We start from the raw sequence: 115,343 nt of genomic DNA, 5'->3' as shown, positions 1-115,343 counted from the left end.
GGGGGTCATCGTCGCCGCCTCGCGCATCCGACACCCCTTCGACGCCCGGACGCTGGCCCGCCTCGCCGCCCGGCACGCCGGCCAGGGCCCCGGTGATGTGTGCGGCTTCGGCCTCAACAACGACGAGTGGGAGGGCGACACCGCTGAGTGGGACGGGGCATTCCGCATCGCCCGGCGTGCCGGTCTGCCCGGCGTGCCCCACGGCGGAGAACTGCGCGGCCCCGAGCACGTGCGCCAGGTCTTTCGCCACCTCGAACCGACCCGGCTGGGTCACGGCGTCCGCGCGACGGAGGATCGGGCCCTGCTCGACGAACTCGTGGCCGCGGGCGTCTCCTTCGAGGTGTGCCCGGCCTCCAACGTGCACCTCGGCGTCTACCCCGACCTGGGGGCCGTGCCCCTGCGCCGGTTGCTGGACGCCGGCGCCCGCGTCGCGCTCGGCGCCGACGACCCCCTGCTGTTCCTCTCCCGGCTCAACGATCAGTACGCCACCGCCCGCCACGTCCACGGCTGCACCGATGCCGAGCTCGCCGCGCTCGCGCGTGCCTCCATCGACGCGAGCTTCGCTGCCGACCACGACAAGCAGGCCTGGCGCACCGAGGTCGACACCTGGCTCGCGGACGAGCCAGACGCCGGGACCTGATCGCTCCACCCATCGTCACGCCCCCACCCACACCCGGATGCGCGGTCGGGCGGCGGCGTATCACGGACCGGCCTGCCGGCCTCCTGGGAGGTGTCACGAGATTCGTGACGCACACCACCGGAAGGAACCCACCATGAAGAGGATCACCGCTTGGGCCACCGCCCTGCTCATCGGCGCCGGCGTCTCGCTGCTCGGCGCCACGGCCGCCAACGCAGCCACGTTCGAGTGCCACGTGTTTCAGGACGGAACGGTCGTGTGCCGTCCCATGAAGGACGCCTCCGTCCAGGAGGACGCCTCCGTCCAGGAGTGAGCCCTCAGCGGCCGGCGGGCCGCGGGGTCCGGGCGTTGGCGTGCAGCTTGAGGGCCGACACGGAGGCCGATGACGGGTCGGTGAAGCGCCAGTCGCGCTCCCACGCCCGGGACACGTTCACGCGCGGCCCCCGGCCCACTGCGGTCGGCGGCGACCCGGCCTCCAGCCGGACGCGTCCGCCGCCCAACAAAGGCGCGCCGTTGTCGGCCGCGGCCAGGCCGAGCGCCCGGGTCAGGTTTCCTGGGCCACGGGCCAGCCACGCGTCCCGGACGCCCGGGCGCCGCTCGCGCGCTCGCTCCACCCCGGCGACGACCTCACCCGCGCGGACGAGCACCGCGCTCGCCACACCGGTCGGCCCGCAGACGATGTTGCAGCAGGCGTGGCCGTGCATCTGGTAGACGTACAGGTGGCCCGCCTCGCCGAACATGACCTCGTTGCGTCCGCTCGGCCCGCGCCACGCGTGGGACGCCGGGTCGTCGGCGCCCTCGTAGGCCTCCACCTCGACCAGCCGGACGCCCACGCCGTCGGCCCACAGCACGCAGCCGAGCAGCTCCGGCGCCACCTCGAGCGCACGCCGCGACACATCGGGCGGGACGGGCGCGTCCCCAACCCCCGCCCCCGGCCCCGCAGGGCCCGGAGCCAGCGGGTCCGACCTCACGCGGACGCCGCTGCCGGCGTCCCGAAGCGCACCTCGTTGCGGGCACGCGCCTTCGCGGCCTCGGTCTCGCGGTCCTTGGGCGGAGCGGCGGTGGACAGGGCGTCCAGCAGCCGTTGCGTCGCCGCCTCGACCTCGGCCACCGCAGCATCGAAGGCGGCTTGGTTCGCCTGCGACGGCTTGGTCATGCCGCTCACCTTGCGGACGTACTGCAGCGAGGCCGCCTCCACCTCCTCGGGGTGGGCGGGGGGCTCGAAGTTGAACAGCGGACGGATGTTGCGGCACATGCGCCCAGCGTGCCATGCCCCTGCGGCCCGGTCGAGGGCCCGGCGCGGCAACCGGCACCTCACCAGCCGCCGCCACCGCCTCCGCCGAACCCGCCGCCGCCGGAGAACCCCGACCCGCCCGAGGAGCCGGCCGTCGCCTGCGTCTGGTTGGCGACCGAGGCCTGCATCGCCGAGCTGAGGTTGCCCGACAGCGAGTTCAACGCGTTGCCGAACGAGGCGCCGTAGAAGAAGCCGGACGGGCCGATGTACCAGTCGTCCGGGGTGTACTGACCCCGGGCCGCCAGGTCGGAGAAGATCTTCACCCACCGGTCCGCGACGCCGAACACGATGGCGTACGGCAGGTAGCGCGAGAAGATGTCGATGCCCTCCTCGAAGCGGATCTGGTCGGCCTCGGCCGTCCGCAGGTACAACTCGAAGCCCTTGGCCTCGGCGAGCACCGCGGAGCCCTCGGCGGTGCGGCGTCCGAACCGATTGCTGAGCGCCATGACGAGCACACCGGTGATCAACAGCGCCAGCCCCACCAGACCCCAGCCGGCGGCGACCGCCAGGATCGCCCCGAGGATCACGCCGGCCACCGCGATGGCCACCCCGGCGAAGGCGGCGATCGTGCGGCTGTGGTTCGGCTGCTCGGCGAACCAGTGCAGGTCGCGCGTCACCCGGGCGTACAGCCGCCCGCGGGTGCCGGGCAGCAGGTCGTGGTAGCGCTTGTCCTCCAGCTCCTTCGTCGTGACCTGGTTGCCGGCGGAGAACAGCGTGTTGAGCACGTGCGCCTCGGGGCCGGTGAGGGGGTCGTCGGTGCGACGCTCGGTGAAACGCCAGCCCCGGCCGGCCTCGCTGATCTGGACGTGCCCGCGCACGGCGAGATCGATGATCGTGGCGGTGACGTCGACGTCGTCGGCCGTGGCATCCAGCAGGACGCCGACCTCGCCCGGGCGCGCGCCCTTGGGCGGGGTGAACGCCACGGTCACGGGCGCCTTGGCCAACGCGGCACCGACGGCGGCCTCCTGGCCGGGCGCGGGCCGGACGCCGGGCGTCAGGCCGAGATAGGCCTCGTCGCGGGCGCCCCGCCGCGTCCGCAGCAGCACCGCGCCCACGCCCAGCACCGTGAGGGCGGCCGTCACGAGACCGGTGGCGGGGGTGAGGGGGATCAGGTTGCCCGGGTGGTAGCGCTTCTCGAACACCGGCCCGGCTCCGACGAACGTGCCAGACGGGAAGCCTGCCACGGCCTGGAGACCCTCGCCGGGCTCCAGCAGGTCGTGGCTGTAGGTGGCCGTGGCGGCGGTGGCGTCGTGGGTGCAGGGCTCGGTGAACCCGGAGCCCCAGAAGCAGGCCGTCCGTTGGATGTTGGTCGGCCCCGAGAGCGTGAGGCTCACGTTGCGAAGCGGCACCTGCCACCCGGTGCCGACCACGTTCCAGTTCACCTCGTCCAGCCCGCTCGTCGCCTGCTGGGGCGCGATGAGCCCGCGCGCCGTGTACTCGAGGCGGTAGTTCTGGACGCCGCCGACCTCCACGTCCTCATCCCCGATACGGACGAGCAGCGAGCCGTCCTCGTGCGAGGTCTCGACGTCGGTGGGAGCGCCGGTGCTGCTGGTCACCTCGCCCAGGTCGTAGCTCACCCTGCGCCAGACGTCGGGGTTCCCCTCCACGCGTTGTTGTTCGACGAGCGCCACGAAGGGACCGTGGCCGGGCTCATCGGCGAAGTCGAAATCGAGGTCAACCGTGACGTGGGCCGTCCCGTCGGCGTCCACGCGGGCGGTCACGTCGTACCGGTTGATGGCCCAGTTGTCCTCGTCGGCACGGGCGGTCGCAGGGGCACCCGCGAACACGAGCAGCCCGAGGACGGCGGCGAGGATGCCCAGGACGGTGGCGCGCAGGGTGCGGGTCATGCGTCCACGGTAGACCAGCCCTCCGACAGTCCGCGTCCGACTCCGGTTTCGTCGAAGGTCTCGACCAGGCCGTACTGTCGGAGGCCTGATCTAGGGTGGCCCCATGGGCATCGAACGCTTCTCCGACGAGGGAATCCGGCGCGTGCTGTGCGTCGTCGCGCACCCTGACGATCTCGAGTACGGCGCCTCCGCGGCCGTCCACCACTGGACGAGCGCCGGCATCGAGGTCGCGTACCTGTTGTTCACCTCCGGCGAGGCCGGCATGCAGGCGCCGCCGGAGGAGGTGGGGCCGCTGCGTGCGGCCGAGCAGCGCGAGGCGTGTGCCGCGGTCGGCGTCGAACGCCTGACGATCCTCGACCATCCCGACGGCGTGCTGCAGCCCTCGCTCGACCTGCGCCGCGACGTCGCCCGCGAGGTGCGCACGTTCCGCCCCGATGTCGTGCTCACCACGACGTGGGCCGACGAGGCACCCTGGGGGCTCAACCAGGCCGACCACCGCGTCGCGGGCCTCGCCGCCGTCGACGGCGCCCGCGACGCCGGCAACCCCTGGGTCTTCCGCGAGCTGGTGGATCGGGAGGGTCTCGAGCCGTGGCACGTCTCCCGCCTCGTGGTCGCCGGCGGCTCCCCGCTGAGCCACGGCATCGCCGTGTCGGACGCCGACGTGGCCGCCGCCGTCGCCTCGCTCGCGGCCCACCGGGCCTATCTCGCCGACCTCCCGGACCATCCTTCCCCCGACGAATTCCTGCCGGAGATGTTGGCCGGGCAGGGCCGTGAGCTGGGCACCGACCATGCCCTGCTGGTGCGCGTGCACGACCTCTGAGGGGAATGGCGGCCGGGCCCGCCCGCGCAAGCGGGCGAGAGGGCCGTGTGACGGGGGTGTGACAATCGCATGGCGGGTGTGTGAGGGCCGGCCGATTCGGCCCCGGACGCTCCTAGCATCCCGCCATGGGAACGTTCACCACCGATCTCGCGACGCTGCGCCGCCGGGCGCGCAGCGGGGACGTGGTGCGTCCCGCCGCCTGTGCCGCGCAGATCCAGCACCTGCGCCAAGCCGTGCGCTTGGAGCTGGGCGTCTGCCTGCCCCGCTCCTACGCCTCCTTCCTCGCCGAGTGCAACGGCTTCAGCGTGGGTGGATTCCACGTCCTCGGGGTGGACGCCGAGATCGCGGCCGACACCTCCCCGCTCGCCGCCGCCGGTTTCGCCGGCTGCCTGGCCACCAACCGGGCCCACGAACGGGCCCGCCTGACCACCCGCCTGCCCCACCGCTTCCTCGTCGTCGCCGCCAACCGCGACCACGTCTGGGGAATGAAGGAGGAGGGGTCGTTCTGGCAGATCGAGGCGCTGACCCGCCGCGAGGTGCAGCGTTACGCCGACGGGGACGCCATGCTCCACGCCCTCGCTCGCGGCGAGGCGTGCCTGGAACGGATCTGACGGCGCCGCGGTCGGCCGCCGACCCGGCGCGGCGTCCGGTCTCAGCTCGGGAGTGGCCCGAGGCCGCACTCCGGCTTGTTGCGGATGGCGGCGGCGAGGACGGCGGCGTGGCGCCCCTCGACCGCGGGGAGGGCGTCCTCGGGGAAGAAGCCGACCTCGGTGTTCTCCCCATCGGCCGGGGCCGGCTCGCCCGAGACGTAGCGGCAGCGGAACGTGAAGTTGATGTACTGCGTCTGGTCGCCGTTGGCGTACGTGACCACGTCCGTCACATCGACCCACACCAGCCGTTCGATCTCGGCGACGACGTCGGCCTCCTCGGCGACCTCGCGGAGGGCAGCATCGCCGGGGTGTTCCCCCGGATCGATGATGCCGGTCACCGGCGTCCAGGAGCCGTTGTCGGCGCGGCGGGCCAGCAGCCATTCCGTACCAGCGTCGGTCTCACGGTGGACGCAGGCCGTCACCCCCGAGAGCCACAGCGGCATCGTCCCGATCTTCTCGCGCAGGTCGATGATGAAATCGGGCGTGGCCATGCGGAACTTCCCCTCGGGCGAGGATGCGAGCCATCCCTCGGACGCCGCCGGTCACGGCTCCCCGCGGGACGCTCGCGGCAACGCTCTGCACCCTACCCGCCGGGCTTCGGGCGGGCCCGCCGTGCGCGGCGTCCGCCCTGCCCGGAGCATCCACAGGTGCCGCACAGCCGGCGCGCAGGTTCGCACCCTAGCGTGGGGGATGTCAGCACACACCACAGGAACAAGGACCCGTGATGAGCCCCCTGTTCTCCCGACCGACCCGCCCGTTCCCGCCGGCCTCCGAGCATGAGGGCCAGCCCACCACCGACACCGATCGCACGTACGAGGGCCGCCGCCTCACCCGCCCCCAGGAGGAGCTGGTGGACCAGGGGCTCACCTTCGACATCGCCACCTTGGCCACCCGCCGTCGCTTCCTCGGTGTCATCGGCGCCGGAGCGGCGACCACCGTCCTGGCTGCGTGCACGAGCGGCACCACGGCCACGACGACCACTGCGGGAACGTCCACCGCGCAGACCACGACCACCCCGGACGCCACGGCGAGCACGACCGCGTCCAGCACCGATGAGGAGATGCCGACCGAGACGGCCGGCCCCTACCCGGGGGACGGCTCAAACGGCCCCGACGTCCTCGACATCACCGGGGTCGAGCGCAGCGACATCCGGTCGAGCATCGACGGCAACGGCGTCGCCGCCGGGGTGACGGTCACCCTCACGATGAACATCATCGACATGGCCAACGACGACGCCCCCTTCACCGGTGCCGCCGTGTACCTGTGGCAGGCGGACGCCTTGGGCCAGTACTCCATGTATTCCGACGCCGTCACCGAAGAAACCTATCTCCGCGGCGTCCAGGTGGCCGGTGCCGAGGGAACCGTGACCTTCACCACGATCTTTCCCGGGTGTTATGACGGACGCTGGCCCCACATGCATTTCGAGGTCTTTCCCGATGTCGCCTCCATCACCGACGCGACCAACAATGTCCTCACCTCGCAGATTGCCATGCCGGAGGACGAGTGCTCGGCGGTGTACGAGGATTCCCGCTACACCGAGTCGCCGGCCAACTTCGCCAACGTCACGCTCGCGACGGACAACGTGTTCTCCGACGGGTGGGACATGCAGCTGCCCACGATCAGCGGCAGCGTGGCGGACGGGTACACCATGAGCATCGACGTACCCATCGACACCACGACCGAGCAGGAGGCTGCGAGCGCTCCCGCCGCCGGCGGCGGTCCCGGCGGTGACGGAACCCCGAGGGGCACCCAGCCGTGAGAGGCGTCCCGGTGCCCTGAGGGCACCGGGACGTCGCACGTCTCAGGGTGACACGCGCCTTCCTCAGGGCGACAACTTCTCCCCGGGGGACGCGACCGGTCCGGCCGGCGCGGCCAGGGGCTGCAACCGGTCGCGATACCGGCGGGCGGCGTCCAGATCGGCCGGGGCCGGTTCCGCGACAAACAGGTTCACCGCGTGGGAGGGCATGAAGAGAGCCACCTAGCAGATTCGAACTGCTGACCTACGCATTACGAGTGCGTCGCTCTACCAACTGAGCTAAGGTGGCGCGGCCCGCCGGGCCGGTGCACAACTATAGCCGTGAGGTCGCCCCGGGTGAAACCGGGGCGAGGTGGCGACGGGCGTCAGGCGCAGCTCGTTCCCTCGCCGGGCACCGCCGCGTCGGCCAGGAGCCCCACGACCACGGCGTCCACGCACGCCGAACCGCGCCGGAACGCCACGTGACCGTGGCCGGGTGCCTCGACGAGCACCGATCCGGGCAACGCCGCGGCCAGCTCCTGCGACCAGGGGAATGGCGTCACCGGGTCGCCGGGGGCGCCGATGACCACCACCTCACCCCCCGGTGTGGCGGGCAGGGGCAGCGGCTCGGCCGGAGCCGCCGTCCACCCCACGCACAGGAACGGCGAGCCCATCGCGTGACCCAGGATGGGCGCCACGGCCTGCTCGTCGGCCCACCGCTCCTGCGCGAGCGTGGCGGAGCGCACGTCGTCGTCGGCGCAGTACGTGGCAGTGAACCCGGCCAGCATGCTCGTGTGCGTGCCGTCGGGGCGGCGTCCGGTCTGGGCGTCGGCCGCCTGCAGCAGCGGCGCGCCGTCGCCCGCCTCGGCCGCGGCGAGGGCGTCCGCCAACGTCGACCAGCCGCCCTCGCCGCTACCGAGGATCGTCACGATCCCGCTCGTGGCGAGGCTCTGGGTCAGGGTGCGGTCTCCCACGGCCAGCGGGGTGGCGTCCAGGTCGCCCAGCAGGGCAGCGACGCGAGCCGAGGCGTCCGGGCCGAGGGGGCAGCCGGACGCCGCGCACCACGCCGAGAACGCGGCCAAGCCGCTCTCAAAGGCGAACGCCTGCGGCACGCCCGGCGGACGCCGCGGCTCGACGCCGGCGTCCAGCACCAACCGGCCAACGCGGTCGGGGTACAGCGCCACATAGGCCGCGCCGATCGCGGTGCCGTAGGAGGCGCCGTAGTAGGTGAGCCGCTCCTCGCCGAGGGCCTCGCGGAGCAGATCGAGATCCGCCGCGGTGTCACGGACGGACAGGTGGTCGATCAGGTCACCCGTCAGGTCACGGCAGGCGCGGGCGAACGCCGCGTTGCCGGCTGCCAGCGCGTCGACCTCCTCGGGGCTGTCGGGCGACCCGTCGAGCCCCAGGTACGCGTCCGCAGCCGCGCCAGAGGGGCATTGGGCCGGGGTGGAGGCACCGATCCCGCGCGGATCCCAGCCCACGATGTCGTAGCCCTCGAGACCGGCCGTCGGGAAGCCGGCTGCGAAGGTCCGGCCCGAACCACCCGGCCCGCCGGGGTTGACGAACAGCGTGCCCACGGCGGGCTGCCGGCTGGCGGGGACGCGCGTCAGCGCCAGCGTGATCGCGGGTCCGTCCGGGGCGGCGTGGTCGAGCGGAACGTCCACCGCAGCGCACTCACCGTAAGAACACGGCTCCCACACCGGCGTGGGGGCGGATGCCGCGGGCTCGGCCGAGGGCGTGGGTTGCTGGCTGGCCGGGGTATTGGGTTGGGATGCCGGCTGGGGCGAGGTGCCGGTACACCCCGCAACCGCGACGAGCGCGGCCACCAGGGCCGCGCTCGTGCGTGCCCGCAGCGCGGGCACCGGATCAGACCTCGCGCGCTTCGCGCTCGGCGGCACGCCGGGCGCGGAAGCCGCGATCGACAGCCCAGCCGCCACCACCGGTGAACAACAGCAACACCCCGACCGCCGCGAGCAGCAGCTCCAGCTCGCCGGTGAAACCGGATTCACCAGGGACGAACGGGTTCCAGCTGCCCCACAGCACGAACGCGAGGGCCCCGCCCGCGATCAGCAGCACGCCGAGGCCAGCGATCCGGGTCATCAGGCCGAACACGAGCGCGATCGCGATGGCCACCTCGGCCGCGCCGATCACGATGGCCATGATCGAGGGGTACGGAATCATCGTCTGGCCGATCATCGCCGTCGTGCCCGGCAGGTTGAGCAACTTCTGGACGCCGTGCACGCCCATGATGGCCGCCACGACGAGGCGGAGCAGGAACAGCCCGAGCGAGGGGCCGAAGCGGTCCGTGCTGCGGCGGGTGACGATGCGCTCGGTGACGACCTGCTCCGTGACGACGGGTGCCACACCAGCCGCCTCCGAGCGCTGGGCGGCGAGCCCGGGATCGGGCTGGGGGGCGGGCGCCAGGGCGGCCAGCCGCGCCTCACGCCGGGCGTTGCGCTCCGCCTGCAGCCGCTCCCGCTCGGCGCGAACAGACTCGCTGCTCGCGTGCGGCACCGCACCGGCACCGGCAACCGCCGGGGCGACGTCGCCCTCCCCCGCGGGAACCGACGCCGCCGTGGCGCCCCCCTCGCTGCGGTAGAACGTGTCATCGCGGTCGTCCCACACGGGCTGGTCGTCCAGGCTCCGCGGCTCGTGGTCGCGATGGTCGGGGTCGTCGCCCTGTGGGGCGGCGTCCTCGAACGTCCCGTGCGCGTGCGCGCCGGCGTGGGCGTCGCGCTCGTCCCGGAACGCATCGGTCATGGCGTATTCCTGGGTGGCGTCGGAGTCCTGGTGCTCACGCGGCGTCTCGGCATACTCACTCTCGTACGTCACGTGCGATTCATCGCCGGGCTCGTACGGGCTGGCGGGGTGGCGTTCGTCGGCCATGGGGAAGTCCTTCGCTGCGGGTCAGAAGCCTTTCCATCGTCCCAAACGTGGGCGGCGATCCCCCGCAGCGACACGGCCGGTCAGGGGGCATGCAGGCTGATCATCAACGACTCCAGCGCCAGCTGGGGGGCGACGTTGGTCTCGAGAGCTTCGCGACAAGCCAGGATGGCGTCCAACCGCCCAATCGTCTGCACCGGGGTGCTGCGCCCGGCGAGGGCCTGCAGATCGGTCAGCAGATCGGCGTTGATCAGGCGCGCGGTGCCGCCGGTCTGCAGCGCCAGCACGTCCCGGTAGTAGCTGGTGAACTCCGTGAGCACCCGGTCGAGCGCGTCACGCTGCAACCGCTTCGTGCGCGCCTTCTGCTGCTCCTCCAGGTCCTTCAGTGCGGCGGCCGCATTGCGGGGCCTGGTGCCACGGGTGCCGACGCCGAGCGCCTCGGACAGCTCGGCCTTCTCGCGGGCGTCCACGTCCTGGGTCGCCTGCCCGGCCTCCTCGCTCGCGGCGTCGACGACGTTGGCCGCGGCCTGCAGGCACTCCCCCAGCGTCGTCAGCGCGGCGGGGATGCGGAGCACCTCCGCGCGGCGGCGGCGCGCGTCCTCATTGCGGGCCAGCACGCGGGCCCGCCCGATGTGCCCCTGGGCCACGCGGGCGGCGTGGGCGGCCATCTCGTACGGGATGCCGTCCCGGCGCGTGAGCAGTTCGGCGACCGCCTCGTCCGAGGGCGTCGCCAGCTCCACGCGGCGGCACCGTGAGCGGATGGTGACCACCACGTCGTCCGGGGTGGGGGCGCAGAGCACCCACACCGTCCTGGCCGCGGGTTCCTCGACGGCCTTGAGGAGCGCGTCCGCGCCGCGCTCGGTGACGCGGTCGGCGTCCTCCACCACGATCACCTGGGCCCGCCCCAGGGTGGGCGACATCGCGGCGCGTCGCACCAGTTCGCGCACGTCATCGACACCGATCGAGAGCTGCTCGGTGCGCACGAGCGTGACGTCTGGGTGCGCGCCGGACAACGCGGTGCGGCAGGCGCGGCACTCCCCGCACCCGCCCCGCTCGCACTGCAGCGCTGCGGCGAACGCCTTCGCCGCGTTGGAACGCCCGGAACCGGGCGGGCCGGTGACGAGCCAGGCGTGGGTCATCGCGTGCCGCTCGCCCGCGACGGCGCGCCGCAAGGTCTCCACGGCCCGCTCCTGCCCCACGAGCTCGGCCCAGACGCCCTCCCCGACCGGTGGCGTGGCGGTTGGTGTGACCGTCGATGTGCTCATGTGCTGAGTCTGCCGGGGGCGTCCGACAGTTTCGGGTCGGACGCCGCCCGGCCGGACGCGTCCGGGCCGAGCAGTGCGGCGACGCGCACGCGGACGGCGTCCGCGATGGCCTCGCGGGAGTCGCGCGCGGGCAGGACGAGGTAGCGGGCGGGGTCGCGCTCCGCGAGGGCGAGGAACCCGGCGCGGACGCGGGCGTGGAAGTCCCCGCCGGCGGCCTCCATGCGATCGGCGTCCGCGATGCCGGCCAGGCCGAGGGTGGGGTCGAGGTCGAGCAACACGGTGAGATCGGGGCGCAGGTCGTCGGTGGCCCAGCGATTGACGCGTTCGACCTCCGCCAACTCCAGGACGCGGCCGGCCCCCTGGTAGGCCAGGGTCGAGTCGACGTAGCGGTCCGACACGACGACGGCCCCGCGCGCGAGGGCGGGCCGGACGAGGGCGTCCACGTGTTGGGCCTTGTCTGCGGCGAACAGCAACGCCTCGGCACGCGGTGAGAGGTTCTCGGTGGCGCGGCTGAGGAGGATGCGGCGAATCTGCGCATTGACCGGGCCGTCCCCGGGCTCGAAGGTGCGGACGACCTCACGTCCCCGGCTCGTGAGCCAGGCGGTCAGCAGCTCGGCCTGGGTCGACTTGCCGACGCCGTCGCCGCCCTCGAACACGATGAAGATGCCCCGCACGCAGGCCATCCTAAGCTCACGAGGGGGAAGGAATGTCGGTGCGGGGGTGTTCACTGGTTGAGGGCTGGTTCGCACGGCCAGCCGGACCCGATTCGAGAGGACCCATCGATGACGCACTCGCAGACCACGGGCGGCGCACCCGCCGAGAGCGATGCCCATTCCCTGAGTGTCGGACCCAACGGCCCACTCCTGCTCCACGACGTCCACCTCGTCGAGACGCTCGCCCACTTCAACCGCGCGAACGTGCCCGAGCGGCGTCCGCACGCGAAGGGCGCCGGGGCATTCGGCCGGTTCACGGTGACGCAGGACGTGTCGCGGTGGACGAAGGCCGCCGTCTTCGCCCCCGGCACCGAGACGAAGACGCTGCTGCGCTTCTCGACCGTCGCGGGTGAGCTCGGCTCCCCCGACACCTGGCGCGACGTCCGCGGCTTCTCGCTGCGGTTCTACACGACCGAGGGCAACTACGACCTCGTCGGCAACAACACCCCGATCTTCTTCGTGCGCGACCCGATGAAGTTCCCGCACTTCATCCGCAGCCAGAAGCGGCTGCCCGACAGTGGCCTGCGCGACGCCACCATGCAGTGGGACTTCTGGACGCTGTCGCCGGAGTCCGCACACCAGGTGACCTATCTCATGGGTGACCGTGGCCTGCCGCGAACGTGGCGTCACATGAACGGCTACGGCTCGCACACCTACCAGTGGGTCAACGAGGCGGGCGAGCGGTTCTGGGTGAAGTACCACTTCCACACCCAGCAGGGGATGGAGTTCCTCACCAACGACGAGGCCGAGGCCGTGGCCGGCGGCGACGCCGATTACCACCGGCGCGACCTGTTCGACGCCATCAAGCGTGGTGAGCTTCCGAAGTGGACGATGTCGGTGCAGGTGATGGGGTACGAGGAGGCCAAGACCTACCGCATCAACCCGTTCGACCTCACCAAGGTGTGGCCGCACGAGGACTTCCCCCTGCACGAGGTGGGCGTCCTGGAGCTCAACGAGAACCCCACGAACTTCTTCGCCCAGATCGAGCAGGCGGCGTTCGCGCCGTCGAACATCGTGCCGGGCATCGGGTACTCCCCCGACAAGATGCTCCTCGGCCGGGTGTTCGCCTACGCGGACGCCCACCGCGCCCGGGTCGGTACGAACTTCCACCAGCTGCCGGTCAACCAGCCGCTCGGTGTCGAGGGCGGCATCGAGGGGGCCAACCACTGGATGTTCGAGGGCAACATGACCTACCACCACAGCGGTGACCAGCCCGTCTACGCCCCGAACTCCTTCGGCCGCTCGTACTCCGAGTGGCAGGGCGAGGTAGCCGAGGGCTGGGAGTCCGACGGTGCGATGGTGCGCGCCGCGTACACGCTGCGGGAGGACGACGACGACTTCAGCCAGCCCGGCAAGCTGGTGCGTGAGGTCTTCGACGACGCGGCGCGCGACCGGCTCGTCGAAACGCTGACCGGGCAGCTCAAGGCGATCACCGACGAGGGGGTTGCCGACCGCTTCATGTGGTACTGGACCTCCATCGACCCCGGCGTCGCCTCGCGCGTGCAGGCCAACGTCCAGGGCTGACCTGCTTGCCCCGGGCGCGACCCGCAGATCGCGTCCGGGGCTGAGGTTGGCCAGAGCGGCCCCCACCCGGTTTCGGGTGGGGGCCGTTGGCGTGGGGGGTGTGCGCTGGGCCGTCTTGCTGGGAGTGGCTCGGCGACGATGGCGAGCGCCGTGGCGGCCCCCCACCTGGCGGAGTGCCGTGCACGTGGCGTACCTGAACCGCACGTGGCGCAGTGCAGCTCACGTGGAGGGCCTTGCACGGGCCGCCAGGTGAGCTCCACTGCGCCACGTGGGCGGCCGGTGCGCCACGTGGGTGGCCGGTGCGCCAGGTGGGGTGGAGGTGCGCCAGGTGGCGTCGAGGTGCGCCACGCGCCCCGTCCATCATCACGATGCCCTCGCGAGACGATCACCGGCCGGTGCCGGCGCCTCGACGACGAGGGTGCCCGTCCGTCCTGTGACCCGGTCGCCTCCTCGCCGTCTAGGGTCGAGGTGTGCACATCTTCGTGGTGTCCTGCACCTTGGTGAATCCGTCCGGTGAGTTGCTCGTCGTCCGCAAGCGGGGGACGTCGGTGTTCATGCTGCCCGGTGGCAAGGTCGAGGCCGGTGAGACCCACCTCGCCGCGACCCTGCGGGAGGTGCGCGAGGAGGTGGGTCTCGACCTCGAGGCGGACGCCGTCGCGCTGCTCGGCACGTGGTCGGCGCCGGCGGCGAACGAGCCGGGGTGGACGATCACCTCCGACGTCTTCACCGCTCCCCTGCCGGGTGAGCCACGGGCCTGCGCAGAGATCGATGAGATCGCCTGGGTCTCGTTGGACGCCGACCCGGGCGCCGGCGTCCCCCTGGCGCCACTGCTGACCCAGCATGTGTTGGCGGCCCTCGGGCGGCGCACCGGGCCCCGCGACACGCTCACTTGGGGCTCAAACTCCGCCTCCGGAGGCGGAGTTTGAGCCCCAAGTGAGCGTGTCGGCGCAGGCCAGCACCCGACCCACCCCCCAGGTAAGCTCTCCAAACCACGAATCGATGAAATCCACCGGAGGGACGCCGTGTCGCTGCGACGCCAGGAGAACGCACAGATCTACTTTGAGAAGCGCTTCTTGAGCAGTTCAGGTCGGGTCGTGTTCAGCGCCTCACCCCAGCGCAATTTCGAGGTCGGCCTGATGACGCGCGACGAGTTCAACCGCTACATGTCCCAGCAGCAGACCTACCCGGTCAAGATCGGCTCCTGGGGTGATCGCTCCTACTGGATGTTCGAGAACCGCTTCTACTGGGACAACGACGGCCTGACCGCCGCGGGCGTCCACGCGCTGCTGGTGACGCGCCGCGAACAGCAGGAGCGCCGCGTCCGTCACGCCCAACAGAGCGTCGCTCAATCGAGGACGTCTCCCCCGCAACGTCGATCCGCGATCCCGGACGACGTCAAGCACTACGTCTGGAGCCGCGACGGTGGACGCTGCCGCGCCTGCGGCTCCGACGTGGAACTGCAGTTCGACCACGTCATCCCCGTTTCCCGGGGTGGCTCGTCGAACGCCGAGAATCTCCAAGTGCTGTGCGGCCCCTGCAACCGCCGCAAGCGGGCCGGCCTCACCGTCACCTGACCGGCGCCACCAGCGTCACCGGCGCTATCCCGCGCGCGGAGGCGTCCAGACCTCGGCCTCACTGTCGTCGGGGTAGTAGTGCCCGGACGGGATCGTCTGCAGCTCGATCAACGTCCCCCAGGGTGCCCGCACGTAGACGCTTCCGTTGCCGGGGGTGTCCTCGTAGCGGCTGTTGGGGTGCACGGCAGAGAGTGCCTGACCGCCGGCGTCCACCAGCCGACGCAGCGAGCCCTCGATGTCATCCACATAGAAGGACAGGTGGTTGAGCCCCAGGTCGGCCAACCCGACCGCCGCTCGCTGAGGGCCCTCGATCTCGAACAGCTCCAGCGACGGGCCGGTTCCGGCCACGATCATGCGCTGCCGGCGGATCTTGGCCCCCGGGGGCAATCCCAGCTGCTCCTCGGTCTGCGCCCCGCACCGCGGCTCGTCGTCGCGCGTCAGACCGTCGTAGGCCACCTTCGCGCCCAACCCGGCCTTGAAGAACCGCGTCGCCTCCTCCAGGTCCGGCACCGTGATGCCGATGTGGTTGATTCCGCGGGGCAGGGCGTCAGTCATGGCCGCATCGTACGTCCGCGGACCCAACAGCGGCGACACGCTCGATGTGGTCTCAAACTCCGCCTCCCAAGGCGGAGTTTGAGACCGAAGTGAGCGTGTCGGCGCCCCCCTGGCGCCCCGCTGGCGCCCCGCTGGCGCCCCTACGCCGCCGCGGAGGCTACTTCTTCGTCGTCCGGCGACGGGTGGTGGTCTTCTTGGGGGCCGGGCCCTTGGCACGCTTCTCCGCCAGCAACTCGGCGGCGCGCTCCAGGGTGATGTCCTCCACCGAGTCCGCCTTGCGCAGCGTGGCGTTGAACTCGCCGTCGGTCACGTACGGCCCGAAGCGGCCGTCCTTCACCACCACCGGTTTCCCCGACGCCGGATCGGCCCCCAGCTCCTTCAGCGGGCCAGCCGCGGCACGGCGTCCCCGGGTCTTCGGCTCGGCGAAGATCGCGGTCGCCTGCTCCAGCGTGACCGTGAACAGCTCCTCCTCCGTGGCCAGCGAACGCGAGTCGGTGCCCTTCTTCAGGTAGGGCCCGTAACGACCGTTCTGGGCCGTCACCGGCTCGCCGTCGATCTCACCGACGACGCGCGGCAGGCTCATCAGCCGCAGCGCGTCCTCGAGCGTCACCCCGTCCAGCGTCATGTCGGAGAACAGCGACGCCGTGCGCGGCTTGGCCGCCTTCGGCGCGTCCTCGTCCAGCACCTCGGTGACGTAGGGGCCGAAACGCCCGTTCTTGGCCACGACGCGGTGCCCCGAGTCGGGGTCGACGCCGAGCTCGCGCTCCATGCCGGCCGGGGTCGCCAACAGCTCCAGGGCCTTCTCGACCGTCAGTTCATCAGGAGCCAGGTCGTCGTCCACGTTCGCGCGGCGCCCCTCGGCGTCCTCGATGTAGGTGCCGTAACGGCCGACGCGCACCGCGATGCCGGAGTCCTGCCCGGCCACCGGGTGGAACGTCGAGAGCATCCGCGCATCGATGTCACCCAGCTCGCCGACGAGCTTCTCGAGCCCCTCGTAGCCCTCCGAGCCGTAGTAGAAGTCCTTCAGCACGTCGAGGCGCTGGGCGTCACCGGCCGCCACCTCGTCCAGGATCTCCTCCATCTGCGCGGTGAACTGGTAGTCCACCAACCGCGAAAAGTGCTCCTCGAGCAGCCGTGTCACCGCGAACGCCAGCCACGTCGGCACCAGCGCCGAGCCCTTCTTGTACACATAGTCACGGCTCGTGATCGTCCGGATGATCGACGCGTACGTCGAGGGACGGCCGATCTCCAGCTCCTCCAACTTCGCCACCAGCGACGGCTCGGTGTAGCGCGACGGCGGACGGGTGTCGTGGGCCTCGGCCGTCACGTCCTCCACCGCCAACGCGGCGCCGGACGCGAGCTGCGGCAGCCGCGCGGTGGCGTCGTCGGAGTCGTCGCCCTCCTCGGTGCCGGCCACGTAGGCGCGCAGGAACCCCGGGAACGTGATCGTCCGCCCGGACGCCGTCAGCGTCGCATCGCCGACCGACACCAGTTCGCCGGAGGTGACGTTCGCCACCTCGACCGGCTCCCCCAGGTTCGCCGTCATCGTGATCGTCACCGTCTGGCCCTCGGCGTCACGCATCTGCGAGGCGATCGTCCGCTTCCAGATCAGGTCGTAGAGGCGGTAGGCATCACCCGCCAGGCCTGTCGCCTGCGGCGTCCGGAACTGGTCACCGGCCGGCCGGATCGCCTCGTGCGCCTCCTGGGCGTTCTTCACCTTCGAGGTGTACGTGCGCGGCTTCTCGGGCAGGAAGTTCGCCCCGTACAGCTCGGTCACCTGGGCCCGGGACGCCGCGATCGCCGTCCCCGAAAGCGTCACCGAGTCGGTACGCATGTAGGTGATGAAACCGCCCTCGTAGAGCTCCTGGGCCACCGACATCGTCCGCTGCGCGGTGAACCCGAGCTTGCGGCCCGCGTCCTGCTGCAGCGTCGTGGTGCGGAAGGGCGGGTAGGGACGCCGCGTGTACGGCTTGGCTTCCACCCCATCGACCACCACGGACGCCGCGCGCAGCCCGGACGCCAGCGCGTCGGCCCCCGCCAGGTCGAGGTGCAGCGCCTGCTTGGCGGTGAGCTGACCACCGGCGTTGAAGTCGCGGCTGCCGGCGATGCGCAGCCCGGCGGCCGCGCTGACGCGGGCGCTGAACTGGCGCGGGTCGGCGTCCGGCCCCGCATCGAGCAGAGCCGTGAGGTCGGCGTAGTTGGCCGAGCGGAACGCCATGCGCTCGCGCTCGCGGTCGACCACCAGGCGCGTCGCGACCGACTGCACCCGGCCGGCCGACAGCTTGGGCATGACCTTCTTCCACAGCACGGGGCTGACCTCGTAGCCGTAGAGACGGTCGAGGATGCGGCGGGTCTCCTGGGCGTCGACGAGATCGGTGTCGAGGTCGCGCAGGCTGTCGGCCGCCGCGCGGATCGCCTCGGGCGTGATCTCGTGGAAGACCATGCGCTTGTACGGAACCTTCGGCTTGAGCTCCTGCAGCAGGTGCCACGCGATGGCCTCGCCCTCGCGATCCTCATCGGTGGCGAGGATGAGTTCGTCGACGCCCTTGAGCTTCTCCTTCAGGTCGCGGATCGTGGCCTTCTTCTCGGGGGAGACGACGTACAGCGGCTCGAAGTCGTCCTCCACGTTGACGCCGGTGCGCGCCCACTTCTGTCCCTTGTACTTGGCGGGCACCTCGGCCGCGCCCGTCGGCAGGTCGCGCACGTGCCCGCGGCTCGACTCGACCACGTAGGAGGTGCCGAGAACCTGGGTGAGGGTGCGCGCCTTGGTGGGTGACTCGACGATCACGAGGCGGCGATGCGCTGCGGTGGCCACGTCCTGCTTTCCTTCTGGGTGGGCGGAGGCCGTCCGGCACCCGCCAGAATCGGATGCTAGCGGTTCCGGGCAAGGTCCCACGCCACGGCCGCGACGTGGCCGGTGCCTAGACTGGGCCCGTGACCCCGCCCTGGCCCGCCCCGCCACCGCCGGTGGTGCGGCGTCCCGAGCCGCGCCGGACGCCGACCGTGACCGTCTTCGCGCGGGCCGTGCTGGCCCTGCTGCTCAGCCTGTCGGTGGCGTTCGTCGGGGTGGTGTCGCTGCGGGCGTGGGCGGTGAGCCGGGCCCCGGTTCCCAGCCCGGTGGCGCCGGGGACGGTCATGACGCCGGTCCCGTTGCCCAGCGGGAACGACCCCGAGGGCCCGACGCCCGAGCAGACGGTCGGGCCCGTCCCGGTCGACGACCGGGTGCAGCGCGGCGTCGTCCTCATCGCGGGGCAGACGCCGGCCGACTCCGTGGCCGGCACGGGCATGGTGCTCACCCCCGACGGGTTGGTGCTCACGAACTACCACGTGGTGCGGTCCACCGCGTCGCTCACGGTGACGGTCGCGTCCACCGGGCGGAGCTACGACGCGACCTTGGTCGGGCGCGATGCGACGGCGGACATCGCGCTCCTGCGCCTTGACGGCGCGCGGGACCTCGAGGTGGTCACGATCGACCGCGACCCGGTGGACGTCGGCGACGTGGTGGTGGCCGCGGGCAACGCGAACGGCCAGGGGTATGTCACCGCCCACCGCGGCAACGTGCAGGCGCTGGGCCGCTCGATCCAGGTGAGCGGCCCGTTGCCGGAGGATCCGCCGGAGACCCTGTCGGGCCTCGTTCAGACGAACGCGCCGGCGTGGCCGGGCGATTCCGGCGGGCCGATGTACGACGCCGACCTGGAGGTGCTGGGCATGACGACCGCCGGCGGCGCCGAGGATGTTGAGGACCGTCAGGTGTACGCCGTCCCGATCGCCGAGGCGCTCGACGTGGTGGAGCGCATCGGCGCCGGGGACGACTCGGGCTCGGTGGTGATCGGCCCCAAGGCGTACCTCGGCATCGTGGTCGAGGCCGACGACTCCGACGGCGTCGTGGTGCAGCGCGTGGAGCCCGGTTCGGCGGCGCAGCGGGCGGGGCTGGCGGCCGGTGACCGCATCCTGACGTTGAACCGCCGTCCGACGCCGTCCCGCCTGGCCCTCGCGCACCTACTGGACGAGATCCGCCCCGGCACGGGCGTGCCGCTGACGTGGGAGACCCAGGGCGGACGCGCGCAGTCCGGGGAGATCACCCCGGCGGAGAGTCCTCTCAACTGACCCAGCCGCCTCGGCAACGGGGGCCATCGGCGCCTGCGGGGCGGCGCCTGCGCCGGCGGCGCCGGTGAGGCGGCGACACGCTCACTTCGGTCTCAAACTCCGCCTTGCAAGGCGGAGTTTGAGACCGAAGCAGGCGTGTCGGAGCCCCTCCGCCCCCGGCTCACATGAGCTTCGGACGCGGTGCACAGGTGAGGCACAGGTGCCAGCGGTCGACTGAGGGCACATCGAACTTTGCGCCGAGGAGCCCCGCCATGTCGAACCCACGCACCACCATCGCCGCCATCGCCGGAGCCGCCGCGCTCGCCCTCGGTGTGCCCGCCATCGCCCCCCATCTCGCGCCCGCCGCGGCCGAGACGGCCACCTCTGCCACACCCGTCGCCATCACGACCCCAGCCCCGGTGAGCCCCAGCCCCGCCACCACCCCGACGCTCACCCCGACCCCCTCCGTCACCACCGATCCGGCCACGGCCCCCACCCCGGCCAGCGGCAGCACCGGTGCGGGCGCCACCGCTTCGCTCACCGGCACGGTGGACGACGACCTGGCGCGCGGCGTCGCGCTCATCACGGTGACGACCACCAGCGGGGAGGGTGCCGGCACCGGCATGGTGCTGACGTCCGACGGCCAGGTGCTCACCAACTATCACGTCGTCCAGGGCACCACGGACGTCGAGGTCACCATCGCCAGCACCGGTGACACCTACGCGGCCACGGTGCTCGGGCACGATGCCACGGCCGACGTCGCGCTGCTGCAACTCGAGGGCGCCTCCGGGCTCGCGACGGTCACGCTCGACGACGACACCCTGGCCGTCGGGGACGCCCTCACGGCGGTTGGCAACGCCAACGGCGGCGGAGAGCTCGTGGCCGCGTCCGGGCAGGTCACGGCCCTGGAGCAGTCGGTCACCGTCTCGGGCAACGAGGGCACCGAGGACCTGTCGGGGGTCATCCAGACCAACGCCGGCGCCCAGCCCGGCGACTCGGGCGGGCCCATGTTCGACGCCGAGGGCGAGGTGGCCGGCATGACCACCGCGGGCGGCCAGACCGTCACGGCCGGGCCCGGGGGTCCCGGGGGGCGCGGGCGGCGGGGCGCCGTGACCGGCGCCACCGTCACCACCACCGCCTATGCCGTCCCGATCGAGGACGCCCTGGCCGTGATCGAGCAGATCCGCGACGGCGCCGAGACCGGCACGGTGCAGATCGGCGCCCGGGCCTACCTGGGCATCTCCGTGCAGGCGGGCGGCCTGACCGTGGCCGGTGTGGTGGCCGACGGCCCGGCCGAGGTCGTCGGGATCGCCGCGGGCGACCGGATCACCGCCCTCGACGGCACCACCGTCGCGAGCCAGGCCGAACTCTCCGAGGTGCTCGACGCGCTCGAGCCCGGCGACCGGGTCAGCGTCACGTGGCTGGACGCGTCCGGCGTGCTCAACACCGAGACCGTCACCCTGGGCAGCAGCCCCGTCAACTGAGCGCGTCGGACGCCGGCGGCGCGGCGAGCAGGTAGCCCTCGCGCACCAGGTCGCGCACCCGCGGCAGCACCTCGGCGGCGAGCGCGTCGGCGTCCACCGCGAGCAGCTGGGCCACGGCCGCGGTGAGCGCCCCCAGCGGTAGGTCGCCGTCGCAGGCCCCCACCACCGCGGCCAGCGCCGTGTCGGCCTCGACCGCGCGGGCGAGGCCGAACCGTTGCCGGAACACCAGGTGCTCGGGGTCGGCGGCGCCGGGCCGGCCGAGCGTCTCGGCGTCCACGCGCGGATCCAGGCGCAGGCGCGTGGCGGCCAGGGCCGCGTCCGGCAACCGGGCCAGCGCGAGGGCGTCCGGATACCGCTCGAACGCCTCGCCCACCGGCTGGTGCACGGCGTGGGGCCAGGACTCGCAGCGGACGTCCGGTGCCCGCCCTGGCTCGACCGGCCGGTGCAGGACGATCCACCCCATCCCGATCTCGGCGATCCCGAGCGCGCGGAAGTAGGCCAGCCAAGCCGCGTAGCGCGGGCCGTACGCGTCGGTGCCGACGAGCCCGGCGTCGGCGAGCCACACCTCGATGTAGGCGTACGGGTCGAGCCGCTCGCGCTCCAACACCAAGGCGTCGCAACCGGTCGGCTCGACCCAGGCGCGGAGGCGCTCGGCCCAGTCCTGGTCGTCGGTGATCGCCCAGTTGCCCAGCACCTGCAGCATGCCGCCGGCGGCCAGCCGGTGCCCGCCCTCGGTCACCACCCGACGCATCAGGTCGTCCCCTCGCTCACTGCCCTCGCGATAGACGAGCCGCTCGTCGGTGGGCGGGGCGAGCACGAACGGGGGGTTGGTGACGATGAGGTCGAACGTCTCCTCGGCGACCGGCTCGTAGAGCGACCCCTCCCGCAGATCGAGGTCGACACCGTTCAAGCCAGCCGTCCACCGGGCCAGCCGCAGCGCCCTCGGGTTGAGGTCGGTGGCCGTGACCCGCCCGGCGTGCCCCGCCAGGTGCAGCGACTGCACCCCGCAGCCCGTGCCGAGATCGAGCGCCCGCCCCACCGGACGCCGCGCCGTCATCTGGGCCAGGGCCGTGGACGCCGGCGACAGACCGAGCACGAAGTCGGGGCGGCTGGGGGCGATCCGGCCATCCAGGGTGGGGATCTGGTCGTGCACCACCCACCCGTCCACGGCGCCGCCCGGCCCGCTGCCCCCACCCGGAGCGACGGTCTGCCGGGCTGACCCGGCGGAGGCGTACGGGCGGATCTCGACCGTGGCGCGCGCGCTGTCCCCCTCCACCGTGAGCAGACCCTGCCCCGCCCACCGGTCGAGGTTGCCGAGCGCGCCCCGCAACGCGGCGGCGGGCACGGCGTCCTGCATCAGGAACGCCCGCACGAGCGCGGCCTGGGGGTCGCTCGCGTCGCCCAGGGCGTCGCGCGTGGCCAGGGTCGTGTTGCGCGCCAAGGCCGCCGTCGCCGCCTCGCCGATTCTGTCGGTGACGGCATCTAGGGTGTAGCCAGCATCCGTCAGGTGGCGGGCGAGGGCGGCGGCGTCCGCGGCAGGATCCATGGCTCCAGCCTGTCACGGCACGCCCCCCGGTGACGGATCCGCAGGCGAGGGGAAGGAGGGCGCAGTGACGGGAGACCTGTTGGTGCGCGACGTGCGCCCCGTGCCACTGGACCCCGATGATCCCCCGGGTGGGGTCGTCGACGTGCGCATCCGCGGTGGGGTGGTCGCCGAGGTGGGCCCCGGTCTGGCCGCGGCGGGCGAGCCCACTTGGGCCGCGGCGGGTCGGTGGGTGGTGCCGGGGTTGTGGGATGCCCACGTGCACGCCGAGCAGTGGGTGCGCTCGACCACTTGGCTGCCGATGGCGGGAACCGCGTCGGCGGCGGACGCCTGCGCGCGCGTCGCGCAGGCAGTGACACGCCGCGTCGACCAACAAAGCCACCTCGCACACGCCGATCCAGTCCCCGCGCTGATCGGGTTCGGGCACCGCCTGGCCATCTGGCCCTCCCGCCCCCAGGTGGCCGACCTGGACGCCGCCAGCGGGCGCACCCCGGTGGTGCTCATCGCGGGTGACGTGCACAGCGGCTGGCTGAACTCGGCTGCCCTGTCCGCGCTCGGGCTCGGCCACCGCCGGGGCGTGCTGGCCGAGCAGGAGTGGTTCGACGTGTTCCCCCGGATCGGTGAGCTGCCCGGGGCCGATCCCACAGCCTCCGACTGGCGCAACGCGGCCCGGCGCCTGGCCGCACGCGGCGTCACCGGCATCGTTGACTTCGAGCTGGGCGCGGCGTGGCGCGCCTGGCCCGCCCGCACGGCGGTCGGTTGGGACGCGGTGCGCGTCCGCGCCGCGGTGTACCCCGACGCCCTCGACGACGTCATTGCAGCAGGGTGGCGGACCGGTGACCGATTGGACGACTCCGGCCTGGTCACGATGGGCCCACTCAAGGTGATCTCGGACGGGTCGATGGGAACCCGGACGGCATGGTGCTGCGACCCGTACGCCCCGAGCCCCCTGGACGCGGTGCCGGGAGAGGGTTGGGCGGGCGCGGCCAACGTCGGTGAGGACGAGTTGGCCCGCCTGCTGGGTCGGGCCCACGCCGCCGGTCTCGGCGCGGCGGTCCACGCGATCGGGGATCGCGCCAACCGCGCGGCGCTCGACGCCTTCGCGGCGACCGGCGCCCAGGGTTCGGTCGAACACGCGCAGCTGCTCTGCACCGATGACATCGACCGGTTCGCTGCGCTCGGGGTCACCGCCAGCGTGCAGCCCTTGCACCTCCCCGACGACCGGGACGCCGCCGAGGCCGTCTGGCCGGGACGCACCGGCCGGATGTACCCCTTCCGTTCTTTGCTGGACGCCGGGGCGCGCCTGGCCTTCGGTTCGGACGCCCCCGTGGCACGCCCCGACCCCTGGGCGGCGATGGCCGCCGCGGTGCGCCGCAGTGACGACGCCCGTGGGCCTTGGCACCCCGAGCAGTGCGTGTCGTGGCGCGAGGCGCTGGCCGCATCGGTGGACGGCGTCCGCCTCACGCCGGGCGCGCCCGGCGACCTGGCCGTCCTCGACTCGGCTCCCGGCCCCACGGTGGGCGTGGTCGCCACCGTGTGCGCCGGCCGCCTGACCCACACCACCGAGGGGCCGACGGCATGAGCATCCCGGCCTGGCTCAGCGCCGACCCACGCGTCGCCCACACCCGCCGCCTCCCCGCCACGGCAGGCGCCACGGCCCCGTGGCCCACCTGGGTCGACCCGCGCGTCGTCGAGACGTGCGCCGAGCTGGGGATCGACCGTCCGTGGACCCATCAGGCCGAGGCCGCCGAGGCCGCCTTCGCCGGCCACCACGTCGCCGTCGCGACGCCCACCGCCTCGGGCAAGTCGTTGGCCTACCTCCTGCCGATCCTGGCCGCCACGCTCTCCGGGGCCGGTGGACGCCCGCCGCTGGCCCGCGCCGGCGGGTTGCGCCTCACCGGCCGTGCCACGGCGCTCTACCTCGCCCCCACCAAGGCCCTCGCGCACGACCAGCTCCGCGCCAGCCGCCTCCTCGGGCCGAGCGGCTGGAAACCCGGGACCCTGGACGGTGACTCCGACGACGACGAGCGCCGCTTCGCGCGCGACTTCGCCGATCTCGTCCTCACCAACCCCGACATGCTGCACCGCTCGGTGCTGCCCAACCACGGCCGTCACGCCCGGCTGTTGGGCGGGTTGCGCTACGTGGTCGTGGACGAGGCGCACCGCTATCGCGGGTTGTTCGGCGCCCACCTCGCCGCCGTGTTGCGGCGGCTGCGCCGCCTCTCCCACCACTACGGCGCCGACCCCGTGTTCGTGCTGGCCTCGGCCACCATGACCGAGCCCGAAGCAACCGCTGCCGCCCTCATCGGTGACCCCGACGTCGTGCCCGTGGTGGCCGACGGCTCGCCGCGTCCGGCACGCGACATCGTGTTGCTGCGGCCCGACAGAAACCTCACCGAGACCGCAGCGTCCCTGCTCACACAGCTGAGCCAGGAGGGTCAGACGCTCGCGTTCACCACCTCGCGGCTCCAGGCCGAGCTGGTCGCCATCCGCGCCCGGGAACTCAGCCCCATGCCCGAGGCGATCGCGTCCTACCGCTCTGGCTACCTGCCGTCGGACCGTCGCTCCATCGAGGCGGCCCTCACCGAGGGTCGGCTGCGTGGCGTGGCCTCGACCAACGCCCTCGAGCTGGGGGTCGACATCGCCGGCATGGATGCGGTGGTGACCGCCGGGTTCCCCGGCACGCTCGCCGCGTTCTGGCAACAGGTGGGCCGGGCAGGACGCTCCGGGCGCGAGGCGCTCGCCGTGCTGGCCGCCCGCGACGACCCGCTCGACGCCTATCTGGTCGACCACCCCGAGCTGATCTTCGACGCCCCGGTGGAGCGCGCCATCGTGCCCGTCGAGAACCCGTTCGTGCTCGGCCCCCACCTGGCGGCGGCAGCCCAGGAGATCCCGCTGACCGGTGCGGACGCCGCCTGGTTCGGCCCCCGGACCGTCGAGCTGGCCGACGCCCTCACCCGGCAGGGGGTGCTGCGCCGGCGTCCGGCGGGATGGTTCTGGACGCACGCCCAGCGGGCCGTCGACTCGATCGACCTGCGCGCCATGCACGGCAAGGCGGTCGAGGTGGTGGACCGCGCGACCGGCCGCGTCATCGGGCAGGTCGACCCGGCGGCCGCCGACCGCACGGTGCACCCCGAGGCCGTCTACGTGCACCAGGGTGAGACGTGGGTCGTCGACGAACTCGACGAACACGACCGGGTCGCGCTGGTGCGGGCCGCGCGGCCGGAGTACTTCACGCAGGCCCAGTCCGTCTCCGACGTGCGGATCCTCACCACCGACCGGACGCGTCCGCTCGGCCTCGGGACGGTTCACGTCGGCACCGTCGAGCTCGCCGGGCAGGTCACCGGATACCTGCGCCGCGACGCCGAGACCGGGAAGGTGTGGGACTCGAACCCGCTCGAGTTCCCGCCTCGGCGGATGACCACGCGCGCCACGTGGTGGACGCTGCCCGCCGACGTGGTCGCCCGCCTGCCGTTCGCCGACGCCGCGCTGCCCGGGGCGGTGCACGGCGCCGAACACACCGCGATCGGCCTGCTGCCGGCGCTCGTGCCCTGTGACCGCTGGGACATCGGCGGTCTCTCGACCGTCCTCCACCCCGACACGGGCCTGCCCACAGTGTTCGTCCACGACGGCCTCCCGGGCGGCTCCGGCATCGCGGACGCCGGCTTCGACGCCGCCGAACGCTGGTGGACCGCCACGCTGGATCGCCTGCTCACCTGCGGCTGCGAGACCGGCTGCCCGGCCTGCGTCGTGAGCCCGAAGTGCGGCAACGGCAACAACCCGCTCGACAAGGACGCCGCCGCCCTGGTGGTGGCCGCGCTCATTCCGGGGCGCCCGTCACCACGCCGGCCCAGGCACGCCCCTGCACCTGCGCATCCCACGGCCCCCAGGCCACCGGCAGTGCGGTGCTGACCTCGACGACGAACTCGACCTCATCCCCCGTCACGGTGCAGCCGGTGATCCGCGCGCCGTTCGCGCGCGCGGACTCCTCCGCCGCGGGGCACGCCTCCCGGCCCATCGCCTGGGAGCGCCCCCCGGCCAGCGCCGCCAGATCCGCGGCACCCTCCACCCGGCTCCGGGCGTAGGCGAACGCGGCCGCAAGCACGGCCGCCGCCAGCACCAGGCACAGGGCCGCCCCGGCCAGGGCCACCAGCAGCGTGCCGGCCCCGCGCTCGTCGCGCGCGCCCGGGCCGGTCACGGGCCGGGCTCCTCGATCACCGCGGCCCGGGCTGCGACCGGCCAGACGACCGGGCCCCACGCGGCGCGCCAGCCGACCTCGACCTCGGCGCGCCCGTCAACCGTGCGGACCGCCACCGACGCCCCCTCCGGGGCGTCCGCCGTGGCGCGCCGCACCGCCGCCGCGTCCCCCCGGGCCTGTTGCCGGGCGATCTCATTGGCGGCCACCTGGCACTCGACCATCCGGAACCCCGCGTGGGCCACGGTGAAGCCGCCCCCGACGAGAACGGCCAGGCCGATGCTGGCCAACGCCACCTCCACGGTCACCATGCCCCGCTGGCCGCGGCGGCACCCTCCCCGCCGTGGCCCACCGGCCCCTGTCGTCACGTCGTGCACGTCTCCTCCTTTGTTGCGTCAAGCGGCGAGTGCGGGGCCGGCGCCACGCCGGCCCCGCGCCGGCCTCACCCCGTCACGACACCGGTCACCGCGGCGAAGATCGCACGCACGAGCACCTTCACCAGATCCATGAACCAGCCCTGGTTCGCGGCGGTGATGAGCAGCCCGACGATCGTGATGACCAGGACCAGCCCGACGGCGTACTCCACCGTGGTGAGCCCCCGCTCGTCGCGGGCGCAGCCGTCCGTGCCCTGACTGACGACGCCCGCGTCGGCCAAGACCATCTCGTGCAGCACCGTCTCGGGCAGCACCGTCTCGTGCACCACCGCGTCAGCCAGCACCGTGTCAGCCAGCACCGTGCCGCCGGCGAGCGTGCTGACGCCGGAGTTGTTGTGGTCGTCCATGGTTGTTTCCTCCTTCTCCTCGCACCGCCCCGCGCGGCACACCCTCCACATTCGGCCGCCGCCGCCCCAAACCGTCACCGCCCTCATCCGCCTGTGGACGGCGCTGCGGGATGGTCGACGCCTGTGGATGAACCGACGCCTGCGGATCCAATGGCGGCCAGCCGCACCCCGGACCACCCGGGCGGATCGGCCTCACCCGAGCGCCGAGCCGAGGATCGCCGCCAGCACGGGAACCACCCCGAGCAACAGGAAGGCGGGCAGGAAGCAGAGCATCAACGGAATCACGCTGTACACCCCGGCCGTCCGCGCCCGGGCCTGGGCGGCCCCCACCGCGTCACGCCGCGCCTCTCGCGCGTGGCGGCGCAAGAGCTCGGCCACGCCCGTGCCGCGCGCGACGGCCTGGGCCAGGTCCCGGGCCACGGCGCGGTAGCCGGGCACAGCAGCCAGCGCCGCCCAGGCGGCCGGCTCATCGATGCCGAGCGCGATGCGCTGGCCCACCCCGTGCAACTCGGTGGCGACCGGCTCCGCGACGGTTGCGGCCACCACCGCCACGGCCGAGCGGGCCGGCGCCCCCGCCTCCACACACACGGCCAGGAGGCCGCACACCACTGGCACCGAGGCCATCAGCGCCTCGCGGCGGCGTCGCTCCGCCCTGCTCTCGGGCAGGCGGGCGCGCACCTCGGCCGCCCACACATCCCACCGGGAGCGCCCGGCGTCCGGTGCCCGCGGCGCCGCGCGGAGCCGTGCTGCCCCGGCCGGTGGGATCAGCAGCCACACGGCCAGCCCCCACGCCAGCGTCGCGACACCCACCAGCACCGTCATCGTCCCCCCGCCCGTTCGACCACCACGTCGGTCCACACCACCCCGAGGCAGCCGAGGGCCACGCCGGTCACGGCGGTGGCGGCACCTCCCACACTGCCCAGCCAGAAGGCGGCCGGGTCCCCACCCCACAGGTACGCCAACCCGACGCCGGCCACGGGCAACACCCCCATCACGCGGCCCGCGGCGCGGGCGGCGGCCATCTCGGTCAGCACCGACCGCGCCACCTCCTCCTCGGCCTCCAGGTTCTCCGCCACCGCCTGCCACGCCTCGGTCAACCCCGCTCCCGTGCGCACCGCGACCTGCCAGGCGTCGGCGAGCTGGCGCAGTCCCTCCTGCCCGGGCGCCAGCGCCGAGCGTCGTAGGGCGTCGGCCACCTCCCCGCCGGATGCCAGCTCGGCAGCTGCTTCTCGCAGCACCGGGCAGTCGGACGCCGCCTGCGTCAGCGCCTGCGTCGGCATCCGGCCGGCGCGCATCAGCGCGGCGACGCTCTCGGCCGCGGCGGCCACACCGCGCCGCGCAGCGACTCGGCGCAGGCGCTCGCGGCGTCGGTTGGTCAGCCGCGCCCCGGTGCCGGTCAGGAGGGCACCCACCAGCGCCACGGTGACAAGGGCTCCCCCGCCAGCCCACCCCACCCCCAGACCCACGCCCAGCACCAGTCCCACCACCGCCACGGCACCGACGAACAGCCTCCGCGCCCGCCGGCCGCCGCGTCCGACCTGCGTGCGGCCGCGTCCACCGCGCACCCCGGGGACGGTGGCGCCGGCCCGCAGTGCCCGTCCGTTGGGTGTCCACCACCACGCGGCCAGCGCCGCGGCGCCCGCGGCCACCACCACCAGGCCCACGGCGCTACGCCCCCGCCAGCACGGTCAGGTCGGCCGCCGCGGGCCCCGCCCGGGCCACGCCGGCGTCGTCCCAGGTCAGGGCCGACTCGACCCGCACGAGGCCGTCCGACCCGGCCCGAACGACACCGATCGTGCTGACGAAGCGGCGACCGTCCCCGGCGCGTCGGACGTGCACGACGGCGTCCAGGGCGGCGGCGACCTGGGCGTGCAGTGCATGCCGGCCCAGCCCACCCAGCGCGCCGAGCGCCTCCAACCGGGCGGGCACCGAGGCGGGTGCATTGGCGTGCACCGTGCCGAGCCCGCCCTCGTGGCCGGTGTTGAGGGCCGCCAGCAGATCCGCGAGTTCGGCGCCGCGCACCTCGCCCACCACGATCCGATCGGGACGCATCCGCAGGGCGTTGCGCACCAGGTCGGTGAGCCCCACCCGTCCGGCGCCCTCGGCGTTGGCCGAGCGGGCCTCCAGCCGCACGGCGTGGGGGTGGTCGGGGCACAACTCGCGGGAGTCCTCGACGATGACCAGGCGCTCACCGGCGTCCACCACCCCGAGCAGGGAGGCGAGCAACGTCGTCTTCCCCGAACCGGTACCACCGGTCACCAGCACAGCGCGGCGCTGCCGCACCAGCCCGGTCAGCACCGCACGCCCCTGTGCCGTCAGGCCGCCGCCGGCCTCCCAGTCCGCCAAGGTCAGTGCGGTACGGGCCGGCACCCGCAGCGACAGGCAGGTCTGCCCCGCGACGCAGGCGAGCACCGCGTGCACCCGCGTGCCATCGGGCAGGCGGGCGTCCACGAACGGCGAGGAGTCGTCGAGCCGGCGCCCAACGAGCGCCGCCAGCCGCACCGCGAGCCGCCGCACGGAGGCGTCGTCGGTGAACGCGGCGGCGCTGCGCTCGAGGCCGCGGCCCCGGTCGATCCACACCTCGTGCGGGCCGTTGACCAGCACGTCGGTGATGCCGGGCAGCCGGAGCAGCTCGTCCAGCGGACCGGCTCCGGTGCTCTCGCGGCGCAACGCGTCCACGGTGGCGAGCAAGGCCCCATCACTGACCACGTGCCCGAGGTCCGCCAGCACACCGGCCACCTCGGCGGGTCGGGCCCCCAACCCCGCGGCGCTGAGCCGGGCCCGGACGGCGTCAAGATCGATCGTCATCGCCGGCCCTCGCCAAGACCGTCTCCAGCAGCCCAGCCACGGCGCGGCCCCACCGCGAGCGGCCGAGCCACGGGGGCTCCCCCGCCTCCGCGGCGGCGACCACGCCCCGGTCGAAGGGCACCTGACCCCACAGCTCCAGGCCGAGGGCCTCGGCGACCAGCTCGGGCGGCACCCGCACCCCGGGCACGGCGCGCACCACGACTCCGGCCCCGTCCAGCTCCAGCGCGGTGACCACGGCCCGTGCCGACGCGACGGCCCGGACGCCGGCGCTGGCCACGAGCATCGTCGGCCAGGCGCTGCGCACCAGCGCACGGGCGGCGGGCCACGGCGTCCGGCCCGCGTCGAGCACCACCAGGCCGTGGTGCCGCGCGAGCGAGCGCGTCACCGCCGCCACGGCACCGGCGCCCGGCAGCTCACCGGCGTCGCGCGCCATCGAGAGCAGCGTCACCCCCTCGACGCGCGGCAGCAGCCCGCGCACGTCGCCCACCTCGCCCTGCGCGCCCGCCATGCGGCCCCACCGGTGGCCGGGCAGCCGCTCCGCCCCGAGCAGCAGGTCGAGGCCACCGCCCACCGGGTCGGCGTCCACCAGGGCGGACGCGACGCCCCGCTCCGCCGCGGCCAGCGCCAGGCCGGCCGCCAGCGTGGACGCCCCCGCCCCGCCGCTGCCCCCCACCACCGCCACCACGGGGCACGCGTCGGCGTCGTCGGCGCCGAGGATGTCGGTGAGCCACGCCACGGCCTGCGGCAGCACGATGACCTCTGCCCCCAACGCCACCGACCACGGCGCGACGCCCCACGGATCGAACCCCAGCAGGTAGGCCCGCGGCCGGCGTCTCACCCCTTCCGACGCCAGCGCCGGGGCGATGTCGGGCCCCACCAACACCACCCGCGCCCCCGCCCAGGCCGCCAGGGCCGCGTCCGGCGTCGTGACGACGGTGACACCCACCCGGAGCGCCGCCGCCACCGACTCGACCGCGTCGACCACCGCCGCCTCAGCCGTCGCCAGCACCACGGGCGCGCTCGAAGTTCCCACACCCCCACATTCGGCCGCCACCGGCCGATCCGGTCACCGGCCCGGGCCCTGTGGACAGCCGTGCGTGGTCATGCACAGGCCCCGGCCGGGCGGCTCGCTACCATCGAGCCCATGACCAGCCCCGGACTCCCGGCGTTCCCGGACGCCGCCCTCACGTGGCTCGTCCCGCGTCCCCTCGGGCAGGCGCGGGCGCTCGTGCTGGGCCGATCGGGAGCTCCCGTGATCGAGCAGCTGGCCGGGAGCGGTGCGGCCCTGGTCGCCTGCGACGCCAGCCGCGGCGGCCTGCGGGCCCTGGTGCACCGGGCACCCGGGGCCCTGCCCACCGTCGCGCGCCCCGAACGCCTGCCGTTCGCCGCGCACGCCTTCGACGCCGTGTTCGTCCACCAGTCGCTGCAGCACCTCCAGGCCGACGCCGTCCTCCCCGAGCTCGCACGCGTGCTGACCCCGGGGGGCCGGTTGGCCCTGTCGTGGATGATCCGTGACGACTCGGTGCCGTGGGTCCGCCGGCTGGCCGCGCTGCTCCAGGACGTCGATCCGGAGGCCATGACCGGCAACTACGGCACCGACAGTGTCGCCGCCCTGGCCGACGTGCCGTGGTTCCCCACCGTCGAGCGGCGCAACCACCGGCTCTGGGTGCCCATTGCGCGGGTCGACCTCATGCAGATGGTCGCCCACCGGTTCCCCGACCTGCCCGCCGACCGGCTGGCGCAGCTCATGCGCGAGGTCGGGGAGCTGTACGAGTCGTCCGCCCGCCCCCCCGAGCCGCTGCTGCTGCCCTACCAGGTGGCGTGCTGGCGCGCGGAGGTCAACCACTCCGCCCTGCCGAACGACTCGATCACCCCGCCCGACGACGGGCTCGCGATCCGCCTGTAGAGCGCGCCGGACGCGAGCGGGCTAGCATGGCGTCGGGCGCTGCGCCGCCCACCAGCGTTCCACACCAGGAGGAGACCGCCATGGCCGAGCCCGAGATCGGTGACGTCATCGCCGACATCACGTCGGACGTCCAGACCATCGTCAAGGGAGAGATCGAGCTCGCCAAGGCCGAGTTGATCCCGCAGGCCAAGAGCCTCGGCATCGGGGCCGGCCTGTTCGGTGCCGCGGGTTACTTCGCCCTCCAGGCGGTCACCCTGTTGTTCATCTGCGGCGGCCTGGCTTTCACGGCCCTGTACACCGGCCTCGTCAGCATCGTGTGGGCGTTCACCCTCGGCTTCCTCACGATGGCGGTGATTCTGCTGGTCATCGCCGGCATCCTGGCCCTGATCGGCAAATCCAAGATCAAGTTCGAGGGGGCGGAGAAGACGGTCGCCGAGGCCGAGAAGTCCGTGGACGCCGTCACCACCGCGATCAACCGTGGCCAGGCCAACGTCCGCGCCATCGTCGCCGGTCACGACCCGTTGCGCGCCGCGAACCGCACCACCGGCGCGGGAGCCACCGTCGTCGATGGCTCCGGCAGCGGTGCCACCGCCGCCTCGGTGTACACCCCGGGCGAGGGCCCCGCTCAGCCGCGCACCAAGTAGACCCGCGCCTCCCACGGCTCCAGCGTCTGGATGTCGGCACCGCTGCCCCCGAGCAGCAGCTCCGCGTCACGCAGGTCGGGCAGCTGCTGCACCGGCACGCTGGCCAGGTGCGCGCTCATGTTGGCGACCACCAGCACCTGCTCGCTGGTCAGCGTCCGCGTGAAGACCCACAACTTCGGGTCTTCGGGCAGCAGCAGGTCGAAGCGCCCCTTCTGGATCACCTCGAGCTCGTGCCGCAGCGCGATCAGCCGCTGGTAGTGGGCCCGCACCCCGTCGGACGCGGCGAGCGCGGCCTGCACGTTGACGGTGTCGGCGTTGGCGTTGAGCGGCAGCCACGGCGTCCCGCGCGTGAAGCCCCCCTGCGGGCCGGCGCCCCACGGGATCGGCGTCCGCGCATTGTCGCGGCTCTTCAACGCCAGCCCCGCCAACACCGTCTGCTCCGGCACACCGGCGGCGGTGGCGTCCGCGAAGTAGTTGAGCGACTCGATGTCGCGGTACTGCTTGATGCGCGTGAAGCCGGCGTTGGTCATGCCGATCTCTTGGCCCTGGTAGACATAGGGCGTCCCCCGGTGCAGGTGCAGCACGGTCGCCCAAGCCTTTGCGGCGGCCACGCGGTGCTCGGGTGAGTCGTCACCGAACCGGCTCACGACGCGCGGCTGGTCGTGGTTCTCGAAGTACAGCGAGTTCCACCCCTCCTCGCCGAGCTGCTCCTGCCAGTGGGCGAGGTTCGTCTTGAGGTCGGGCAGGTGCAGCGGCTTCAGTTCAAACTTGCTGCCCGGCCCCTGGTCGAGGCTCATGTGCTCGAACGTGAACACCATGCCCAACCGCGGATGGGCCCGGCTGGTGTAGATCCGGGCCTGCTCGGCCGTGCACATGACCATCTCCCCCACGGTGAACAGCTGCCGGGCGTCGATGCCGACCGCGGCGTTCATCTCCTCCAAAAACTCCACCATGCGTGGGCCGTTCGCCACCCGCTCCACCTCGAAGCTGTACGGCTCTCCGGGCCGCTGGTGGCCGTCCGCGAGCGGCATGGTCTTGCTGATGAGGTTGATGACGTCCATGCGGAACCCGTCGACGCCCCGCTCGACCCAGCGGTTCATCATCGCGTACACGGCCTCGCGCACCTCGGGGTTCTCCCAGTTGAGGTCCGGCTGCTTGCGGCTGAACAGGTGGAGGTAGTACTCACCGGACGCCTCGTCATACGCCCATGCCGACCCGCCGAAGAACGACCCCCAGTTGGTGGGCTCGGCACCCGGCGTGCCCGGTTCGAAGCCTTCGCGCGCCGGACGCCAGTGGTACCACTCGCGCTTCGGCGACTGTGGGTCGCGCGAGCTCTGGAACCAGGAGTGCTCGTCCGAGGTGTGGTTGACCACCAGATCCATCACCAGCTTGAGGCCGCGCCGGTGCAGCCCCGCTACGAGCTCCTCGAAGTCGCCCATGGTGCCGAACAGCGGGTCGATCTCCTCATAGTCGGCGATGTCGTACCCGTTGTCGTCCTGCGGGGAGGCATAGATCGGGGAGAGCCACACCACGTCGACGCCGAGATCGGCCACGTAGTCGAGCTTGCTGATGATGCCCTGCAGGTCGCCCACGCCGTCGCCGTTGCTGTCGCAGAACGAGCGGGGGTAGATCTGGTAGACGACGGCGTCGGACCACCACGGGTCGCTGAGGGGCTGCTCCATGCGTCGATCCTGCCACGCCGGGCGGCGCTACTGGCCGGTGTCGCGGAGGAACCGGCGGGGAACGGGGGTGCGCATCGCCGGATCCCAGGACCGCTCCCACCCGGCCACCCGCACCAGACCGGCCAGCAGGTCACCGGTGAATCCCCACACGAACAGGTCGTCCACCACGAACGCCGGCCCCTCATAACCCAGCGGGTGCTCCCAGGTGACCCGGTTCGCCGGCTCCAACAGCTCGGTCACGGCCACGGCGTGGACGGCCGCGATCTCGTCGGTGTCGGCCACCAGCAGCGGACGCGGCGTCCGCCACCAGCCCACCACGGGCGTCACCCGGTAGCCCGAGACGCGGACGGACGCGGCCGGCAACACGCCCAGCACCTCGACCTCGGCCGGCGCGATGCCCACCTCCTCCTCCGCCTCACGCAGCGCAGCGGCCACGTCGTCGGCGTCCGCCGGGTCGACCCCGCCGCCGGGGAAGGCGAGTTGGCCGGCGTGCGAGCGCAGCCGCGGTGACTTCTCGACGAGGGCGAGCCGCAGCCCGTCGATGCCGCCCCCCGGCGGCACGTCGGCGTCCCACCAGAACAGGATGAGGACGGCGGCGCGTCGGCCCCGGCCCGTCGCCCGGGAGCCGACCACTCCGGCACCGGCGTCCGCCTCAGCCAGCACGCCGCGCAGGGCCGCGAGCCCCGGGGGCAGCGCGTTCACAGCGTCACCCCCAGGTGCGCGGCGGCCAGGTCACGCAGCTGCTGGGTGGACGCCACTGGCCCGACCACCCGGTAGACGACCTGACCGCGGTCGTTGACGAAGAGCGTCACGGGGATGCCGTCGATGCGCAGCGGCCCGGCGATCCGTTTCGAGGGATCGTGCAGGTGGGGATACGTCCAGCCGGCGCCCCCCGCGAACTCCAGCGCGAGCGCCGGCTCGGGGTCGTCGTAGTCGACGCCCAGCACCACCAGGGGCTGTTCGGACGCCGCCGCCTCCGCCGCGAACTCCGCCAGGTGGGGCGCCTCGGCGCGGCAGGGGCCGCACCACTGCGCCCACACGTTGAGCACCATCGGGGTGCCGCGCAGGGCGGCCAGGTTCACCTGCCGCCCGCTGCCCAGGCAGCCGACGACCACGTCGGGCAACCCGCCGGCCACGGCCTCGGCCTCCAGCGGAGTGGCTGGGCAGTCAGGAATCCCTGCCGCCTCGCGCTGGGAGACCAGTTCGGGGGCCACCGCCAGCGGCGGCGGGGACACGGCGGGAGCGGTGCCGCTCGACGCCGCGCACCCGCTCAGCACCAGCACGCACGCAACCAGGGCGGCGAGACGCCTCATCCGCGCGGCTCGCGGACGAGCGTGGCCGCGACGACCGGGTCCGTCGGGCCCTCGCCGTAGCTCGGGCACAGCCCCTCCAGGGGGCAAACGCCACAGGCCGGACGCCGCGCGTGGCAGCGGCGGCGTCCGTGCCAGATGACACGGTGGCTGAGCTGGACCCAGTCCTCGGGCGGGAACAGTTCTCCGACGGCCTGCTCCACGGCGTCGGGTTTGGTGGACGCGACCCAGCCGAATCGGTTGGCGAGCCGGATGAAGTGGGTGTCGGGCGTCAGGCCCGGGACGTCGAAGGCGTTGCCGAGCACCACGTTCGCGGTCTTGCGCCCCACACCGGGCAGCGTGACGAGGTCGGCCAGCGTGCCGGGCACCGCACCGTCGAAGCGTTCAACCAGCGCGGCGCCGATGCCGATGAGGTGCCCGGCCTTGGCCCGGAAGAACCCGGTGGGTGTGATCAGGGCCTCCAGCTCGGCGACGTCGGCACCCGCGTACGCGGCGGCGTCCGGGTAACGGGCGAACAGCGCCGGCGTCACCGCGTTCACCCGGCGGTCGGTCGACTGGGCCGACAGGACGGTGGCGACGAGCAGCTCGAGCGGGGAGGTGAAGTCGAGCTCGCAATCCGCATCCGAGTAGAGCTCCCCGAGCGCCGCGTCGATGGCCTGCGGCTGGCCGGGTGCAGCCACTACGACCCGGCGGGTGCGACGGTGAGTTCGATCTCGACGGGCGCATCCAGGGGCAGGACGCCCACGCCGACGGCGCTGCGAGCATGCTCCCCCGCCGCACCGAAGATCTCCCCCAGCAGGACGCTGGCGCCGTTGGCGACCTGCGGTTGGCCTGTGAAGTCGGGCGCGCTGGCGACGTACACCACGAGCTTGACGACGCGACCGATCGCGTCCAGGCCGCCCACCACGGCGGACGCGGCCGCCAGCGCGTTGAGCACCGCCACCCGCGCGGCAGCCACGGCGTCCGCCACGCTGACCTCGGCTCCGACCTTGCCCACGGACACCAGGGCCCCGCCACGCGTTGGCAGCTGGCCCGAGGTGACGACGAGCCCAGCGGCCTCGACGGCGGGGACGTAGGCAGCGACGGGCGCGGCCACGGGGGGCAGCGTGAGCCCGAGCTCGGCCAGCCGCCTGGTGGGGCTCATGCCGAGGTCAGTGGCCGCTTGAAGTAGGCCACCATGTTCTGGGGGTTGGGGCCGGGGACGATGGTGACGAGCTCCCACCCGTCGGCGCCCCAGGTGTCGAGGATCTGCTTCGTCGCGTGCACCAGCACGGGCGCGGTGGCGTACTCCCACTTGGTCATGGACCCGAGCCTAGATGATGCCTCCGACAGAAAAGCTCAGTGGCCGTCGGGCCTGGTCTCGCACAGCACCGACTGCCACGAGGTGATGTCGGCGCGCTGGCGCAGCAGCTGGCGTCGCTCCCGCTCGGTCATGCCACCCCACACCCCCCACTCGATGCGGTTGTCGAGGGCTTCGGCGAGGCATTCGGAGCGGACGGGGCACCCGGAACACACGGCTCTGGCCCTCTTCTGATCGGCCCCCTCGGGAAACAGTTGGTCCTGCATCCCGCGGCAGCGCGCCTTGAGCGTCCAGTGCTCCGTCTCCAGGACCGTCATCGCACGTCCTTCCACCTGGCTGTCCATTGCCGGCACGGCCCACCCGAGCCGAAACCTCGCTGGCCGGGGGAACCGCGCATGTGTCCGCACTCTATGAGGGCGGGCATCCGTTGCACAAGACCACCGTCCAGCACCTCCTACATTGTGTCGTAGACGGTCGGTCCTGCGCCAATCCCCGCCTCCCGCTCGCCGGGGCGGCGCCGTGCTCGCCGGCACCCCACCGGGGAATCGTCGGTGGGGTGACGTACTCTGTTTCCATGGGTGAACCTTCGCTGGGACGAAAGCTCTACTCGAGCCTGATGTTCCTCGCCGTCAGCGTGCTGGGCGGTGTGCTCGTCGCCGGCCTGGCCGTACCGACCGCCGGTGTCGCGTCGGAGGTGTCGAAGCTGGGTGCCGCTGCGCTCGACTCGATCCCGGCCGAGGTGGAGACGCCACCCCCGGCTGAGGGCTCGCGCGTGCTCATGGCCGACGGCTCGCTGTTGACGAACTTCTTCGAGGAGTACCGCGTCTACGTTCCGCTCGACGAAATCTCACCCACGATGCGGCAGGCCCAGATCTCGATCGAGGACCAGCGCTTCTACGAGCACGGGGCACTTGACCTGCGCGGCACGCTGCGCGCTCTCGTCCGCACCACGAGCGGCAACACCCAGGGCGGCTCGACCCTCACCCAGCAGTACGTGAAGCTCGCTCTCATCGACAAGGCCGTCGCCGACAACGACGAGGACGCGCTCAGCGCGGCCAGGGACCGGACGTTCGCCCGCAAGGTGCTCGAGCTCCGGTACGCCATCGCGCTGGAGCAGAAGCTCAGCAAGGATGAGATCCTTGAGCGCTACCTCAACCTGTCCTACTACGGCGCCGGCGCCTACGGCGTCGAGGCGGCGGCCCGCCGCTACTTCGGCACCACGGCCAAGGACCTGACGCTCAGCCAGTCCGCGATGCTGGCGGGCCTCGTCCGCAACCCTGCGACGACCGACCCGATCAGCAACGAGAAGATCGCCCTGGAGCGGCGCAACAACGTCCTCGACGTGATGCAGTTCCAGGGGGTCATCAGCCCGGAGGATGGGGAGGCCGCCAAGGCCGAGGGCTTCGACCGCGCCCTGGTGACGGAGACGCCGCATGGCTGCAACGCGGCCCGGTACCAGCAGCTGTGCGACATCGTGTACCGCACGCTGTTGCAGATGGACAGCCTCGGGCCTGACTCCGACAGCAGGAAGCGCTTCCTCAAGCGGGGCGGCCTGACGATCCAGACCGAGATCGATCCCCGCACCCAGGACGCCGCGCAGGCTGCGGTATCGAACTACATCTACCCGACCGATCCGGTGCTTGGTGTCATCGCCACCATCGAGCCGGGCACGGGTCTCATCAAGGCCATCGCGCAGAGCCGCCCCGAGAGGGGTGAAGGCCCGGGCCAGACCTACTGGAACTACGCCATGGAGCCGAGCCTCGGCGGTGCGGAGGGTTACTTCGGCGGCTCGACCTTCAAGATGTTCGTCGTGGCGGCGGCCATCGAGAAGGGCATGCCGACCGGGCGTACCTACCAGGTGGAGCGGTCCCAGGACTGGTCGGGCGAGACGTTCCGCACCTGCGACGGCACGGTGACGGCGAAGGACTGGGAGGTGAACGGGGTCGGCGGGTCGTTCGACCTGTACTCGGGAACCACCAACTCGGTGAACAACTTCTTCGTCGCTCTGGAGCAGGACGTCGGCCTGTGCGACGTAGCCAAGATGGCCGAGAAGCTGGGCCTCAAGCTCTCCGGCAACCAGCGATTCGGTATCAGTGACGCGGAGAACACGGGCCCCGGGGTCATCAACATCCAGAACCCATCCCTGACGCTGGGTACGGCGGAGGTCTCCCCCATTTCGCTCGCCAACGCGTACGCGACCATCGCCGCCCGCGGCACCCGGTGCAACCCGATCATCATCCAGTCGGTCACCGGGCCCGACGGCAAGACGTACGACGTGCCGAGCGCCGACTGCCAGCAGGTGATGGCCCCCGAGGTGGCTGACCGCATCACCGACGTCATGCGCGGCCCCTTCCGCAGCGGCACGGCCCGGGCGGCCAACATTCCCGGCTACAGCATCGCCGGCAAGACCGGTACGGACACCAACGCGCCGACGATCTGGACCCTCGGTTACACACCCCAGCTCGCCACCGCCGCCATGATCACGGTGGACAAGCGGGCCGAGCGCTTCGTGGGCCGCAGGGAACCGTCCCTCGAGGGCGCGCCCATTCAGAACGGTCGGATCCGGCTGCGCGGCAGTTCGGGCGGCGAGGCCGGCGCCCACCTGTGGAAACCGGCCATGGAGGTCGCCCTGGAGGGGTACGAGCGCGGCGAGTTCGTGGCCCCGACCCGCTACACCCCACCCGAGATCGACGTGCCGAGCTGTTCCGGGTTGGGGGTCAACGCCTGCCGGGCGCGGCTGCAGGAGGCCGGCTTCGGCACCCGCATCTCCCGGGTCGAGAGTGACCGCCCCTCCGGTACGTTCCTCGGCATCTCGCCCCGGGGCACCGCGCCCCAGTGGTCGACGATCACCCTGCGCGTGTCCAGCGGGCCGGCGCCGGCCCCGGCCCCGGCCCCCGCAGCGACCTCGGCGCCTCCCGCCGAACCACCCGCAGCCGAACCGGCGCCCGCACAGCCCCCGGGCGACCAACCCCCGGCCGCCCCGGGCGGCAACGGATGATCGGGCGACTAGCCGCGGGCGTCCTCGGCGCGGGCGCGGCCTGCGTGGCGTACGGCGCGCTGATCGAGGCCCATGACTTCCGGGTGCGCCGTTACCAGGTGCCGGTGCTGCCCCGGGGGGCCGATCCGTTCACCGTGCTGCACGTGTCGGACATTCACCTGGTGCCCTCGCAGGCGCGCAAACGTGACTTCCTGCGCGGCCTGGGCGGGTTGGAGCCCGACCTGGTGGTCACGACGGGTGACAACATCAGCTCACCCCAGGCGGTCGGGCCCCTGATGGAGTCTCTCGCCCGGTTGACCGACGTGCCCGGCGTGTTCGTGTTCGGGAGCAATGACTACGAGGGGCCGCGGTTCAAGCTGCCCGTGGGTTACCTGCTGGGCCACTCGGGGCGCTCCTTGGGCGACGCTGGAGGCGAGGCGTCCGACCTGCCCACCGACGAACTTCGCGCCGCGTTCGAGAGCGTGGGGTGGGTCGACGTCGACAACCAGCGTGCCCAGATCGAGGTGGCGGGCCGGACGGTGCACGTCCGCGGCACCGGCGACGCCCACCACCACCGCGACGACTACCCCGCCGTCGCCGGACCAGCCACACCCGGGGTGCTCAACCTCGGCGTCACACACGCTCCCTACCGGCGCATCCTCGACGCCATGACGGCGGACGGCGTCGAGCTGATCCTGGCCGGCCACACGCACGGCGGTCAGGTGTGCGTGCCCGGCAAGGGCGCACTGGTCACCAACTGCGACCTCCCCCGCGAGCACGCCAGCGGCATGTTCGGGCACAAGGTGGGCAACAGGACGGCCCAGGTGCACGTGTCGGCCGGGGTGGGCATGTCGCCCTTCGCGCCCTACCGGTTCGCCTGCCCGCCGGAGGCGACCCTGCTGACGCTGATCCCGGCGCCCGACCCGATGTGAGAATCAGGACGCGGATCGGCTAGACTGCTCGTCGGCTCGTGAGGGCCATCGGGGTGTGGCGCAGCTTGGTAGCGCGCTTCGTTCGGGACGAAGAGGCCGCAGGTTCAAATCCTGTCACCCCGACCACCACAGAGCCGCTCCGACCCAGGCACACAGCCCGGTCGGAGCGGCTTTCCCGTGGAGACGACCGCAGCGCAGTTCGGCCGATGCACCGCTGCCCAGTGACGTGCGCGCCGCTGCGTGGGAAGCGAGCGGCGTCGTCTCACCACTGATGTGCGACGTCGATCACCAGGCGGCTCGTGGCACCGTCATCGAGGACGAACACGCGGTACGGCAGCCGGGCGCGGACGCCGACGCCGAGGGTGGACTGCCCCTCGAACGAACCGCCCCACGCCACTTGGCGCAGCGTGGCATGGCCGGTGACGTCCACGAGCTCGTTGGGGTTCGCCGGCACGTACGTGGCCCGCCCGCGGTCGTCGTGCGCCGGGGCGAGGACGGTGACCTCCAGCCGGGCGCCACCCCGCAGCGCGATGACATCGCCGGTGCCCTGCGCACGGACCTCGGGGACGTAGCGGACGGCGTAGCCGCTCGGCGTGCCCCCGGCCAGGTCGACGACGATCCGGTCGAAGCATGCGTGCTGACCCGAGCGGACGTCGACGAGGTTCTGCTGCTGCATGGTGCCGGCACTGCGCGGCACCGAACCCCACACGACCGAGCAGGAGGCGGCGTCGGCGGTCGCCGCGGAGAGCGGCACGAGCACCGCCGTGAGGCTGAACGCGGTGGCGACGGCCAACCGGCGAAGGATCGAGATGGACATGAGAGGCCCCTTTCGTGTGGAGACGCTCTCAGGAGCGAGCAGCGTCTCACCCTGATACGACGCCCGGCGTGCCCGTCAGGTTTCGCGGCAGACACGAGAGCTGTGGCGCTCGGAGCGCCTGGCCCCCCGGGAGCTCCGCTACCCTGCCCTCGAGAGCCCCACCCCCGCGGGGGCACCGTGACGCCGCCCCGCCCCGCAACGCCCCGGATCGCAACGCATCGCAAAGGAGCAGCCCATGGCCGGCCAACTCACCGAACGGTCCCACGCGGTGTGGCCCACCGGCTTCTGGGCGCGCGCACTGGTCGCGCTGCCGTTCCTCGTCCTCGCCAACCTGGCCGGGTGGCTCCTGGTCACACTCCTGGGCCAGTGGCCCTGGCCCGACGCCCTGGTGTGGCTCGCCCTGTTCGGGCCTGTCACGGTGTTGGTCGGAGCCGTCGCCATCGCCGGCGCCGCCCAGCCCGGGTCGCGCGTCCGCCTCTGGCCCGTGCCCCGCGGGCTGACCCAACGGCGAGCCTGAGCCGACGGCGTCCGCTCAGGTACGTTCCCGGACCAGCCGCACCGGGCCGAGGAGGCCATGGTCGCGGACGTGCGTCTGCTGCATGCGCGGCTCCGCCCAGCCCTCGGAGTTGCCCAGGACGTCGCGCAGGGTGTCGTAGTACCCACGCGCCAGGAGCCGTTTGTTGAGCGAGCTGGCCACGCGCACGGTGACGGTGTTCTCCCCCGCGCGCAGCTCGGTGGTGCGGACGACCGGACGCGACGTGTCGACGCCCACCGGTGTGCCGCCGTTGATGCGTACCGAACCGAGCCCGCCGCAGGTCGAGCACGAACGTCTGCCCGGGCTGGGCGTCGTCGATGCGCACCGTGGCGGTGTACTCCGCGATCCCGGACACCTCCCCGCCCACGCCGGGCAGCGCGTGCCAGGGCCGAAGCGTGGTCGGCCCGAGCTCGATCACCGTCACGGTGGTCGTGGGCCGGACCTCCTCGCTCACGTAGCCCAGGCCGCGATCCTCCGTGATGGTCTCGTCGGGCCCCGCGTCCCAGCTCTCGACCGTGACGTCCCACGTGGGGAGGTCGGCGACCCACTCGAGCTCCGCCGGCTCGGACGCGGCGGCGTCCGCGGACCGGTCCAGCGTCAGCAGCGCCGTCTCCCCCGGGTGGAGCCGGAGGGTGACGACCGTTCGGTCACCCGCGGCGTCCGCGCGCCCAACCCGCACCCCGGCGTGCGGACGCGTCGTGCCGCTCCACGCGTCCAGCCGGTGCACCAGGCCCGAGCCCGGCAGGGTGACGTCCATGTCGACGGGCTCGCCGGTGTCGTAGAGGAAGTGGTAGGCGTACAGGTGGAGCAGGTCGCCGTCCTCGCGCAGGTGAGTCAGCACGCTGCGGTTGTCCTCGACGAACTCCGCCCGGCCGGTCACCCCCAGCCGGCGCAGCGCCGCCACCGTGTCGGCCGGGTCGCCGACCCGCGCCACGCTCGGCAGTGCCACCAACTCCGCGATCGTCGCGGTGAGCTCGTCGTCGCGCCCGTCGAGGCCGTGGGTCCGCGCGGCGGCGGCCCCGTGCGTCCGGTAGCGCCGGGTCTGCAGTTCCACGAGCTCGCGGCTGCCGTCCACCAGCAACACCCGCAGCCCCACACGCGCCCAGCCCAGAAGTCGCCGGGCGACGTCCGCATCGAGGGCGTCCTGGTACACGATCAGCGCCTGGTAACCCGGCCCGTCCGGCTGGACGACCCCGTCGGCGAAGCGCACGTCGTCGCGCAGCAGCAGGGAGCCGTCGAAGAACTCATAGGTCCAGCCGGCGTCCTGCATGCCGAGGTCGGCCCACCAGTGGTTCTGCCGGTTGCGCATCCACCACGTGCCGTAGGCGACCTCGTCGGCCACCCGGGTGCCGTCGTCGTCGACGAACCGCATGCCCGAGACGTTGTCGGTGAAGTGGTCGGTGCGCAGGATGCCCACGTCGATGCGCGGACGCCCCTGCCGCAGCAGGAACTGGCACCGGGCCAGCGCCGTCGTCCACCACGGATAGAACTCGGCGCCGGGCTGGCGGGTGTCGAACCGCTCGGAGAACTCCGGCCACATGCCCTCGTGACCCGGCCACCGGGTGGTTTCCCTTGCACCGGCGGGGCTGGCCCAGCCGTGCAGGACCGTCCGGGTGATGCCGGCGGCGAGCTGGGTGGCGATGATCTGGTCGTAGAACCGGTGGTCGAGCATGTAGTTGCGTGTCGTGGCGCCCGTCTCGGAGCTGTACTGCTTGCCGAACAGGTGCGCCGGGCCGGCCATCAGCCGGTAGGCGTCGATCTGCGCGCCGAACTCCAGCGACTCGGTCTCGATGCCGTCGACCTCCGGCCCCGGACGCGTCAGCTCGAACGGCAGCCCGTAGCTGATCTCGGCGCGCAACGTCATGCCGTGGTGGTGCAGGAACGCCGCGAACGGGCGCAGCATGTTCTCGATGTAGAGGTCGGTCAGGGTGGCGACGTAGTCGAAGCGCACCTTCTCGACCGCCCCGGCGTGCGCCGCGTCCGGCTCGTTGCGGTAGATGGTCTGGGAGGCCATCATCGCCACCCGCCGGGTCAGGAACGGCAACCACGGGGTGATGTCGTAGCCGCGGCGGGCCCGGAACTCCTCGGCCACCGTCCGGCCCCAGAACATTCCGCCCTCGCCGTAGGCCGTGAGCTCCATCGAGTCCATGTACATCTGGGCGCGCGGGTTGGCGGCGATCTGCGCGCGCAGCTGCGGCGTCAGCACCTCGTGCTCCCAGTAGTCGATGACGGCGTCGACGCCGTCGCGGTCGAGATAGTTCACGGTGTAGTTGACCCTCGCCGACGGCGACGCCGTCTGTCCGGTGCCGTGCATCCAGTGGGCGTACAACCGCCAGTCGCCCTCGGGAGCCGTCCAGTCGAGTGTCTCGTCCACCACGTCGGCCGTGAGATCCACGACGGAGTCGACGTCCAGCACGTTGCCCAGCTCGGTCGTGCCGAGCACCCGCGCGGCCACCACAGCGACGAACGTCTGCTCCGACACCGCTCCCCGATGCCCCAGCACCGACGGCGAGAACGCGGCCAGATCGACGCGCCGCAGGGCGCCGGTGCGCGTGGCCCCACCCGCGACCTCCTCCACCGTCACGTTGAGTTCCTTGGCCGCCGCGGGGCTCTCGGGCGTGATGGTCGGCAGGTTCGCGTTCGCCCAGTTCGTGCCCGAGGTGAAGCTGACCGCCATCCCCCGCCGGGTGGCCTCTTCCACCACCACCTGCGAGTCGTGCACCCACTCCTCGGCGCCCCAGCCGTAGCGCGCGTGGTCGACCCCCTCCTCGTCCATGGCCAGGAACTCGATGCCGCCGAAGCCGAGGCGGTGCATCGCGGCGATCTCGGTGCGCAGCGTCGCATCGGTGTGGAGCCCTTCGGCGAGCCACCACCGCTGGTCGGGCCGGTACTCGATCGTCGGCTCGGCGAAGCCCGTCACGGTGCTGGCGAAGTCCACGGTGTTCCCTCTTCCTGGGGTGCTGGCCCGGGCCCCCGCGCCCGGCCTCGGGCCCCCCTGCGCTGGGGGATGAAGCGCCGGCCCAGTGGTGGGGAAGGCCCCACCGACGCGCGATGGCCATCCGGTTCAGCATACGGCGGGGGCGACCGGCGCGGGGTGCCCTGCCGGTGAACCGCGGCCGGGCACCCGCGACGCCGATTTGGACCCGAGGGAATGGCGCCATGGCGCCATTTCCTCGGGTCCAAATGCCAGATCACACGCCTCAGCGGGCGGTGGGGTCCGCGTCCCGGACGACCGCCACGGCGTCCGGATCGAGGCGGACGCCCACCGCGTCCAGCCCCGTCGCCTCCGGGGCACGCACCTCGGCGACCTGGCCGCTGGGCAGCTCGACCTTGATCGACACGTATCCCCGGCGGACGTTCTCCGCGCGCACCGGCAGGCGGACGCCGCCGGCGTCCAGCACCAGGCTCGCCGGCCCCAGGCCCACCAGACCGGACGCGGCGAGCCGCCCCACCCCGAGCGTCGCAGCGTCAGCGTCGGTGAGGAACGTGCCGTACCCCAGGAACCGCGCGACGGCGGCCGAGGCCGGCTGACGCCACAGCTCCGCGGGTGTGCCCACCTGGAGCAGCGCCCCGTCGGCGAGCACGGCCACCCGGTCGGCCAGGGCGAACGCCTCGTCCTGGTCGTGCGTCACGTGAACCGCGGGCGTCCCGGTGGCGCGCAGCACCTCGCCGAGCACCTCCACCAGCCGCTCCCGCAGCGCTCGGTCGAGCGCCGAGAGCGGCTCGTCCAGCAACATCAACCGCGGTCGCGGCGCCAGCGAGCGCGCCAGCGCCACGCGTTGCGCCTGCCCGCCCGACAGCTCGGTCACGCGGCGCCGCGCGAAGCCCGGCAGCCCCACCAGCTCGAGGAACTCCGCGGCCACCGACGACCGCCGCGCCCGCGGCAACGCGTGGAGCCCGTACGCCACATTGGCGCCCACGTCGAGATTCGGGAACAGCGCGGGTTCCTGGAACATCAGCCCGAAGTTGCGCTTGTGCACGGCCACGCGCGCGAGATCCGCCCCGTCCCACGCGACGGATCCGGACGCCAGCGGCTCCAGCCCCGCGATCGCCCGCAGCAGCGACGACTTGCCCGAGCCCGAGGCACCCAGCAGCGCGACGATCTCCCCGGGTCCGACGTCGAGCGACACCCCGTCCACCGCCGTGATGGTGCGCGTGGCACCCGGCTTCGGCCGGGGCGGCGGCACCCAGCTCAGGATCGGCCGGCGGTTGGGCGGACGCCGCGTGTCCCCCTCGGTCGTGGTGTAGCGCACCACGGCGTCGCGCACGGTCAGCCCGGTCACCATGTGGTCGCCTCCATGGGTCTCATCCTCTCAGCCAACGCCATGACCGTGGCCGTCATCACGGCCAGCAGCACCGCGGCCGCCATGCCCGTGCCCTGGTTCTCCCACCCCGGACGCCCCATCAGCCGGAACACCACCACCGGCAGCGTCGGCGCGTCCGGCCGCGCGAGGAAGGACGTGGCGCCGAACTCCCCCAACGAGGTCGCGAACGCGAACCCCGTCGCCAACCCGAGCCCGCGGGACGCCATCGCCAGGTCGACGCTGGCCAGCACCCGGCCGGGGCCCGCACCGAGCACGGCCGCCGCCTCGCGCAGGCGCGGGTCGATGGCCCGCAGCACGGGCAGCAGCACCCGCAGCACCAGCGGCAGGGCGACGATGGCCTGCGCGATCGGCACCAGCGCCATCGAGCTCCGCAGGTCCAGCGGCGGCCGGTTGAGCGTGATGAGGAAGCCGAACCCGACCGTCACCGCCGAGACCCCGAGCGGCAGCATGAACACCTGGTCGAGAACGCTGAGCGCGCGGCGTCCGACCCGCGAGCGCGGCCGGCGCGACACCACCAGGCTGACCAGGACGCCCAGCACCAGCGCCAACACCGTCGCCAGCACAGCCGTCCGCAGCGAATTGCCGATGGCATCACCCACCGGGATCGAGAGCGGCCCCGACGGCCCAGCGACCAGCGCGACGTAGTGGTCGGGGCCCCACCCGGACGCCGTCCGCAGCGAGCGCACCACGAGGTTGCCCAGCGGCAGCGCGACGAGCACCACGACGAGACCGGTGACGAGCGTCGCCCAGCCGTCACGGCGCCACCGCCAGCGCGGGATGCCGGACTCCCCGGTGCGCAGCCGCTGCGCCTGGGTCAACCGGCTCTGCAGCCGCTCCGAGATCACCAGGCTGATCGTCACCACCACCAGCTGGATCACCGAGAGCGCGGCCGCCGCCGTCAGGTCGAGCAGTTGGTTGGTGAGGAACCAGATCTCGGTCTCGATCGTGCCGTACGCCGGGCCACCCAGCACCATGACCACCCCGTAGGCCGACGCGCAGAACAGGAACACCAACGCGGCGCTGGACGCGATCGCGGGCGCGAGGGCCGGCAGGGTGACGGTCGCGAACACCCGTCGCGGCGTCGCGCCGAGCACGGCCGCCACCTCGGCCGGACGGCCGTCCAGCCCCGCCCACAGCCCCCCCACGGTGCGCACGACGACGGCGGTGTTGAAGAAGGCCAGGGCGGCGACGACGATCGCGAAGCTGCCGTCGAGGCCGAGGAACCCGAGCGGGCCGGTGCTGATCACCAGCGACTTGAACGCCACGCCGACCACCACGCTGGGCAGCACGAACGGGATGGTGACGACGGCCCGGGCGATGCCGCGGCCGGGGAACCGCGTCCGGTACAGCACCCACGCGGCCGGCAGGCCGAGCGCGAGGGACGCCAGCGTCCCGGCCACCGCCTGCGCCAGGGTGGTCGTGACCACCCGCCCGGTGCGGGGGGACGCGAGCACCGACGCGAACCCCTCCAGCGTGAGGGCGCCGTCGGGGAACAGCCCCCGCCCCACCAGCGCGGCGACCGGCCACGCGAAGAACACCCCCAGGAAGGCCAGCGGGACGCCGGCGGCAGCTCCCCATCCCAGCGCCGGCCCGACGCGCAGCCTCACGTCAGCCGATGACCGTCGTCGCCCAGTCACGGATCCACGTGTCGCGCCCCTCGGTGATGGCCTCGGGGGTCATCGTGTAGGGCCGCTGCGCCAGCGGCGCGAACTCGACCCACTCCGCCGGCAGCTCCACCGAGCGCTGCACGGGGTACATGTACATCTGCTCGGGGATGTCGGCCTGCACCGCGTCGCTGAGCAGGAACTCGATGAACTTCTGCGCCCCGACCTCGTTCTGCGCCCCCGCGATCACGCCGGCGTACTCCACCTGCCGGAAGCACGTGCCGAGCAGCGCCCCGGTGTGGGTCGCGCCGTCCACCACCTCGAACGACGGCGACGTGGCGTAGCTCAGCACGAGCGGCCGCGGCCCCTGCCCCGACGAGCCGGAGAACTGCACCGTGTAGGCCTCCGTCCAGTCCTGCGCGACGAGCAGGCCGTTGTCGCGGAGCCGCTGCCAGTAGTCGAGGTAACCGTCCTCCCCCTGCGCCTCCACGGTGGCGATGAGGAACGCCAGACCCGGCGAGCTGGTGGCGGGGCTGGACACCACGAGCAGATCCCGGTAGGCAGGATCGGCGAGGTCCTCCAACGTCGTCGGCACCCCCAGCTCGTGCTCGGCGAACCAGGCAAGGTCGGCATTGATGCACACGTCCCCGAAGTCGATCGGCGTCAACCGATGGGTGTCGTCCGCGGCGAACGTCGCCGCCTCCTGCTCCGGCAGGGCCTCGGCGACGTAGGGCACGACGACGTCCTCGTCCAGCGCCCGCCCGGCGAACGTGTTGTCGATGCCGAACACCACATCACCGAGCGGGGAGTCCTTCGTCAGCACCAGCTGGTTGGTCAGGCTGCCGGCGTCCCCGGGCGCGACGTAGGTGACGGTGTAGCCGGTCTGCGCCGCGAACTCGTCCAGCAGCTCCTGGCTCAACGCGAAGGAGTCGTGCGTCACGACGGTCAGGGTGGTCGACTCGGACGCGGTGGGCGTCGGCGACGTGGTGGGCGTCGGGGCCGTGTCGGACGCCGCCGGCGTCGGGGTGGCCGCCGGGCCGGTACAAGCCGCCAGCGCGAGCAGGCCCGGCACCAGAAGCATCGCGGTCCGGCGGCCCCAGCCGGGCGAGGTGGGGCGTCCGGGGTGCTGGCGATCGGTCATGCGATGGTCCTCCCGTTCGTAGGAGGGGTCGGCCCGCCGTGGGCCGAAGAGCTCGACTCCCTCCGCCGGTGCGAACCGGATCAGGTGCGAGGGTCTGCGGCGCTCCGCACTCTCAGCGCCCCTGCGGGCGCTCCCCTGTCTTCATTCCCCACCCTAGCGTGCGTGGCCCCGCGACCACCCGCAGGGTCACAGCGCGCCCCCGCCCCGGCACACAGCAGGGCCACAGACGCGGCCGACACGGTGGTTCCACGGCCCCGAACGGGTCGCCCGACACCGCGAAGGAACTGACATGACCCACACGGCCCCCCGACCCGGGACCGCCGGCCAGGCACTTCTGCTGGACAACGTCCACACCGACGCCATCCCCCCGCTCCGCGACGCCGGCCTGACCGTCCACCACCGCGCCGAGGCGCTCAACGACGTCGCCCTGACGCGGGCGCTGTCCGGCGTCCGGGTGCTCGGCATCCGCTCCGGCACCCGCCTGACCCGCCGCGTCCTGCAGCGCGCCGAACATCTGGAGGCGGTCGGCGCCTTCTGTGTCGGCACCAACCAGATCGACCTGGCCGCCGCCGACGAACTCGGCATCGCCGTCTTCAACGCCCCCCACGCCAGCACGCGCAGCGTGGTCGAGCTCGCGGTGGCGAACCTGCTGGCCCTCAGCCGCCGCCTCACCGTCCACGACCGGGCGGTCCACGCGGGCCGCTGGCACAAGACCGCCGAGGGCAGCCGCGAGGTGCGCGGCCGGACCCTGGGCATCGTCGGCTACGGCAACGTCGGCAGCCAGCTGTCGGTCGTCGCCGAGGCGCTCGGCCTCCGCGTGCTGTTCCACGACCTGGCCGACCGCCAGCCGATCGGCCACGCCACGCCCACCCGGACGCTCGACGAACTGCTCGGGGCATCCGACATCGTCAGCCTCCACGTGGACGGCCGGGCGGGCAACGCCGGCCTCCTCGGCGCCGCCGAGCTCGGCCGGATGCGGCCCGGCGCGCTGCTCGTCAACCTCAGCCGCGGCCCGGTCGTCGACCTGCCCGCGCTGCAGGACGCGCTGGCGTCCGGCCAGCTCGCCGGGGCCGCGCTCGACGTCTTCCCCGACGAACCGTCGGGCCGTTCGGACGCCTTCGCCTCCGCCCTGCAGGGCCTGCCGAACGTCATCCTCACCCCGCACATCGGCGGATCAACCGAGGAGTCCCAGGCCGCCATCGCCGCCCACGTGGCGGGCAAGCTCACCGATCACCTCACCGGCACCACCGGCCGCGCCTCCCGCGCCGCCTGACGCCCACCCCTGCCCGCACCATCCCGACGCCGCACCCCCAACACGCATTCACCACGACCGCCGCCATCACCACCACCACCACCACCACCAAGGAGACCAGCATGAACGTCCGCTCCCTCACCCGTGCCGCCCACTCCGCCTCCTTCTTCAAGGTGCAGGAGGCGGCGGGCTCCGGGCGCACCGTCGTCGACTTCTGCATCCCGACGAACAGCTACTTCCCCACCCCGGCGATGTTCGACCAGCTGTCCGCCGCGCTGCCCGAGCTCCTGACCTACTACCCCAGCGACGCCGCGGCCACCACCCGGCGGCTCAGCGACCTGCTCGGCCTGCACCCCCAGACCGTGGCGATGGGCAACGGCTCCACCGAACTCATCACCTGGATCGACCACCTCCTGGTCACCGAGAGCATCGCCGTGCCGATACCGACCTTCGGCCGTTGGACCGACCAGCCGTTCGAGACAGGCAAGCGCGTCGACCTGTACCCGCTGCGCGAGGCCGACGGGTTCGCCCTCGACCTGGCCGACTACGCCCGCTTCATCCGCGAGCGCGGTTCGCGGGCGGCCGTCATCTGCCAGCCCAACAACCCCGACGGTGGCATCGTGGCCCGCGACCAGGTGATCGCGTTCCTCGACGAACTGTCCGATCTCGACCTCGTGGTCGTCGACGAGTCCTTCATCGACTTCGTCGACGACGCGGAGGCCCGCTCCGTCGTCGACGTCGCGCCGCTGCGCAGCAACGTCATCGTGCTCAAGTCGCTCGGGAAGAACTTCGGCCTGCACGGCGTCCGTTTCGGCTACCTCGTCGCCAACCCGGCGCTCGCCCGCCGCGTCGGTGAGGCCCTGCCGAAGTGGAACCTCAACTCCCTGGCCGAGGCTGTCGTCGGCATGCTGGGTCAACACCGGGACGCCTACCGTCACAGTCTGGCGCTGGCCGCCCGCGACCGGCGCGCGATGGCCGAGCGGCTGCGCACCTTCGGCTCGTTGTCGGTGTTCGAGACGAGCACCAACTTCGTCCTGGTCAAGCTACCGGACCATTGGTCGGGCCCGGAGCTGCGCGACTTCCTCCTCGCCGAGCACGGTGTCTACGTCCGCGAGTGCGGCAACAAGCTGGGCCTGACCAGCCAGTTCCTGCGCCTGGTCGTCCGGCCCACACCGGACGTCGACCGCCTCCTGGGCGGACTGGACGACTACCGCCGATCGGTCGGACGCCGCGCCGCCTGAGCGGGCAGCTCCCCGAACGGCGCGTCGGAGTCCTCCGGCCAGCTCGCCCGGAGGGATTCGAGCTCGGCCACGCGCTCGGGGTGACGCTCGAGCCAGGCGGCGAAGATCTCGCCCTGATGGGTGTTCGCCCAGCGGAACGGAACGACGGCGGCCACCGCGGCGAGCACCACCGCGACGCCGTACCACCACAGCGGGTCGTCGCGCAGCCCTCCCATGGCCGCGGTCGTCCGCAGCGTCACGACGAGGGCCAGCCCGGCGGACAGCCCCCACCAGGCGTCGTAACGCCCCCGCCCCGCCCAGGGGTCGGGCTCGGCGAACCCGTCGAGCAGCCGCTCGCGGCGCCACCGGTGGAGCCGCGTCTCGGCGGCCAACGCCAGGGCGACCAGCAGCGCCACCCAGCCCTCGGCGAACGCCCCGCGCACCCACACCAGCGCGACGACCCCGAACACGAGCACCACGGCCGCGGTCGCCGCGTACCGGAGCAGCACGGCCGCCCGGTGGGCGACGGCCACGCGCACCCGATCCACCAACGGGACGCCGTGGGGCAGCGTCGCCGCCAGCTCACGCCGCAGCCGGCGTCCCCACGCGCCCGGCCGCCCGGCCGCTCCGGTTCCCGGCTCAGCGGCGGCCATGAGCGCGTCCGCCAGCGTGCGGGGCGGGCGCGGGGGCAGGAGAGTGTCGCGCACGACCCCCACGAGGGCCACCACCCCGACCGCCACGGCCACCACGGCGGCCAGCTGCACCCACGGGTACCAGGTGGTGGGGAAGAGGAAGAGCACCTCGGCGGGGAAGACGAGCAGCTGCAGGCCGAGGGCCACCACAGCGACCACGCCGAGCGGGTACAGGCTGCGCGCCAGCATCAGGTTGACCGAGCGGGACAGGCCCTGGATCGCGAGGCCGAGGAGCCACGAGAGCCACAGCCACGCGGTGGCCCAACCGAGCACGCTCAGCGAGGGCCGCACCACCACGAACAGCAGCAGCCACGGCCACCCCAGCAGCACCAGCCACAGCCCGACCGACGTCCACGGGCCCAGGGGGCGTGGGCTGCTCAGCGGCCGGTCCCCGCGTACACGACGGCCTGGCCCTCGCTGTCGAGGCCGAACGCCGTGTGACAGGCTCGGACGGCGGCGTCCACGTCGTCGACGTCGACGACCACCGAGATGCGGATCTCCGAGGTTGAGATCATCGCGATGTTGATGTCGGCGGCGGCCAGCGCACGGAAGCACGTCGCCGACACACCGGGGTGGCTGCGCATGCCGACGCCCACCACGGACACCTTGCCCACGTGGTCGTCGTACTCGGTCGACGTGAACCCGATGCGCTCGCGGGCCGCCTCCAGCGCCGCGATCGCCCGCGGGCCGTCGGCCTGCGGCAGGGTGAAGGAGATCGCGGTGGTGTTGTCGGCCACCGACACGTTCTGCACGATCATGTCGATGTTGACGCCGACGGCGGCGACGGTGTCGAAGACGTCCGCGGCCGCGCCGACGCGATCGGGCACGCCGACGACCGTGACCTTGGCCTCGGACCGGTCGTGGGCGATGCCGGTGATGATGGGGTTCTCCACGGACTCCTCCTCGCTGATGTGCTTCACCCAGGTGCCGGGCTTGGTCGAGAACGAACTGCGCACGTGCACCTCGACGTTCTCGCGCCGCGCGTACTCCACGCAGCGCAGGTGCAGGATCTTGGCGCCGTTCGCGGCCAGCTCGAGCATCTCGTCGTAGCTGATCTCGGGGATCCGTTGCGCACCCGGCACGATGCGCGGGTCGGCGGTGAACACCCCGTCCACGTCGGAGTAGATCTCGCAGTAGCCGGCCCCCAGGGCGGCGGCCAGCGCGACGGCGGTGGTGTCGGACGCCCCCCGCCCCAGCGTGGTCACATCCTTGGTGGTCTGCGACACGCCCTGGAACCCGGCGACGATGACGACGTCACCCTCCCCCAGGGCCGTCTCGATGCGGCCGGGCGTGATGTCGATGATGCGCGCGTCGCCGTGCTTCTCGGTGGTGATGACGCCGGCCTGGCTGCCGGTGAACGACCGGGCGGTGTAGCCGAGATCGTTGATCGCCATGGCGAGCAGCGCCGCGCTCATCCGCTCACCGGCGGTGAGCAGCATGTCGAGCTCACGGGGCCGCGGCTGCGGCGACACCTGCTGGGCGAGGTCAAGCAGCTCGTCGGTCGTGTCGCCCATGGCGGACACGATGACCACGACCTCGTTGCCCTGCGCCTGCGCGTCGACGATGCGCTGCGCCACCCGCTTGATGCTCGCGGCGTCCGCGACGCTGGATCCGCCGAACTTCTGCACGACCCGCACTGGTGCTCCGACCTCCTCGTGTTGCGAACCGGATCCACTCTGCCACGGACGCCGCCCGCACGCCCGCTCATCCCACGGCGCGGGGCCGGCGAACGTCGCGCCACCCCGCCGTCCCGCGCGCCGTCGTCCTACACTGGGGCGCCATGAGCCACGAGCCCGTCCCGCAGCGTCTCTCCGACGCCGATCGGGACGCCGCCACCGCGATGTTGCGCGAGCACTTCGAGGCCGGGCGCCTCGACGACACCGAGTTCGCCGAGCGGATGACTGCGGCGCTCTCCGCACGCTTCGCGTCCGACTTCGGCCCGCTGTTCTCCGACCTGCCCGAGCCCCGCCCGCATCTCGACAGTTCGGCCGCCGGTGCGTCCCTGGTGCCCGGTTCGACGCCCGGCCGGACGCCGACGCGCCAGCCGGTCGCCTCCGCGGGTCGGCCGCACCCCGATGGGGACGAGGTGGTGACCTCCGGCCCTCGGGTGCCACCGCAGATCGCCCAGTGGTTGCCGATGGGCCGGGCGTTGCTGTGGCCCGCCTGCATCCTGTCCGCGATCATGTTCGGGAACTGGTTCTTGTTCATCGCCATCGCCATCATCGGCAGCATCGTGTTGAACCAGCTCGTCCCCGACCAGCGCAAGCCCCCGCCCCACCTCGAGCGCTGAGCACCCCGGCACGCCCGAGACGCACACGGGGCCCGCTCCGATCGGAGCGGGCCCCGTGGGCGAACGGGTCAGGCAGGGCTCACTCGGAGTCCAGGTCCTTCTCGATGAGGGCGGCGATGGCCTCGACGGCCTCCTCGTTGTCGGACTCGACGACGACCTCGGCCCCCTTCTCGGCGCCCAGGGTCATGATCATGAGGCTCGACGCCGCGTCGACGCCCTCGTCGTCGTCGCCACCGACGAGCGTCAGGGTGATCTCGTCGTCGTAGCCCTCAGCGGCCTCGGCGATGATGGCGGCCGGGCGGGCGTGCAGGCCCACGGACGAGCCGACGGTGACAGTCTTGCTAGCCATGCTTTTCTCCTTCGAGAGATTCGGGTCGTCAGGCGGCCACGGCCTTCTTGCCACCAAAGAACTGCTTGGCGGCGATGACGGCGACCGCGCCGACGATCATGCCAGCAAGGATAGCGATGATGAACCCGATCGGGTTGTCGATCGCAAACAGCACGAAGATCCCGCCGTGGGGGGCCCGACTGCCGACACCGAGCGCCATGGTGAGCGCGCCGGTCACCGCTCCGCCCAGCATCATCGAGGGGATGACGCGCAGCGGGTCGGCGGCACCGAACGGGATGGCACCCTCGGAGATGAAGGACGCCCCGAGCAGCCAGGCCGTCCGGCCGTTCTCGATCTCGGGCTCGGTGAAGAGCCGCTTGCGGACGGTCGTGGCCAGGGCCATCGCCAGCGGCGGCACCATGCCGGCCGCCATCACGGCGGCCATGATCTGGAACGACGCCTCGGTCTGCGCCGAGAGACCCGCGGTGGCGAACAGATAGGCCGCCTTGTTGACGGGCCCGCCGAGGTCGAAGCACATCATCAGGCCGAGGATGATGCCGAGCAGGATGACCGAGCCGCCGGTCATGCCGCCGAGGAAGGCGTACAGGCCGTTGGTGATGGCCGCCAGCGGCGCGCCGAGCAGGAGGTACATCAGGCCGCCGACGATCAGCGTGACGGTGAGCGGGATGATGACCACCGGCATGAGGCCGGCCAACCAGCGCGGCGGCTTGAGCGACGCCAGCCACATGGCGAGCAGGCCCGCGATGAGGCCGGTCACCAGGCCGCCGATGAAGCCGGCGCCGAGCGTCACCGAGATGGCGCCGCCGACGAAGCCGGGGGCGATGCCGGGGCGTCCGCCCAGCGCGTAGGCGATGTAGCCCGACAGGGCGGGCACGAGGAAGCCGAAGGCCGCCGAGCCGACGAGGTTGAGGATGCCGCCCAGCCACGGCCCCAGCCCGGCCGCCGGGCCCAGGTCGTAGGCCAGCGCGGCATAGCTGCCCGCGGACGCGCACTGCTCCGCGGTGGCGCCGGCCGCCCAGGCGGGCAGGTTGGCGCAGTCGGGTGTCAGCGCGATGCCGTAGCCCCCGACGAGGAAGCTGAGCGCGATCAACAGGCCGCCGGCCGCGACGAACGGGATCATGTACGACACACCGGTCATCAGGGCCTGCTGGATGCGCTTGCCCCAGCCGAGCTGGGCGCCCTCGCCGGCGCCGTCGGACGCCCCCGCCACGCCGGACACGCGCCGCGCGTTGGGGTTCTTCGACGCCGCCAGCGCCTCCTCGATCATCTTCGCGGGCTCGTTGATGCCCCGCTTGACGCCGGACTCGATCACCGGCAGGCCAGCGAAGCGCTCCTTCTCCTTCACCCCGACGTCGGTCGCGAAGATCGCCGCGACGGCGCCCGAGATGACCGACGCGGGCAGCGGCGTCACGCCACCGGAGCCCTGCGTCTCGACCTGCACGTCGACCCCGGCCTCCTGCCCGGCCGCGACCAGCGAGTCGGCCGCCATGTAGGTGTGGGCGATGCCGGTCGGGCAGGCGGTGACCGCCACGATGACCGGACGGTCCGCCCCCGCCTCCCCCGCGGTGGCGGCATCCGGGGTGGCGGCATCCGGGGTGGCGGCAGACACGGCTGTGGCCCCGGTCCCGGCGGCGCCCGCAGCACCGGCCGCGGCGACTCCTCCCGCGGCGCCGGGCGCGGCGGCGTCCGGCGGGTTGAGCACACCGTCGACGAGGGCGACGACGTCGGCCGGGCTCTGGGCGGCGCGCAGGGAGGCCAGGAAGTCCTTCTTCACCAGCGCGCGGGCGAGCTTGGTGAGCAGCTTGAGGTGGTCGGCGTCGCCGTCCGCCGCCGCCGCGATGAGGAACACGAGGTCGGCCGGGCCGTCCTTGGCGCCGAAGTCGACCGGGTTCGACAGCCGCGCGAAGGCCAGCGACGCCTCCGACACCGCCGCCGAGCGGCAGTGGGGAATGGCGAAGCCGCCGGGCAGGCCGGTGGCGGCCTTGCCCTCGCGGTCCATCGCGTCGGCGGTCAGGCCGGCGGCATCGGCGCGGCCGGCGTCGGCGACGACCTGGGCCAGGGACGCGATGACGTCCTGCTTCTGGGCACCGAGGTCGGCGTCGAGCCGCACCAGGTGTTCGTTGATGAGTGGCATGGGGACTTCCCTTCGTCGGGTCAGGCGGTGAGGTGGGTGACGACGACGCGGCCGGGGGGCAGGTCGTCGGGGGTCGGGAGGGTGGTGCCGGGCAGGGACGCCGCCGCGGAACCGTGGGCGACGGCCTGCGCCAGGCAGTCGGCCGGGTCGAGCCCGGTCACGTCGCCGAGGATGAAGCCGGCGACCGAGGAGTCGCCCGCGCCCACGGTGCTGGCGACCCGGATTGCCGGCGCCGCGGCGTGCCAGGCGCCGGCGGCGTTGACGAGCACCGCGCCCGAGCCGCCCAGCGTGACGAGCACGTGGGTGATGCCGCGCTCGTGGAGCCGCTTCGCGGCGGCCACGATGTCCGCGAGGTCACCCGCGGCCGCGGCCGCCTCGAAGGCGGCGGCGTCCCCGCCCGTGAGCTGCGCGAGTTCGTCGGAGTTGGGCTTGACCAGGTCGAACGCGCTGGCGGGCAGGGCGGCGAGCACCGCGTCCAGCGCCGCGTCGGAGGTGTCGATGGCGACCTTCGCCCCCAGCGGACGCAGCGCGGCGGCCAGCTGGGCATACCAGTCGTCCGGCGCGCCGGGCGGCAGCGACCCGGACAGGGCCACCCACGCGGCTCCTGCGGCGGCGGCCACCACCTGGGCGGTGGCGGCGTCGAGGTCGGAGGCCGAGAGCGTCGGCCCCGGCTCGTTCACCTTGGTCGTCGTGCCGCCGGGCTCGGTGATCGTCGTGTTCGTGCGGGGGCGGTGGCGGACGCCGGGGGCGTCCACCGCCATCGCCGTGGGCACGGCCCCATCGAGCATCGCCCGGTAGGCCGTGTCGTCGAACGGGAGGACGGCCGTCGCCTCGACGCCCGCCTCGGCCACGACGCGGGCGACGTTCACCCCCTTGCCGGCGGCCTGCTCGGTCACCGACACCGCGCGCTGCACCTCCCCCCGCGCGAGCGGGCCGCCGAGGGCGACCGTCTTGTCGATGCTGGGATTCGCCGTGAATGTCACGACGCGTCGTGCGGACGGCGGCCGCTGGCCACCGCCCCGCTCCTGAACATTCAGGTCCACGTCCACTCCCTCGGGGTCAATGTGGGGTCATCTGTTTATAGCTGGGTTTGCGTGGCTCCACAACTCTGAAGCCGGTATGTCGTTTGGCATCGTGTGGCGTTCGGTGCCGGCTCCTCGCTGGGAAGTATGGCGAACCCCCCGGCACCCCGCAGGGATTACCGAGCCGATGCCCCAGGATCGCCTCGACGCCCGTCACTGGGCGACGGGAGGCTCCTCGGCGAGCTCGGGGTGCAGGCGCAGATAGCGCCGGTGGTCATTGGCCCACGCGTAGTAGAGCCCGATGAGCAGGCCGCCGCCGATGTAGTTGCCCACGAGGGCGATCGCGACGTTGGCCGCGGCGAGCCCGACGTCGATGCCCTGGGTGAGGCCCACGATCGTGAACAGCACCGTGTTGGCCACCGAGTGCTCGAACCCCAGGAACGCGAAGATGAACACCGCGGTGATCATCGCCAGCGCCCGAGTCAGGTCCTCCTTGATGAACCCGTTCCAGATCAGCGTCATGGCGATGTTGATCATGAAGTTGCACAGGATGGCGCGGATGAAGAGGTCACTCCATCCCCCGACACCCAGGGTGATGTACTCCAGCTTGTGCGCGACGGAGGACGCCATCTGCTCCCCCACGCCCCCTCCGGCCAGCGTGCTGCCCATCATCAGGAGGGCGATGACCAGGCCGCCGAGGAAATTGCCGAACAGGCACAGCCCCATGATGCGCAGCGAACGCAGCAGCGTGGTGCGCCGGTGGTACATGCCGACGGTGACCACCATCATGTTGGAGGTGAGCAGCTCGGACTTGGTGTAGTAGATGAACACCAGGGCCCAGCCGAACGCGAGGCCGCCGACGAGGCGTCCGACGCCGGTCAGCGGCTCCCCGCCCACCTCGAGCCCGGCGAAGACGGAGACGATGGAGAAGTTCGTCAGGTAGAAGACCCCGATGATGATCCCGGCCATGGCCGCCCGCTGCAGAAAGATGCGGGCGACCTCGCCGGTCATGACATGTTTGGTGTCCAGCGCCTCGAGCACCGTGCTGATGAACACGCGGCCCGGGAAGAGCCGCTCCATCGAATCGGCCACGCCGGCTCCTCTCACGCCTTGCGGATCGCGAACCTCAACCCCAGTTCGTCGTCCGTGGTCACGTCACCGCTGGGCTCGCCCTCGGTCATCGTCGTCGCGAGCACCTCGCGGGCGACGTCGTCAGCTCCCGACCGTAGTGCCTCGGCGAGCTCGGCGTCGGCGTTCCACACCAGCTCGATGCGGTCCGACACCTCCAGCCCGGACGCCTTGCGGGCATCCTGCACCAACCGCACCACCTCGCGCACCAGCCCCTGGGCGACGAGGGCCGGCGTCAGCTCGAGGTCGAGCGCGACGGTCTCGCCCTGCTCGTTGACCACCGACCAGCCCTCGCGGGGCCGTTCGCTGATGAGCACCTCCTCGGCGCTCACCACCGTGCCGCCGTCGACGTCCACCGTGGCCTCGCCGTGCGCGGCCAGGGCGGACGCCAGCGCCGCGGCGTCCGCGGCCGCGATGGCCGCCGCGATGCGCGGGGTGTCCTTGCCGAACCGGCGGCCAAGCGCCCGGAAGTTGCCCTTGGCGACGTGGTCGACCAGGTCGCCCGCCGAGCTGAACGACTCGACGGTTCCGACGTTGAGCTCGGCGGCGATCTCGTCGATCAGCTCGCTGCCGAGCCGCGCGAAGGACGCCGAGGGCACCAACAGCCGCTGCAGCGGCTGACGGGTCTTGACGCGGGCCTCCGAGCGGGCCGAGCGACCGAGTTCCACGAGCCGGCGCGCGGTGCGCATGGACGCGTTGAGGTCGGGGTCGATCGCGGCGGCGTCCGCCACCGGCCAGGAGGCGAGGTGGACCGACGCGGCGGCGTCCGGCACCGCGGCCACGAACAGGTCCTGCCACACCCGCTCGGTGACGAAGGGCGCCATGGGGGCCATCAGACGGGTGACGACGTCGAGGGTCTCGTGCAGCGTCCACAACGCGCCCGGATCACCCTCCCAGAAGCGGCGCCGGCTGCGGCGGATGTACCAGTTGGACAGGTCATCGACGAAGTCGGCCAGCAGCGAGCCGGCCCGCTGGGTGTCGAAGTGCTCCAGCGCGTCGGTGACCTGCGCCACCAGGTCGTTGCGGACGCTGACGAGCCAGCGGTCCAGCACCCCGAGCGTCGTGTCGGCGGGCGGGGGCGCCGGCGTCCACCCGTTCGTGCGCGCATAGAGGGACTGGAAGCTGACGGCGTTCCAGTAGGTCAGCAGCACCTTGCGGACGGTCTCGGTGATCGTGGTGTGCCCGACGCGACGCGACGACCAGGGCGAGCCGCCCGCGACCATGAACCAGCGGACGGCGTCCGCCCCGTGGGTGTCCATCAGCGAGATCGGCTCGAGGATGTTGCCCAGGTGCTTGCTCATCTTGCGGCCGTCCTCGGCGAGGATGTGGCCGAGGCACAGCACGGTGCGGTAACTGCTCGCGTCGAACGTGAGCGTGCCGACCGCCATGAGGGAGTAGAACCAGCCGCGGGTCTGGTCAATGGCCTCGCAGATGAAATCGGCCGGGTAGGCCTGCTCGAGCTTCTCGGCCGAGCCGGGCGCCCACGGGTAGCCCCACTGGGCGAACGGCATCGAGCCCGAGTCATACCAGGCGTCGATCACCTCGGGGACGCGCACGCTCGGCTTGCCGCAGGTGGGGCAGGCGAACGTGACGTCGTCGACGAAGGGGCGGTGCGGATCGAGCGCCGACAGGTTCTCCCCCGCCAGCTCGCCCAGCTCGGCGAGCGAGCCGACGCACACCTGGTGATCGTCCTCGCAGCGCCAGATGGGCAGCGGGGTGCCCCAGTAGCGCTTGCGCGACAGCGCCCAGTCGATGTTGTTGTCGAGCCAGTCGCCGTAGCGGCCGTGCTTGATGTGCTCGGGGTGCCAGGACGTGGCCTCGTTCTCGCGGAGCAGCGCCTCCTTGACCTGCGTCGTGCGGATGTACCAGCTCGGCTGGGCGTAGTACATCAACGGCGTGTGGCACCGCCAGCAGTGCGGGTAGGGGTGCTCGTGCACGAGCGTGCGCAGCAACAGGCCGGTGTCGCGGAGGCGCTCGACGATCAGCGGGTCGGCCGTCTTGAAGAACACGTCCGACACGAAGCCGTTGCCGGGCAGGAAGCAGCCGTCGGGGCCGATGGGGTTCACGTACGCGATGCCGTTGCGGCGGCTGGAGGCAAAGTCGTCCTCGCCGAACGGGTAGGACTGGTGCACCAGGCCGGTGCCCTCGCCCGTGGCGACGTAGTCCTCGTTCACGACGAACCAGGCCGGGCCGGGCTGGTCCATCACATCGAGGGGGCGCTCGTAGGTCCAGCCGAGCATGTCGGCGCCGGTGAAGGTGTCGGTCGGACGCCAGCCCTCCCCCAGCGCGCTGGTCACCGAGTCGACGGCCACGACGACGGGCTTGGCGCCGGCGTCCGACACCGCGACGGTGTACTCGATGTCGGGGCCCACGGCGACCGTGGTGTTCGAGACGAGCGTCCAGGGCGTGGTCGTCCAGATCGCGAGGTCCGCGGTGCCGGCGTACGGGCCGGACGTGAGCGGGAACCGGACGAACACCGTGGTGTCGGCGGTCTCCTCGTAGCCCTGGGCCAGCTCGTGGTCGCTCAGCGTCGTGCCGCAGCGCGGGCAGTAGGGGGCGACCCGCTGGTCCTCCACCAACAGGCCGCGCTGGTGGATCTGCTTCAGCGACCACCAGACGCTCTCGACGTACGGGGTGCTCATCGTCCAGTACGCCTCGTCGAGGTTCACCCAGTAGCCCATGCGGCGGGTCAGCTCGGTCCACTGGTCGACGTACTGGGTCACCGAGCTCCGGCACCGCTCGTTGAAGGGGGCGATGCCGTAGGCCTCGATGTCGGGCTTGCCGTTGAAGCCGAGCTCCTTCTCGACGGCGAGCTCGACCGGCAGGCCATGGCAGTCCCAGCCCGCCTTGCGGTCGACCCGGAAGCCCTGCATCGTCCTGAAGCGCGGGAAGACGTCCTTGAACGCCCGCGCCTCGATGTGGTGGGTGCCGGGCATGCCGTTGGCCGTGGGCGGCCCCTCGTAGAACGTCCAGGTGGGGCCGTCGGCGGTCCGCGCGAGCGAGGCCTCGAACGTGTGCTGCGCGTCCCACAGCGCGATGACCTCGCGCTCCATCGCGGGCAGGTCGACCTGCGGGGCGACGGCGCGATAGCCGGCCGGGTTGCTCATGGAATTCCTTCGTCATTCCCGGACGCGGGGCGTCCGGCTCGGGTGGGACGAAGGGACGAGCGCACCGGACTGCTCCGGCGGACCCGCGGTACCACCCTCCTTGGGCTCTGCCCCGTCGACGCCACGGCCGTGGCGCGTCGGGAACGGGGAGCCCCGCTCAGACTCGTCCGCCGCCGGTTCTAGTGAGCGCCTCTCGACGCCGTTCTTCCGGCAGCTCCGGGGTGATGGCCCCATCGTCGCCGTGCGGACCCGCCCATTCTACGAACGGCGCCGCCCGGACGCCAAGCGGCGGGGTCGTACGAGCCGCTCGACCTCAGCGCGACCACCTCGCTCCCCGCACAGCGCCCTGCTCTCCCTGCAGCGAGAGCACCGCTACGGCAAGGGAGCGACGTGCGTGTCCACGAGAGCGGCGCTACGCCCGGGGAGTGCCGTGCGCGGCGTCCCCGAGCAGGCCCTCGATGACCTGGGCGACGCCGTCGGCGTCGTTGGTCAGCGTGACCCGGTCGGCCGCCGCGAGTGCCTCGGGGGTGGCGTTGCCCATCGCCACGCCGACGCCCGCCCAGCGCAGCATCTCGACGTCGTTCACGTTGTCACCGAACACCATCACCTCGCTGGCGTCGATGCCGAGGTGGGTGCACACGGACGCCAAACCGGACGCCTTGGTCACGCCCTCCCGGGCGACCTCGAGGAAGGGGGCGCCCGAGATGGTGGGGTGGCAGCCCGGGACGGCGAGTTCGCGGGCGGCAGCCAACAGCGCGCGCGGCTCGACGTCGTCGTGCTTGAGCACCAGCTTGACCGACCCGGCGGCCAGGACCTCGTCGAGGTCGGCGAAGCGGTGGACGACCTCCCACGCCGCACTCTGGGCTCCCGGATCCTGCGGGCCGGAGTAGCCGTGCTCGGCGAGGTAGGTGTTGCCGCCGTCGCGCACCGAGACGGCCCTCACCCCGGGGAACCGCGCCCGCATCGCCTCGACGAGGGTGCGTTGGGCGTCCACGTCGAGGATCTCCTCGAAGAACAGCTCACCGGTCGACAGGTGCATGGCGACCGACCCGTTGCTGCCGATCGCCGGCCCCTCCAGCGCGGTGCCGCGCACGAGGGCCGCGATCGAGTACGGCTGGCGTCCGGACACGGCCGTGACCACGATGCCGGCCTCGGACGCCGCCAGGAACGCCTCGCGGGTGCGGGCGCTGATGGTGACGTGGTCGCTGTGGACGAGGGTGCCGTCGACGTCGGTCGCCAGGAGTCGGATCACGGCCTCAGGCTAGCGGTTGGGGCGGGGGCGTCCGGACGGGTGGCGGCGGAGGGGAACCGGCGCGGGGTCGGCGTCCCGACCGTCAGCCGACCGCTCGCCGCCCGGAGAACGCGCGGCCCAGGGTGACCTCGTCGGCGTACTCCAGGTCGCCCCCGACGGGGAGGCCAGAGGCCAGCCGCGACACCGTGATGCCGGTGTTGGCGAGGATGCGCGACAGGTACGTGGCCGTCGCCTCGCCCTCGAGGTTCGGGTCGGTGGCGAGGATGACCTCGGTGATCACCGGCGCGCTCAGGCGGCGCAGCAACTCGGCGATGTGCAGATCTTCCGGCCCGACGTTGTCGATCGGGCTGATCGCCCCGCCGAGCACGTGGTAGAGCCCGCGGAACTCGCGGGTGCGCTCGATGGCCTGGACGTCCTTGCTCTCCTCCACCACGCACACCAGCGACTGGTCCCGGCGCGGGTCGCGGCAGACCCGGCAGGTCGCCTCCTCGGCGATGTTGAAGCAGATCTCGCAGAACCGCACCTTCTCGGTGACCTCGCGCAGCGCATCCGCGAGCCGGGCCACGTCCTCCCGGTCGGACTGCAGGATGTGGAAGGCGATGCGCTGGGCACTCTTCGGCCCGACGCCGGGCAGGCGGCCCAGCTCGTCGATCAGGTTCTGGATCGGCCCTTCGTACACGCGTCAGAAACCGAGACCGGGCGGCATCGGGGGCATGGCCGCCGACGCGAGGGTCTGCACCTGCGTGGACGCGTCCCGGATGGCGGCGACGATGAGGTCGCCGAGGGTCTCGGCGTCCTCGGGGTCGATGGCCTTGGGGTCGATCGTCACCTGCGTGACCTCGCCCGTCCCGCTCATCGTGACCACCACGAGGTCGCCCCCGGCGCTGCCGGTGACCGTCTGGTTGGCCAGGTCGGCCTGGGCGTTGGCCAACTGCTCCTGCATGGCCTGGGCCTGCTGCAGCAGCGCGTTCATGTCGAACCCGCCGCCCTCGGTGTTGAACATCGACATGGCTGTCACTCTCCTTGGTTCTGCTGTGTGGGGATCAGCTCGGTGGGGATCAGCACGGTGGGGTTCGGCTGTGGGTTCATCGTAGGCGAGGCGTGTCCGAAACCTGCGGTCGTGCCGGTCGCGGATGGCCTCACGGCGTCTCCTCGGCGATCAGCTCGGCGCCCAACTGGGTGGCAAGCAGTTCCTCGCTGCCGAGCGGTTCGGCGTCGAGGTCGGCGTCGTCGCGCGAGGCCGTCTCCTCACCGTCGTCCTCCGCCACCGGGCCGGGCTGCATCGCGGTGATGTTCTGGCGCGCCTGGGCCGCACCTTCGCGCTGCGCCCGCTCCGCCCTCGCCCGCCCCGCCTGATCCTGCTCCGCCCGGGCCTGCTCCGCCTGGGCCTGTTCGGCCTCGGCCTGCCGCGGCGTCGGCTGCTCCGGACGCGGTGGGGCCGCCTGGGCGAGCGTGGACGACGGCGGCTCGGCGTCACCCGCGATCGCCTCGATCCGCGGCGCGATGCCGAGCACCTCCAGCACGGCCTCGCGAACGATGTCCATGCTCCCGCCCCGCCCCAGGCTCTCGCGCGCGCCGGGGTTGTCGATGCTGAGGGTCAAGACGTCGTCGGCGAACGCGTGCACCTGCGCGTTCTCGCGCAGCACGATCCACGTCACCCGCCGCCGGTTCTTCACCGCGTCGAGCACCTGGGGCCACATGGAGCGGATGTCGGCGGTCGAGACCGTCCCGGGGTCGGACGCCGCCGCCTCCGCGCGCACCAGGTTGGGTTCACCGTCCCCACCGGTGGGTGTACCCGACACCGGCGGTGCGTCGGCCCGGGCAGCAGGCTGCGCGGCGGGCCCGTCGGCGGAGCCGGCCGACGGGCCGCTCGGATCCGCCCACGGGTCCTCAGCCGCCGGGCGAGACGGCTGGGCGTCGGCCGCCGGGCGAGCCGGCGCCGGCTGGGCGTTGGTCGTCGGACGGGCCGACGCCGGCTGGGCGTCGGTCATCGGGCGAGCCGGCGCCGGCTGGGCGTCGGTCCTCGGCCGGGGAGCGGGCGGCGTGGGTTCCGGCTCGGCCGAGGGGGCCCGGCTCGCTGCCCGCTCCGCGGGGGGCGCCGAGCTCGGCTGCGGCGAGGTGGGCTCGACCGCGGCGGACTCCACCCGCTGGGCGCTGGTTCCGGCGGCCATGTTGAGGCGACGCTCGACGCGATCCAGGCGGGCATGAATTCCGCGGGCGTCCACGTCGGCCCCCGGCAACAGGACGCGAGCGCACATCAGCTCGAGGTGCAGGCGTGGGGCGGTGGTGCCACGCATGTCGGTGAGGCCCTGGGCGATCACCTCGGCGGCCCGCGTCAACTCCCCGGCCCCCATGCCGGCGGCCTGGGTGGTCAGGCGTTCGGCCTGGTCGCCGGCGACGTCGACCAGGCCGGAGGCGAGGGCGTCCGGCACCGCGGCGACGATGATGAGGTCACGCAACCGGCGCAGCAGGTCCTCCGCGAACCGGCGCGGATCCTGCCCCACCTCCATGACGCGGTCGATCGCCGCGAACACCCCTTCGGCGTCGCCGGCGGCGAAGGCGTCCACGATCTCGTCGAGCAGGCTGTCGGGCGTGAAGCCGAGCAACGCCGTGGCCTGCGCGTACGTCACGCCCTGCTCGCCGGCGCCGCCCAGCAACTGGTCGAGCACGCTGAGCGAGTCACGCACCGAGCCGGCTCCCGCGCGAACCACCAGGGGCAGGACGGCGTCCTCCACCCGCACCCCCTCCGTGGCACAGACCTCGCCCAGGTAGGCCGAGAGCGTCCGGGGCGGGACGAGCCGGAACGGGTAGTGGTGGGTGCGGGACCGGATGGTGCCGATCACCTTCTCCGGCTCGGTGGTGGCGAAGATGAACTTCACGTGGGGCGGCGGCTCCTCGACCACCTTCAGCAGGGCGTTGAACCCGGCGTTGGTGACCATGTGGGCCTCGTCGATGATGTAGATCTTGTAGCGGCTGTTGACCGGGGCGAAGAAGGCCCGCTCGCGCAGGTCGCGAGCCTCGTCGACGCCGCCGTGGGAGGCCGCGTCGATCTCGATCACGTCGATGCTTCCCGCTCCGCCGCGCGCCAGATCCCGGCAACTTGCGCACACCCCGCACGGCTTCGAGGTGGGACCCTCGACGCAGTTCAGGCACCGCGCCAGGATGCGGGCCGACGTCGTCTTGCCGCACCCCCGCGGGCCGCTGAACAGGTAGGCGTGGTTGACCCGGTTGTTCTCCAGGGCGCGCTGCAGCGGCGCGGTCACGTGCTCCTGGCCGATGACGTCGGCGAACGTGTCCGGGCGATACCGGCGATACAGCGCCAGCGGCGCCTCGGGGCGGGACTCCCGTTCGGACGCCGCCGGGGCCACGGGGGCGGGCGCCTGCGCCGCTGCCGGGGCGGGCGCCTCCGCCGCTGCCGGGGTGGGCGGCTGTGCCGCTGCCGGGGGCTGCGGCTGCGCGTGCGGAATCGCGGGCACGGCGTCCGGATCGTCGTCGTCCTCACCGTCGTCGGGGTCCGGCGGCTCAATGGGGATCTCGTCCATCGTGTCGTACTCGACGTCGGTCTCGGGGTCGTCGACCGCTTCCGGCTCGGTGGGCAGGATCAGCTCGTCGGGCTCCATGCCGAACAGGTCGGGGCCCTCCTGGTCGAAGGGCACGAGCGCGGGCTCGGGGGCGCCCCCCTCGTCCCCCTCGAACAGATCCAGCGGTTCATCTACCACGCAGGCCACCTTACGGGGAGGCACCGACGTTTTTTCACGCACCTCCCCACCACCCTGGGGAGTCCTCCCCATGGCGGCACCGGCCGAGTGGGCCCTAGCGTCGGTGCCCAGGAGGTGAGCCCCATGACGATGGTCGGAGCCGACGTGTCCCAACTCAGGGCACTCGGCAAGCAGTTCGGCGACACCGGGCGGCTGTTCGAGCGCACGGGCGTGGACCTGAGCGCTGCGCTCGCCCGCTCCGCGTGGACGGGGTCGGACGCCACCCGCTTCCGTTCGGAGTGGGCCACGCGCCACCGACCGCGTCTTGGCGAGGCGGGCGATCTGCTGGCCGAGGCAGGGCGCGCGCTGGTGGCCGAGGCCTGCGAGCAGGAGCAGGCCAGCGATTCCGGCGGCACCCTCGGCGGGGGCTCGTGCGGGGACGGTTCGCCGTCCGACCCGGGCGCACCCCTCGACCGGGGCGGCCCTGGCGAGGGACCAGCCGACCTGACCGGCATCCTCGACCACGCCGCAGTCGACTGGGGCTTCTACGGGGTAGATGTGGCCAGCTTCCTGGGCGATGCCGTGCTCGATCCGCTCGCGCAGTGGTACGGCCGGGCCGGCGACCTCATGCAGTCGGTCAGCCTGGTCAACGCCATCAGCGGCGCCACGGACCTCGACGACCTCCCCCAGGCCCTGGCCCACGCCGACGAGCTGGCGGAGACGGGGTCGCGCCTGGGAGCTGTGTCCGACGTGCTGGACACGGTGGGCGACGTTGCCGGCGGCGTCGGCATGGTGCTCGACGGGGCGTCGTTGATCGACAACATCGTGGACGGTGACGGGTTCGGCGCCGCGGACGACGTCATCTCCCTCGGCCTGGGGGCCGCCGGGTTCCTCTTCACCGTGGGCACCCCGGTCGGCTGGGCCGTTGCCGGCGCCGGCCTGCTGTGGGGCGGAGCCCAACTCCTCTCCGGCGACGTGCCGGTGACCGAACGCATCGCGGGTTGGTTCCGGTGACCCCACCCCAGGGGCATTTGGACCCGAGGAAATGGCGCCATGGCGCCATTTCCTCGGGTCCAAATGCCCAAAGCTGCGCCCCCGACCCTTCCCTCTCCCACTTAAGGTGAACACCGTGACCGACGCACCCGACCGCTTCTTCGTCACCGACACCGAGCTCGTCCAGCTCCTCGGCATGACCCCGGGCGACCCCGCCGCCACCAGCGCGCGCGCCCTCGGCCTCGCCGATCATCTCGAGAACGCCGACCTGCGCCGCGCCGGCATCCAGTCCCTCCTGGTGCGTGGCCTGGCCACCCTCACCGACGGTGACCGGTTGGACGCCGTCGGCCCGGCCCAGGTGGTGGGCGCCGTGCTCGGCCGCGCCACGGACTGGCTGGCCTTCGCCGTCGAGGGCCCCAACGTACGGGCCCGGACCGTGCTCGCGTCCGCCCCGGTCGGCGCCGTGACGATCGCCCTCGGCCCGGTCGGCGTCCACGAGGTCGCCCCGCTGCGCCCCGACATCCCCCTGACCGAGCCGCTCAAGCTCCTCATCGACGCCTACGCCGCCAACGACGCGATGGAGCGTCCGCTGGAGGTGCGGGTGCGCCGCAGCCAGGGTGCGGACGCCGACGACGTCTTGTTCACCATCGACGCCGACGGCACCTGGTCGATGCCCCGAGGTCGTCTGCTGACCCACACCGGCACGGCGGCTGAGGTCTGGCCGCACGTGCTGGCGGCCGTGGCCGAGCCCCAGGCCTGATCCGTGGCGCAGGAGACGTACCTCGGCAACGCCCAGGCGCACCTCGCCCTGCTGCGCGCGGAGTACCTGCGCGCCTGGGTGCTGGTCGTCTTCGTGCTGGGCTACGGCGCGCTGGTGGCCGCCCTCGGGCTCGGCCCGATCCGGGCCGTGGGCGTGGTGTTCGGCGCGTTCGGCGTCCTGCTGCTCGTGGTGCTGCTCGCGAGCCGGCGCCGCTACCACCCGGAGACCCTGCCCAACGGGCTGGTCCGGCCGCGCCGCCGCGGCCTGAACTCCGACCGGGGCTCCTGGCTGCTCGTCGCGGGGTCGGCGGTGCTGGTGGTCGCCGCGCTGGCCGTGGTGGTGGGCACCGGCGGCGCCGACCTGGCCCTCCTCGGCGCCCTCGTGCTGGTGCCGGTGTGGCTGGTCGTGCTCGTCAGCGCCCTGATCGGCATCCGGACGCGAGCGCGCGGCCCGGAGCTGCTGGCTCAGTTCCTGCAGGAGCGGCCCGGCGTCGCGGCGCAGGTGGAGCAGTTGCGCGCCCACTGGCCGGCCGACGCGCGCATCCCCTTCTCCTGAGCCTGCGCCGCGGCCGGGTGTGGGGCGGCGGCTCAGGCGTCCGGGGCGTCCTCGATAAGCTGGGCGGCCGTCTCGCTGTCGGTGATGAGCACGTCGAGCCAGTGGCCACGCAGCGCGCCCCGGATCGCCGGCAGCTTGCGGAGCCCACCGGCCGCCACCACGCGCCGGGGGATGCGGCGGAGCTGCTGCTCGCTGATGCCGACGATGCGGCCGTCCAGGTCGGCGTCCACGGGCCGGCCCTCGGCGTCGAAGTAGCGGGCGCAGATGTCGCCGACGCCCCCCTTGTCGCGGATCTCGTCGAGCAGGGCCCGGGGCACCACGTTGCCGCTGTCGCGCAGCAGCGGTGACGGGTCGATGGAGCCGAGGCCCAGCAGGGCAACGGTCAGCTGGTCCCAGACGTCGACCACCCGGCGGATGGCCGGGTCGGCCATGATCACCTCCCGGGCCCGGCCGTCACCGACGATGCCCGGCGTCTGCAGGAACAGCGGCTCGGCGCCCGTCGCGCGCGCCAGGCGGTCGAGCAACAGGGTCGCCTGCGTCTGCACCGCCGGGCTGCCGACGCCGCCGACGAGCTGCACGACGTGATCCGCGACCGGCTCCTTGAAGGGGCGCAGGTGCCGCGTGGCACCCAGCCAGGTGGCGCTCCAGGACGAGAGACCGATGGTCTCGGTGGGCAGCAGCGACGCCATGAGGTAGTCGGCCGCCGCCAGCCCGAGGTCGTTGGTGATCGCCTGCTCGCTCTCCCGCGCCTCGACGATCAGGCACTCCGCGATGCCGAACGTCTTCTCGATCGCGCCCTCCAGCGCGGTGAAGACGCCGGGCGGGGGCTGCACCAGCGTGCGGACGATGCCGGTCTGCACCGCGCTCTTCAGCAGCCGCGACACCCGCGACTGCGAGATGTGGAGCTCCTCGGCGATCTCGGTCTGCTTGCGCCCCTCCTCGTGGTACATCCACGCGACCTTGGTGACGAGGCGCAGGTCGACGCCCACCGCCGCACCCGCACGCCGTCCCAGTGTCGGCCTGTCCATCGCACCTCCCAGCCCCGGCGACCCGGGGAAAGCGTGCCCATCTTGGCACGCGCCCCGCCGGGGAGCGACGTGACCCAGCCGGGCGAGCTCCGCTCGGCCGCGGCTGCGGGGCGGGCAGAGCCCGGTCAGGAACCCTTGACGGCACCCCACCCACCCCCTAGCATTAAAGAATACTCAGTGTTGAATATCCATGCAGAGGTGATCGTGCGCGTCCCATCCATCCTCGCGCTTGACCAGGGGACCACCAGCAGCAAGGCGCTCGTCGTGACGCCCTCGGGGCGCGTGCTGGGCACGGGGTCCTGCCCCGTCGGGATCGGTTCGCCCCGGCCCGGCTGGGTGGAGCAGGACGCCACCGAGCTCGCCCACAGCGTCGAGGTCGCCGCCCGCCGGGCGCTGGACGAGGCCGGCACCGTCGACATCCTCGGCGTCGCGATCTCCAACCAGCGCGAGTCGGTGGTGGCCTGGGACGCCCGCACCCGCGACGTCGTCGGCCCCATGATCTCGTGGCAGGACCAGCGCGGCGACGCCGCCTGCCGCGCCCTCGCGACGCCCGCCACCGAGGCCCTCGTCCGGGAGCGATCCGGCCTCGAGCTGGGCTCGATGTTCTCCGCGTCCAAGATCGCCTGGTTCGCCCAGCACGCGGATGCCGGCGCCGACCTCCGCGTCGGCACGGTCGACACCTGGCTGCTCGACCGCCTCACCGGCGGCGCGACGTACGCCACCGAGGCCGGCAACGCCTCGCGCACCCTGTTGCTCAACGTCGCCGGACTGGCCTGGGACGCCGAGCTGTGCGGTCTGTTCGGGGTCGACCCCGCGATCCTGCCCGAGGTGCGCCCCTCCACCGGCCCCTGGGGCACGACCCGCGACTTCGCCGGCCTCCCCGACGGGACGCCCATCCTGGCCGTGCTCGGCGACAGCCACGCCGCGCTGTTCGGCCACTGGGCCCTCGAGCCCGGTGCGGCCGTCGGTAAGGCCACCTACGGCACCGGGTCGTCCATCATGCTGCCCGTCGACGACCCCGGCGCCCGTCTCGATGGCATCGCCACCACGCTCGCCTGGCAGGCCCCCGCGCCGTTGTGGGCGCTGGAGGGCAACATCCTCTACGCCGGCGCCGGCATGGACTGGTTGGCCCGCACCCTCGGCGTCCGCCCCGGGGCCGACTTCAGCGCGCTCGCCGCGGAGGCGTCCGGCAGCCGCAGCGCGGTGTTCGTGCCCGCGCTCAACGGCCTGGGCGCCCCCTGGTGGGAGGCCGGCGCGGTGGGCACGCTCACCGGGCTGGACGCCGCGTCCACCCGCGCCGAGATCGCCCGGGCCGGGCTCGAATCGGTCGCCCACCAGGTGTGCGACGTCGTCGAGGCCATGGATCCGGACGCCACCCAGCGCCAGCTCCACGCGGGGGGCGGGGCGACGGCGTCCGCCGCGCTCATGCAGATCCAGGCCGACCTGCTGGGGCGCTCCCTGTTGGTCTCCTCCCACGCCGACATCTCGGCGATCGGAGCCGCCGCGCTCGCGTTCGACGCCGCCGGCAGCCGCCTCGTCCCGGACGCCACCCTCGCCCCGCGTGTCGTCGAGCCCTCCGACGACTTCAGCGCCGACGACCGGCGCGCCGCCCGCGCCCGCTGGCGCGACGCCCTCACCCGGGCCGGCGTCCCCGCACCCAACGACCCTGCCACCACCACACAGAAAGAGATGACATGAGCTATCCGGAGTTCGGAGCCGGGCTGTGGAACTTTGCCACGTACGTCGACCGGTATGCCACGGACGGGTACGGCCCGCCGCGCGGCACCTTGGAGCAGATCGACCTGGCCGCCGAGGTGGGTGACATCCGCTGGGTGGACCTCAACTTCCCCTTCAGCGACGGGGTGTCGGTGGACGACGTGAAGGCGAAGCTCGCCGAGCACGGCATCCAGGCGATCGGCATCACGCCCGACATCTACCTGCGTGAGCACGCCAAGGGTGCGTTCACCAACCCCGACCCGGCCAAGCGCGCCTCCGCCCTGGCGATCATGAACGAAGCGGCCGACGTCGTGCGCGAGCTGGGCGCCAAGTACGTCAAGATCTGGCCGGGCCAGGACGGGTTCGACTACCCCTTCCAGGTCGACTACCACGAGCTGAACCGCCTCGCGGTCGAGGGCATGCGCGAGCTGGCGTCCGGCCACCCGGATCTGAAGTTCGTCATCGAGTACAAGCCGCGCGAGCCGCGCACCCACATGTTCTGGGGGTCGGCGGCCAAGACCATTCTGGGCATCCAGCAGATGGGGGTCGACAACGTCGGCGTCCTGCTCGATTTCGGCCACGCCATGTTCGGCGGGGAGTCGCCCGCGGAGTCGGCGCAGATGCTCATCGACGCCGGGCTGCTGTGGGGCATGGACGTCAACGACAACTACCGCGGCTGGGACGACGACATGATGGTCGGCTCGCTGCACCTCGTCGAGGTGTTCGAGTTCTTCCACGTGCTGCGCAAGAACGGCTGGGAAGGGGTGTGGAACCTCGACCAGTTCCCGTTCCGGGAGGACGCCGTGGAGAACGCCGCGCTGTCGATCCGGTTCCTCAAGGCCATCCACCGCGCGCTGGACGCCCTCGACGACGACGGCCTCGCCGAGGCCCAATCCCGTCAGGACGCGCTGACCGCCCAGCGCCTCGTGCAGGACGCCCTGCTCAGCTCGATGGCGGGTGAGCGATGAGGAGCAACTGGGAGTTCGAGACCCCCGTCCTCGGCCGCATCGGCAAGGACGCCCCCCGCGCGGAGGTGGTCGCGTTCCTGCAGCGCGCCGGCACCGAGCTGCGGCGCCGCGACCCGATCATGATCGACCACGCCGGCAACGGCCACATCGGCGGCGACTTCTCCATCGCCGACATCCTGCTGACGCTGCTGCTGCACGAGCTGAACGTCGACCCGGCCGATCCGCTGGCCGCCGACCGCGACCGGCTCATCCTGTCCAAGGGCCACACCGCCGGTGCGCTGTACATCGCCATGGCGCTGGGCGGCTGGTTCCCGCCGGAGGATCTCATGACGTTCATGGATCCCGGCTCCAAGCTGAACGGCCACCCGAACCGCCGCTACGTGGCGGGCGTCGAGGCGAACACCGGGCCGCTCGGCCACGGGTTCCCGATCGCCGTCGGCTCCGCGCTGGCCGCCCAGATGGACGGCTCGTCGCGTCGCACCGTGGTGCTGCTGGGTGACGGCGAGATGCAGGAGGGCTCGAACTGGGAGGCCATGATGGCGGCGTCCCACTTCGGCCTGGAGAACCTGACCGCCGTCGTGGACCGCAACCGCCTCCAGCAGGGCGCCGCGGTCGCCGACACCATGAGCCTCGAGCCGCTGGCCGACAAGGGCCGGGCGTTCGGGTTCACCGTCCACGAGATCGACGCGCACGACCACGACGCGATCCTCGACGTGTTCGCCGCCGGGCCGAGCGAGGGGCGTCCGACCCTGGTGATCGCGCACAGCCACAAGGGCCACCCGATCTCGTTCATGTCCGACAACGTCGCCTGGCACCACCACGTACCCAGCCCGGAGGAGATCGACGCGATCCTGGCCGAGCTCGACGAACTGGCCGCCCCGGCCGGACGGGAGGACTCGAAGTGACCGAGTTGTTCGACTGCCGCGACACCTACGCGGCCACGCTGCTCGACCTCGCCCAGACCGACCGCGACGTGGTCGTGGTCGTCAACGACTCCGTCGGGTCGTCGAAGCTCGGCGGCTTCCGCAAGGAGCTGCCCGACCAGATGGTCAACGTCGGCATCGCCGAGCAGAACATGGTGGGCGTCGCCGCCGGGCTCGCGAACGGCGGCAAGGTGCCGTTCGTGTCCGCCGCCGGCTGCTTCCTCTCCGCGCGCGCGATGGAGCAGGTCAAGGCCGACCTGGCCTACAGCGGCCACCACGTCGTGCTCGCGGCGCAGAGCCCCGGCGTCGCCTACGGCGGCCTGGGTGCCACGCACCACTCCATCGAGGATGTCTCCTGGATGCGCACGCTGCCCGGCATGACCGTGCTGGTGCCCGCCGATCCGGCGGAGACCGAGCAGGCGCTGCGCTGGGCCGTCGGCCACGACGGGCCGGTCTACGTCCGAATCTCGCGGGCCAAGGTGCCGGCCGTCCACCCCGACGACTACGCGTTCGCCCCGGGCAAGGCCACCGTGCTGCGCGAGGGTGACGACGTCGCCCTGCTGGCCAACGGGACGGTGCTGCACCGCGCGCTCGCCGCGGCCGACCTGCTGGCCGAGCGGGGAATCGCCGCCCGGGTGGTGTCGATGGGCTCGGTCAAGCCGATCGACGTGGACGTGGTGGTCGCCGCTGCCCGCGAGACGCGCGGCCTCGTCACGGTGGAGGAGGGTCTCGCCGCCGGCGGCCTGGGCGGCGCGGTGGCCGAGGTGCTCACCGAGCACGCTCCGGCGCGGCTGGTGCGCCTCGGCCTGCCGGACACGTTCGCGCCGACCGGTTCGGACGCCTGGATCCTCGACCACTTCGGCCTCGATCCCGAGGGCATCGCCGCGTCCGCGGCGACGCTGGTGGAGTGACCGGCTGCCCCGGCCGGGCTCGGCCCGGCTGGGGCTCATCCGGCTGAAACGCGACCGGCTCAGGACGTGAAAGAGCCCCCGCGCACCTGACAGAGCTCACTTGCCCTTGCTGCCTTCCGGCCCTGGGGGGGTTGGGCGAGGTACCACCGCGCGGGGACCCGACGGCCATGCTACCGGACGCCGCGGGCCCGCCCCAATCGTCGGGCTCAGGGTCTCGGACGCCTCAGGGCTCGGGGGCGTGCGGAGGCCTGATCATGAAGCGCGCCCCCGCGAGCACGGGGAGGGACTCCCGGGCGCGGGCGACGTCGGCAGGCTCGAGGTCGACGACCAGCAGCTCCGGCGCGGCGTCGGCGCGGGCCAACACGTCTCCGTTCGGCCCCACAACGAGGCTGTGTCCCACCCCGGTGGGCGCACCCGGCTCCACCTCCTGCCCCACCGTCATCGGATCGGCCTGACCCGCGCCCACGACGAAGCACGTCGAATCCAGGGCTCGGGCCCGCACCAGCGCCTCCCACTGCTTCGCCTTGCCGGGGCCATTGGCCCACGAGGCGGGCACCAGGATGACCTCGGCGCCCCGCCCGGCCAGATGCTTGAACAGCTCCGGGAACCGCACGTCGAAGCAGATGGACAGCCCGATGCGCACGCCCGCCACGTCCACGACCACCGCGTCCGAACCGGCCTCCACGTGCCGCGACTCGGTGAACCCCAGGGCATCGAACAGGTGGATCTTGTCGTAGGACGCCTCGACGCCGGGCCCGGTCACCAGCAGGGTGTTGCGGGCCCGGACGCGCGGCGTCCCGTCGTCGCCCACCCTCGGGCGGCCGGGCGTTAACAGGCCCACGGCCAGCGTCACGCCCAGCTCGGACGCCACCGCCCGCACCCCGGTCGCGAACGGCCCGTCCAGCGGCTCGGCGACGGCGGCGGAGCGCGTCGCGAACGACGCCATCGTGGCCTCGGGGAACACCACCAGCTCCGCCCCCTGGGCGGCGGCCCGGCCAGCCTGCTCGCGCACGAGCGCCAGGTTGGCGTCCGGCTCGGTGGACGCGGCGATCTGGGCGACCGCGAGGCGGAGGGTCACGGCGTCCCTCACGCCAGCTCGATGCGCAGACCCGCGTCCCGCAGCTCGGCGGCTCCCCCGGCGGGCAGGTGGCCATCGGTGACCAGCAGGTCGACGTCATCGACGGACGCGAAGCGCACGAGGTGGTCGACGCCCAGCTTGCTGGAGTCGGCGAGCACGTAGACCTCCCGGGCCGAGGCCACCATGGCCTGCTTCATCGCGGCCTCGCCCGGATCCGGCGTGGAAAAGCCGTGGTCGACCGAAAAGCCGTTCGTGCCCAGGAAGGCGACGTCGACGCGGAGGCGTCCGAGCGTGTGCAGCGCGTCGGCACCCACCGTCGCCTGCGTGATGCCACGCACCTCACCGCCGAGCAGCACCACCTCGAGGTCACCGCGGGAGGAGAGCGCCGCCGCCGTGGGCACCGAGTTGGTGACGGCCAGGCTGATCCACGGCGGGAGGAGGGAGCAGAGCCGGGCGGTGGTGGTGCCGGCGTCCAGGAGCACCGTCAGCCCCTCGCGCCGCGGCAGGAGCCCGATGGCGCGGTGGGCGATGGCGAGCTTCTCCTCGGTGGACGAGGCGTCCCGCGCGCCGACGGGCGCCTCGGCCAGGCGCAGCTTCTCGGCGGGCACGGCCCCGCCGTGGACGCGGCTGAGCAGCCCGCGGCCCGACAAGGTGTAGAGGTCGCGCCGGATGGTCTCGGGGGTGACGTGGAAGCGGGTGGCCAGTTCCGCCACCGACACCCGCCCCAGCTCGCGGGCGCGCGTGACGATCTCGTGTTGCCGCTCTTCGGCGTACATGATCCGACCAACCCCTTCGTTGCGATCCAAACCGTTCGGGCACGAACCTTCGACTTTGTCTACCTAGATTGTGTGGGCCCGGCAAGCCCGGTGGGCCGATATGATCCGAGAGAGCCACTTCCATCTCATCGCGGAGGAACACCATGGAACCCACCACCGTGCGCGGGACCGGCGTGGTCGCCGGCTACGCCTACGCCCCGGCAGCCTGGACGCGACCGGCCCCCGTACCGCCCAGCAACACCACTCCGATCACGGAAGAGGACCGCCCGGCCGAGGTCGAGCGGTTCAAGCGCGCGTCGTCGGTCGTCTCCTCGCGGTTCGAGGATCGCGCGAGCGCGGCCACGGGGGCGGCGTCCAACGTGCTCGGCGCCACCGCGAAGCTCGCGGCCGACCGCGGCTGGAATCGCGCGGCGATCAAGGCCATCAACGGCGGGGCGTCGGCCGAGGCCGGCACCACCCAGGCCATCGCCACGTTCGTGGCGCAGTTCGAGAAGCTGGGCGGCCTCATGGCCGAGCGGACGACCGACCTTCGCGACATCCGCAACCGCGTGGTGGCCGAGCTCATGGGTCTGCCGGAACCGGGCGTCCCGCAGCCGACGTCGCCGGTCATCCTGTGCGCGGACGACCTCGCCCCCGCCGACACCGCGGGCCTCGACCCGAAGTTGGTCCGCGCGCTCGTCACCCGCCTCGGCGGGCCGACGAGCCACACGGCCATCATCGCGCGTCAGCTCGGCATCCCGTGCATCGTCGCGGCGTCCGCGCTGCGCCAGGTGCACGAGGGCGTCCCGATTCTCGTCGACGGCACGAGCGGCCTGGTGACCCTCGAGCCGGACGCCGCCGAGGCCGAGTCGCTCGTGGCCAAGGACCAGGCGCTGCGCGAGGAGATTCGGCAATGGTCCGGCCCGGCGCAGACGTCGGACGGCCACGCCGTCCAGCTGCTGGCCAACGTGCAGGACGGCAACGCCGCGCGCAAGGCGTCCCTCAGCCTCGCCGAGGGTGTCGGGCTGTTCCGCACCGAGCTGTGCTTCCTCACCGCCCAGACCGAGCCGTCGGTGAACGAGCAGGCCAAGATCTACGGCGAGGTGTTCGAGGCGTTCAGTGGCAAGAAGGTTGTCGTGCGCACGTTGGACGCCGGCTCCGACAAGCCGGTTCCCTTCGCCAATCACGGCGAGGAGGAGAACCCGGCCCTCGGCGTCCGCGGCATCCGGCTCGGGTGGACGAACCCCGGCCTGGTCGACCGGCAGCTGGACGCCATCGCCCAGGCCGCCGAGGACAACGGGGTGACCGAGGCGTGGGTCATGGCGCCGATGATCGCCACCGTCGACGAGGCCTACGAGTTCGCCCAGAAGTGCCGGGAGCGGGACCTGAAGCCGGGCATCATGGTGGAGGTTCCGGCCGTGGCGATGCTGCCGGAGAAGTTCCTCGAGGAGGTCGAGTTCTTCTCGATCGGCACCAACGACCTCACCCAGTACACGATGGCCGCAGACCGGATGGGTTCGGCGCTCGCGCAGCTCACGGATCCGTGGCAGCCGGGTGTGCTCCGGCTCATCGCCAACACGGCGGCGGCGGGCCAGAAGATGGGCAAGCCGGTCGGCGTCTGTGGTGAGGCGGCGGCTGACCCGCTGCTCGCGTGCATCCTCATCGGCCTCGGCATCACGTCGCTGTCGATGGCGACCGGCGCCATCCCGGGCGTCGGCGTCCAGCTCGGCAAGGTGACCCTGGAGCAGTGCAAGGACGCCGCCGCGCAGGTCATCGACGCGCGCAACAGCCGCGATGCCAAGGAGCTGGCGGCCAAGCTGCTGGGCTGACCCCACTGCGTCCTGACCCCACTGCGTGTGGACCGGACGCCGGAAGCACTTCGCTCCCTTGCCGTGGCGGCGCTCTCCCTGCAACGAGAGCCCCGCTACGGCAAGGGAGCCAAGTGACTCTGGGGGTCTCTGGGAGAAGAGCAGGACCATGGGCGAGGAGCCGTCCTGCGTCCGGGGAGCGAGGTCCCCGGACAGGGCCCGGACCGCAGCGCCCAGCACGGACTCAGGCCACCATCGAACCCCGCCACCGGAACGCCCGGCGCAACCGGGCGCCCAGGGCGACTGGATCGCACGCCAGGGCCCAGCCCCAGTGGATGACCCACCAGTCGCAGCCCTCAATGAGGTGGTCGCGCTGCTTCTCCAACTCGATGACGTCGGCCGCCGTCCGACCTCGGCCCGGGTCGTCCACGTACTTGCCCTTGCCGTCGGCCTCCCCGATGAGGGAGAACTGCGGCCAGCCGAAGTCGCCGGTCGCCACCCAGGTGCCGGTCGCGTCCAGCACCTGGTGCTGCAGGACCGGTTTGAGGAGGTCAGTTCGGGCCAGGGACACCCGGCTCATGGACTCCAGGGGCGACTCCGCGAGGGGGTCGGCGAAGTCGAGCACGGCGAGGAGTCGGCGGTTGCCCGGTACTCGGTTGCCCCGCGCCGCGTAGTCGGTGAGCACGGCCGGATCGGCCTGGCGACGCAGTGCGGCGTCCGCAGCCACGACCCCCCATTCGTAGGGCTCGACGCGCCCGAGATCGACGAGGGTGCGCTCCAACGACGTCACCCGGACGCCACCGATCTCGACGACCTCGTCCTCTTCCACCCGGGTGCGGTGCAGCCGGATGCCGGCCTGCTTCTTGCCGTGTTCCGGCCCCCACCGGGTGAGATCGACCTCGGCCAAGGCGGCGCGGCGCACCGGCAGCCCGTGCAGCACGGCTGCGGAGGTGTGGCTGACGACGCTGTCGGAGTGCCGCACGACACAGGCCGCAGCTGCCTCCAGGGCATGGCGTGCGGCGGCGTCCCGGTGTTCTCGGGGCCCGTAGACGCCGCGTCGGATCTTGTCGAGCTCCTCGGCCCGGACTGCCCCCGCGAGCTCAGCCGACGACCATCCCTCGCCCAGGAACGCCGCGGTGGTGCGCAGATCGAACTGTTCCATGGCCCCATGGCAGCAGTTCGGACGCCGCAGCACACCCCCTCATCCCACGGATGTGGACAACTTCCCGCTCTGCCTCAGCTGCTGTGGACGGTGACAGATCGGCGCACGGATCGCCGACGCGTCAGGAGTGCCTGCGGTCGTGGCCGGCCCCGTCGAGGCCCACGATTCACCTCGCTCCCCGCCCGTAGCCGCGCTCTTCCTGCACGGAGAGCACGGCTGCGGGCGGGGAGCGGGGTGTCCTAGGGGGAAGAGCAGCGCTATGCGCGAGGAGCGTCGCTACGCCGGGGGAGCGAAGTGAACCAACCTCCACGCGCACCACCAGTTCCGCGCACCCCCGCCCTGTCCGTCGGCGCCCATCGTCCTCGCCCTGTTCCGCGCACCCCCGCCCTGTCCGTCAGCGCCCCGTTCGTCCTCGCCCTTGCGGACGCGGCGGAGCCCGAACGCACCAGCGGGCAGCCCGGTCCGGGCCGCCCGCTGGTCCACCGACCCGAGAGACGTCAGGGCTCGACAGTGACCTTGATGGCCTCGCCGGCCGCCACAATGTCAAACGCGTCGAGGGCGTCCTCGAGCGGGACGTGCCGGGTGATGAGGTCCTTCACCGGGATCTGACCGCTCGAGATGTACCCCAGCGCCCGCTTGTGGTGCTCGGGCGCGGACCCGTTGGCCCCGTGGATGTGCAGCTGGCGGTAGTGCACCAGGTTGCTGTCACACACGATCGTCGGATTCGTCTTCGGCAGGCCGCCGAAGAACGAGATCCGCCCGTTGCGGGCCGCCATGGCGATGGCCTGCTCCTGGGTGATGTTCGCCGGGGTGGCGGTGATGATGACATCGGCGCCGCGACCCTCCGTCAGGCGCATCACCTCCTCGACGACGTTCACGCTCGAGGAGTCGATCGTCGCGTCCGGGGAGACCGCCGCCGCCGACATCGCCAGCCGCTCGGCGTTGATGTCGACCAGCACGATGGTGCCGGCCTGGTGCACGCCGCGGGCGATGCGGATGTGCATGCACCCGATGGGTCCGGCGCCGAAGACGACCACGAAATCCCCCGGCTCGATGCCCAACTGCTCCTGGGCGTTGATCGCGCACGCGAACGGCTCCACGGCGGACGCCTCGTCGAAGCCCACGTCGTCGGGGATCCGGTTGAGCCCGTCCACCTTCAGCACCGCCTCGGGCACGATCATGTACTCGGCGAAACCACCGTCGTACTGGTAGCCCACCGAGGTCTGGTTGGCGCACACGGCCATCCAGCCCTTGCGGCACTCGTGGCAGTCGCCGCACGGCACGGCTGCGATGCACTGCACGCGGTCACCCACCGCGAAGCCGCCGGCGGCGTCCGGCCCCACCTCGACGACCTCGCCGGCCACCTCGTGGCCCATCGTCGTCTCGCGGGTGATGTTGACGTGCCCGTTGTTGCGGATCTTCACGTCGGTGCCGCAGGTCGAGCAGTTGCGGACGCGGATCTTCACCTCCCGCGGTCCGCAGACCGGCTCCGGGATGTCCTCCAGGCGCACGTCACCGGGGGCGTGGAACCTCAGTGCTTTCATGTGTTCACTCCTCTTCGTCGGGGGTCAGCAGGTCAAGCACCTCGTCGATGCTGGTCGCCGTGCGCAGCCGCTCGGCGTTGCTCTTGTCGGCCAACGTGCTCGCGAGCGCCGACAGGATGCTCACGTGCTCGTCGGAGTTCGACGCGATCGGGATGACGACGTGCGCCGTCTTGCCGTCCCAATCGACGCCGTCGGGAAACTGCAGGAACCCCAGCGCCGCGTGCCGGATGTGCGTGCGCGCCTCGTTGGTGCCGTGCGGGATCGCGACGCCCTGGCCGAGGAACGTCGAGGTCTGCAGCTCGCGCGCAAACATGCCGTCGACGAGCCGGGCTCCGCGGCCCCGCCGTCCACGAGCACCTGCCCGGCGAGCCGGATCGCCTCGTCCTTGCTCGCCGCGCGCAACCCGAGCCGCACGTTCTCCCGGGGCAGGACGCCCGCGTCCAGCCTCTTGCGCCGCTTCTTCCGGGGCGCGGACGCCGGCGCCGCAGCTCCGGCGGACGCCGCCCCCGCAGCAGCCGTGCCGAGCGTGGCGGCCGTCGCACCCTCGCGCGTACCGGCGGCGACCCCGGCCGCGGCGGGGGCGTCCGCCAACCCGGCCGGGGTGAGGACGCGTCCCTCGGCGATGGCCTGCTCGACGCGGTCGAACGCCGGGTCACCCATGTAGGAGCTGAACGGGACGACCACGGTGGACGCCGGCGCCGCCTTGCCCGCCCGTGGGGCCAGGCCCTCGTGGGTGAGGACGACCTGGGCGTCGGCCGGGATCTGGTCGACCGGGGTGTGCGCCACCTCGACGCCGTACTTGGCCAGGCGCTTGCGCATGGTCGAGGCCACCATCACCGAGGAGCCCATGCCCGCGTCGCAGGCGATGATGAGCTTGCGCACGTCCGAGCCGGCCACCGAGGCGCCGGTGCCCGTGTCCGCCGCGACGGCGCCCGGCAGGCTCTCCGAGGGGGCGGCCGCGGCCGCGGCGGCGTCCGCCTCGTCAGCACCGCGCCCGAACTTGAACAGGGCCGCTGCGACCAGGAACGAGACCACCGCGGCGGTGAGCACGGTGGCGATCATGGCCAGGTGCCCGCCGGCGGGCGTGACCAGGAAGTAGGCGATGATCGAGCCCGGCGCGGGCGAGGCCGCGAGCCCGGCGTTCATCGCGGTGGCCACGAAGAGGCCCGACATCGACCCGGCGATCGTCGCCAGCAGCAGGACCGGCTTCATGAGGATGTAGGGGAAGTAGATCTCGTGGATGCCGCCGAAGAACTGGATGATGATCGCTCCCGGCACCGTCGGGCGCTGCGCCCGCGGCCCGAAGAAGAGGAACGCCAGCAGCAGGCCGAGGCCCGGGCCGGGGTTGGACTCCACCATGTAGAGGATGGAGCGGCCGTGCTGCTGCACGTCGATCGCGGCGAGCGGGGTGAAGATGCCGTGGTTGATCGCGTTGTTGAGGAACAGCACCTTCGCCGGTTCGACGAAGATGGACGCCAGCGGCAACAGGTTCGCGGCCACGAGGGCGTTGACGCCCCCGGAGAGGATGAGGATCAGCGCGGCGAGCACCGGGCCGACGCCGAGGAGGCCGACGATGGCCATGAGGCCGCCGAGGATGCCGAGGGAGAAGTTGTCGATGAGCATCTCGAAGCCGGCGGGCACCTTGCCCTCGATCGCGCGGTCGAACAGGCGGAGCAGGTAGGCGGCCAACGGTCCCATGATCATGGCGCCGAGGAACATCGGCGTCCCGGTCATCGAGGCCCAGTCCGTGATGCCGCCCATGACGGCGCCGACGGTGGCGATGCTGCCCACCACCGCGCCGCGCTGGCCGTGCACCATCCGTCCGCCGGTGTAGCCGATGAGGATCGGCAGCAGCAGGTACAGCATGGGGGCCACGAGGCTGGCCAGGGTGGCGTTGGGCCACCACCCGGCCGGGATGAACAGGGCCGTGATGAGACCCCAGGCGATGAAGGCACCGATGTTCGGCATGATCATGCCGGCGAGGTAGCCGCCGAACCGCTGAACCCGGGCCCGGACGCCGGGACCCTCCAGGTTCTTGTTCGCGCGAGCGTCAGGAAGTGTCACGTCGACCTCCATGTCGGGCAGCGGGGGCTGCATGTGATGCGGGGTGGACGCCATCGGTCCACGCGGAGCATCCTGCCGCCCAACCGGACACGGAGTCAAGAGATGACACCAGATCGGACTTTGGGTTCATGTGGGTATGCCGTCCGCGGCGGTGTCGATGCGGGAGAGCCGCCCGGGCTGTCCGTTTTGGACCCGACTTATCAGTGCCATGGCGCCAGAATCTCGGGTCCAAATGCCCGGCGCGGCGGGCGGGGCGGGCTGGCGGGCGGGCGGGCGAGGTGAACTCGGGGCGGCGGCATCTGCGGGACCCGTCCGGGGCCCGATTGGAGAGGGGGCGAGGGTGTCCGGTACGCTGTCCGGCGGAGGATTCGCCTAGAGGCCTATGGCGCTCGGTTGGAAACCGGGTTGGGTTCACGCCCTCACGAGTTCGAATCTCGTATCCTCCGCCAAGACTGATCCGATGAGGTCGTCATCGCCGACCAGCGTGGGGATCCCCGCCCGCCTCGGGTGCACGGATCGCCGGGCCCCGCTCGTCGGCTGTTGACTCCCGGGCCCGCAACTGGACGCCCCCCACGACTTCCCGGTAGTCATCCGCGCCACGGCTACCCGCCACCCGCTCGACCAGGAGGCCGAGCGCCGCATCGACCATCCCAACCAGATCAGGCGCGATGGAACTCAGTGACGGGCGAGCAAAAGCCGCCTCCTCAACATCGTCGAATCCGATCACCTTCACGTCTTCGGGGATGCGCAGGCCGTGATCGGCCAGCCCCCGCATGACGCCGAGTGCCACCCAATCCGTGGCGCAGAAGATGCCGTCCACGTCCGGCATCACCGCCAGCAGGGACCCGACGGCGTCCCGGGAAGCGGGCAAGGTGTACGGCGTGTCCCGCACGGCTTCGGGATCCAGGACCTGACCTGCGTCCCGGAGAGCGTCGGCGAAACCCTGCGTCCGTGCCGTGGCCACGTCCGCATCATCGCCGTCGCTCCACCTGCCCCCCACCATGGCCAGCCGGGAGCACCCCCGCTCCAAGAGGTGTCGGGCCGCCAGAGCGCCGCCCTCGGCGTTGGCCACCACCACATGGTCGACCGGAGTGGTGTAGGTGCGTTCACCGAAGAGCACAATCGGGTAGTCGGCGCGAAGCAGGGACGAGTCGTCGGCCTTGAGTTGGGACGCGTACAGCAACAATCCGTCGTAGCTCCGCAGCCTCGAGTGTTGGATGGCCGCCATCTCACCCTCGCGGCGGTCGCCGGTGATCTCGATCACGACCTCGTAGCCATGTTGGCGGGCCCGCCGAACGACCAGGGCGCTCAGTCTTCCGAAATAGGGGCGATCGATCTCGGACAACGCGAGTCCGATCACGCCGGTGCGCCCTTGGCGCAGGTTCCGTGCGGTGGTGTTGACCGTGTAGCCGAGTTCCTCGATCGCGGCTGAGACCTTTCGCCTCGTCTCCTCGCGCACGTAATGGCGCTCGTTGACGACGTTCGAGACCGTCATCGCGGACACCCCCGCACGTCGGGCGACGTCCTGCATCGTGACCATGGTTTGTCTCCCTTCACGGGGGCCGGCGAGCAGCCTAGCCGTGCCCGGCCAGCGTCGCCTTGGGGATCGATGGGCCCGGCATCCTGAGGGCCAGGTCGGACAACCCATCGGCCTGCAGAGTCAGTTCCACATCCTCACCGCGCACATAGGCGAGCAGGCGCCCGTCGTGGGTGCTCCTCTCCGCCCGGGCATACCCCGTCGCATCGGCCAGGTCACCATTCTCCAGGCCCAACAGTTCTCCGCCCTCGACGACGGCACGCACCACCACGTCCCCGGATGCGCGCCTGCCGGCGGCGTCCACCGCCATGATCTCCACTTGGTGAATGGCCGGGTCGTCCGCGGCCGAGATGCCGGCGCATGACTGCGGCGGCACCCAGGGCGTGGCAACGAGCCCCATTGCATCTCCCCGCGGGTGGAGCACCTCACACGTCTCCGTGTCGCCATGACGGACCCGGACCGTGAACGGCCCCGACCCGCCCGTGACCCGCGCACTCCACCAGCCGTGCGACGGGTCCCACACGAGCCGCACTTCTCTCCCCTCGACCATCACGCACACCTCGTCGGCGTTGGTGAAGCAAAGCAGCTCCAGACTGTCGCCGACCTGCCAGGCATCGATCGGCGGCCGCGCCCAGAGGTCATGGCGGCCATCCCCGGGGTCTGCGGCCGGGCGTGCCACCAGGTGCGCCACCGGCTCACCCGACCACCAGCTGCGCCGCAGATGCCACTGCTCCTTCGGGTAGCCCGCGACGGTCAGGAGTCCCGCCGGTGACCCGTGAACCGGCCAGCCACGCGCTTCTCCCAGATAGTCGACACCGGTCCACAGGAATTGCCCGGCGACATAGTCGTGATCGATGACAGCTTGCCACTGCTCGTACCCGTGGGAATTCTCGCTGCCGAGGAACGCCTGGAGCGGGAACCGCGCCTGGTGCTCGGGATACAACGATTCCTTGTAGTTGTAACCGATGACGTCCAGCGGGTCGAGCAGTCCGGTGAGGCTCGACAACTCGGGGAAGGCGGCGGCGAGAGTCACCGGACGGCTGTCATCGACGCCCTTGACGATGTCGACCAGCCGATTGCAGATCGTGGTGAGCCGTCGCACGTCGGGGCGATCGGGATCGTAGACGCGCTCGCTGGCCGGCTTGTCGGCGTCATTGTTGCCGACCATCTCGGCGAACAGCGGGCTCGCATAGGGATCATTGGGGTAGTCGATCTCGTTGCCGATGCTCCACGCGATGATCGACGGGTGGTTGCGGTGGGCTTGCACCATGGCCACGAGGTCACGCTCGTGCCACTCGGGGAAGTGTTTCGCCGGCCCGCCGTGCCGCGGTGGATAGACGTTGTGGCCCTGCCACCACTTGTTCTTCGGGTTCTCCCATTCATCAAAGGCCTCGTCAATGACGAACAGTCCCAGCTGGTCGCACAAGGTGTAGATCTCAGGGGCGTGGGGATTGTGGGCCATCCGAACGGCGTTGCACCCGGCCTGCTTGAGTGTCACCAGGCGGCGGAGCCAGACCTCGGCAGGCACCGCAGTACCGAGGCAGCCGGCGTCCTCGTGGAGGCACACTCCTCGGAGCGTCCGCCGCTCGCCGTTGACGAGGACTCCGTGATCGGGATCAAACACGACGGTCCGCAGGCCGACGACCTCCTCCACACGGCTCGTCCCCTCGGGATGCTCGAGGGTCGTGACGAGCCGGTAGAGGCCTGGTTGCTCGTCCGACCAGAGGTCAGGACCGGCGACCAGGCCCGAGGCGGACGCCACCTGCGTCGCTCTCGCGGGAATGTCGATCACGTCATGGAAGGATTCCGTGCGTCCCGACACCTGCGACGTGAGCTCCCAGGACACGGCCACCGCGACCGCAGCGTCGGTGTGGTTGCCCAGTGTCGACGTGATCCGCACGGTGGCGGACGACGTGTCGGTGGCCAGCGTGGTGAAGGACGTGCCGTGGGGGGCCACGTCGACGGGCTCGCGCACCTCAAGCTCCACGCGCCGCGTCAACCCGGATCCGTTGTACCACCTCGAATCCGACTCGTCGTCACGGTTGACCCTGACGCAGACCACGAGGTCGTCGTCGGGCGCGTACGCGCACACTTCCGTGAGATCGAATGCGAACTCGGCGTAGCCGGACGGACGCCCCCCGAGGTGATAGCCGTTGACCCACACCTGAGCGTCGCGCTGAACGCCGTGGAACACGAGGAGAAGGCGTCGGCCTTGACCCATATCCAGCGACTTCAGCGAGACATGGCCGCGGTACCAAGCGGTCCCCCCGGGCAGGTAGCCGGTGCCGCTGGAGCAAGCCGGGTCGAAGTCCAGCTCAACACTCCAGTCGTGCGGGACGGTCACTGTTCGCCACGTCGAATCGTCGAAGTTCTTCCGCCACGCCTCGCGCTCGTCGGCCAGCAGGAACGACCAGGTCTCTATCTCACAGGTACGCAAGGTGCGTGCTCCGTTCAGGGTGCCGTGGGGGCATAGGTACGAAAGATGGAATTCAGTAGCGCACCGTTGACGTACGCCACGCCCGCGAAGCCGAGGAGAAGCCAGAGCAGGCCATAGCCGACGAGCTGAGGGTAGAAGACCGTGATGACGAGGGGTAGCCCCACGACGGCGGCCATGCCCAGGGAGGACGGCAGGTGTTTGATGGACATCAGTCGGGAGTTGTTCAGAACGACAGGGAGCGGATCGGCGAAGCGAGCCAGATAGGGGAAGACGTACAACAGCGTGAGGGCGAACCGAAAGGCCACCACGTAGAAGACCACCCAGAGCAACACTCTGGGCAGCTCAGGAATGTTGAGGTTTTCAACGACGATGTACCAGGCGCCCAGCACGCCCACGAGCAGGCCGGACGCCAGCCCCACCAGAATTCCCTCGCGGAAATTGAGGCGGAACGACCGCAGGTAGCTCGAGACGACGCCGTCGCAATCGTCGTCGGCCAGCTTCAGGGCGGTGTAGTTGAGGGCGGTGAGAGCCGGGCCCAGCGTGACGACCGGTAGCGCCGTCGCCACGAACACGAGATTCAAGATCATCACGTCGGCGAGCCGGTCGAGCACCCTCATCAGCGCAGAGTCGGAGGCCAAGAGGTTCCTCACACGCACCCCCTCGCCGGAACCGGTGCGGGCCGGAATCCACCGACCCGCACCGATTCACCTGCCCGCGCAGCTGGGTTCACTTGAGTCCGCGTTCGGACGCCCACGCGTCCATGTCCGCTTGGATCGACTCGCGAGCCGCCTCGTAACCGGCATCATTCAGCTTCTGTCGCATCTCCGCGATCGCGGCCGCCGGGTCGCTGAACTTCCCGTACTGGAGCTGGGGAATGTACTCGGCGAGCACGCCCCCCATCGCTGCCAGCGTGGGATCGATGGCGTCCTTGTTCACAATGAGCGTGGAGTACGGATACTCCTTCGCGACCGCGTCGAGCTCTGCGAAGACTTCCCACTTGTTGTCGGCGTCCGACGTCTTGTCGAACTCGAACTCGTCCATGCGACCGGCCCAGAAGTTGGCGCCCAGCGCGTCGGTGGACGGGTCGTACCCTTCCGGGTACCCAAGCTTCCCGTCGTCGGTGATCACGTAGTCGGTGCCCTCGATGCCGAAGTTGATGAGTCGGTACGCCTCCTCGTCATTGCGCAGGATGTCGTAGACCTGGAGCGCCTTCTCGGGGTGCGCCGAGTTGGCGCTGACCGCCATCGCGCCATGGGTCTTGATGTCCTTGAAGACGTTGCCGTTCTCCTGCCCCCAGTAGAACATCTTCGGGTCCGATCCCGGCTGGGACTCCTCCATGCGCTTCACGATGCCGGTGAGGTAGGTCTGGGTGTGGTGCTGGTCGGCACCGGACAGGCCCGCGTAGAAGGCTTCCCGGGTGTCGCCGTCGTAGTTGAGGGCGTCTTCACGCCACACCCCGATGTCATTCCACTCCTTGGCCAACTGAGCAGCCTCAAGGAGGGCATCACCTTCCATGTACCACGACGTCACGGTGTAGGGATCCGCCGCCGTGGTTTGGTACGGGTAGTAGTTGCCCGCGCTCACCTGCTGCAACGTCTGGAAGTCCGTGTGACCCTGCATGTAACCGGCGAGTGCGGCATCGATGCTTCCCGCAACATCCCACGGGTACGCCTCGGGCTTGTTCTCCTTGACCCAACGGAAGTAGTCGGTGAACTGCTCGAACTCGGTGATGGTGCCGTTCGGAATGCCGGCCTCCGTGGCCCAGTCGCCGCGGTAGAAGAAGCCGTGGTTGGTGTACTGCGTGAAGTTGTCTTCGGGGATGAAGTAGATCTGGCCGTCGTCGAGCTTGGTCAGCTCCCAGTCACCGTCTGCGTTGACCTGCTCCCAGGTCTTGGGGGCGTTGGCCTGCAGCATCTCCTCACTCAGCGGGAGGAAGGCGCCCTTCTTGGCGTTCTCCCACGCGAAGAGCCAGTCGGTGGCCGTGGTGATCAGGTCGATGCTGCTGTCACCCGAGAGCAGTTGCACGTTGTACTGGGTCTGCCAGTCCGCCCACTCGACGTAGAACAGGTCGAGTGTGGCGTTCGCCTCCTCGGTCAGGTGACCGTTGAGCTCGTCGAGCATCGCTTCGAGTCGCCCGTTCGTGGGCTTGTTGCCCAACACCAGCATGGTGATCTCCGTGGGAGCACCGCTGCCGTTGTCGTCACTGCTCTGGGATGCTGTGCCACACCCTGCGAACGCCAGCGCGCTCAGACCGAGCGCCAGCCCCGCGGCGGCAACCTTCGCCGACAAATTCCTTCTCATGTGTATTCCCTCACCTCGTTGTTTCGGATGTTCGGTTCTGGATGGAGTTGTCAGCCCTTGACCGCCCCGACGGTGAGGCCGGTGACGAAGTAGCGCTGAACGAACGGGTAGAGGAGGACGATGGGGCCGGTCGCCACCACCGCACTCGCCATCTTCAGGGTGTTGCTGGGCAGATCGGAGATACTGACGTTGGCTCCCGCCACCGAGCTGCGCAGCGCATTCGCGGTGTTGATGATGTTGTACAGGTAGTACTGCAGAGGCTTGAACTCGACCGTGGAGCCGAGGTACAACGACGAGAGATACCATTCGTTCCAGTACCCCAGAGCGAGGAAGAGTGGCTCTTCACAGTTGCGGTGGGGGTGAGGGGTCGAGTCCGCCGGCGATCAGGAGCATGCGGAGGCGGTAATTCTCGCGGTTGCGGAAGCCGCGGGCGATGCGGCGGTGGAGTTCGATGAGCCCGTTGACTGCTTCGCATCCGCCGTTGCTGGCGCCGTCGGTGTCGAAGTAGGCCAAAAACGCGTCCTTCCATTGTTTGAGGGTACGGCCGAGGCGGGCGACCTCGGGGATCGGGCAGCTCGCGAAGCCGTCGACAACCTTGATGGCGAGGGCCCGTCCGGCTTGGGGGGTCTCTTGGTGGTAGACGGCTCTGAGTCGTTGGGCACACTGCCATGCCACCTCGACTGCCAGGTGACGTTCATCGGCGTCGAACGCTGCTGCCAGGCGGGCATGTTGGCGTTCGGTGAGGTGTTCCACCCCGGCACGCAGCACGTTGCGGATCCCGTAGAGGGGGTCGCCGGATCGTCCGCGATGGCCTTGGGTGTCTTGCTGGACGCGCCGTCGCACGTCATCAACCATGCTGGTGCCGAGCTTCACGATGTGGAAGGCGTCCAGGACGGCGGTGGCGTCGTCGAGTTGGTCATCGATGGCGTTCTTGTACCCGCGGAAGGGGTCCAGGGTCGCCACCTCCACCCCGGCGCGGAACTTCTTCCCCCGGGCCTTCAGCCAGGTCTTGTAGACGGTCCCGGACCGGCCGGGTACCAGGTCGAGCAGACGTGCGTGAATGTTTCCGTCCTTGTCAGGAGTGAGATCGACCATGCCGGTCAACTCCTTGGGGCCACGCTTGCGTGGGCTGACGTGGTGCCACAGGTGCTCGTCCACCCCCAAGGTGGTGACCCCGTGGAAGCGGGACTCGTCGGCCGCCTTCGCAGCGAGCAGCGGGCCGATCGCAGTCCAGACGGTGTTCCACGCGACTCCCAGCTGGCGGGCCAACCCGGCCACCGACGCGTGCTCGCGGCGCATCTGTCCGATCGCCCACACGCACGCCCTGGTGGTCAGCACCGATCGTTCGCCCGCGACCGCGGGATCCTGCTCGGTGAACACCCCCATCGGACACGAGGACTCGATGCACTCCCATGTCCGCTTGCGCCACAACAACTTGGTCGGTGCACCGAACGCGGGGGTATCAACCAGCGCCACGGTACGGCGGCCGTGACTGTGTGCCACCACGCCGCAGGCGGGACAGCCCATCACCGGCACCGCTGATTCCACGGTGACCCTCAACACGCCGCCGTCGTCCCGGTCCACCCCGACCACGTGCAGACCGGGCAAGCCGACCAACAAGTCACAGTTGGCGCAGTAACAGGAATCGTCAGTATTGGCGTGCCAGGCACACGCCATAGGATCAGGCACAGTCGAGGTCCTCGTGGAATGGGTTCTTGGTCGTTCCTGATCCTGAGGGCCTCGACCCCCACCCCGAGGTCACCCCCGCTCACGGCGTGTCGCCCTCACCCCCACCGCAACTGTGAAGAGCCGGAAGAGTCCGATTGTCGCCAGTGCCGGCTTCATCATCGGTAACACGAGCTGCAGGAAGATGCGGAAGTCCCCCGCCCCGTCAACCTTGCCCGACTCGACGACCTCGAAGGGGATGGACCGCGCGAAGTTCTTCATCAAGATGATCAGCCACGGGGACAGCAATAGCTGCAGAAAAACGGCGAGGTAGCTCCCGCGCAGGCCGAGGTAGCGGGTGACCCAGATGTAGGTCGGAGCCAAACCCGCACTGAACAGCGTGGTGAAGTAGATGAAGAAGGAGATGTGGTTGCGCCACGGAAAATCCTGCCGATTCAGCGCATACCCGGTCATGGCAATGACGAACAACCCCAGCGCCGTCCCCAGCACGGTCATCACCACCGTCACCACGTAGGAACCGACGATCTGGCGGGGCGAGGCAAAGATGAACTCGTAGGCGGTGAACGTGAACCCCTTGGGCCACAGTCCGAATCCGCTGCGCATGATCTCGGACTCGCTCGACAGCGAGGCAGAGATGATCAGGAGGAATGGAAGGGCGCAGAAGATCGTGAACAGGGTCACGGTGAGGTAGGAGATGCCGCGCAGGACGTACTCGCTGCTGTCCAGCTTGACCTTGCGTGGCCTGATGGTGGTGGTCATGGTCGCTCCCAATCAGAACAGCGCGTAGTCGGGGTTGATCCGGCGCACGACCCAGTTGACGAACATGATGAGTGCGAAGCCGAAGAGGGACTGGTAGAGGCCCACCGCCGTGGATGACGTGAAGTTGTTCTGCGACATGATCATGCGGTAGACGGACGTCTCGATGATGTCGGTGGTGGAGAACAGTGCCGCGTTGTTCCCCACCAAGTTCCAGAACAACCCGAAGTTGCCGCGCATAATGCCACCCAGCGAGAACAGCAACAAGATGACGAAGGTGGGCTTGAGGCTGGGCAAGATGATGTAGCGGATGCGCTGCCAGGCGGAGGCACCATCGATCGCCGCTGCCTCGAACATGGAGTTGTCGATACCCATGATCGCCGCGAAGTAGACGATGGATCCGTAGCCCGTGCTCTGCCAGATGTGCGCCAAGATGATGATGAAGGGCCAGAGGCCCGCATCGGAGTAGATTCTCACCGGGTCGCCACCCGTTGCCGTGATGAGCGAGTTGATGGCTCCCGTGTCGTAGTTCAACAGGTTGAAGGCGATGACTCCAACCAGGACGACCGAGATGAAGTAGGGCAGGAACATGACGGCCTGGCTGACCTTCTTGAAGAACTTCGACCTGATCTCGTTCAACATGACGGCCAGGGCTATCTGCAGGATGTTGCCGATGACGATGAACGCCAAGTTGTAGAGGACCGTGTTGCGCGTCAGGAGCCACAGTTGTCCGGAACGGATGAGGAACTCGAAGTTTCGCATTCCGACAAACGGGCTGCCGAAGATGCCGTCGCGGTAGTTGAAGTTGGTGAATGCGATCCATGCACCGGGCATCGGCGCGTAGGCGAAGACGATGAAGTAGATGATGGCCGGAGCGCACATCGCCAGCAACATCCCGCTGCGACGAAGGGTCGTCGACCACGGCTGACGTCCGCGCTGCGGGACGGGCGTTCCCGACCCCGGTGGCGCACTCTCCCTGCCGATGAGTAGAGCCATGCTGCAGATCACCCCTTCGCGATCCCTACACGGGCCCCTCTGCCTGTGTAGCGATAAAATAGTGCTCCCTACCCGCCAGAGCTGTCAAGGATCTGCTGTCACGAAACGGTAACGTCCAGCGCCCGAGATGGACGGGGAGCAGGTGGCCGCGTCGACACCCATCGCCTGGGCTGCGCTGGCCGCGCGCCCCACCCTCAGAGCTCGTTGCAGGACGCCCCGAGCTGCAACGCCGGCGTCCGCCGTTGCGTGGACCCTGCAGATCTACACTGGAGGATCCACGAACAGGAGGCACCGATGACGCCCCGCGCGAAGCTGACCACCCCGTTCGCCGTCGCCCTCGCCTGCGGCCTGGCCCTCACCGGGTGCGCCTCGGGTGAGCCCTCGACCACCCCGGCCCCGGACGCCCCCGTGACGCTGGCACCCGACCCGGGCGCCTCTCCCGACCCGACCACCTCGCCCACGCCCGACCCGACGGAGACCGCCGTGCGCCCCGAGTTCACACCCATGCCCGACCTCACGATCGCGCCCGATCCCGGTTCACTGCCCACGGCCCTGCCGGCCGGCATCACCGACGATCCGGACGTGCGCCAGGCGGTGGTCGACGAGGCCGCGCGGGCCGGCGTCCCGGAGGACGAGGTCACGGTGGCCGGCTACGCCGACGTCACGTGGCGCGACGGCAGCCTCGGCTGCCCCCAGCCCGGCATGATGTACACCCAGGCGCTCGTGCCCGGACGTCAGCTGGTGCTGACCGTCGACGGCCGGCCAGCCAGCTACCACGCCGCAGCGCAGGGAGAATTCACCTACTGCGCCACGCCGGTGGCACCGTCGCCCGATCCCGGGACGCGCTGACTCCCGTTGCCTTCTGGGTGACCCGGTGGTCGAGGTTGCCGTTCGCCGGGCTCGGTATGACTTACTGCCCCTGTCGTTGATGATCCACAGGGGCGTCCCTATGGGTTGTGTCGAGCCACGGTGAGGTTCGGGTTTCGTTGGGGGTGTGTGGTTGGGGAGCATGGCGTGGAGGACGTCGCAGCGGCGTCGGGCGAGGCAGATGAGGGCGGTGTTGTGTCCTTGCGTTGTGCGGTCGCATCAGGCGCGTGAGGTGGGGCCGTGGAGGGATGCGACGGCGGATGGGCAGAGGGCGTGTTTGAGTCGTTTGTTGCCGGCGATGGAGGGGAATCAGCCGCGGATGCTGGACCCGGATCGGCGGGTGATGGGGGCTGGGCCGGCGTAGGCCGCCAGGTGTCTGGTAGTGGGGAAGGCGGATCAGGAGTTCGGAGAGATGGTGGGCATCAAGGATCTCCTCGACCGGGCGGGCAACGTCGGCACGTTGGGTGAGGAGTGTGGTCAGTTGGGTTGGGAGTTGGGGTCCTCCGGGTACGGCTGCTTTGGTGGCTCATCACATCCGCGGTGTGGTCGGGGTCTGAAACCGCCGGTCTCGAGGAGACTGCGTGCAATGCAGGTGGCGAGGTTTCGGAGGCAGAGGGCCGAGCCCGCGGAAGTGCTCGAGTCGGCCATTGAGCATTCAGTGGGCCCATTCGAGGTGCAGGGCCGGTCGATGTAGGCGAACACGTCGGCGGCGCCTCCCGACGCCGAGGATGATGTCCTCCCCGAGGTCACCAACTCGACCAGGCGCTTGGCGGCCAGCGCCGCCAGGAGGCGCTCGGCGTGCTCACTCGCGTCAACGCATCCCTCGCCGAAGGCCGCGTTGTTGACCCGGCGGCCACGTTGCGATCGGCGTCGCTGGCGCGGAATCGGGCTGGCGGCGGGGGTCGGTCATAAGGGCGACCAGCCGTCCCGCGGCCAGCGGGTCCCGCCGTGGCCGGCCGAGCGGCGGGCGTCCTAGACTGGCGGCCCCGGAGAAAGGCCGAAATGAGCGAGGACGCTGACGCAGGACCAGAGTGCAACGAGGCCGCCGCCGGCGACACTCCGGACGTCGGGCCGCTGGACCGGCCGGTCGTCATCGGCCTCCTCACCTACAAGCGCCCCGAACTGCTCGCCGACGCTCTGCCGTTGCTCACCGATCAGCTGGCCACCCTGGGGGACCTGCCCGAGGGCTCCTGCGTGCTGGTGGTCGACAACGATCCGGACGCCTCCGCCCGGCTCGCCGCCGCCGAGGTGCCCGGCGTGGCCTACGTCCACGAGCCCACCCCCGGCATCGCGGCGGCCCGCCAGGCGGCGCTGGAGGCCGCCCCCGCCGGCGCGCTGCTGGCGTTCATCGACGACGACGAGCACCCAGAGACAGGCTGGCTGGCCCATCTGGTGTCCACGTGGGTCCGCTTCGACCGCCCGGCTGGCGTGGCCGGGCGCGTCCTGCCGGCCTACCAGGCAGCGCCTTCGGACTGGGTGGTGGCGGGCGGCTTCTTCGTGCGGCGTTCGCTCCCCACCGGGACGCCGGTGCAAGCGGCCGGCGCGGGGAGCCTGCTGCTGGACCTGGCCCAGGTCGATCGCCTGGGCGTGTCGTTCGATGCGAGCCTCGGCCTGAAGGGCGGTGAGGACACTCTGTTCACCCGCCAGCTCACCCACCGCGGCGGACGGCTCCTGTGGTGCGAGGAGGCGCGCGCCACCGACCTGGTCCCCGTGGACCGGACGACGCGCCGCTGGGTGCTGCAGCGCGCCTTCAGCCACGCGGGGGCCGCCGCGCGGGTGGACCTGAGCATCGCCGACACCCCGCTGCGCCGCGCGGCCACACGGGCGCGGCTCGTGGGTGGCGGTCTGGCGCGGGTGCCGGCTTCCGGACTGCTCTACCTGCGCGGGTTGGTGCGGCGGTCTCCCCGCGACCGCGCCCGGGCGCCGTGGCTCGCCATGCGCGGGCTGGGGCTGGCAGCCGGGGGGATGGGCTACGGGCTGGTCGAGTACCGCCGGTCGGACAGCGCCGCCACCAAGTGACACGGTTTGGCAACATCCCCCGGTTGGGTGACAACAACTCGTCCGACTCACTACACTTTTTCTGAGAAATCGTTGAGTATCTTCAGCATTCGGGCCCGGACGGCGGGCCATCCAGGGGGGAACCACATGTTGCAGGTCCGACGTGCGCGCATCGCCGCACTCATCACCACCAGTTCGTTGTGCGCGGGGCTCCTCGCCGCCCTGCCGGTGTCGCAGGCCTCCGCGGACGAGGCGGTGTGCAGTGCGCTCTCCACGAACGTGTACTGGACCACCAACCCGGGCCGCCAGACGGACCTCCTCACCCGCTGGTCGGGCGAGTCCGCAGGCTCCCAGCTCAAGTACGGGTTTGTTGATGACAACGGGGCCATCGGGAGTGCCTCCACCGACGAGAAGGGCGGAGAGGCCGTCACCCGGATGTACAACGCCAAGACCGCCGACTTCATGTGGGCGGTGGGTGACGCCGACATCCAGCGCGCGGGAGCCCAGGGCTTCGCCGTGCAGCAGGTGAGCTTCTACGCCCCGAGCGAGCCGGCGAGTTGCACTGTGCCGGTACACCGCCTCAACAAGGGCGCGAACTACCGCGTCGCTACCGAGGCCAGCGAAATCGCGGCCCTGAAGGATGCGGGCTGGACCGACCAGGGCGCCGTCTTTCACATCAAGCCCGTCGACACACCGGCCCCCAGCCCGGAGCCCCCGGCCCCGGAGCCGCCGGCACCCGCGCCCGAGCCGCCCGCTCCGGCGCCTGAACCCCCGGCTCCCGCTCCCGAGCCTCCGGCGCCCCAGCCCCAACCCGGGGCTGGCTCCTTCACCGTGGCCGTGATCCCCGACAGCCAGACCGAGGTTCACCGCGCCGATGACCAGCGCCTCTCGCAGCGTGCCCAGTGGCTGGTGGGGAAGCGCTCCGAGCTCAACCTCCGCTACGTGCTGCACACCGGTGACGTCACCGACTGGGGCTGGCTCGTCCCAAGTCAGCTGGACAAGGCCAAGGAAGCAGCGAACACGCTCGACCAGGCGCAGATCCCCTACGCGTGGGCCATCGGCAACCACGACACCGCAGTGGTGGGCCACAACGGCGTTGACGGTAGCCGCGGCTACGGCGGGTCCGCCTACGTCGGCAACCCGGAGTGCGTGGAGCGCTTCGCGGCCGAGTGCCAGAGTTGGAAGCTCGTCCGCAACACGGACGCCTTCAACAAGGCCTTCCCGCTGGCGAAGACGAAGAACGTCGGAGGCGTGTTCGAGGCCGGGAAGGTCGACAACATGTGGACGACGTTCGAGGCGTCCGGCACCAAGTGGCTCGTGCTCACGCTGGAGATGTTCCCCCGCAAGGACGTGGTCGCGTGGGGCTCGAACGTCGTCGCGTCGCACCCGGACCACAACGTCATCGTGCAGTCGCACTCCTACCTCAACGGCGGGGGCGGGATCGAGCAGTCCAACGGGGGCTATGGCGCCACTACGGGCCAGTACATGTTCGACAACCTGGTGAAGCTGCACCCGAACATCAAGATGGTGTTTGCGGGCCACGTCGGCAACGGCGCGCGCACGACAAGCACGGGCGTCAACGGGAACAAGATCCTGAACTTCCTCGGAACGTTCCACTCGACCACGGCCAACCCGACCCGCTTGGTGACCATCGATCCCGACAACGGCTCGGTGACCACCACGGTCCAGGTGGCGGCGACCAACGAGGTGTGGACGCAGTACAGCACGAGCGACACCATCACGATCACCCGCTGACCGGACGCTCGTCGGCCCCTCCCTTCGTGGGTGGCGGCCCGACGCATTCCCGGGGCCGCCGGTCACTCGCCCGGGGGATCCCGCCGGAGGGGGCGCAGGTGTCACGATCGGGTCATGATCGCCCACTTCCCGGTCGTGACGGCTTCGACGTACGCCCTTGAACGAACGTGACTCGGTGACACCGAAGCCGTTTGGGTTCTGAACGTCGTCGGTGCCGCCGTGGTCCGCACCGTAGTGGCGCGCTTCAGCTGCTCTCCCTGGCTCTCGCGGCTCTTCCGTGCTCCCGACTTCTCGGTCGGCCCGCTGCGGGGGTCGTCCGATGACAAGCTGTCGCGGAACCGGTCCACGGAGGCGCAGGTGACCTCCATGGCGCCGGTGGCGGCAACCGATGAGGCTGGGGGTGAAGGACCGCTGAGGCGCTCCTCCGGTCGGGTCACTCGCCCGGGGGATCGCGCCCGGTGGGGTTCTGCTGAGATCATCGACCTCATGGTCGCCGCCACGAGCAGTCCCCTCGCGAGCCCCGGCGTCTCCCGGCTGCCCTTGCTACCATCGTCGGGTATGCTGCGGGGTGCACGCGTCCTCGACGTTGTCCTCCCACCCACACACCCCACCGGGAGTGCGACATGAACGTCCTCAGGAAGATCAAGTGGGCCCTGGGCCGGCGACGCGAGGCCGTCGAGATGGTCTCCCTCTCCGTTGCGGCAGCCGCCCCCGTCCATCGTGCGCGGGTCGCCGCGCTGCGCGGCTGGGGGGCCCAGATCCACCCCACCGCTACGATCTACCACGGCTTCCAGGCGCGCGCCTCCCGCCTCCTGACCATCGGCGCGCGCACCATCGTCGGCGACGGAGCCATCCTCGACGCCCGCGGCGGGCTGCGGATCGGGAGCGACGTCAACTTCTCCACCGGCGTGCAGATCTGGACCGCGCAGCACGACTGGAGCGGCGACGACTTCGGATATGTGAAGGCCCCGGTGACCATCGGTGACCGCGCGTGGCTCGGTCCCGCCGTCATCGTCCTGCCGGGCACGGACATCGGCGAGGGCGTCGTGCTCGCCGCCGGCGCGGTCGCCAAGGGCACGCTGGAGCCGTACGGTCTGTACGCGGGTGTCCCCGCCAAACGCATCCGCGACCGGCCCCGCACCCTCACTTACCACCTGCCAGGCCCGAAGGCCAAGGCGTGGTGGTGGTGAGCATCTCCTCCGATCCTCAAGGGAAGAAGCTGTCGTGAAACGCGTCCTCGTGCTCTGGGCCGAAGGCACCTCGACCAACCTGGGCGTCCGCGTCCTCGGTGAGGGCACCCGCGCGCTCGCCGAGCAGGCCTGGCCTGGCGCGGAGGTCGAGTACCAGAGCTATGGTTCGGGCATCGCCCCCATCAACATCGCCGGTCCGCGAACTCTACTGCGCGAGCTCGTCTTCGACTCCCGCGGCGGCCGGTCGTGGCTGCAGTCGTTCGATGTCGTCATCGACACCGGGGCCGGGGACTCGTTCGCCGACATCTACGGCCTCCCGCGGCTGCGTGGCCGGGCGGCGATGGCCCTGTTCGTCAAGGCGCTGCACGTGCCGTACGTCCTGGGACCGCAGACGGTGGGGCCTTTCGAGACCGCCGAGGGCCGGCGGCTGGGACGCCTCATGCTGAAGACCGCCCGGCTCGCCCTGGCGCGGGACAGCGAGTCGGCCTATGCGGCCCGTGAGTTGGGCAGGCCGGTCGACCATGTCACGAGCGATGTGGTGTTCTTCCTGCCCCAGCCCGAGCGCAGCGTCGAGCACGACGTGCTCCTCAACGTGTCGGGCCTGCTGTGGACGTCGGACGCCCACGGCAGCGCCGCGAACTATCGGCGGGTGGTCGGCGAGGTCATCAATGGCCTCCGGCAACGGGGCCGGACGATCACCCTGCTCCCCCATGTGCTCGAATCCCGCTTCCCCGACAACGACATGCCGGCGATCACCGAGGTGGCCCGGGAACACGACCTGCCCGTGGCCGAGGTCGGCGACCTCCAGGACGTCCGCGCCCACGTCGCCGGGGCCGCCCTGGTGATCGGCTCGCGCATGCACGCCTGCCTGAACGCGCTCTCCGTGGGGACGCCTGCGCTCCCCCTGGCCTACTCCCGCAAGTTCGCGCCCCTGATGCGGGACCTGGGCTGGCACCACGTCGTCGACCTCAACGCGTCGCCCGATCCCGCCTCGGAACTCTTGGGGCTGCTCAACGCCCACGGCTCGGAGATGGCGAGCCAGGCCGAACAACTGCAGTGCGCCGCCCAGAGCCGCTGCGAGGAGTCGGTGGCGGCGCTGCGGACCGTGCTGTGACGACGCGCACGCTCGGTCAGGCCATCGCCCGCGTCGTCGCCGACGACAACTGCTCCGGTTGTGGCGCCTGCACCCAGCTTGGGGCAGGGATCACCATGCAACTCGACGCCCGGGGCTACCTCCGGCCGCGCCTCGCGCCCGGGGCCGGAGGCGAGCCCCAGAGCTCCTTCCCCGACGTCTGCCCGGGCGTCCGCGTCCGGCCCAACGCGGAGGGAGGCCGGGTCCACCCCACCATGGGCACTCACGTCGCCGCCTGGCGCGCCTGGGCCACTGCCCCCGACGTGCGCCACCGCGGCAGCAGCGGGGGGACGCTGACGGCGCTCTCGGCGTGGCTGCTGGAGAGCGGTCGGGCACGGTCCGTCGCCTCCGCCGCCGCCGACCCCGAAGACCCCCGCCGCACCCGCTCCCTGCCGGTGGTCGACCGTGCCGGTGCGCTCGCCTGCGCCGGGTCCCGGTACGCCCCCGCCTGCAGCGCCGCCTTGCCGGTCGGGGCGGGTGAGGCGTTCGTGGGGAAGCCCTGCGAGGCGTCCGCCACGCGTGCCCTGCACGCCGGTCAGGGGGCTTCCGCCCCCCTCATCCTCTCGTTCTTCTGCGCGGGCACGCCCAGCCAGCACGCCACCGACGACCTCGCGGCCGAGTTGGCCGCCGGTCAGCCCATAGCCGACCTCTGGTACCGCGGTCGCGGCTGGCCGGGCCAGTTCACGGTCGAGCGCGAGGGCGGCACCACGGCGTCCATCACCTACGACGAGTCCTGGGGCAAGCGGTTGGGGCCCACCACCCAGTGGCGCTGCAAGATCTGCGTCGACGGCATCGGCGATTCCGCCGATGTGGTCGCCGCCGACCTGTGGGAGACCGACGTACGCGGCTACCCGACCTTCGCGGCCGCCGACGGCTGCAGCGCGCTGATTGCCCGGACCGAACGCGGCCGGCAAACAGTGCTGGAGGCGGTGCGCGCCGGCGTCCTTGCGGTCGAGGAGATCGACATGGACCGCCTCGCTGCCGTCCAGCCCCTGCAGGTCCAACGTCGCACGACCCTGTTTGGCCGCCTGCTCGGCGTCCGGCTCGCCGGCCGTCGTGTGCCCGACTATCGTGGATTCGGGCTGGCCCGATGGGCGCTGAAGAGCCCCCGCGCCGCCGTCCGCGCGCTCCGCGGCTCGTGGCGGCGGACGCGCAGGGCGCGCACCGCGCTCTCCGTCGAAGCGGACGGCCCGCGCTCGTGACGGCTTCCCATCAGACGCCTCCCAGCGATCCCGCAGCAGGGCCAGGCCTCGGTCGCCGGGCCGCGCGCGGTGCGGCAGTCAGCGTTGGCGGCCAGGGCGTCAAGGCCATCGTGCAGATGGCGGGCGTCGTGGTGCTCGCCCGGCTGCTCTCCCCCGCCGATTACGGCATCCTCGCCCTCACCACGGTGGTGGTCGGGGTCGGCGAGATCTTCCGGGACTTCGGGCTCTCCACAGCCGCGGTGCAAGCCCGCACCCTGTCGGGTCAGCAGCGCAGTCAGCTGTTCTGGATCAACCTCGCTATCGGGGTGCTCCTCGCGGGGATGGTGGTCGTTGCGGCACCCTTCGTCGCACAGTTCTTCGGCCAACCGGCCCTGACGGACGTCATGCGTGCGCTGTCGCTCACGTTCCTTCTCAACGGGGCTGCCACCCAGTACCGCGCGTCCCTGGAGCGGGCACTGCGGTTCAAGCGGATAGCGCTCATCGACGCGACATCGCCGGTGTTCGGGCTGGCGGTCGCGATCGGCTTGGCCCTGGCCGGCGCCGGGGTGTGGGCCCTGGTGGCCCAACAGCTGACGACGGGGCTGGTGCTGATGGTGATGCTCGTCGTGAGCGGCGGATGGGCCCCAGGCCTTCCCCGGCGGGGCGTTCACATGGACGGCATGCTCCGGTTCGGCTGGAACATGGTGGGGAATCAGCTGGTGGGTTACGCCGCCAACAACGTGGATTCCCTCCTCATCGGGTGGCGACTGGGGATCGCGCCTCTGGGCGTGTACAACCGCGCCTTCCAGTTGCTTATGCAGCCCTACAACCAGATCAGGGTCCCGATCACACGTGTGGCCATCCCCATCCTGTCGCGCCTGCAGGGCGAGCCTGATCGCTACTGGGCCTTCCTGCTGCGCGGACAGATCGCCCTGGGCTACACGCTCTGCGCCGCACTGTTTCTCGTCTCCGGGTCGGCGCGCCCTGTGACGTCCCTCCTCCTGGGTGCGCCCTGGCTGGAGGCCTCCCCCCTGCTCGCCCTGCTCGCGATCGGGGCGAGCCTGCAGTCGCTGGCGATGGTTGCCTACTGGGTCTACGTGACGAAAGGCTTGACCGGGCACCTGTTCCAGTGGTCGCTGATCTCGGCAGCCCTGAAGATCGCGTGCATCGTGGCAGGCAGTTTCTTTGGGTTGGTGGGGATCGCCACGGGCTACGCGGCGGCGCCGCTCGTCGCGTGGCCCCTCTCGTTCCTGTGGCTGTCCCGAAAGGTCGACATGCCGCTGCCGGCCATCTACGCCGGCGCGCTGCGGATCTTCCTCGTCGGGGGTCTGGCCGGCGGGGCCTCCTTCGCGCTCGACGTCTTCGCCACCCACGGCCTGCCCGACGTCGTGGCGATCGTGCTCAACACCTTGGCGGGGTTGACCGCGGCGGCCCTCGCCTTGATCCTGCCCGGCGTCCGGAGCGACGTCCTCAGGATCCGGGAAACCGTCGGGATGCTCCGCCCCTGACGTCCCCCTTGTCGGTGACCTGTCACCCCGCCGGGGAGTTATCCACGGTCCCGCTCGGCGTCATACTGGAAACATGACCTGCAGTGGAGGCCGAAGCGGAGGGGGGTGCGCGTGAGCGCATCCGACCTCCAGACGCTGCTGCTCTTGGCCATCGCCCTGCTCGCCGGCACCCTCGCGGTGATCATGGCCCTGAAGAAGCCGTGGTGGGCCGCCGTGGTGGCTGTGGCATCCCTCCCCCTGGTGCCGTACTGGGTGGGCGTCTCCGTCGCCATCTTTTACGTCCCGGCCTCCCTCGGACTGGCCTTCTTGGCCACGATCGCGATCCTGCGCAGAGGTACGGCCCGTCCCCGCCTCGGTGCGGTAGACGCTGCCCTCCTCGCTCTGCTGGCCCTGGTACTGCTCGCCTTCCTCCTCCGGCTGGTGACCATCGCCCAGGCCTACGCCTTCGTCCAGTGGTTCACCATCTATGCCTTCGCCCGGGTGGCGGCCAGCGCCTACGGCGTCCGTCGGCTGGCGACCGTGTTCGTCACCACCGCGGCGGTGGCGGCCGGCTTCATCCTTTTGGAAGCTGCCACGGGCATCAATGTCTGGGCACGTTTCGTCCGGTTCGGGGGCCTGTACTCCACGTGGGGAACCCTCCAGTACCGCGGCGGGGTGCTGCGCGCCGAGGGTGCCTTCGGCCACTCCATCGCCGCGGGAGGATCGCTCGCGGTGGCGGCGGTGCTCGCACTGGACGCCCGACTCAAGCTCGGGCAGCGGCTGGGGTTGGTGGCGCTCCTTCTGGCCGCCACCCTGGCCACGTTCAGCCGCCTCGGGATGGCGACGGCCGCCGCCGGGGTCGCCGTGGCACTCCTTGCCGGACGCTTCGACCTGTCCCGGCGTGCCCGGGCGGCCCTCCTGGGCGTGCTGGCCGTGAGTGCCATCTTCTTCGTGCTCTTCCTTTCGTCCGTGTTCGCCGAATCGGGTAGCGAGGCCGCCAACAGCGCGGCCTACCGCACGTGGCTGCTGGAACTCGTACCGACCACGCAACCGCTCGGCACTGCCGACAGCTACGCGCGCACCACCGACGGCCGCGTCACGTACGGGGCGTTCCGCTCCATCGACAGCGCCTTGCTCCTGTTCGCCCTGGCCTACGGCTGGCTGCCCACCATCGTCGTGATCGCCCTGGCCACCCTCTCGGTCGCTTGGGCGCTCTCCTTCCGCGCCGGGACAGCCGCCATCGCGGTGGCCGCCCAGGCGGCCTCTCTCACCTCTGTCGCCCTGATCACGCAGTACGGACTGATATTCTGGCTCGCGGTCGGATGGGCAGTCACTGAGGTCCTGCAACGACGGCCGATCCCCTCGCCGGCGCCCGAGGGCCTGGTGGTCGGATCCGCCGGCCCCCCTGTCCCCCAAGCCAGAGTTCGCGAGGAACCCGTCGGATGTTGAAGCACGCCAACCTGTCCACGATCAAGCACCACTGGCTGCTCGTGACCGTTCTCACCCTCCTTGGCGGGCTGGTCGCCTTCGGGCTGTCCTCGCTGATGACGCCGCAGTACCGGTCTTCCGCGTCCCTCTACTTCACGCTCAACTTCGGCAACACGGCCAGCGACCTCGCGCAGGGGTCCACCTACACGTCGAACCAAATGACGTCATTCGGCGAACTGGCCTCCTCGCCGGTCGTGCTCCAGCCGGTGATCGACCGACTCCAGTTGCCGATGAGTACGGAACAGCTCGGCAGGGTGGTCAACATCAGCACCCCCCGCGAGACGGTGATCATGGACGTGGCCGTCGCGACCGCCGATCCCCAGCGCTCCGCGGAGATCGCCAACGCCATCGCCGCCCAGGCGAAGACCGTCATCGAGGAGTATGCACCGCGGACGCGCGAGGGTGCCTCGACCGTCACCGTGCGGACGATCAAGGAGGCGACCCCGCCCACCTACCAGTTCGCCCCCGACAAGCGCACGAACACGGCGCTGGGCCTGTTCGCCGGCCTCCTGGCCGGCGTGCTCGCGGCCATCTCGATCGCCACGCTGGACAACAAGGTCCGCGGCGAGGCCTCCCTGGCCGAGACCGGGAAGGTCACGTTCCTGGGGTCGCTGCGCTCCCGCTCGGGCAAGGGCGGCGGTCACGAGGCCACGGTGCTTCAGGAACCGACCGGCAGCGCCGCCGAGGAGTACCGCCAACTGCGCTCCAGCCTGCGCTACGTGACCCTGAGCAAGCAGCCGCTCGCTCTGGTGGTCTCGTCGGCCACGCCCGGTGAGGGCAAGTCGACCGTGGCGGTCAACCTCGCGGCCGTGATCGCCGAATCCAGCCGGAGCGTCCTCCTCATCGACGCCGACCTCCGCCGACCCCGCGTGGCCAGTTACGCCCAGATCGACGGGTCCGTGGGCGTCACCGATGTCCTCGTGGGGCAGGCGGAGTTGAGCGACACCATCCAGCCGCTGGGGGATTCCGGCGTTGACATCCTGCCGGCCGGGGGTTCGGCCCCCAACCCCGCCGAGTTGCTTTCCTCGCCCCAGATGGCCGAGATCCTGGATTACGGCCGGCAGCACTACGACGCCGTCATCATCGACACCGCCCCCGTCCTCGTGGTGGCGGACGCCCTCGCCCTCACCACGATCACCGACGGCATCGTCCTGGTCGCGCGCGTGGACAAGACCAGGAAGCGAGACCTGCAGGTCGCGCTGGAGACGACGCAAGGGGCCGGGGCGAACGTGCTCGGCGTCGTCCTCAACGGGGCCCGTGCGCGGCAGACCGACCGCGACCGCTACTACGACTACAAGCCGGCGATCGCGCCGGCGTCGAGCGCCGAGCCGGCGGTGTCGTGACGGCTCGCCCGATGGCCCAGACGGCCCGGCCCCTGGTGACGCTCGTCTGCACGGCGAACGTCTGCCGCTCCGTGTACGCGGCGGCCCTGCTCTCCACCGGTGCCTCGGCGCTCCCCGCCGACGTCACCAGCGCGGGCGTCTCCGCGCACCCGCGCCTGGCGACCTGTCCCCTCGTGCTCGAACGCCTCACGAGCCGCGACCTGCCGGTCTCCTCCGCGCCCCCGCGGCCGCTGGAGGCGGAGCTGGTCGCGTCCAGCGCGCTGGTCCTGACCATGACGGCCGAACAGCGGGGGGAGGCGGGCCGGATCGCCCCCGCCGCGCGGCAGCACGTTTTCACGCTCATCGAGGCCACCGCGCTCGCGGAGGCGCTGCTCGAGCGCCTCGAGGGCCGGCCGACGTTCAGCGAGTGGGTCACCGCCCTCGGGGGGCTGCGGGGACGCGTCCAGCTGCCGGTCACGCCGGTGCGCGTCGGCCGCTGGCCCCGTCGGCACGTCGAGCACGTCCCGGACATCGGCATCCCGGACGGGCACACGAGCGACCGCACCGTGGATCATCTGAACGCCCTGCGCTCGGTGGAGGAGTACACCGGACGCCTCGCGGCCGCCGCCCTCCGCGCGCTCGGCGGCCCTCACCCCCAGGAGAACCGATGACAGCCCCCCTCAGGGTCCTGATGTCCTTCCCCCGCCCCCGGGAGGTCACGAACCCCTTCAACACCCTCCTCATGGACGCCGTCGCGGCGCGGCCCGGCGTCACCGTCCACACCTTTTCTTGGCGTCGCGCCCTGCTCGGCGACTACGACGTCTTCCATGTGCACTGGCCCGAGATCCTGGTCGACGGCCACAGCCCGCTTAAAAAGGTCGTCCGGCAGGCGCTCTTCGCCGGCCTGCTGCTGCGCCTGAAGCTCTCCGGACGCCCGCTCGTGCGCACACTGCACAACCTGGAGCTCCCCCAGGGCATCACCGCCCGCGAGCGCGTGCTGCTCCGCTGGGCCGAGCGCTGGACCACCCTGTGGATCGTCATCAACACGAGCACAACGGGGCCCGACGGTGCGGCGTCCGCCCTGTCGCTGCACGGGCACTACCGCGATTGGTACGACCGCCTCCCCCGCGCCGAGGTGGCCCCCGGCCGGGTGGGCTTCTTCGGCCGGATCCGCCGCTACAAGAACGCCGTGGGGCTCGTTCTCGCCTTCCGCGAGCTGGACGACCCGAGCCTCGAGCTCCGCATCGCCGGCATGCCGTCGAGCGACGCGCTCACCGACGAGATCACCGCGGCGGCCGGAGACGATGCGCGCATCGACCTCGACTTCCGCTTCATCGACGACCCCGACCTCGTCCGGCTCGTGACCAGTTCCGAGCTCGTCGTCCTCCCCTACCCCGAGATGCACAACTCGGGGAGCGCGTTCGCGGCGCTGTCGATGGGCCGCCCCGTCCTGCTCCCCGACAACGAGGTGAACCGCCTGCTCGCCGAGGAGGTGGGGTCCGGGTTCGTACAGCTGTTCTCCGGCGATCTCACCGGCAACCACATCCGGGCCGCCCTCGATGCGGTCCGGGAGCTACCCGCGGACGCCCGACCCGATCTCTCCCAGCGAGAGTGGCCCCTGATCGGCGAGCAGCACGAGGCCGCCTACCGCGAGGCCATCGCCCTCACCCGCTTACCGTGGGGGCGCCAACGGTCGCTCAAGGAGCCGGTCTGATCCGCAGGCACATCTCGACCCCACATCGCTCGTTGGACGGTGCCCTGTCTGATAGCACTGGCGAATGGGGACCGCTGGGTAAGATGATGACGCCAGAGTACGAAGATGCGCTGACGAGTCATGATGGGGGCTGGGCGAAGTGGACATGCGATGCGCGCTCCAGCGCACCGGCAAGATGTTGGACAGCGCCAGGCGCGTAGGACGTCGAGGAGCACGCAAGGTGCGTGGCTGGCTCCGCGGGCATCCAGGCGGCCGCATAGATGCCGATGTCAAGATCCGTGGGGCTGGGGAGTTGCGGATGGCCGAGGGCAGCCTCATCTCCACGGGAGCGCGGATCTTCATCGACGAGGGCGCTGTGCTGACTTTGGGCAAGCAGGCGAAGATCGGGCCGCTTGATCGGATCAACGTGCTGGCAGGTCTGAGCATTGGTGATTTCACGGAACTGTCGTGGCAAGTACAGGTGATGGACACGGACTTCCACGAGATCACCTACGCGGACGGCAGCAAGAGCGTCAAGACGCTTCCGATCGTCATCGGAAACCGCGTCCTCATCGGAACGGGGGCGATCATTCTCAAGGGGGTGACCATCGGCGACGGCGCCGTCGTTGCAGCGGGCGCGGTGGTGACGAAGGACGTCCCCCCAGGCGCGATCGTCGGTGGCAACCCTGCTCGTGTCATTGGACACGGGTCCTTCGCCAAACCCTGATAATCGACGTCTGGCCTGGACCGGCGGTCAGGGACGAGGTGCCGACGCCCCGCGTGCTCCGGCGCGCTGACGGTCCGGCTGGCTGGCCACGTCGCCACTTCCGCGCATCACCGAAGCGAAAGGGGACTCCCCGGTCATGGACCGGGGGGTCTCCTTTCGTTGCTCAGGCCGGGAGGACCGTGAACTGGTCCAAAGAGGCGGTGAGTGGCCCGTTGGTGACAGTGGAACCCGTGTACAGCTTCACCGCTACGTTGCCGGCGACCTGCAGCTCCGGGGTGGTATCGGACACCGTCACGGTCGAGGCCGTAGGAACGGCGTCCGTCGCGCGCCACACCCACCCGGACAGGGTCGTGTCGACCGCATCGAAGCGGACGTTGAGCTTCTCCCCCGCGACGTAGTTGAACCCGTTCAGCACGGTCGTGGCCAGCACGGTCTCGACGCCGTTGACAGTCCTGGACACGTACAGCCGCAGCGCTCCCGAGGCCTCAAACCGCGCCGTGAGGGTGTAATCGGATGTTCCATTGATCCTCGTCTGTATCCGGTGGTAGTACGGGCCAACGTTCGGCGCCTTGTTGAGCGCGAGGTCGGTGACCACGGAGACGTCCCTCGCGGACACCCCAGTGAGGCGTGCCAGGCGCGTGGCCCCGGAGGGGACCAAGACCCTGCCAGCTGCCCCGTCGGTCGAGAATCCGGTCGAGGTGTTGAGCATCCACGCCCCGCCCACGTCGGCGGAACCCCACCCGGAGGCGGTCCGCGTGAAGTTGTCCTGGGCAAGGGCCTGCACCGCCGGGGCGGTGACCGCGACCTGCTCCGTCGTCGTCGCGGTGGCGCCGCGATCGTCGGTCACGGTCAGGCGGACCGTGTAGGTTCCCGCCGCCGCGTAGGTGTGGGACGCTGTGGGGCCGGTGGCGGTCGCCCCATCCCCAAAGGTCCACGCGTAGGAGGCGATGGAGCCGTCCGGATCGCTGGACCCAGTGCCGTTGACGGACGCCGTCAGGTCTAGCACACCCGCAGTGATGGCCGCCGTAGGCGGCTGGTTTGGCGCCGGGACGCTCACCGTCACCTGCTTGGCGGAGTCAGCGGTCGCCCCCCGGTCGTCCGTGACGGTCAGGGTCACCGTGTAGGTGCCCGACGCCGCATAGGTGTGGGACGCCGTCGCACCGGTCGCCATCGCCCCGTCACCGAAGCTCCAGGCATGAGAGACGATGGTGCCGTCGGCGTCCGCGGAGGACGCCCCGTCGACCGAGACAGCGAGATTCTGGGCGGAGGTGGTGAAGGACGCCGCGGGAGCTTGGTTCGGGACCTCGACACGCCGAACCGTGATCAGGTCCGTCGCCGCCACGATCGGCGCGTTGGTGACGCTGCTGCCGGCGTACCACCTGAGGGCCACATTGCCTGGTGACTGCAGGGTGGCCGTACCATCGGTCACCGCGATCATCGGCGTGGCCGGCTCGGCGGTTCCCTCGCGCCAGACAGAACCGACCAGTGAGGTGCCCACCACGTCGAAGCGCACGGACAGCTTGTCACCAGCGGCGTAGGTGAAGCCGCTGAGGGTCGTGGACTTCAAGGTCGTCTCCACCCCCGCAACCGTCCGGGAGAGCAAGACTTTCAGCGCCCCCGACGCGTCCACGCGGGTCGTCAGCGTGTAGTACGAGTTCCCCACCACCCGCGCCTGCACCTGGTGCAGGAAGGCGCCACCCGCAGGAGCCTTCTCAAGCGCCACATCGGTGACAATCGACACATCCTTGGCCGACACCCCGGTCAGCCGGGCCAGGCGGGTCGCGCCGGCGGGCACCGCCACTTGGCCGGTGGTCCCCCTGGTCGCGAAGCCGGTCGGGGTGTTCAGCGTCCACGCGCCGCCAACCTCGGCGGTGCCCCAGCCGGCCGCGGTGCGGTCGAACGAATCCAGGGCCACGACGTCGGGGGCGATCGCATCCACCGTCACCGCACGGGTTGTGGTGGCGGTGGCGCCCTTGTTGTCGGTGACCGTCAGCATCACGGTGTAGCTGCCCGCGGCCGCGTAGGCGTGCTGCGCCGTCGCGCCGGCATCGGTCTGCCCGTCGCCGAAGTCCCAAGCGTAGGAGGCCACCGAGCCGTCGGCGTCCGAGGACGCCGAGCCGTCGACCGCGAGAGCCAAGCCCTGCTTGGCGGCGGTGAAGGAGGCCACCGGGGCGACATTCGGGCTGACGGTCACCTCGCGGGTGGCCTGGCCCACGGCGCCATGCTCGTCGGTGACCGTGAGTGTGACCGTGTAGGTGCCGGCCGCGGCGTAGGTGTGGGTGGCCACCGGATCGACCGACTCGGTGCCGTCACCGAAGTCCCACGCGTGGGAAGCCACTGCACCGTCCGCGTCCGTCGAGCCCCTGCCGTCGAGGGTCACGGTCAGCTCGTCGACCGCCGGGTTCGCGATCGCCGCGACCGGGAGTGCGTTGGGCTTCACGACGGTGAGTTCGCGGCTGTAGCTCGAGGTGGCGCCGTCGTCGTCGGTCACCGACAGGGTCACGATGTACGTGCCGCCGGCCGCATAGGTGTGGCTCGCCGTCGGGCCGGACGCCGTGGCGCCGTCGCCGAAGTTCCACGCCCACGACTGGATGCTGCCGTCGCTGTCGCTGGACGCGGCGGAGTCGGTTGCGATCGCGAGTCCTTCCTGGGTGACCGCGAAGTCGGCAGCGGGGGCTGCGTTGGTGTCGACGAAGGCATTCACCTGGAAGTTGTCCACCGTCACGGCCAGCGGGAGGCTCGTCATGGCGCCGGAGGTGTAGGGCATCATGCCCACGGCCCCCGCTCCCTGAAGCTCCGGTTGATCGTCCGTGACCCTTACCGTCGGCGCAAGGGGCTCGGGCGAACCCGCCGCCCAGACCTTGGCCTCCAAGACGCTGGCGTTGGTGCCATGCACGTCGAACCGGAGGTTCAGCCGCTGCCCAGGCGTATAGGTGATCCCGGTCGCCCAGACCCACTTCAGGGCGGTCTCGGTGGCGCCCACCTTCTTGCTGAGCGTGACGCGCACCGAACCGTTCGTCTCGAAGCGAGTGACGAGCTTGTAGGAGTTGCCGCCGCTGAGGCGAGCCTGCAGTTGGTGGAGGTACACGCCGCCGGCAGGAACCTTGTCGAGGGCCACATCCGTCAGCATCGTGATGTCACGGGCGCTGACGTTGCCCAAGCTGGCGGAGGGGCCGGAGGCCGCCTTGGACAGGTTGACGACCCCTTGAGTGCCGTTGGTGGAGAAGTAGGCCGAGCCGGAGTCCGTCCAGGCCCCGCCCACGGACGCCGTCCCCCAGCGGGAACCCGCCCGGTTGAACGTGTCGCGAGCGATCACCTGCGTGCTCGGGTCCGTGGCGACCGAGACCGCCTTGGAGAGGGTCTTCACGGCGCCCTGGTTGTCGACAACCGTGAGCTTCACCGTGTAGGTACCCGGTGCGCCGTAGTCATGGGACGCCGTAGGGCCCGTCGCCCGGCCACCGTCGCCGAACTCCCAGCCGTAGGCCGCGATGGAGCCATCGGCGTCAACCGAGCCAGTCGAGTCGAAGGCCACGGTCAGGTCGGTCGGGTTCGCCGTGAAGGCGGCCGTCGGCTGCTGGTTGGTGAGCGCGGCGGAGGCGGCCGCGTAGTGCGCCTGCACCTGGGCGGCGGTCAGCTCGGTGGGGTACACCGCGACCTCATCGATGGCGCCGTTGAAGTAGGCCGACGTCCCGGCGTTCGGCCAGTTGGGCATCTTGTCGCCACCCACGCGCCAGTAGCCGGGGATGTCCTCGGCGCGTGTCGCGGACGTGTTCGAGGCAACGAGCTGGCCGTCGACGTACAGCTTGACACCGCCCGGGGACAGGCTGGCGACCGCGTAGTGCCAGGCGCCGTCGCGGTAGGTGCCGGGGGACGTGATGCTCTTGATCGAGCCGTCGTAGACGCCGAAGGTCAGCCTGCCCGCGTTGTTCATGTACAGGTTGCGGTCGTTCGCCCCGGACGAGCCGGTGGCCGAGCTGCCCCAGCCCATCAGCTTGCCGCCGGACAGGGAGGTGGTCTTGAACCACAGCTCGGTGGTGAACACCTGCTGCGGGGGAAGCGCGGCACCCGCCGTCCCAGCGGTTCCGGTCGAGGTCCCGCTGAACTGGGTGGCGGTGTCGGCGTTCCCGGCGAGTGCGCCCGCCCTCCCGCCGGTGGTGCCGGTGCCGAGCGTCAGCGGTCGGCTCCCCGCGACGTCCTGCGTCGTGCGGATGCCGGAGGCCTGGCCCATCCGCCAGTAGTGCTCAGCGCCGTCGGTCGCGACGACGGATGCGTAGGGATCGCTGACCGTGCTGACGGTGATAGTGGTGGTGTCGCTGGTCTTGGAGTTGCCGTCGGCATCCGTGGCGATCACGTAGTAGGAATACGTCCAGCCGGGGATCACGTCGGCGTCGCTGAAGCGCAGGGTCGGGCGGGTCCACGGGTTGGAGGGCGACGTTGCGGTCGCGACGGGGTTGGCCTCACCCTTGTCTGTGCGGACGACCTTGTACGAAAGCGTGGCGCCGTCCCGGTCCCACGAGGTCAGGTAGCTGCCCTGGACGGACGTGGTGGCAGACTGAAGGACCGGGGCCGTCTCGGCGCGCAGCCCGGACGGTCCGGCGCTCGGCTGGGTCACCACGTTGCGCGTCGCGAAGCGCACCAGGCCCTGCTGCTGCACGCCGTTGACCGCGAGGAACTCCCCGCCGATGGCCAAGTAGTCGCCGCTCGTCTCCGTGGTCCACCCGGCCTGGTCAACGCCGGTGTAGGTGCCGGGGACCCAGTCGTTCACCCAGTGCACCTGGGCCCCGGTGGGCATGCCTTCGAAGTTGACGTAATGGCCGCCGGTCTGGGTGTTGCGATTGACGGTGCCCTGCGGCGCGATGGTCCAGCCGTCCGCGGCGTAGTAGCGACGCGGGTTAATCTCCGGGAAGCCGCCCGAGTTGGAGCACATGTGGTGGTGGCTCACGCTGTACACGACGCCGTTGAGCGGGGCCGCGTCGTAGGTGTCGCCGTGGCAGTCGATCAGGTTCTGAATCGTGCCATCGTAGGCGTCCGCGACGACGATGCCCTCCAGGTCCCCGTCCCCGTAGGCGAAACCGGTGGACATGACTTGGTTGCCGAACACCTTGAGCGACATGAGACCGGACGCGTCCGTGGTGTTGTCGATGCGCTGAGAGGCAGCGAAGGGGTAGGACGCGCCGGTGACCGCGTCCAGGCTCCCGATGGAGCGATTGAGCGAACCATTGAGCGTCGTGAAGCTGCCCGAGACCACGACACGGTCCTGAGCGGGGGTCACGCCGAGTGCGTAGACGGTGTGGTCGGCGGTGGGGGCCCAGTCCAGCACGGAGCCGTCGGCCGCCGACACCGCAGCCAGCCGGGTGCGCGGGACGTTGTTGACGGCGGTGAACCAGCCACCCAGGTAGACCTTGGTGTCGGTGGCCGCGATGCCGAACACGTCGCTTCCGGCGATGGGGTTGAAGGAGGTGTCGAGCGAACCGTCCGAGGTGCGGAACGCCGCGATCCTCCAGCGCGCGGCGCCGTCCACGCTGGTGAAGGAGCCGCCGATGTAGATCCGCGAGCCGTCGGGGGACGCTGTGATCGTCCGGATCCGCCCGTTGACGGACGGTGCCCACGACGTCATGACGCCCGTGCGGATGTCGTAGGACATGACGTTGGCGCGCGGGGACTCGCTCTGACCGGCCGGGGCGCCGGCGGGGCGTGCCGCCGTAAACTCGCCGGCCACGTACACGGTGTTGCCGACGATCACCTGATCCCACACCACGCCGTTGACCTGCGCGGTGGGCAGCACATCAGAGGTGACAGCGGTGGCGGGGTTGTCGACAGGCGGGACCGCGGCGGCCTGCGCCACACTGGGCAGCAAGGCCTGCGTGCCCAAGGCCAGCAGGAGCGAAACGACGCCGGCCATCAGGCCGCGTGCGTTGAACGAATGTGGCACGAGTGGAATCCCCCTACTGGTGCGCGATGAAACCGCGCCTGTCGCGCACCCGGCGACGACGAACTGATTCTAACTTTGAGAACGTCTGCCCCGCATTCCCTCCCGCGGGTGACTGACGGTGCTCAGGAGCGATGGGGCTGTCGAGCAGCAACCGGTACGAGTGTCGGCCGGGGCGGTTGGTCAGGAGGGTTCGGCGCCCAGCGCAACTTCTCAGATATCGCCAGTGAAGACGACCGTGGGCAGCGTCGGCTGGACTGAAACCTCGACGTGGACCGGTTTGCGACTCTGTTCCGGAACGGCGAACACGTACACGCCCTGCCCGGAAGCGCCAGCCGCGAGGGACCCGGCGAACCACTTGGCGGGGCTGCCAGTCATACCCGAACCCGGGCGTCCCGCAGAGTCCTCGAGGTTGACCTGCACCGTTGACAGGTCGAGGGGCTTGTCCGTGCCGTTGGCGACATCGATGGTCACCGCGACCGCCGGGCCACTCACCTCCCCGGGGCCCTGCGCCGTCGCCGTGACGGCCCTCACCTCCGAGATGACGACCTTGACGGAGGGCAGTACCTCCGCGGGATTCCCGATGGACTCCTTCTTGGTCTCGGGGGCCTTGCCAGGGGACACCGTCACGCTCGCCCCGCCGGTGCCGCCCGGGGCTGGAACCGGCGTGGTCGGGGCGGGAGGCAGGGTGGTCCCCTCGACGCCCGGGCGGTTCCCGGACGCCGACGGGACCGGGGCACTCCCGGCCGTGCAGCTGGCCAGGGCCAGCCCTGCAGCCAGCGTCAATACCAAGAAGCGGACGCCACCTCGAGGGGTGGTAGCGCGTTCGATCACTGTGCCTCCACGGCGAACCGGTCCACGCTGGCCGCCAGCGGCAGCGATGTG

Annotated in this window: 96 protein-coding genes, 3 tRNA genes, 1 other RNA gene, 4 pseudogenes and 1 riboswitch (1 of these 105 running past the window's edge); of the genes and pseudogenes, 42 read left to right on the top strand and 62 right to left on the bottom strand. The window is 71.5% G+C overall.

The window, feature by feature from the left end:
- Together IFY26_RS11415 and IFY26_RS11410 are read left to right on the top strand one after the other, a co-directional pair.
- On the top strand, positions 1–640 hold the 3' portion of the coding sequence (locus IFY26_RS11415; protein WP_232549129.1) for an adenosine deaminase. It extends 395 nt beyond the left edge of the window; 640 of the gene's 1,035 nt are visible here — the last part of the coding sequence; its start codon lies off the left edge, out of view; its stop codon occupies positions 638–640.
- A 133-nt stretch (positions 641–773) separates the two neighbouring features.
- Positions 774–950 (top strand): hypothetical protein, encoded by a 177-nt coding sequence (locus IFY26_RS11410; protein WP_232549128.1) that lies wholly within the window; start codon positions 774–776, stop codon positions 948–950.
- A gap of 4 nt (positions 951–954) precedes the next feature.
- On the opposite strand, the gene IFY26_RS11405 is transcribed toward IFY26_RS11410, so the two are convergent.
- The 3 genes from IFY26_RS11405 to IFY26_RS11395 form a co-directional block, all read right to left on the bottom strand.
- Positions 955–1,533, bottom strand: coding sequence for a DNA-3-methyladenine glycosylase (locus tag IFY26_RS11405; protein WP_332836189.1), 579 nt, complete (start codon positions 1,531–1,533; stop codon positions 955–957).
- Positions 1,534–1,604: 71 nt separating this feature from the next.
- On the bottom strand, positions 1,605–1,892 hold the full coding sequence (locus tag IFY26_RS11400) for a DUF2277 domain-containing protein (protein WP_232549126.1): 288 nt from the start codon (positions 1,890–1,892) through the stop codon (positions 1,605–1,607).
- A 59-nt stretch (positions 1,893–1,951) separates the two neighbouring features.
- Entirely contained in the window at positions 1,952–3,778 is a 1,827-nt protein-coding gene (locus IFY26_RS11395; protein WP_232549125.1) for a DUF2207 domain-containing protein, read from the bottom strand.
- Positions 3,779–3,881: 103 nt separating this feature from the next.
- Between IFY26_RS11395 and IFY26_RS11390 the strand changes: the two genes are divergently transcribed.
- Positions 3,882–4,598 (top strand): PIG-L deacetylase family protein, encoded by a 717-nt coding sequence (locus IFY26_RS11390; RefSeq protein WP_232549124.1) that lies wholly within the window; start codon positions 3,882–3,884, stop codon positions 4,596–4,598.
- 125 nt (positions 4,599–4,723) lie between these two features.
- Positions 4,724–5,209, top strand: coding sequence for a hypothetical protein (locus IFY26_RS11385; RefSeq protein WP_232549123.1), 486 nt, complete (start codon positions 4,724–4,726; stop codon positions 5,207–5,209).
- Positions 5,210–5,250: 41 nt separating this feature from the next.
- On the opposite strand, the gene IFY26_RS11380 is transcribed toward IFY26_RS11385, so the two are convergent.
- Complete coding sequence (locus tag IFY26_RS11380) at positions 5,251–5,739, bottom strand: NUDIX hydrolase (protein ID WP_232549122.1); 489 nt, start codon at positions 5,737–5,739, stop codon at positions 5,251–5,253.
- A 233-nt stretch (positions 5,740–5,972) separates the two neighbouring features.
- Here IFY26_RS11380 and IFY26_RS11375 point away from each other — a divergent pair, with 233 nt between their 5' ends.
- Positions 5,973–7,007 carry a dioxygenase family protein gene (locus IFY26_RS11375; RefSeq protein ID WP_232549121.1) on the top strand — a complete coding sequence of 345 codons (1,035 nt, stop codon included), beginning with the start codon at positions 5,973–5,975 and terminating at the stop codon, positions 7,005–7,007.
- A gap of 63 nt (positions 7,008–7,070) precedes the next feature.
- On the opposite strand, the gene IFY26_RS11370 is transcribed toward IFY26_RS11375, so the two are convergent.
- From IFY26_RS11370 to tmk, 6 genes are all read right to left on the bottom strand, one after another.
- On the bottom strand, positions 7,071–7,214 hold the full coding sequence (locus IFY26_RS11370; RefSeq protein WP_232549120.1) for a hypothetical protein: 144 nt from the start codon (positions 7,212–7,214) through the stop codon (positions 7,071–7,073).
- A gap of 6 nt (positions 7,215–7,220) precedes the next feature.
- A tRNA-Thr gene (locus tag IFY26_RS11365) sits at positions 7,221–7,293 on the bottom strand.
- Between the two features lie 76 nt (positions 7,294–7,369).
- Complete coding sequence (locus tag IFY26_RS11360) at positions 7,370–8,647, bottom strand: alpha/beta fold hydrolase (RefSeq protein WP_232549119.1); 1,278 nt, start codon at positions 8,645–8,647, stop codon at positions 7,370–7,372.
- Between the two features lie 202 nt (positions 8,648–8,849).
- Positions 8,850–9,869, bottom strand: a complete 1,020-nt coding sequence (locus IFY26_RS11355; RefSeq protein WP_232549118.1) for a DoxX family membrane protein — start codon at positions 9,867–9,869, stop codon at positions 8,850–8,852.
- Between the two features lie 80 nt (positions 9,870–9,949).
- On the bottom strand, positions 9,950–11,131 hold the full coding sequence (locus tag IFY26_RS11350) for a DNA polymerase III subunit delta' (protein ID WP_232549117.1): 1,182 nt from the start codon (positions 11,129–11,131) through the stop codon (positions 9,950–9,952).
- Positions 11,128–11,805: a dTMP kinase gene (gene tmk / locus IFY26_RS11345; RefSeq protein ID WP_232549116.1), complete on the bottom strand. Its 678-nt coding sequence runs from the start codon at positions 11,803–11,805 to the stop codon at positions 11,128–11,130. Before tmk ends, IFY26_RS11350 begins: the two co-directional genes overlap by 4 nt.
- A gap of 108 nt (positions 11,806–11,913) precedes the next feature.
- On the opposite strand from tmk, the gene IFY26_RS11340 reads away from it, so the two are divergent.
- The 3 genes from IFY26_RS11340 (at position 11,914) to IFY26_RS11330 (ending at position 14,942) form a co-directional block, all read left to right on the top strand.
- Positions 11,914–13,368 carry a catalase gene (locus IFY26_RS11340; RefSeq protein WP_269779420.1) on the top strand — a complete coding sequence of 485 codons (1,455 nt, stop codon included), beginning with the start codon at positions 11,914–11,916 and terminating at the stop codon, positions 13,366–13,368.
- Between the two features lie 470 nt (positions 13,369–13,838).
- Complete coding sequence (locus IFY26_RS11335) at positions 13,839–14,294, top strand: NUDIX hydrolase (RefSeq protein WP_232549115.1); 456 nt, start codon at positions 13,839–13,841, stop codon at positions 14,292–14,294.
- Positions 14,295–14,390: 96 nt separating this feature from the next.
- The gene (locus IFY26_RS11330; RefSeq protein WP_232549114.1) at positions 14,391–14,942 is read left to right on the top strand and encodes an HNH endonuclease; all 552 of its coding nucleotides are present in this window, start codon (positions 14,391–14,393) and stop codon (positions 14,940–14,942) included.
- Positions 14,943–14,966: 24 nt separating this feature from the next.
- On the opposite strand, the gene IFY26_RS11325 is transcribed toward IFY26_RS11330, so the two are convergent.
- Together IFY26_RS11325 and topA are read right to left on the bottom strand one after the other, a co-directional pair.
- A complete protein-coding gene (locus IFY26_RS11325; RefSeq protein ID WP_232549113.1) occupies positions 14,967–15,497 on the bottom strand; it encodes a VOC family protein in 531 nt (176 codons plus the stop codon).
- Positions 15,498–15,654: 157 nt separating this feature from the next.
- Entirely contained in the window at positions 15,655–18,312 is a 2,658-nt protein-coding gene (gene topA / locus IFY26_RS11320) for a type I DNA topoisomerase (protein ID WP_232549112.1), read from the bottom strand.
- 119 nt (positions 18,313–18,431) lie between these two features.
- On the opposite strand from topA, the gene IFY26_RS11315 reads away from it, so the two are divergent.
- Positions 18,432–19,604 (top strand): S1C family serine protease, encoded by a 1,173-nt coding sequence (locus IFY26_RS11315; protein WP_232549111.1) that lies wholly within the window; start codon positions 18,432–18,434, stop codon positions 19,602–19,604.
- A gap of 251 nt (positions 19,605–19,855) precedes the next feature.
- Positions 19,856–21,067: a S1C family serine protease gene (locus IFY26_RS11310; RefSeq protein WP_232549110.1), complete on the top strand. Its 1,212-nt coding sequence runs from the start codon at positions 19,856–19,858 to the stop codon at positions 21,065–21,067.
- Here the strand turns inward: IFY26_RS11310 and IFY26_RS11305 are convergent.
- Positions 21,060–22,613, bottom strand: coding sequence for a DUF7059 domain-containing protein (locus tag IFY26_RS11305; protein ID WP_232549109.1), 1,554 nt, complete (start codon positions 22,611–22,613; stop codon positions 21,060–21,062). The two genes, IFY26_RS11310 and IFY26_RS11305, sit on opposite strands and share 8 nt — an antisense overlap.
- A gap of 64 nt (positions 22,614–22,677) precedes the next feature.
- Between IFY26_RS11305 and IFY26_RS11300 the strand changes: the two genes are divergently transcribed.
- Entirely contained in the window at positions 22,678–24,192 is a 1,515-nt protein-coding gene (locus IFY26_RS11300; protein WP_232549108.1) for an amidohydrolase, read from the top strand.
- Entirely contained in the window at positions 24,189–26,522 is a 2,334-nt protein-coding gene (locus IFY26_RS11295; protein ID WP_232549107.1) for a DEAD/DEAH box helicase, read from the top strand. The genes IFY26_RS11300 and IFY26_RS11295 overlap by 4 nt, the downstream gene beginning before the upstream one ends.
- Here the strand turns inward: IFY26_RS11295 and IFY26_RS11290 are convergent.
- From IFY26_RS11290 to ssd, 7 genes are all read right to left on the bottom strand, one after another.
- The gene (locus IFY26_RS11290; protein WP_232549106.1) at positions 26,431–26,808 is read right to left on the bottom strand and encodes an Rv3654c family TadE-like protein; all 378 of its coding nucleotides are present in this window, start codon (positions 26,806–26,808) and stop codon (positions 26,431–26,433) included. The genes IFY26_RS11295 and IFY26_RS11290 overlap by 92 nt on opposite strands.
- Positions 26,805–27,182 (bottom strand): hypothetical protein, encoded by a 378-nt coding sequence (locus IFY26_RS11285; protein WP_232549105.1) that lies wholly within the window; start codon positions 27,180–27,182, stop codon positions 26,805–26,807. The genes IFY26_RS11290 and IFY26_RS11285 overlap by 4 nt, the downstream gene beginning before the upstream one ends.
- A 65-nt stretch (positions 27,183–27,247) precedes the next feature.
- Positions 27,248–27,586: a hypothetical protein gene (locus IFY26_RS11280; protein ID WP_232549104.1), complete on the bottom strand. Its 339-nt coding sequence runs from the start codon at positions 27,584–27,586 to the stop codon at positions 27,248–27,250.
- 192 nt (positions 27,587–27,778) lie between these two features.
- Positions 27,779–28,408, bottom strand: coding sequence for a type II secretion system F family protein (locus IFY26_RS11275; RefSeq protein WP_232549103.1), 630 nt, complete (start codon positions 28,406–28,408; stop codon positions 27,779–27,781).
- Positions 28,405–29,250 carry a type II secretion system F family protein gene (locus IFY26_RS11270; RefSeq protein ID WP_232549102.1) on the bottom strand — a complete coding sequence of 282 codons (846 nt, stop codon included), beginning with the start codon at positions 29,248–29,250 and terminating at the stop codon, positions 28,405–28,407. Before IFY26_RS11270 ends, IFY26_RS11275 begins: the two co-directional genes overlap by 4 nt.
- A 4-nt stretch (positions 29,251–29,254) precedes the next feature.
- Positions 29,255–30,394: a TadA family conjugal transfer-associated ATPase gene (locus tag IFY26_RS11265; protein ID WP_232549101.1), complete on the bottom strand. Its 1,140-nt coding sequence runs from the start codon at positions 30,392–30,394 to the stop codon at positions 29,255–29,257.
- Positions 30,378–31,427: a septum site-determining protein Ssd gene (ssd, locus tag IFY26_RS11260; protein WP_232549100.1), complete on the bottom strand. Its 1,050-nt coding sequence runs from the start codon at positions 31,425–31,427 to the stop codon at positions 30,378–30,380. Before ssd ends, IFY26_RS11265 begins: the two co-directional genes overlap by 17 nt.
- Before the next feature lie 111 nt (positions 31,428–31,538).
- Here ssd and IFY26_RS11255 point away from each other — a divergent pair, with 111 nt between their 5' ends.
- The gene (locus IFY26_RS11255) at positions 31,539–32,300 is read left to right on the top strand and encodes a class I SAM-dependent methyltransferase (RefSeq protein WP_232549099.1); all 762 of its coding nucleotides are present in this window, start codon (positions 31,539–31,541) and stop codon (positions 32,298–32,300) included.
- An 80-nt stretch (positions 32,301–32,380) separates the two neighbouring features.
- Positions 32,381–32,944 (top strand): phage holin family protein, encoded by a 564-nt coding sequence (locus tag IFY26_RS11250; protein ID WP_232549098.1) that lies wholly within the window; start codon positions 32,381–32,383, stop codon positions 32,942–32,944.
- On the opposite strand, the gene IFY26_RS11245 is transcribed toward IFY26_RS11250, so the two are convergent.
- From IFY26_RS11245 to IFY26_RS11215, 7 genes are read right to left on the bottom strand one after another with little or no spacing between them, the layout of a single operon-like run.
- Positions 32,926–34,626, bottom strand: coding sequence for a glycoside hydrolase family 13 protein (locus IFY26_RS11245; protein WP_232549097.1), 1,701 nt, complete (start codon positions 34,624–34,626; stop codon positions 32,926–32,928). The genes IFY26_RS11250 and IFY26_RS11245 overlap by 19 nt on opposite strands.
- Positions 34,627–34,653: 27 nt before the next feature.
- Entirely contained in the window at positions 34,654–35,328 is a 675-nt protein-coding gene (locus IFY26_RS11240; protein WP_232549096.1) for an NUDIX hydrolase, read from the bottom strand.
- Positions 35,325–35,939: a TlpA family protein disulfide reductase gene (locus tag IFY26_RS11235; RefSeq protein ID WP_232549095.1), complete on the bottom strand. Its 615-nt coding sequence runs from the start codon at positions 35,937–35,939 to the stop codon at positions 35,325–35,327. Before IFY26_RS11235 ends, IFY26_RS11240 begins: the two co-directional genes overlap by 4 nt.
- On the bottom strand, positions 35,936–36,616 hold the full coding sequence (gene nth, locus IFY26_RS11230) for an endonuclease III (RefSeq protein WP_232549094.1): 681 nt from the start codon (positions 36,614–36,616) through the stop codon (positions 35,936–35,938). Before nth ends, IFY26_RS11235 begins: the two co-directional genes overlap by 4 nt.
- Positions 36,616–37,080 (bottom strand): RidA family protein, encoded by a 465-nt coding sequence (locus IFY26_RS11225; RefSeq protein WP_232549093.1) that lies wholly within the window; start codon positions 37,078–37,080, stop codon positions 36,616–36,618. The genes nth and IFY26_RS11225 overlap by 1 nt, the downstream gene beginning before the upstream one ends.
- Positions 37,077–37,238: a DUF4177 domain-containing protein gene (locus tag IFY26_RS11220; protein ID WP_232549092.1), complete on the bottom strand. Its 162-nt coding sequence runs from the start codon at positions 37,236–37,238 to the stop codon at positions 37,077–37,079. The genes IFY26_RS11225 and IFY26_RS11220 overlap by 4 nt, the downstream gene beginning before the upstream one ends.
- A gap of 36 nt (positions 37,239–37,274) precedes the next feature.
- On the bottom strand, positions 37,275–37,553 hold the full coding sequence (locus IFY26_RS11215) for a WhiB family transcriptional regulator (protein ID WP_232549091.1): 279 nt from the start codon (positions 37,551–37,553) through the stop codon (positions 37,275–37,277).
- A gap of 257 nt (positions 37,554–37,810) precedes the next feature.
- Between IFY26_RS11215 and IFY26_RS11210 the strand changes: the two genes are divergently transcribed.
- From IFY26_RS11210 to IFY26_RS11200, 3 genes are all read left to right on the top strand, one after another.
- Positions 37,811–40,234: a transglycosylase domain-containing protein gene (locus tag IFY26_RS11210; protein ID WP_232549090.1), complete on the top strand. Its 2,424-nt coding sequence runs from the start codon at positions 37,811–37,813 to the stop codon at positions 40,232–40,234.
- The gene (locus IFY26_RS11205) at positions 40,231–41,145 is read left to right on the top strand and encodes a metallophosphoesterase (RefSeq protein WP_232549089.1); all 915 of its coding nucleotides are present in this window, start codon (positions 40,231–40,233) and stop codon (positions 41,143–41,145) included. Before IFY26_RS11210 ends, IFY26_RS11205 begins: the two co-directional genes overlap by 4 nt.
- Positions 41,146–41,194: 49 nt before the next feature.
- Positions 41,195–41,271, top strand: a tRNA-Pro gene (locus IFY26_RS11200).
- Between the two features lie 136 nt (positions 41,272–41,407).
- Here the strand turns inward: IFY26_RS11200 and IFY26_RS11195 are convergent.
- On the bottom strand, positions 41,408–41,962 hold the full coding sequence (locus tag IFY26_RS11195; RefSeq protein WP_232549088.1) for an AMIN-like domain-containing (lipo)protein: 555 nt from the start codon (positions 41,960–41,962) through the stop codon (positions 41,408–41,410).
- A gap of 235 nt (positions 41,963–42,197) precedes the next feature.
- On the opposite strand from IFY26_RS11195, the gene IFY26_RS11190 reads away from it, so the two are divergent.
- Positions 42,198–42,479 carry a hypothetical protein gene (locus IFY26_RS11190; RefSeq protein ID WP_232549087.1) on the top strand — a complete coding sequence of 94 codons (282 nt, stop codon included), beginning with the start codon at positions 42,198–42,200 and terminating at the stop codon, positions 42,477–42,479.
- On the opposite strand, the gene IFY26_RS11185 is transcribed toward IFY26_RS11190, so the two are convergent.
- From IFY26_RS11185 to IFY26_RS11170, 4 genes are all read right to left on the bottom strand, one after another.
- Complete coding sequence (locus IFY26_RS11185; protein ID WP_232549086.1) at positions 42,376–45,435, bottom strand: glycosyl hydrolase; 3,060 nt, start codon at positions 45,433–45,435, stop codon at positions 42,376–42,378. The genes IFY26_RS11190 and IFY26_RS11185 overlap by 104 nt on opposite strands.
- 262 nt (positions 45,436–45,697) lie before the next feature.
- Positions 45,698–46,783, bottom strand: coding sequence for an ABC transporter ATP-binding protein (locus tag IFY26_RS11180; protein ID WP_232549085.1), 1,086 nt, complete (start codon positions 46,781–46,783; stop codon positions 45,698–45,700).
- A complete protein-coding gene (locus tag IFY26_RS11175) occupies positions 46,777–48,429 on the bottom strand; it encodes an ABC transporter permease (RefSeq protein ID WP_232549084.1) in 1,653 nt (550 codons plus the stop codon). Before IFY26_RS11175 ends, IFY26_RS11180 begins: the two co-directional genes overlap by 7 nt.
- A gap of 1 nt (position 48,430) precedes the next feature.
- Entirely contained in the window at positions 48,431–49,567 is a 1,137-nt protein-coding gene (locus IFY26_RS11170; RefSeq protein ID WP_232549083.1) for a thiamine ABC transporter substrate-binding protein, read from the bottom strand.
- Between the two features lie 40 nt (positions 49,568–49,607).
- A riboswitch (TPP riboswitch) is annotated at positions 49,608–49,714 on the bottom strand.
- A gap of 142 nt (positions 49,715–49,856) precedes the next feature.
- Between IFY26_RS11170 and serA the strand changes: the two genes are divergently transcribed.
- Both serA and IFY26_RS11160 read left to right on the top strand, forming a co-directional pair.
- Entirely contained in the window at positions 49,857–50,840 is a 984-nt protein-coding gene (gene serA, locus IFY26_RS11165; protein ID WP_232549082.1) for a phosphoglycerate dehydrogenase, read from the top strand.
- 101 nt (positions 50,841–50,941) lie between these two features.
- Positions 50,942–52,060, top strand: a complete 1,119-nt coding sequence (locus IFY26_RS11160) for a pyridoxal phosphate-dependent aminotransferase (protein ID WP_232549081.1) — start codon at positions 50,942–50,944, stop codon at positions 52,058–52,060.
- Here the strand turns inward: IFY26_RS11160 and IFY26_RS11155 are convergent.
- Together IFY26_RS11155 and IFY26_RS11150 are read right to left on the bottom strand one after the other, a co-directional pair.
- Positions 52,027–53,061 carry a hypothetical protein gene (locus IFY26_RS11155; RefSeq protein WP_232549080.1) on the bottom strand — a complete coding sequence of 345 codons (1,035 nt, stop codon included), beginning with the start codon at positions 53,059–53,061 and terminating at the stop codon, positions 52,027–52,029. The genes IFY26_RS11160 and IFY26_RS11155 overlap by 34 nt on opposite strands.
- A 47-nt stretch (positions 53,062–53,108) precedes the next feature.
- A complete protein-coding gene (locus tag IFY26_RS11150) occupies positions 53,109–54,368 on the bottom strand; it encodes an aspartate kinase (RefSeq protein ID WP_232549079.1) in 1,260 nt (419 codons plus the stop codon).
- Positions 54,369–54,511: 143 nt separating this feature from the next.
- Here IFY26_RS11150 and IFY26_RS11145 point away from each other — a divergent pair, with 143 nt between their 5' ends.
- A complete protein-coding gene (locus IFY26_RS11145; RefSeq protein ID WP_232549078.1) occupies positions 54,512–55,021 on the top strand; it encodes a DUF1707 SHOCT-like domain-containing protein in 510 nt (169 codons plus the stop codon).
- A gap of 79 nt (positions 55,022–55,100) precedes the next feature.
- On the opposite strand, the gene IFY26_RS11140 is transcribed toward IFY26_RS11145, so the two are convergent.
- The 9 genes from IFY26_RS11140 to IFY26_RS11100 all read right to left on the bottom strand — a co-directional run bounded on the left by IFY26_RS11140 (position 55,101) and on the right by IFY26_RS11100 (position 67,555).
- On the bottom strand, positions 55,101–55,370 hold the full coding sequence (locus IFY26_RS11140; RefSeq protein WP_232549077.1) for an HPr family phosphocarrier protein: 270 nt from the start codon (positions 55,368–55,370) through the stop codon (positions 55,101–55,103).
- Between the two features lie 28 nt (positions 55,371–55,398).
- The gene (locus IFY26_RS11135) at positions 55,399–57,504 is read right to left on the bottom strand and encodes a PTS fructose transporter subunit IIABC (RefSeq protein ID WP_232549076.1); all 2,106 of its coding nucleotides are present in this window, start codon (positions 57,502–57,504) and stop codon (positions 55,399–55,401) included.
- A gap of 20 nt (positions 57,505–57,524) precedes the next feature.
- A complete protein-coding gene (locus tag IFY26_RS11130; RefSeq protein ID WP_269779431.1) occupies positions 57,525–58,541 on the bottom strand; it encodes a 1-phosphofructokinase family hexose kinase in 1,017 nt (338 codons plus the stop codon).
- 198 nt (positions 58,542–58,739) lie between these two features.
- Positions 58,740–59,618, bottom strand: a complete 879-nt coding sequence (locus IFY26_RS11125) for a formate/nitrite transporter family protein (RefSeq protein ID WP_232549074.1) — start codon at positions 59,616–59,618, stop codon at positions 58,740–58,742.
- Between the two features lie 11 nt (positions 59,619–59,629).
- On the bottom strand, positions 59,630–62,761 hold the full coding sequence (gene ileS / locus IFY26_RS11120; protein WP_232549073.1) for an isoleucine--tRNA ligase: 3,132 nt from the start codon (positions 62,759–62,761) through the stop codon (positions 59,630–59,632).
- A gap of 412 nt (positions 62,762–63,173) precedes the next feature.
- A complete protein-coding gene (locus IFY26_RS11115) occupies positions 63,174–64,013 on the bottom strand; it encodes a Cof-type HAD-IIB family hydrolase (RefSeq protein WP_232549072.1) in 840 nt (279 codons plus the stop codon).
- A gap of 82 nt (positions 64,014–64,095) precedes the next feature.
- On the bottom strand, positions 64,096–64,692 hold the full coding sequence (recR, locus tag IFY26_RS11110; RefSeq protein WP_232549071.1) for a recombination mediator RecR: 597 nt from the start codon (positions 64,690–64,692) through the stop codon (positions 64,096–64,098).
- A 3-nt stretch (positions 64,693–64,695) separates the two neighbouring features.
- Entirely contained in the window at positions 64,696–65,016 is a 321-nt protein-coding gene (locus IFY26_RS11105; RefSeq protein ID WP_232549194.1) for a YbaB/EbfC family nucleoid-associated protein, read from the bottom strand.
- 136 nt (positions 65,017–65,152) lie between these two features.
- Complete coding sequence (locus IFY26_RS11100; protein ID WP_416046573.1) at positions 65,153–67,555, bottom strand: DNA polymerase III subunit gamma and tau; 2,403 nt, start codon at positions 67,553–67,555, stop codon at positions 65,153–65,155.
- A gap of 300 nt (positions 67,556–67,855) precedes the next feature.
- Between IFY26_RS11100 and IFY26_RS11095 the strand changes: the two genes are divergently transcribed.
- The 3 genes from IFY26_RS11095 (at position 67,856) to IFY26_RS11085 (ending at position 70,019) form a co-directional block, all read left to right on the top strand.
- Positions 67,856–68,725 (top strand): hypothetical protein, encoded by an 870-nt coding sequence (locus IFY26_RS11095; RefSeq protein ID WP_232549070.1) that lies wholly within the window; start codon positions 67,856–67,858, stop codon positions 68,723–68,725.
- A gap of 115 nt (positions 68,726–68,840) precedes the next feature.
- The gene (locus tag IFY26_RS11090) at positions 68,841–69,464 is read left to right on the top strand and encodes a hypothetical protein (protein WP_232549069.1); all 624 of its coding nucleotides are present in this window, start codon (positions 68,841–68,843) and stop codon (positions 69,462–69,464) included.
- A gap of 3 nt (positions 69,465–69,467) precedes the next feature.
- Positions 69,468–70,019, top strand: a complete 552-nt coding sequence (locus IFY26_RS11085) for a hypothetical protein (RefSeq protein WP_232549068.1) — start codon at positions 69,468–69,470, stop codon at positions 70,017–70,019.
- Positions 70,020–70,051: 32 nt separating this feature from the next.
- Here IFY26_RS11085 and IFY26_RS11080 read toward each other — a convergent pair whose 3' ends face one another.
- Positions 70,052–71,047 carry a sugar-binding transcriptional regulator gene (locus tag IFY26_RS11080; RefSeq protein ID WP_232549067.1) on the bottom strand — a complete coding sequence of 332 codons (996 nt, stop codon included), beginning with the start codon at positions 71,045–71,047 and terminating at the stop codon, positions 70,052–70,054.
- 180 nt (positions 71,048–71,227) lie between these two features.
- On the opposite strand from IFY26_RS11080, the gene IFY26_RS11075 reads away from it, so the two are divergent.
- From IFY26_RS11075 to IFY26_RS11060, 4 genes are read left to right on the top strand one after another with little or no spacing between them, the layout of a single operon-like run.
- A complete protein-coding gene (locus IFY26_RS11075) occupies positions 71,228–72,745 on the top strand; it encodes an FGGY family carbohydrate kinase (protein ID WP_232549066.1) in 1,518 nt (505 codons plus the stop codon).
- A complete protein-coding gene (locus tag IFY26_RS11070) occupies positions 72,742–73,731 on the top strand; it encodes a sugar phosphate isomerase/epimerase family protein (RefSeq protein ID WP_232549065.1) in 990 nt (329 codons plus the stop codon). The genes IFY26_RS11075 and IFY26_RS11070 overlap by 4 nt, the downstream gene beginning before the upstream one ends.
- Positions 73,728–74,636, top strand: a complete 909-nt coding sequence (locus tag IFY26_RS11065) for a transketolase (protein WP_232549064.1) — start codon at positions 73,728–73,730, stop codon at positions 74,634–74,636. The genes IFY26_RS11070 and IFY26_RS11065 overlap by 4 nt, the downstream gene beginning before the upstream one ends.
- Entirely contained in the window at positions 74,633–75,565 is a 933-nt protein-coding gene (locus IFY26_RS11060; protein WP_232549063.1) for a transketolase family protein, read from the top strand. Before IFY26_RS11065 ends, IFY26_RS11060 begins: the two co-directional genes overlap by 4 nt.
- A 66-nt stretch (positions 75,566–75,631) precedes the next feature.
- Here the strand turns inward: IFY26_RS11060 and ffs are convergent.
- The 3 genes from ffs to IFY26_RS11045 form a co-directional block, all read right to left on the bottom strand.
- Positions 75,632–75,728, bottom strand: an RNA gene (gene ffs, locus IFY26_RS11055) — signal recognition particle sRNA small type.
- 60 nt (positions 75,729–75,788) lie between these two features.
- The gene (locus IFY26_RS11050) at positions 75,789–76,643 is read right to left on the bottom strand and encodes a carbon-nitrogen hydrolase family protein (protein ID WP_232549062.1); all 855 of its coding nucleotides are present in this window, start codon (positions 76,641–76,643) and stop codon (positions 75,789–75,791) included.
- An 8-nt stretch (positions 76,644–76,651) separates the two neighbouring features.
- The gene (locus IFY26_RS11045; RefSeq protein ID WP_232549061.1) at positions 76,652–77,419 is read right to left on the bottom strand and encodes a DeoR/GlpR family DNA-binding transcription regulator; all 768 of its coding nucleotides are present in this window, start codon (positions 77,417–77,419) and stop codon (positions 76,652–76,654) included.
- Positions 77,420–77,562: 143 nt separating this feature from the next.
- Here IFY26_RS11045 and ptsP point away from each other — a divergent pair, with 143 nt between their 5' ends.
- The gene (ptsP, locus tag IFY26_RS11040; RefSeq protein ID WP_232549060.1) at positions 77,563–79,227 is read left to right on the top strand and encodes a phosphoenolpyruvate--protein phosphotransferase; all 1,665 of its coding nucleotides are present in this window, start codon (positions 77,563–77,565) and stop codon (positions 79,225–79,227) included.
- 223 nt (positions 79,228–79,450) lie between these two features.
- On the opposite strand, the gene IFY26_RS11035 is transcribed toward ptsP, so the two are convergent.
- From IFY26_RS11035 to IFY26_RS18240, 3 genes and pseudogenes are all read right to left on the bottom strand, one after another.
- The gene (locus IFY26_RS11035) at positions 79,451–80,368 is read right to left on the bottom strand and encodes a type IV toxin-antitoxin system AbiEi family antitoxin domain-containing protein (protein ID WP_232549059.1); all 918 of its coding nucleotides are present in this window, start codon (positions 80,366–80,368) and stop codon (positions 79,451–79,453) included.
- Positions 80,369–80,865: 497 nt separating this feature from the next.
- Positions 80,866–81,912 carry a zinc-dependent dehydrogenase gene (locus IFY26_RS11030; protein WP_232549058.1) on the bottom strand — a complete coding sequence of 349 codons (1,047 nt, stop codon included), beginning with the start codon at positions 81,910–81,912 and terminating at the stop codon, positions 80,866–80,868.
- 4 nt (positions 81,913–81,916) lie between these two features.
- Positions 81,917–83,976 (bottom strand): annotated as a pseudogene (locus IFY26_RS18240) (PTS sugar transporter subunit IIA).
- A gap of 361 nt (positions 83,977–84,337) precedes the next feature.
- On the opposite strand from IFY26_RS18240, the gene IFY26_RS11015 reads away from it, so the two are divergent.
- Positions 84,338–84,425, top strand: a tRNA-Ser gene (locus tag IFY26_RS11015).
- A 20-nt stretch (positions 84,426–84,445) separates the two neighbouring features.
- Here IFY26_RS11015 and IFY26_RS11010 read toward each other — a convergent pair.
- The 8 genes from IFY26_RS11010 to IFY26_RS10975 all read right to left on the bottom strand — a co-directional run bounded on the left by IFY26_RS11010 (position 84,446) and on the right by IFY26_RS10975 (position 93,575).
- Positions 84,446–85,516, bottom strand: coding sequence for a LacI family DNA-binding transcriptional regulator (locus tag IFY26_RS11010; RefSeq protein WP_232549056.1), 1,071 nt, complete (start codon positions 85,514–85,516; stop codon positions 84,446–84,448).
- Positions 85,517–85,550: 34 nt separating this feature from the next.
- Positions 85,551–87,950 carry a glycoside hydrolase family 2 TIM barrel-domain containing protein gene (locus IFY26_RS11005; protein ID WP_232549055.1) on the bottom strand — a complete coding sequence of 800 codons (2,400 nt, stop codon included), beginning with the start codon at positions 87,948–87,950 and terminating at the stop codon, positions 85,551–85,553.
- A gap of 14 nt (positions 87,951–87,964) precedes the next feature.
- A complete protein-coding gene (locus tag IFY26_RS11000) occupies positions 87,965–88,567 on the bottom strand; it encodes a YesL family protein (RefSeq protein WP_232549054.1) in 603 nt (200 codons plus the stop codon).
- Positions 88,568–88,676: 109 nt separating this feature from the next.
- Entirely contained in the window at positions 88,677–90,251 is a 1,575-nt protein-coding gene (locus IFY26_RS10995; protein WP_232549053.1) for a DUF3502 domain-containing protein, read from the bottom strand.
- A 50-nt stretch (positions 90,252–90,301) separates the two neighbouring features.
- Positions 90,302–90,541, bottom strand: a complete 240-nt coding sequence (locus IFY26_RS10990; protein WP_232549052.1) for an ABC transporter permease family protein — start codon at positions 90,539–90,541, stop codon at positions 90,302–90,304.
- A 52-nt stretch (positions 90,542–90,593) separates the two neighbouring features.
- Positions 90,594–91,928: an ISL3 family transposase gene (locus IFY26_RS10985; protein WP_269779427.1), complete on the bottom strand. Its 1,335-nt coding sequence runs from the start codon at positions 91,926–91,928 to the stop codon at positions 90,594–90,596.
- 81 nt (positions 91,929–92,009) lie between these two features.
- The gene (locus IFY26_RS10980) at positions 92,010–92,696 is read right to left on the bottom strand and encodes a carbohydrate ABC transporter permease (protein ID WP_232549051.1); all 687 of its coding nucleotides are present in this window, start codon (positions 92,694–92,696) and stop codon (positions 92,010–92,012) included.
- A gap of 12 nt (positions 92,697–92,708) precedes the next feature.
- Complete coding sequence (locus IFY26_RS10975; protein WP_232549050.1) at positions 92,709–93,575, bottom strand: ABC transporter permease; 867 nt, start codon at positions 93,573–93,575, stop codon at positions 92,709–92,711.
- A 408-nt stretch (positions 93,576–93,983) separates the two neighbouring features.
- Between IFY26_RS10975 and IFY26_RS10970 the strand changes: the two genes are divergently transcribed.
- The gene (locus tag IFY26_RS10970) at positions 93,984–94,538 is read left to right on the top strand and encodes a hypothetical protein (RefSeq protein WP_232549049.1); all 555 of its coding nucleotides are present in this window, start codon (positions 93,984–93,986) and stop codon (positions 94,536–94,538) included.
- A gap of 123 nt (positions 94,539–94,661) precedes the next feature.
- Here IFY26_RS10970 and IFY26_RS10965 read toward each other — a convergent pair.
- Both IFY26_RS10965 and IFY26_RS10960 read right to left on the bottom strand, forming a co-directional pair.
- Positions 94,662–95,055: pseudogene (locus IFY26_RS10965) on the bottom strand (transposase); the annotation flags it as partial.
- A pseudogene (locus IFY26_RS10960) lies at positions 95,034–95,318 on the bottom strand (hypothetical protein); the annotation flags it as partial. The pseudogenes IFY26_RS10960 and IFY26_RS10965, both read right to left, overlap by 22 nt.
- A 240-nt stretch (positions 95,319–95,558) precedes the next feature.
- Here IFY26_RS10960 and IFY26_RS10955 point away from each other — a divergent pair.
- The 11 genes and pseudogenes from IFY26_RS10955 to IFY26_RS18390 form a co-directional block, all read left to right on the top strand.
- The gene (locus IFY26_RS10955) at positions 95,559–96,575 is read left to right on the top strand and encodes a glycosyltransferase family 2 protein (RefSeq protein WP_232549048.1); all 1,017 of its coding nucleotides are present in this window, start codon (positions 95,559–95,561) and stop codon (positions 96,573–96,575) included.
- A 126-nt stretch (positions 96,576–96,701) separates the two neighbouring features.
- On the top strand, positions 96,702–98,309 hold the full coding sequence (locus tag IFY26_RS10950; RefSeq protein WP_232549047.1) for a metallophosphoesterase: 1,608 nt from the start codon (positions 96,702–96,704) through the stop codon (positions 98,307–98,309).
- A 623-nt stretch (positions 98,310–98,932) separates the two neighbouring features.
- Positions 98,933–99,499, top strand: coding sequence for an acyltransferase (locus IFY26_RS10945; RefSeq protein WP_232549046.1), 567 nt, complete (start codon positions 98,933–98,935; stop codon positions 99,497–99,499).
- Positions 99,500–99,533: 34 nt separating this feature from the next.
- Positions 99,534–100,613 carry a polysaccharide pyruvyl transferase family protein gene (locus IFY26_RS10940; RefSeq protein WP_232549045.1) on the top strand — a complete coding sequence of 360 codons (1,080 nt, stop codon included), beginning with the start codon at positions 99,534–99,536 and terminating at the stop codon, positions 100,611–100,613.
- A complete protein-coding gene (locus tag IFY26_RS10935) occupies positions 100,610–101,833 on the top strand; it encodes a Coenzyme F420 hydrogenase/dehydrogenase, beta subunit C-terminal domain (protein WP_232549044.1) in 1,224 nt (407 codons plus the stop codon). Before IFY26_RS10940 ends, IFY26_RS10935 begins: the two co-directional genes overlap by 4 nt.
- Positions 101,722–103,320, top strand: a complete 1,599-nt coding sequence (locus tag IFY26_RS10930) for a lipopolysaccharide biosynthesis protein (RefSeq protein ID WP_269779419.1) — start codon at positions 101,722–101,724, stop codon at positions 103,318–103,320. The genes IFY26_RS10935 and IFY26_RS10930 overlap by 112 nt, the downstream gene beginning before the upstream one ends.
- Before the next feature lie 111 nt (positions 103,321–103,431).
- On the top strand, positions 103,432–104,748 hold the full coding sequence (locus IFY26_RS10925) for a hypothetical protein (RefSeq protein WP_232549042.1): 1,317 nt from the start codon (positions 103,432–103,434) through the stop codon (positions 104,746–104,748).
- On the top strand, positions 104,742–106,130 hold the full coding sequence (locus IFY26_RS10920; protein WP_232549041.1) for a tyrosine-protein kinase domain-containing protein: 1,389 nt from the start codon (positions 104,742–104,744) through the stop codon (positions 106,128–106,130). The genes IFY26_RS10925 and IFY26_RS10920 overlap by 7 nt, the downstream gene beginning before the upstream one ends.
- A gap of 11 nt (positions 106,131–106,141) precedes the next feature.
- Positions 106,142–106,780: an arsenate reductase/protein-tyrosine-phosphatase family protein gene (locus IFY26_RS10915; RefSeq protein ID WP_232549040.1), complete on the top strand. Its 639-nt coding sequence runs from the start codon at positions 106,142–106,144 to the stop codon at positions 106,778–106,780.
- Entirely contained in the window at positions 106,777–107,823 is a 1,047-nt protein-coding gene (locus tag IFY26_RS10910) for a glycosyltransferase family protein (protein WP_232549039.1), read from the top strand. The genes IFY26_RS10915 and IFY26_RS10910 overlap by 4 nt, the downstream gene beginning before the upstream one ends.
- A gap of 529 nt (positions 107,824–108,352) precedes the next feature.
- Positions 108,353–108,529 (top strand): annotated as a pseudogene (locus IFY26_RS18390) (DapH/DapD/GlmU-related protein); the annotation flags it as partial.
- Between the two features lie 163 nt (positions 108,530–108,692).
- Here IFY26_RS18390 and IFY26_RS10900 read toward each other — a convergent pair.
- Both IFY26_RS10900 and IFY26_RS10895 read right to left on the bottom strand, forming a co-directional pair.
- Positions 108,693–114,461 carry a PKD domain-containing protein gene (locus IFY26_RS10900; RefSeq protein WP_232549038.1) on the bottom strand — a complete coding sequence of 1,923 codons (5,769 nt, stop codon included), beginning with the start codon at positions 114,459–114,461 and terminating at the stop codon, positions 108,693–108,695.
- Between the two features lie 210 nt (positions 114,462–114,671).
- Positions 114,672–115,088, bottom strand: a complete 417-nt coding sequence (locus IFY26_RS10895) for a hypothetical protein (RefSeq protein ID WP_232549037.1) — start codon at positions 115,086–115,088, stop codon at positions 114,672–114,674.
- Positions 115,089–115,343 lie beyond the last annotated feature (255 nt).

It is taken from the genome of Propioniciclava soli (assembly GCF_014858005.1).
Classification (GTDB): Bacteria; Actinomycetota; Actinomycetes; order Propionibacteriales; family Propionibacteriaceae; genus Propioniciclava; species Propioniciclava soli.
This window is presented reverse-complemented; position numbering and strand designations above follow the sequence as displayed.

Coding starts and splice junctions, on each gene's coding strand:
- IFY26_RS11410 (WP_232549128.1), top strand. CDS start 774: ATGAAGAGGATCACCGCTTGGGCCACCGCCCTGCTCATCGGCGCCGGC.
- IFY26_RS11400 (WP_232549126.1), bottom strand. CDS start 1,892: ATGTGCCGCAACATCCGTCCGCTGTTCAACTTCGAGCCCCCCGCCCAC.
- IFY26_RS11395 (WP_232549125.1), bottom strand. CDS start 3,778: ATGACCCGCACCCTGCGCGCCACCGTCCTGGGCATCCTCGCCGCCGTC.
- IFY26_RS11390 (WP_232549124.1), top strand. CDS start 3,882: ATGGGCATCGAACGCTTCTCCGACGAGGGAATCCGGCGCGTGCTGTGC.
- IFY26_RS11385 (WP_232549123.1), top strand. CDS start 4,724: ATGGGAACGTTCACCACCGATCTCGCGACGCTGCGCCGCCGGGCGCGC.
- IFY26_RS11380 (WP_232549122.1), bottom strand. CDS start 5,739: ATGGCCACGCCCGATTTCATCATCGACCTGCGCGAGAAGATCGGGACG.
- IFY26_RS11375 (WP_232549121.1), top strand. CDS start 5,973: ATGAGCCCCCTGTTCTCCCGACCGACCCGCCCGTTCCCGCCGGCCTCC.
- IFY26_RS11370 (WP_232549120.1), bottom strand. CDS start 7,214: ATGCCCTCCCACGCGGTGAACCTGTTTGTCGCGGAACCGGCCCCGGCC.
- IFY26_RS11355 (WP_232549118.1), bottom strand. CDS start 9,869: ATGGCCGACGAACGCCACCCCGCCAGCCCGTACGAGCCCGGCGATGAA.
- IFY26_RS11350 (WP_232549117.1), bottom strand. CDS start 11,131: ATGAGCACATCGACGGTCACACCAACCGCCACGCCACCGGTCGGGGAG.
- IFY26_RS11340 (WP_269779420.1), top strand. CDS start 11,914: ATGACGCACTCGCAGACCACGGGCGGCGCACCCGCCGAGAGCGATGCC.
- IFY26_RS11325 (WP_232549113.1), bottom strand. CDS start 15,497: ATGACTGACGCCCTGCCCCGCGGAATCAACCACATCGGCATCACGGTG.
- IFY26_RS11310 (WP_232549110.1), top strand. CDS start 19,856: ATGTCGAACCCACGCACCACCATCGCCGCCATCGCCGGAGCCGCCGCG.
- IFY26_RS11305 (WP_232549109.1), bottom strand. CDS start 22,613: ATGGATCCTGCCGCGGACGCCGCCGCCCTCGCCCGCCACCTGACGGAT.
- IFY26_RS11295 (WP_232549107.1), top strand. CDS start 24,189: ATGAGCATCCCGGCCTGGCTCAGCGCCGACCCACGCGTCGCCCACACC.
- IFY26_RS11280 (WP_232549104.1), bottom strand. CDS start 27,586: ATGGACGACCACAACAACTCCGGCGTCAGCACGCTCGCCGGCGGCACG.
- IFY26_RS11275 (WP_232549103.1), bottom strand. CDS start 28,408: ATGACGGTGCTGGTGGGTGTCGCGACGCTGGCGTGGGGGCTGGCCGTG.
- IFY26_RS11265 (WP_232549101.1), bottom strand. CDS start 30,394: ATGACGATCGATCTTGACGCCGTCCGGGCCCGGCTCAGCGCCGCGGGG.
- IFY26_RS11255 (WP_232549099.1), top strand. CDS start 31,539: ATGACCAGCCCCGGACTCCCGGCGTTCCCGGACGCCGCCCTCACGTGG.
- IFY26_RS11250 (WP_232549098.1), top strand. CDS start 32,381: ATGGCCGAGCCCGAGATCGGTGACGTCATCGCCGACATCACGTCGGAC.
- IFY26_RS11245 (WP_232549097.1), bottom strand. CDS start 34,626: ATGGAGCAGCCCCTCAGCGACCCGTGGTGGTCCGACGCCGTCGTCTAC.
- IFY26_RS11235 (WP_232549095.1), bottom strand. CDS start 35,939: ATGAGGCGTCTCGCCGCCCTGGTTGCGTGCGTGCTGGTGCTGAGCGGG.
- IFY26_RS11225 (WP_232549093.1), bottom strand. CDS start 37,080: ATGAGCCCCACCAGGCGGCTGGCCGAGCTCGGGCTCACGCTGCCCCCC.
- IFY26_RS11220 (WP_232549092.1), bottom strand. CDS start 37,238: ATGACCAAGTGGGAGTACGCCACCGCGCCCGTGCTGGTGCACGCGACG.
- IFY26_RS11215 (WP_232549091.1), bottom strand. CDS start 37,553: ATGACGGTCCTGGAGACGGAGCACTGGACGCTCAAGGCGCGCTGCCGC.
- IFY26_RS11210 (WP_232549090.1), top strand. CDS start 37,811: ATGGGTGAACCTTCGCTGGGACGAAAGCTCTACTCGAGCCTGATGTTC.
- IFY26_RS11205 (WP_232549089.1), top strand. CDS start 40,231: ATGATCGGGCGACTAGCCGCGGGCGTCCTCGGCGCGGGCGCGGCCTGC.
- IFY26_RS11195 (WP_232549088.1), bottom strand. CDS start 41,962: ATGTCCATCTCGATCCTTCGCCGGTTGGCCGTCGCCACCGCGTTCAGC.
- IFY26_RS11190 (WP_232549087.1), top strand. CDS start 42,198: ATGGCCGGCCAACTCACCGAACGGTCCCACGCGGTGTGGCCCACCGGC.
- IFY26_RS11180 (WP_232549085.1), bottom strand. CDS start 46,783: ATGGTGACCGGGCTGACCGTGCGCGACGCCGTGGTGCGCTACACCACG.
- IFY26_RS11170 (WP_232549083.1), bottom strand. CDS start 49,567: ATGACCGATCGCCAGCACCCCGGACGCCCCACCTCGCCCGGCTGGGGC.
- serA (WP_232549082.1), top strand. CDS start 49,857: ATGACCCACACGGCCCCCCGACCCGGGACCGCCGGCCAGGCACTTCTG.
- IFY26_RS11160 (WP_232549081.1), top strand. CDS start 50,942: ATGAACGTCCGCTCCCTCACCCGTGCCGCCCACTCCGCCTCCTTCTTC.
- IFY26_RS11145 (WP_232549078.1), top strand. CDS start 54,512: ATGAGCCACGAGCCCGTCCCGCAGCGTCTCTCCGACGCCGATCGGGAC.
- IFY26_RS11140 (WP_232549077.1), bottom strand. CDS start 55,370: ATGGCTAGCAAGACTGTCACCGTCGGCTCGTCCGTGGGCCTGCACGCC.
- IFY26_RS11135 (WP_232549076.1), bottom strand. CDS start 57,504: ATGCCACTCATCAACGAACACCTGGTGCGGCTCGACGCCGACCTCGGT.
- ileS (WP_232549073.1), bottom strand. CDS start 62,761: ATGAGCAACCCGGCCGGCTATCGCGCCGTCGCCCCGCAGGTCGACCTG.
- IFY26_RS11105 (WP_232549194.1), bottom strand. CDS start 65,016: ATGTTCAACACCGAGGGCGGCGGGTTCGACATGAACGCGCTGCTGCAG.
- IFY26_RS11100 (WP_416046573.1), bottom strand. CDS start 67,555: ATGGACGAGATCCCCATTGAGCCGCCGGACCCCGACGACGGTGAGGAC.
- IFY26_RS11095 (WP_232549070.1), top strand. CDS start 67,856: ATGACGATGGTCGGAGCCGACGTGTCCCAACTCAGGGCACTCGGCAAG.
- IFY26_RS11080 (WP_232549067.1), bottom strand. CDS start 71,047: ATGGACAGGCCGACACTGGGACGGCGTGCGGGTGCGGCGGTGGGCGTC.
- IFY26_RS11070 (WP_232549065.1), top strand. CDS start 72,742: ATGAGCTATCCGGAGTTCGGAGCCGGGCTGTGGAACTTTGCCACGTAC.
- IFY26_RS11065 (WP_232549064.1), top strand. CDS start 73,728: ATGAGGAGCAACTGGGAGTTCGAGACCCCCGTCCTCGGCCGCATCGGC.
- IFY26_RS11045 (WP_232549061.1), bottom strand. CDS start 77,419: ATGTACGCCGAAGAGCGGCAACACGAGATCGTCACGCGCGCCCGCGAG.
- ptsP (WP_232549060.1), top strand. CDS start 77,563: ATGGAACCCACCACCGTGCGCGGGACCGGCGTGGTCGCCGGCTACGCC.
- IFY26_RS11035 (WP_232549059.1), bottom strand. CDS start 80,368: ATGGAACAGTTCGATCTGCGCACCACCGCGGCGTTCCTGGGCGAGGGA.
- IFY26_RS11030 (WP_232549058.1), bottom strand. CDS start 81,912: ATGAAAGCACTGAGGTTCCACGCCCCCGGTGACGTGCGCCTGGAGGAC.
- IFY26_RS11010 (WP_232549056.1), bottom strand. CDS start 85,516: ATGGTCACGATGCAGGACGTCGCCCGACGTGCGGGGGTGTCCGCGATG.
- IFY26_RS11000 (WP_232549054.1), bottom strand. CDS start 88,567: ATGAGGGTGCTCGACCGGCTCGCCGACGTGATGATCTTGAATCTCGTG.
- IFY26_RS10995 (WP_232549053.1), bottom strand. CDS start 90,251: ATGAGAAGGAATTTGTCGGCGAAGGTTGCCGCCGCGGGGCTGGCGCTC.
- IFY26_RS10985 (WP_269779427.1), bottom strand. CDS start 91,928: ATGGCGTGTGCCTGGCACGCCAATACTGACGATTCCTGTTACTGCGCC.
- IFY26_RS10980 (WP_232549051.1), bottom strand. CDS start 92,696: ATGACCACCACCATCAGGCCACGCAAGGTCAAGCTGGACAGCAGCGAG.
- IFY26_RS10975 (WP_232549050.1), bottom strand. CDS start 93,575: ATGTGCGCTCCGGCCATCATCTACTTCATCGTCTTCGCCTACGCGCCG.
- IFY26_RS10970 (WP_232549049.1), top strand. CDS start 93,984: ATGACGCCCCGCGCGAAGCTGACCACCCCGTTCGCCGTCGCCCTCGCC.
- IFY26_RS10955 (WP_232549048.1), top strand. CDS start 95,559: ATGAGCGAGGACGCTGACGCAGGACCAGAGTGCAACGAGGCCGCCGCC.
- IFY26_RS10950 (WP_232549047.1), top strand. CDS start 96,702: ATGTTGCAGGTCCGACGTGCGCGCATCGCCGCACTCATCACCACCAGT.
- IFY26_RS10945 (WP_232549046.1), top strand. CDS start 98,933: ATGAACGTCCTCAGGAAGATCAAGTGGGCCCTGGGCCGGCGACGCGAG.
- IFY26_RS10930 (WP_269779419.1), top strand. CDS start 101,722: ATGGGCGCTGAAGAGCCCCCGCGCCGCCGTCCGCGCGCTCCGCGGCTC.
- IFY26_RS10920 (WP_232549041.1), top strand. CDS start 104,742: ATGTTGAAGCACGCCAACCTGTCCACGATCAAGCACCACTGGCTGCTC.
- IFY26_RS10915 (WP_232549040.1), top strand. CDS start 106,142: ATGGCCCAGACGGCCCGGCCCCTGGTGACGCTCGTCTGCACGGCGAAC.
- IFY26_RS10910 (WP_232549039.1), top strand. CDS start 106,777: ATGACAGCCCCCCTCAGGGTCCTGATGTCCTTCCCCCGCCCCCGGGAG.